General features: G+C 71.1%; 83 protein-coding genes and 1 pseudogene (1 of these 84 cut by a window edge). 39 read left to right on the top strand and 45 right to left on the bottom strand.

What is annotated here, in order from left to right; all coding sequences use genetic code 11:
- Positions 1-174: 174 nt before the first annotated feature.
- A complete protein-coding gene (locus QOZ86_RS10940; protein WP_284491993.1) occupies positions 175-1,326 on the bottom strand; it encodes a hypothetical protein in 1,152 nt (383 codons plus the stop codon).
- A gap of 257 nt (positions 1,327-1,583) precedes the next feature.
- On the opposite strand from QOZ86_RS10940, the gene QOZ86_RS10935 reads away from it, so the two are divergent.
- The gene (locus QOZ86_RS10935; protein ID WP_284491992.1) at positions 1,584-2,825 is read left to right on the top strand and encodes a DegT/DnrJ/EryC1/StrS family aminotransferase; all 1,242 of its coding nucleotides are present in this window, start codon (positions 1,584-1,586) and stop codon (positions 2,823-2,825) included.
- A 104-nt stretch (positions 2,826-2,929) separates the two neighbouring features.
- Positions 2,930-3,769, top strand: a complete 840-nt coding sequence (locus QOZ86_RS10930) for a 2OG-Fe(II) oxygenase family protein (protein ID WP_284491991.1) — start codon at positions 2,930-2,932, stop codon at positions 3,767-3,769.
- A gap of 21 nt (positions 3,770-3,790) precedes the next feature.
- Here QOZ86_RS10930 and QOZ86_RS10925 read toward each other — a convergent pair whose 3' ends face one another.
- The gene (locus QOZ86_RS10925) at positions 3,791-5,149 is read right to left on the bottom strand and encodes a nucleotidyltransferase domain-containing protein (protein WP_284491990.1); all 1,359 of its coding nucleotides are present in this window, start codon (positions 5,147-5,149) and stop codon (positions 3,791-3,793) included.
- Positions 5,146-5,790, bottom strand: coding sequence for a hypothetical protein (locus QOZ86_RS10920; RefSeq protein ID WP_284491989.1), 645 nt, complete (start codon positions 5,788-5,790; stop codon positions 5,146-5,148). The genes QOZ86_RS10925 and QOZ86_RS10920 overlap by 4 nt, the downstream gene beginning before the upstream one ends.
- Positions 5,791-5,856: 66 nt before the next feature.
- Between QOZ86_RS10920 and QOZ86_RS10915 the strand changes: the two genes are divergently transcribed.
- The 8 genes from QOZ86_RS10915 (at position 5,857) to QOZ86_RS10880 (ending at position 17,124) form a co-directional block, all read left to right on the top strand.
- The gene (locus QOZ86_RS10915) at positions 5,857-7,203 is read left to right on the top strand and encodes a Gfo/Idh/MocA family protein (protein WP_348637966.1); all 1,347 of its coding nucleotides are present in this window, start codon (positions 5,857-5,859) and stop codon (positions 7,201-7,203) included.
- An 88-nt stretch (positions 7,204-7,291) separates the two neighbouring features.
- Complete coding sequence (locus tag QOZ86_RS10910) at positions 7,292-10,432, top strand: CHAT domain-containing protein (protein ID WP_284491988.1); 3,141 nt, start codon at positions 7,292-7,294, stop codon at positions 10,430-10,432.
- The gene (locus tag QOZ86_RS10905) at positions 10,432-11,094 is read left to right on the top strand and encodes a hypothetical protein (protein ID WP_284491987.1); all 663 of its coding nucleotides are present in this window, start codon (positions 10,432-10,434) and stop codon (positions 11,092-11,094) included. The genes QOZ86_RS10910 and QOZ86_RS10905 overlap by 1 nt, the downstream gene beginning before the upstream one ends.
- Positions 11,095-11,181: 87 nt before the next feature.
- A complete protein-coding gene (locus QOZ86_RS10900; protein ID WP_284491986.1) occupies positions 11,182-11,769 on the top strand; it encodes an RES family NAD+ phosphorylase in 588 nt (195 codons plus the stop codon).
- A 487-nt stretch (positions 11,770-12,256) separates the two neighbouring features.
- Positions 12,257-12,850: a DUF2813 domain-containing protein gene (locus QOZ86_RS10895; protein WP_284491985.1), complete on the top strand. Its 594-nt coding sequence runs from the start codon at positions 12,257-12,259 to the stop codon at positions 12,848-12,850.
- A 22-nt stretch (positions 12,851-12,872) separates the two neighbouring features.
- Positions 12,873-14,068, top strand: a protein-coding gene (locus QOZ86_RS10890) for an IS3 family transposase (protein WP_284491984.1) whose coding sequence is annotated in 2 segments (ribosomal slippage) — positions 12,873-13,140 and positions 13,140-14,068 — 1,197 coding nt in all. Because the reading frame shifts where the segments join, the coding sequence is not laid out codon by codon here.
- Between the two features lie 243 nt (positions 14,069-14,311).
- Complete coding sequence (locus QOZ86_RS10885; protein WP_348637965.1) at positions 14,312-15,490, top strand: ATP-dependent nuclease; 1,179 nt, start codon at positions 14,312-14,314, stop codon at positions 15,488-15,490.
- On the top strand, positions 15,487-17,124 hold the full coding sequence (locus QOZ86_RS10880) for a UvrD-helicase domain-containing protein (protein WP_284491983.1): 1,638 nt from the start codon (positions 15,487-15,489) through the stop codon (positions 17,122-17,124). Before QOZ86_RS10885 ends, QOZ86_RS10880 begins: the two co-directional genes overlap by 4 nt.
- A gap of 24 nt (positions 17,125-17,148) precedes the next feature.
- Here the strand turns inward: QOZ86_RS10880 and QOZ86_RS10875 are convergent, their stop codons facing one another.
- The 5 genes from QOZ86_RS10875 to QOZ86_RS10855 all read right to left on the bottom strand — a co-directional run bounded on the left by QOZ86_RS10875 (position 17,149) and on the right by QOZ86_RS10855 (position 29,575).
- Entirely contained in the window at positions 17,149-18,015 is an 867-nt protein-coding gene (locus tag QOZ86_RS10875; protein ID WP_284491982.1) for a hypothetical protein, read from the bottom strand.
- A gap of 399 nt (positions 18,016-18,414) precedes the next feature.
- Positions 18,415-22,164, bottom strand: coding sequence for a DEAD/DEAH box helicase (locus QOZ86_RS10870; protein ID WP_284491981.1), 3,750 nt, complete (start codon positions 22,162-22,164; stop codon positions 18,415-18,417).
- A 13-nt stretch (positions 22,165-22,177) separates the two neighbouring features.
- On the bottom strand, positions 22,178-23,596 hold the full coding sequence (locus tag QOZ86_RS10865; RefSeq protein WP_284491980.1) for an ATP-binding protein: 1,419 nt from the start codon (positions 23,594-23,596) through the stop codon (positions 22,178-22,180).
- The gene (locus QOZ86_RS10860) at positions 23,593-25,749 is read right to left on the bottom strand and encodes a tellurite resistance TerB family protein (RefSeq protein WP_284491979.1); all 2,157 of its coding nucleotides are present in this window, start codon (positions 25,747-25,749) and stop codon (positions 23,593-23,595) included. The genes QOZ86_RS10865 and QOZ86_RS10860 overlap by 4 nt, the downstream gene beginning before the upstream one ends.
- 469 nt (positions 25,750-26,218) lie before the next feature.
- Positions 26,219-29,575 carry a TM0106 family RecB-like putative nuclease gene (locus QOZ86_RS10855; protein ID WP_284491978.1) on the bottom strand — a complete coding sequence of 1,119 codons (3,357 nt, stop codon included), beginning with the start codon at positions 29,573-29,575 and terminating at the stop codon, positions 26,219-26,221.
- Between the two features lie 467 nt (positions 29,576-30,042).
- Between QOZ86_RS10855 and QOZ86_RS10850 the strand changes: the two genes are divergently transcribed.
- Positions 30,043-35,379: an AAA domain-containing protein gene (locus QOZ86_RS10850; protein ID WP_284491977.1), complete on the top strand. Its 5,337-nt coding sequence runs from the start codon at positions 30,043-30,045 to the stop codon at positions 35,377-35,379.
- Between the two features lie 53 nt (positions 35,380-35,432).
- Here the strand turns inward: QOZ86_RS10850 and QOZ86_RS10845 are convergent, their stop codons facing one another.
- The 4 genes and pseudogenes from QOZ86_RS10845 to QOZ86_RS10825 all read right to left on the bottom strand — a co-directional run bounded on the left by QOZ86_RS10845 (position 35,433) and on the right by QOZ86_RS10825 (position 43,749).
- Positions 35,433-36,254, bottom strand: a complete 822-nt coding sequence (locus QOZ86_RS10845) for a hypothetical protein (protein WP_284491976.1) — start codon at positions 36,252-36,254, stop codon at positions 35,433-35,435.
- Positions 36,255-36,704: 450 nt separating this feature from the next.
- A complete protein-coding gene (locus QOZ86_RS10840; RefSeq protein WP_284491975.1) occupies positions 36,705-36,941 on the bottom strand; it encodes a hypothetical protein in 237 nt (78 codons plus the stop codon).
- 624 nt (positions 36,942-37,565) lie between these two features.
- Positions 37,566-38,984 (bottom strand): annotated as a pseudogene (locus tag QOZ86_RS10835) (IS3 family transposase).
- Positions 38,985-39,414: 430 nt separating this feature from the next.
- Complete coding sequence (locus QOZ86_RS10825; protein WP_284491973.1) at positions 39,415-43,749, bottom strand: NACHT domain-containing protein; 4,335 nt, start codon at positions 43,747-43,749, stop codon at positions 39,415-39,417.
- A gap of 769 nt (positions 43,750-44,518) precedes the next feature.
- Here QOZ86_RS10825 and QOZ86_RS10820 point away from each other — a divergent pair.
- Both QOZ86_RS10820 and QOZ86_RS10815 read left to right on the top strand, forming a co-directional pair.
- Positions 44,519-44,878, top strand: a complete 360-nt coding sequence (locus QOZ86_RS10820) for a type II toxin-antitoxin system RelE/ParE family toxin (protein ID WP_284491972.1) — start codon at positions 44,519-44,521, stop codon at positions 44,876-44,878.
- 1 nt (position 44,879) lies between these two features.
- Complete coding sequence (locus QOZ86_RS10815) at positions 44,880-45,197, top strand: helix-turn-helix domain-containing protein (protein WP_284491971.1); 318 nt, start codon at positions 44,880-44,882, stop codon at positions 45,195-45,197.
- 136 nt (positions 45,198-45,333) lie between these two features.
- Here QOZ86_RS10815 and QOZ86_RS10810 read toward each other — a convergent pair whose 3' ends face one another.
- Together QOZ86_RS10810 and QOZ86_RS10805 are read right to left on the bottom strand one after the other, a co-directional pair.
- The gene (locus QOZ86_RS10810; protein WP_284491970.1) at positions 45,334-45,600 is read right to left on the bottom strand and encodes a hypothetical protein; all 267 of its coding nucleotides are present in this window, start codon (positions 45,598-45,600) and stop codon (positions 45,334-45,336) included.
- Positions 45,584-45,901, bottom strand: coding sequence for a hypothetical protein (locus QOZ86_RS10805; RefSeq protein ID WP_284491969.1), 318 nt, complete (start codon positions 45,899-45,901; stop codon positions 45,584-45,586). The genes QOZ86_RS10810 and QOZ86_RS10805 overlap by 17 nt, the downstream gene beginning before the upstream one ends.
- A gap of 140 nt (positions 45,902-46,041) precedes the next feature.
- Here QOZ86_RS10805 and QOZ86_RS10800 point away from each other — a divergent pair, with 140 nt between their 5' ends.
- Entirely contained in the window at positions 46,042-48,456 is a 2,415-nt protein-coding gene (locus tag QOZ86_RS10800; RefSeq protein ID WP_284491968.1) for a DEAD/DEAH box helicase, read from the top strand.
- Positions 48,457-48,472: 16 nt separating this feature from the next.
- Here QOZ86_RS10800 and QOZ86_RS10795 read toward each other — a convergent pair whose 3' ends face one another.
- A complete protein-coding gene (locus QOZ86_RS10795) occupies positions 48,473-49,627 on the bottom strand; it encodes a hypothetical protein (RefSeq protein ID WP_284491967.1) in 1,155 nt (384 codons plus the stop codon).
- A gap of 1,215 nt (positions 49,628-50,842) precedes the next feature.
- On the opposite strand from QOZ86_RS10795, the gene QOZ86_RS10790 reads away from it, so the two are divergent.
- Both QOZ86_RS10790 and QOZ86_RS10785 read left to right on the top strand, forming a co-directional pair.
- The gene (locus QOZ86_RS10790) at positions 50,843-51,874 is read left to right on the top strand and encodes a beta-propeller domain-containing protein (RefSeq protein ID WP_284491966.1); all 1,032 of its coding nucleotides are present in this window, start codon (positions 50,843-50,845) and stop codon (positions 51,872-51,874) included.
- 35 nt (positions 51,875-51,909) lie between these two features.
- Complete coding sequence (locus tag QOZ86_RS10785; protein WP_284491965.1) at positions 51,910-52,830, top strand: exonuclease/endonuclease/phosphatase family protein; 921 nt, start codon at positions 51,910-51,912, stop codon at positions 52,828-52,830.
- Positions 52,831-53,033: 203 nt separating this feature from the next.
- Here the strand turns inward: QOZ86_RS10785 and QOZ86_RS10780 are convergent, their stop codons facing one another.
- Entirely contained in the window at positions 53,034-53,942 is a 909-nt protein-coding gene (locus QOZ86_RS10780) for an NAD-dependent epimerase/dehydratase family protein (protein WP_284491964.1), read from the bottom strand.
- Between the two features lie 295 nt (positions 53,943-54,237).
- Here QOZ86_RS10780 and QOZ86_RS10775 point away from each other — a divergent pair, with 295 nt between their 5' ends.
- Positions 54,238-54,948 (top strand): monooxygenase, encoded by a 711-nt coding sequence (locus QOZ86_RS10775; RefSeq protein WP_284491963.1) that lies wholly within the window; start codon positions 54,238-54,240, stop codon positions 54,946-54,948.
- A gap of 285 nt (positions 54,949-55,233) precedes the next feature.
- Here QOZ86_RS10775 and QOZ86_RS10770 read toward each other — a convergent pair whose 3' ends face one another.
- Positions 55,234-56,058 (bottom strand): methyltransferase domain-containing protein, encoded by an 825-nt coding sequence (locus tag QOZ86_RS10770; protein WP_284491962.1) that lies wholly within the window; start codon positions 56,056-56,058, stop codon positions 55,234-55,236.
- A gap of 477 nt (positions 56,059-56,535) precedes the next feature.
- On the opposite strand from QOZ86_RS10770, the gene merB reads away from it, so the two are divergent.
- The 3 genes from merB (at position 56,536) to QOZ86_RS10755 (ending at position 58,094) form a co-directional block, all read left to right on the top strand.
- Positions 56,536-56,979, top strand: coding sequence for an organomercurial lyase (merB, locus tag QOZ86_RS10765; RefSeq protein WP_284491961.1), 444 nt, complete (start codon positions 56,536-56,538; stop codon positions 56,977-56,979).
- Positions 56,980-56,985: 6 nt separating this feature from the next.
- Complete coding sequence (locus QOZ86_RS10760) at positions 56,986-57,201, top strand: hypothetical protein (protein ID WP_284491960.1); 216 nt, start codon at positions 56,986-56,988, stop codon at positions 57,199-57,201.
- 272 nt (positions 57,202-57,473) lie between these two features.
- Positions 57,474-58,094 carry a hypothetical protein gene (locus QOZ86_RS10755; protein WP_284491959.1) on the top strand — a complete coding sequence of 207 codons (621 nt, stop codon included), beginning with the start codon at positions 57,474-57,476 and terminating at the stop codon, positions 58,092-58,094.
- Between the two features lie 112 nt (positions 58,095-58,206).
- On the opposite strand, the gene QOZ86_RS10750 is transcribed toward QOZ86_RS10755, so the two are convergent.
- The 4 genes from QOZ86_RS10750 to QOZ86_RS10735 all read right to left on the bottom strand — a co-directional run bounded on the left by QOZ86_RS10750 (position 58,207) and on the right by QOZ86_RS10735 (position 61,189).
- Entirely contained in the window at positions 58,207-58,623 is a 417-nt protein-coding gene (locus QOZ86_RS10750; protein ID WP_284491958.1) for a PIN domain-containing protein, read from the bottom strand.
- The gene (locus tag QOZ86_RS10745; protein WP_284491957.1) at positions 58,620-58,826 is read right to left on the bottom strand and encodes a DUF2191 domain-containing protein; all 207 of its coding nucleotides are present in this window, start codon (positions 58,824-58,826) and stop codon (positions 58,620-58,622) included. The genes QOZ86_RS10750 and QOZ86_RS10745 overlap by 4 nt, the downstream gene beginning before the upstream one ends.
- A gap of 478 nt (positions 58,827-59,304) precedes the next feature.
- Positions 59,305-60,756 carry an aldehyde dehydrogenase family protein gene (locus QOZ86_RS10740; protein WP_284491956.1) on the bottom strand — a complete coding sequence of 484 codons (1,452 nt, stop codon included), beginning with the start codon at positions 60,754-60,756 and terminating at the stop codon, positions 59,305-59,307.
- A gap of 175 nt (positions 60,757-60,931) precedes the next feature.
- Positions 60,932-61,189, bottom strand: a complete 258-nt coding sequence (locus tag QOZ86_RS10735; RefSeq protein ID WP_284491955.1) for a hypothetical protein — start codon at positions 61,187-61,189, stop codon at positions 60,932-60,934.
- 398 nt (positions 61,190-61,587) lie between these two features.
- Between QOZ86_RS10735 and QOZ86_RS10730 the strand changes: the two genes are divergently transcribed.
- Positions 61,588-62,484 (top strand): helix-turn-helix transcriptional regulator, encoded by an 897-nt coding sequence (locus tag QOZ86_RS10730; RefSeq protein WP_284491954.1) that lies wholly within the window; start codon positions 61,588-61,590, stop codon positions 62,482-62,484.
- Positions 62,485-62,781: 297 nt separating this feature from the next.
- Here QOZ86_RS10730 and QOZ86_RS10725 read toward each other — a convergent pair whose 3' ends face one another.
- Positions 62,782-63,948, bottom strand: a complete 1,167-nt coding sequence (locus QOZ86_RS10725) for an MFS transporter (RefSeq protein ID WP_284491953.1) — start codon at positions 63,946-63,948, stop codon at positions 62,782-62,784.
- Between the two features lie 623 nt (positions 63,949-64,571).
- On the opposite strand from QOZ86_RS10725, the gene QOZ86_RS10720 reads away from it, so the two are divergent.
- The 3 genes from QOZ86_RS10720 (at position 64,572) to QOZ86_RS10710 (ending at position 68,229) form a co-directional block, all read left to right on the top strand.
- Complete coding sequence (locus QOZ86_RS10720) at positions 64,572-66,044, top strand: S8 family serine peptidase (RefSeq protein WP_284491952.1); 1,473 nt, start codon at positions 64,572-64,574, stop codon at positions 66,042-66,044.
- 326 nt (positions 66,045-66,370) lie between these two features.
- On the top strand, positions 66,371-67,822 hold the full coding sequence (locus QOZ86_RS10715) for a short-chain fatty acid transporter (protein WP_284491951.1): 1,452 nt from the start codon (positions 66,371-66,373) through the stop codon (positions 67,820-67,822).
- Positions 67,823-68,028: 206 nt separating this feature from the next.
- On the top strand, positions 68,029-68,229 hold the full coding sequence (locus QOZ86_RS10710) for a hypothetical protein (RefSeq protein WP_284491950.1): 201 nt from the start codon (positions 68,029-68,031) through the stop codon (positions 68,227-68,229).
- 108 nt (positions 68,230-68,337) lie between these two features.
- On the opposite strand, the gene QOZ86_RS10705 is transcribed toward QOZ86_RS10710, so the two are convergent.
- Complete coding sequence (locus QOZ86_RS10705; protein WP_284491949.1) at positions 68,338-69,879, bottom strand: LVIVD repeat-containing protein; 1,542 nt, start codon at positions 69,877-69,879, stop codon at positions 68,338-68,340.
- A 132-nt stretch (positions 69,880-70,011) separates the two neighbouring features.
- Here QOZ86_RS10705 and QOZ86_RS10700 point away from each other — a divergent pair, with 132 nt between their 5' ends.
- From QOZ86_RS10700 to QOZ86_RS10675, 6 genes are all read left to right on the top strand, one after another.
- The gene (locus QOZ86_RS10700) at positions 70,012-70,584 is read left to right on the top strand and encodes an alpha/beta fold hydrolase (RefSeq protein ID WP_284491948.1); all 573 of its coding nucleotides are present in this window, start codon (positions 70,012-70,014) and stop codon (positions 70,582-70,584) included.
- Between the two features lie 286 nt (positions 70,585-70,870).
- Positions 70,871-71,896 (top strand): 3-oxoacyl-ACP synthase III, encoded by a 1,026-nt coding sequence (locus tag QOZ86_RS10695; RefSeq protein WP_284491947.1) that lies wholly within the window; start codon positions 70,871-70,873, stop codon positions 71,894-71,896.
- On the top strand, positions 71,893-74,523 hold the full coding sequence (locus QOZ86_RS10690; protein WP_284491946.1) for an alpha/beta fold hydrolase: 2,631 nt from the start codon (positions 71,893-71,895) through the stop codon (positions 74,521-74,523). Before QOZ86_RS10695 ends, QOZ86_RS10690 begins: the two co-directional genes overlap by 4 nt.
- Positions 74,520-75,518 (top strand): NAD-dependent epimerase/dehydratase family protein, encoded by a 999-nt coding sequence (locus QOZ86_RS10685; protein WP_284491945.1) that lies wholly within the window; start codon positions 74,520-74,522, stop codon positions 75,516-75,518. The genes QOZ86_RS10690 and QOZ86_RS10685 overlap by 4 nt, the downstream gene beginning before the upstream one ends.
- A 570-nt stretch (positions 75,519-76,088) precedes the next feature.
- Positions 76,089-76,856, top strand: coding sequence for an alpha/beta fold hydrolase (locus QOZ86_RS10680; RefSeq protein ID WP_284491944.1), 768 nt, complete (start codon positions 76,089-76,091; stop codon positions 76,854-76,856).
- A gap of 1 nt (position 76,857) precedes the next feature.
- Positions 76,858-78,201, top strand: a complete 1,344-nt coding sequence (locus tag QOZ86_RS10675) for a hypothetical protein (protein ID WP_284491943.1) — start codon at positions 76,858-76,860, stop codon at positions 78,199-78,201.
- A gap of 455 nt (positions 78,202-78,656) precedes the next feature.
- Here QOZ86_RS10675 and QOZ86_RS10670 read toward each other — a convergent pair whose 3' ends face one another.
- The 13 genes from QOZ86_RS10670 to QOZ86_RS10610 form a co-directional block, all read right to left on the bottom strand.
- A complete protein-coding gene (locus QOZ86_RS10670; protein WP_284491942.1) occupies positions 78,657-79,640 on the bottom strand; it encodes an SDR family oxidoreductase in 984 nt (327 codons plus the stop codon).
- Positions 79,637-80,821, bottom strand: coding sequence for a zinc-dependent alcohol dehydrogenase (locus QOZ86_RS10665; RefSeq protein ID WP_284491941.1), 1,185 nt, complete (start codon positions 80,819-80,821; stop codon positions 79,637-79,639). Before QOZ86_RS10665 ends, QOZ86_RS10670 begins: the two co-directional genes overlap by 4 nt.
- A gap of 305 nt (positions 80,822-81,126) precedes the next feature.
- Positions 81,127-82,059 (bottom strand): cytochrome c oxidase assembly protein, encoded by a 933-nt coding sequence (locus QOZ86_RS10660; RefSeq protein WP_284491940.1) that lies wholly within the window; start codon positions 82,057-82,059, stop codon positions 81,127-81,129.
- Positions 82,056-82,439 carry a hypothetical protein gene (locus QOZ86_RS10655; protein ID WP_284491939.1) on the bottom strand — a complete coding sequence of 128 codons (384 nt, stop codon included), beginning with the start codon at positions 82,437-82,439 and terminating at the stop codon, positions 82,056-82,058. Before QOZ86_RS10655 ends, QOZ86_RS10660 begins: the two co-directional genes overlap by 4 nt.
- An 83-nt stretch (positions 82,440-82,522) precedes the next feature.
- On the bottom strand, positions 82,523-85,078 hold the full coding sequence (gene ctaD, locus QOZ86_RS10650) for a cytochrome c oxidase subunit I (RefSeq protein WP_284491938.1): 2,556 nt from the start codon (positions 85,076-85,078) through the stop codon (positions 82,523-82,525).
- On the bottom strand, positions 85,075-85,701 hold the full coding sequence (gene coxB, locus QOZ86_RS10645; RefSeq protein WP_284491937.1) for a cytochrome c oxidase subunit II: 627 nt from the start codon (positions 85,699-85,701) through the stop codon (positions 85,075-85,077). The genes ctaD and coxB overlap by 4 nt, the downstream gene beginning before the upstream one ends.
- 296 nt (positions 85,702-85,997) lie before the next feature.
- Positions 85,998-86,459: an ester cyclase gene (locus tag QOZ86_RS10640; RefSeq protein WP_284491936.1), complete on the bottom strand. Its 462-nt coding sequence runs from the start codon at positions 86,457-86,459 to the stop codon at positions 85,998-86,000.
- A 618-nt stretch (positions 86,460-87,077) separates the two neighbouring features.
- On the bottom strand, positions 87,078-88,652 hold the full coding sequence (locus tag QOZ86_RS10635; RefSeq protein WP_284491935.1) for a phospholipase D-like domain-containing protein: 1,575 nt from the start codon (positions 88,650-88,652) through the stop codon (positions 87,078-87,080).
- A gap of 690 nt (positions 88,653-89,342) precedes the next feature.
- Entirely contained in the window at positions 89,343-90,194 is an 852-nt protein-coding gene (locus QOZ86_RS10630; RefSeq protein WP_284491934.1) for a MetQ/NlpA family ABC transporter substrate-binding protein, read from the bottom strand.
- Between the two features lie 42 nt (positions 90,195-90,236).
- Entirely contained in the window at positions 90,237-90,893 is a 657-nt protein-coding gene (locus tag QOZ86_RS10625) for a methionine ABC transporter permease (protein ID WP_284491933.1), read from the bottom strand.
- Positions 90,890-91,981 (bottom strand): methionine ABC transporter ATP-binding protein, encoded by a 1,092-nt coding sequence (locus QOZ86_RS10620; RefSeq protein WP_284491932.1) that lies wholly within the window; start codon positions 91,979-91,981, stop codon positions 90,890-90,892. The genes QOZ86_RS10625 and QOZ86_RS10620 overlap by 4 nt, the downstream gene beginning before the upstream one ends.
- Before the next feature lie 341 nt (positions 91,982-92,322).
- Positions 92,323-92,583, bottom strand: coding sequence for a hypothetical protein (locus QOZ86_RS10615; protein ID WP_284491931.1), 261 nt, complete (start codon positions 92,581-92,583; stop codon positions 92,323-92,325).
- 377 nt (positions 92,584-92,960) lie between these two features.
- Complete coding sequence (locus QOZ86_RS10610; RefSeq protein ID WP_284491930.1) at positions 92,961-93,716, bottom strand: hypothetical protein; 756 nt, start codon at positions 93,714-93,716, stop codon at positions 92,961-92,963.
- Between QOZ86_RS10610 and QOZ86_RS10605 the strand changes: the two genes are divergently transcribed.
- Positions 93,715-94,434 carry an endonuclease V gene (locus tag QOZ86_RS10605; protein ID WP_284491929.1) on the top strand — a complete coding sequence of 240 codons (720 nt, stop codon included), beginning with the start codon at positions 93,715-93,717 and terminating at the stop codon, positions 94,432-94,434. The two genes, QOZ86_RS10610 and QOZ86_RS10605, sit on opposite strands and share 2 nt — an antisense overlap.
- A 176-nt stretch (positions 94,435-94,610) precedes the next feature.
- Here QOZ86_RS10605 and QOZ86_RS10600 read toward each other — a convergent pair whose 3' ends face one another.
- From QOZ86_RS10600 to QOZ86_RS10590, 3 genes are all read right to left on the bottom strand, one after another.
- Positions 94,611-95,657 (bottom strand): lysophospholipid acyltransferase family protein, encoded by a 1,047-nt coding sequence (locus QOZ86_RS10600; protein WP_284491928.1) that lies wholly within the window; start codon positions 95,655-95,657, stop codon positions 94,611-94,613.
- A 1-nt stretch (position 95,658) separates the two neighbouring features.
- Entirely contained in the window at positions 95,659-96,534 is an 876-nt protein-coding gene (locus QOZ86_RS10595) for a patatin-like phospholipase family protein (protein WP_284491927.1), read from the bottom strand.
- A 113-nt stretch (positions 96,535-96,647) separates the two neighbouring features.
- Positions 96,648-96,953, bottom strand: a complete 306-nt coding sequence (locus QOZ86_RS10590; protein WP_284491926.1) for a hypothetical protein — start codon at positions 96,951-96,953, stop codon at positions 96,648-96,650.
- A gap of 126 nt (positions 96,954-97,079) precedes the next feature.
- Between QOZ86_RS10590 and QOZ86_RS10585 the strand changes: the two genes are divergently transcribed.
- Positions 97,080-98,075, top strand: a complete 996-nt coding sequence (locus QOZ86_RS10585; protein ID WP_284491925.1) for a YihY/virulence factor BrkB family protein — start codon at positions 97,080-97,082, stop codon at positions 98,073-98,075.
- Positions 98,076-98,093: 18 nt separating this feature from the next.
- Here the strand turns inward: QOZ86_RS10585 and QOZ86_RS10580 are convergent, their stop codons facing one another.
- Positions 98,094-98,810, bottom strand: coding sequence for a CPBP family intramembrane glutamic endopeptidase (locus QOZ86_RS10580; RefSeq protein ID WP_284491924.1), 717 nt, complete (start codon positions 98,808-98,810; stop codon positions 98,094-98,096).
- 2 nt (positions 98,811-98,812) lie between these two features.
- Here QOZ86_RS10580 and QOZ86_RS10575 point away from each other — a divergent pair, with 2 nt between their 5' ends.
- The 4 genes from QOZ86_RS10575 to QOZ86_RS10560 all read left to right on the top strand — a co-directional run bounded on the left by QOZ86_RS10575 (position 98,813) and on the right by QOZ86_RS10560 (position 102,233).
- Positions 98,813-99,202 carry a hypothetical protein gene (locus tag QOZ86_RS10575; RefSeq protein ID WP_284491923.1) on the top strand — a complete coding sequence of 130 codons (390 nt, stop codon included), beginning with the start codon at positions 98,813-98,815 and terminating at the stop codon, positions 99,200-99,202.
- Positions 99,199-99,396: a DUF6186 family protein gene (locus QOZ86_RS10570; protein WP_284491922.1), complete on the top strand. Its 198-nt coding sequence runs from the start codon at positions 99,199-99,201 to the stop codon at positions 99,394-99,396. The genes QOZ86_RS10575 and QOZ86_RS10570 overlap by 4 nt, the downstream gene beginning before the upstream one ends.
- 133 nt (positions 99,397-99,529) lie before the next feature.
- Positions 99,530-100,825, top strand: coding sequence for a D-arabinono-1,4-lactone oxidase (locus QOZ86_RS10565; protein WP_284491921.1), 1,296 nt, complete (start codon positions 99,530-99,532; stop codon positions 100,823-100,825).
- A gap of 91 nt (positions 100,826-100,916) precedes the next feature.
- The gene (locus tag QOZ86_RS10560; RefSeq protein ID WP_284491920.1) at positions 100,917-102,233 is read left to right on the top strand and encodes an SAM-dependent methyltransferase; all 1,317 of its coding nucleotides are present in this window, start codon (positions 100,917-100,919) and stop codon (positions 102,231-102,233) included.
- A gap of 10 nt (positions 102,234-102,243) precedes the next feature.
- Here QOZ86_RS10560 and QOZ86_RS10555 read toward each other — a convergent pair whose 3' ends face one another.
- Positions 102,244-104,376 carry a DEAD/DEAH box helicase gene (locus QOZ86_RS10555; RefSeq protein ID WP_284491919.1) on the bottom strand — a complete coding sequence of 711 codons (2,133 nt, stop codon included), beginning with the start codon at positions 104,374-104,376 and terminating at the stop codon, positions 102,244-102,246.
- Positions 104,377-104,728: 352 nt separating this feature from the next.
- On the opposite strand from QOZ86_RS10555, the gene QOZ86_RS10550 reads away from it, so the two are divergent.
- Positions 104,729-105,442, top strand: coding sequence for a DsbA family oxidoreductase (locus tag QOZ86_RS10550; protein WP_284491918.1), 714 nt, complete (start codon positions 104,729-104,731; stop codon positions 105,440-105,442).
- Between the two features lie 24 nt (positions 105,443-105,466).
- Here the strand turns inward: QOZ86_RS10550 and QOZ86_RS10545 are convergent, their stop codons facing one another.
- From QOZ86_RS10545 to QOZ86_RS10535, 3 genes are all read right to left on the bottom strand, one after another.
- On the bottom strand, positions 105,467-106,213 hold the full coding sequence (locus QOZ86_RS10545) for an HpcH/HpaI aldolase family protein (RefSeq protein WP_284491917.1): 747 nt from the start codon (positions 106,211-106,213) through the stop codon (positions 105,467-105,469).
- 201 nt (positions 106,214-106,414) lie between these two features.
- Complete coding sequence (locus QOZ86_RS10540; protein ID WP_284491916.1) at positions 106,415-107,236, bottom strand: SRPBCC family protein; 822 nt, start codon at positions 107,234-107,236, stop codon at positions 106,415-106,417.
- Between the two features lie 192 nt (positions 107,237-107,428).
- The gene (locus tag QOZ86_RS10535; protein ID WP_284491915.1) at positions 107,429-108,037 is read right to left on the bottom strand and encodes a peroxidase-related enzyme; all 609 of its coding nucleotides are present in this window, start codon (positions 108,035-108,037) and stop codon (positions 107,429-107,431) included.
- A 116-nt stretch (positions 108,038-108,153) separates the two neighbouring features.
- On the opposite strand from QOZ86_RS10535, the gene QOZ86_RS10530 reads away from it, so the two are divergent.
- Together QOZ86_RS10530 and QOZ86_RS10525 are read left to right on the top strand one after the other, a co-directional pair.
- A complete protein-coding gene (locus QOZ86_RS10530) occupies positions 108,154-109,125 on the top strand; it encodes a zinc-binding dehydrogenase (protein ID WP_284491914.1) in 972 nt (323 codons plus the stop codon).
- A 64-nt stretch (positions 109,126-109,189) separates the two neighbouring features.
- Positions 109,190-109,699: a phosphohydrolase gene (locus QOZ86_RS10525; protein WP_284491913.1), complete on the top strand. Its 510-nt coding sequence runs from the start codon at positions 109,190-109,192 to the stop codon at positions 109,697-109,699.
- 10 nt (positions 109,700-109,709) lie between these two features.
- On the opposite strand, the gene serA is transcribed toward QOZ86_RS10525, so the two are convergent.
- On the bottom strand, positions 109,710-109,868 hold the final stretch of the coding sequence (serA, locus tag QOZ86_RS10520; RefSeq protein WP_284491912.1) for a phosphoglycerate dehydrogenase. Its footprint extends 1,050 nt past the window's final position; only the last 159 of its 1,209 coding nucleotides appear in the window; its start codon lies off the right edge, out of view; its stop codon occupies positions 109,710-109,712.

The following is a 109,868-nucleotide window of genomic DNA, read 5'->3' as shown; positions in this document are numbered from 1 at the left end:
GTGGAACCGGCGCCCACCCGAGCGGCATCGGTCGAACCGTCACACCCCAATGCCAGGATCACCCCCCGGCGGCCCACCGAGCCGCTTTCCGATGATCACCGCCGGCCTGACGAAAGATCCGGGCTAGGCTTCGGCGTTGCCCAGTGGCCGCACCTGTAGGACGCGACTTGCTCGCTACTCCTGGCTTACCGAAGAAGCCATTGTGCTGGCGTCCAGTGCTGCCCTGACTTCCTCGACTCGCTGGGCCAGGTGCGGCGACACCTCGCGTAAAGCGGTCAGTAGCCCGCTCGGAAGAAGGCTCTGACTCCAGATGACTGCACGGCCTTGTTCCAGGACCGCAACAGCCAGGCCAGGGTCGCCGCCATTGGTCGCCGTTGCAGCGGCGTCCTGAGCAAGCCCCCGCCAGAGACTCATGTGCCTCTCGCGCGCACTGCGGTCGAGGCCGTGCCAAGCCACCTGCGGAAGAAGGCCGACTGCGTACGTGTACCCCCTTCCAGCCTCCTCTTGCTGACCATCGACCGCTGCCCACTCCCCCCACGCTCGCGCGGCGAGCGCGCGGGACGTCGCGGGCCCGCCGACGGTGACCGCAGCACGGCGACGAAGGTCGATCGCCCGTTCGGCATCGCTCGGATCCGAGGAGATCTCGAACCGCACCCTGTGAGCCCGGCCGAGGTCGGAGAGACTCGCAGTCATCGAGGGATGGCCCGGCGGGACCAGGTCGAGGGCCTCCGACGCGGCCACAACCGCGGCGTCAGCGTCCGCGGATGTGCGAGTGCGCTCAGCTGTGACTCGAAGCGCGTCCGCCAGGTTCTGGGCGTACATCGACCGGTCCTCGTCACCCTCAGACGTCGCGGTCATGACGTCGCGCATGACCGTGACGGCCTCGCGTAGGAGTTCATCCCGGCCGGACTCGATGCTCGCCTCGAGCAACGCCAAGCCCAGATTCGCCAACATGCCCACACGGTCAGGATCTTGAGGAGGTGCGCTGCGGAGAGACTTCTTAGCCCAGGCGATGGCCCCCCGTAGATCCTCGACGTCCCCCGAAACTGTGAATCGGACGCGAAGGGTGACGCCCAAGTTTGACTGCAGGCGAGGCAGCATCGGGCTGCCGGCCGCGCATTTAGCCGCCTGCAGTGCAAGCTCCGCGGCCTCGACAATGTCAGCCGGGTCCCCTAGTCGCTCGAATCTCAACCGCAGGGCGAATGCAAGGTTCGATTGGCGCAGCGGTCGGTTCGGATCGTGGGCGCCGGTGGCGGATACGGACTTACGACCTGCCATGACCGCCGCGTCGAGATCCTCGCGTTTCCCGCTGATCTCATACGTCACACGGAGTTGGTTGCAAAGGTTAGATAGCGCCGCAGGCGAGAGATGCTCTGTGGCGGGCATCAGGCAGCGGCCTGACGGGAACCTCTGGTTTCCGCGAGCATGCTCCCGATCTGACCGGGCTGAGGGCCCGGCGTCAAGCATTGCTCTGGGGTCGTTACGGCTTCCTCTGGCCCCACACACAGCCACGTTCGCGAGAACTCCGCAGCGAAGTGCTCGCGATCTGCGTGTGCTGAAGACTGACCTGCGACGCCGGCTTCTTGGCCGTCGAACGACTCGCAACGGGGGACGTGATGGCGGGGCCTGGCGCGTACAGCTTCGGCGACGAGGAGCGGGCGGAAGTTCTCGACGTCCTCTCTACCGGACACCTCTCCCGCTACGGCGATCTGTCCGATCCGGCCTTCAAGCACAAGGTGTACTCGTTGGAGCGAGAGTTCGCCGACTACCTGCCGGTGAAGCACGCGCTGGCCACCAACTCCGGAACCGCCGCGCTACTCATCTCGCTGTTGGCCCTTGGCATCGGCGACGGCGACGAAGTCCTCGTTCCCGGCTTCACCTACGTCGCATCGATCGCCGCGATTGTGCATGCCCGAGCGGTTCCCGTGCTCGTCGAGGTCGATGAGTCTCTAACCATCGATCCCGCCGACGCTCGCCGCAAGATCACCAGCAAGACGCGGGCGGTCATGGCCGTTCACATGCTCGGCAACCCTTGTGACATGGCCGCGCTCGGCGATCTGGCCGACGAGTACGGGCTACATATTGTCGAGGACGTCGCACAAGCGGCTGGTGGCTCCTTCCATGGGCGCAGGTTGGGGACCTTCGGCACGACGGGTGCGTTCTCCTTCAACCGGTACAAGATGATGGCGGCCGGGGAAGGCGGCCTGCTAGTCAGCGACGATGACGACCTGTACGAGCGGGCTTTCGCGCTGCACGATCAGGGCCACAGTCCGCTGCGTGCCAGCAAGACGATGCCGGCTGCCGGGCTGCTCGGGCTGAACTTCAAGATGAGTGAGCTGACCGGAGCGGTCGCCCTCGCCCAGCTCCGCAAGCTCGACGCGATGCTGTCCGCCCTGCGGACACGGAAGGCGCTGCTTCGTGGGGCGATTGCTGAGATGCCGGGAGTGGGGTTCCGCCGGCTCAACGACGTCGTCGGGGAGTGCGCCACTATGCTTACCCTCGTTTTCGACGACGCGCACTACGCGCGCAAGGTGGCTCAGCGCGTGGGCTCACCGACGCTGGCGGAGTCGGGCTGGCATGTGTACTCGCACATGACTCAGGTGGGCGGGCACCGGACCCCTGTCGAGGGCTGGTCGGCGCCGGCTCGCTTCGCCGCTCCCGGCGACTTACCCAACACCGATGACCTGTTGCGCCGTTCGCTCAACATCAGTATCGGCGTGGTCGATGCCGGTCTCGGCGCTGCCTTCGGTATCAACATCCGGTCCACCGCGGCCGAGATCGAGACCGCGGCCGACCGGCTCACCGAGGCCTGCCGCACCGTCTGACCCTGCGGGGCCAGCCTGCGACTAACCTGCTTGCACCGGGAAAGGTGGGCGTACGTCGCCTGGTTCTGACAGCGCGGCGGAATCCGTTGTGGGAGTCTGCCGACGTGGAGGGGACCGTCGTCGACTTCCAGGCAGCTACGGCCGCGCCGCGCTTCGCGCGAAGTCTGCATGAGAGCGGTTTCGCCGTCCTGATCAACCATCCGATCGCCGATGAGCTGGTCGCCACCGTGTACGAGGAATGGCTGACCTTCTTCAACTCGGAAGCGAAGCACCGGTACCCGTTCACACCCGACGGACAGGACGGCTACTTCCCGATCCCGCCAGAGGAGCAAATACGCACCGGACGCCGGGACAGGAAGGAGTTCTTCCACCTCTATCCGTGGGGGCAGGCACCCGCCGAGGTCAGCCTGGCGGCTGCGACGTACCGGGAGCGCGCCATGGCCTTGGGCAGACAGCTGCTCACCTGGTTGCAGGAGAACTCGCCGGACGACGTGGCCGCTCGGTTCTCCAGACCGCTCCCTGCGATGTTAGAGAACGCCAACCCGAACACCCTGCTTAGGATCTTGCGGTATCCGCCCGCCCCTGTCGGCGAGCCGGTCGGGCTGCGTGCCGGGGCCCACGTCGACACGAACCTGCTCACCCTGCTGACCGCGGCCACCGAGTCCGGCCTGGAGCGGTACAGCCGGGACGGGAAGTGGGTCCAGGTGCCGAAGATCGGGGGCAGCATCGCGGTCAATGTGGGTCTGATGCTGGAGTTGGCCAGCGACGGCTACTACCCGGCCACGATGCACCGTGTCTCGCATCCGGCGGGCCAGGCGGCGCAGCGGTCCCGGATGTCGATGGCGCTGTTTCTGCATCCGGCCGATGACGTCGTGCTGGGAGAGGCTCAGACGGCAGCCGGGCTGCTCGCCGAGCGTCGCCGCGAGGAAGCCGCCGGCCCCTGATGCTCCGGGCTGACACGTCCCTCAGGTGACGACGACGTTCTCCTTCGCCTGGTAACTGTGCAGCGCGCCCGCGCGGGTCGCTGGCCCCGCGGACGGATTGCGGGACACCAGCTTGGTCAGGTATGCACCCTCCTCGGCGTCGGCCAGCCACTCGGTCAGGAACTCCATCGTGGTGTCGTCCGTCGCCGGTGAACACGCCACCGCCATCACGCCACCCCACACTCTCGATAGCGGGCGGGTGGCCAACGTCGCCGCGAGCTGCGCCATGTCCTGAGGCGAGGACGTCGTGGTGCTCAACCGCCACGCAGTGAAGGAGACCAGGAACAGCTCGTCGGTGGGACTGCCGATGGCGCTGTGCAGACAGGAGTCGCGGAGCTCGGCTGGATCCATAGCGGTGATTGCGCGCAGCTCGGCGACGCGCGGATGCAGCAACAGACATGCGTTCACCGACTGCTCCACGCACGCTTCCAGCGCGGCGCGCGCGGTGGTGTACGCGTCGGCGAAGCGTGCAGGGCTGGTCAGTCCCAGCTGATCCCATCGATCGCGGGCCACCTCGAAGATCAGACCGAGAGTCCGTCGGGACACGTGACGCACGCTCGGATCACCGGTGCGGTACCAGCTGGTGATCGCAGCATTTTTGGCGACCAGGATGAGGTCGATGGCGCGGCGAGGAGTCCGGCGTCCCCGGTCCTGTTCGAGGTAGGCGAGGGCAGCGGCCAGCTCCGGCGTCGTGGCTCGCCATGCCGGGAACTGGTGTGTGGCTATCCGATGCACGAAGTTCAGCAGCAGCGTCGTGCGGCTGGACCCGCTGCTGTACTTCAGGTTGGGTCCCCAGTCGGTCGTCTTCCAGGGGAAGTCGAAGTAGCGGTAGTAGAAGTACTCGCTGATCAGGTTGGCGTACTGCCGCTGCGTCGTATTCGTCGCCCTGATGGCGGCCGCGACTGCATCCCCGGGCTCGCCTTCGGCCAAGGCTCTGCCGTCGATCAGGGGGTTGGCGTCAATCGAGCCCTGCGCCACCAGCCGCCGCACCGAGGCGATCGGCATGCAGCCCCGTTCGAACCTGTCCACTCCCTCGACCGTGACCACGTCAGCCACCTCCGACGCCGGGTCGTCGAAGACGAACAGGTCTACGTCGGAGTTGGGCAGCATCTCCCGCCGGCCCAGCGACCCACCGAGCCAGACCTTGGCTCGATGCTCCGGCCGCACACGGGACTCGATGTGGGCGACGGTCAACGCACCCATCTGCGCCATGGCATCGAAGGCGCCAAACGAGCTGTCCCGGTACAACCGCTGAGCGATCGCCTGTCGGCCTTCGGCGAGATCGGACCGGCGCGGCGCGCCGGGCCGGTCGGCAGCGGGGGCAACGGCAGCGAAGGTCACCAGCGGACGCCTCTCACCAGCTCCTCGAGTTGAGCGAGGATGACCGCCTTCTCGCGGGGGCTGTACGAGCGGGAGAAGTCAGTAATCGAGGTGAGCGCTGCGTCGACCTCCTCGCCGAAGGCATACATCTGGCGGGCATCGTCAAGGACGTCCTGATTCGACACGTGCGCCATGCACTGCGGATCAAGGCGGCCTGCCAGGAGCAGCACATCTTTGAGTAGCTTCAGGCTGTACTTCTTAAAGTGGAACGGCGCTGGCTCCCCCTGCAGCGTCATCGATCGCAATCGGGACAGGTATTCCCGCACCGTAAAGGTCAGGGAGGGCGCCAGGTCGGCCAACGTCAGGCGCGCGGCGGCCTGGCCGTACACGTCCTCGCCGTGGAGCACCGTTCCAGACGCCAACACATTCATGAAGAACAACCCCTTGGTGCCGTCCTGAAAATCGAGCACGGCACCGGGGCCATAGATGTCGTCGAGATACATGATGCTCAGGTCGACGTCGGTGAAAACGGCGATGATGTCGGCGAGCGCAAGGCTGGCATCGAGATCCGGCCGGTCCATGATGATTTGGATGTCGAAGTCAGACTGAGCGTGCACATCGGTGGCCCAACTGCGTGAGCCGATCCAAATGACCGAGACCAAGTGCGGCTCTATTGCCGGCGAATCACGCAGGCGACGACAGATCTCGACAGGGACAATGTCTCCCCCATGGTTCGGCATCCGTCACTGCCCTACCGCGCGCCCATGACGCGCCGCGCCACACGCTGCCAATCCGGCCCGCTGCCTGGGCGCCGTCGCCGTGGCCGGCGCTGCCAGTTCACGGTCCCCGTCGGGTCCTTGTCGGCCGCCATGCGTGCCGGCCCTCGCGGGGAATCTCACGCCAGCGACACTAGGTGGGCCGCGCCGAGCATCACCAGTCGTCGACTTCTACCGCCCGCATGTCGGCGAACGAGCGGAGCCGCGACCGCCGGTGATGCCGCGGCGGCCGCGCGGAGCGCCCTGCCAGCTGGCTATCGTCGCGCCGTGCGGGGGGACGATACGGACACCGTCAGGTGCGGAGTAGTTGGCTACGGGCGCATGGGTTCGCTACACGCGGCCACGATCGCCGCCTCACCTGACGCCGACCTGGTCGCCGTGTGCGATCCGGACGAGCACGCCACCCGGCGGGCCTCTCGCGAGTGGTCGGTGCGCACCACACCGATCCTGGAGGAGTTACTGTGCCTGCCACTGGATGCTGTTGTCGTTACGTCTCCGACTCCGCAGCATGCGGACCACATCCGAGCGGCGGCACGCGCCGGCAAGGCCATCTTCGCCGAAAAGCCCGTCGGCCTGACGTGGGAAGAATCCGACTGCGTCCTTCGTGAGGTGGTCGACGCTGCGGTCCCCTTCCAGATCAACTTCCAGCGTCGTTGGGATCAGCGCTTTCGTGCGGTCAAGAAATCCATCAAGGCCGGCGACATTGGCCAACCGGTCCTGTTCAAGTTCCACGGACGGGACCCGGACGCGTCCAGGGCCTCACACTGGGGCCTGCACCGCAATGGCGGCCTGTTCCTCAACTGCGCCATTCACGACTACGACGCAGTCCGGTATCTGACCGGAGCGGAGGTCACATCACTCAATGCCACGGGCGCCGCGGTTGTGCATAAGGGGCTGGCCGAGGTCGGGGACATCGACACCTGTTCCACCACGCTCTTTCTCGATGACGGATCAATGGCAATCACCGAATGGAGCCGCTACGCGACGTACGGATTCGATGTCGGACTCGAAGTTGTGGGCACAGACGGCTTCATCTACCTCAGCCGGGGCGACCCCAGTGGCGTCGTGGTGACCGGTGGCGATGCGGCTGCGCCCTCCGTGTACGACGTCTTCGGGGACGCCTACCGGGCTTCGGTCCTCGGCTTCATCGACGCGGTGCGCAACGGCCATCCGGCCACGCCCGGAGTGGACGACGCACGAGCAGCGCTGCAGGTTGCTCTGTGCGCCCGACGCTCGTACCAGTCCGGCGGAGGCGTCCTGGCGGTGGCACCGCCTGCGCCGCGGCACTCCAGCGCCTGATCTGCGGTCGGGGCCTCCTGGGCGAGGCGCTGCGCGCGCTGTCAATGGAAGCTGCCCTCGATGCAGCACGGCCGGGCAAGATGGCCCAATGGGGGGTCAGCCGGACGAGGAACCGACGGCGGCCACCTACCGCCTCGTCGACGTGGATGTCACGCTGACGTGCCCGCGCTGCTCGGCCGCCACCACGGTGACGTTCCCGGTGCTCAGTGACTGGCGAGACCGTGGCCGGATGGAACGCCTCCGCAGCGTGTATCCCGCGGTGGTCTGCCCGGCGTGCGGGGAAGCCATTCCGGTGCCCACCCCGGTGGTGGTGCTGCGACCGACAGATCCGATCCCGGTGCTGTTCTGCGTCACCGACGGCGCACCAGAGCACCTTCAGTTGCTGCAGGAAGTGCTGGGGGCGCACGCCACCGATGAGGACGGCGTCATCGCGGGGCCGGTCGCGAACACCGACCCCTCCCTGTTGGGCGTTGTCGCCGACCAATACTCCGGTTTTGGGCTCCTGGGCGTGGCGGCGGCCGGTCAGGAGTGGGCCGCGGATGAGCGCATCGCCGCCTGGCTGGCGGCGATGCGGACCCAGCACCCGTGGCCGGCGGTCGGTCGAGTCCTCGGCCGCTTTCTGTCTGCCGGCACAGAGGCAGACGCTCGACGCGTCTTCGATGCCGAGCCGGTGTTGTCCGAGTCGGCGTGGGAGCCGGTCGTTCGGGCGCTCGGCGTGCAAACGGCCGCAGCCCAACAGACCGCCGACCAAGCCGCGACGGTTCGCGACCGGATGCGCCGCCTCGCCCGTTGGCGTCTCGGCGGTCGCGAACTCCACCCGGGTGCGGCCACCGTGCAGCAGGCGTTCACGCTTCTGGAGCAGGTCGTCTCGCTGCAGTCAGCGGCCAATCGATCGCAAGACGACGTCCGGCGGGGCGTCGAGCTCGGGCGGCAGCTGATCGACCTGTCAGAGCACCACTTCGGGCCGGCCCATCCGCTCACCCTGACGGCACTCAATGACACGGCGGCGCTCATGCTCGATGACGCCGCCGCGCCTGGGACGATGACCACCCGGGCGCGTCAGCTGCTGCGCCGCGTCCTGGACACCGCGATCGGCACCCGATCGGCCGCGGTCACCGACGCCACCACCAATCTCGGCCTGGCGCAGCTCCGCGGCGACCGCGTCGCCGACGCCGACGTGTCGGAGACGGCGATCACCCTGCTGCGGGACGCGCTCCACCTGCACCAGCTGTACTTCGTCGACGAGCCCGAGCGGGCGCTGTCCGCGGTCAGCAACCTCGCCACCCTGATGCGTTCCCGGTTGGCCGGCGATCCAGCCACCAACCTGGCCGCCGCGATCGCCCTGTTCCAGCGAGCGCAGCGATTGGCCGGGGGACCTCGCCAGCTCACCCTGCCCGATCGGCTCACCCTGGAAACCAACCTGCTCAGCGCCCTGGCCGACCGGGCCACATTGGAACCCAGCGACGAGCACGACCGTGAGGTGCTGGCCGCGGTCGATGCACTGGAAAGAGAACTCCTGAACCTGGCACCGCACCATCCCGCACGGATTCGCGCCTCCACCAACTTCGGCAGCATCGCGCTTGGACTGCTCTACCGGCGCAGCCGCGTAATCCCGGCCGACCTGGCCGACCGGGCACACGGCTGGCTGCGCGAGGCCCACAAGCAGAGCCAATCCCTGCCGGCGGATGACGTCACTCGCATCCTGGCGGCCAGCACCCTGGCCGCACTGCTGTTCCGCCTGGGCGACGAGCAGCACATCGAGCAGGCCCGCGACCTCCTCACCAACAGCGCCGAGGCCCTGACAGACACGTCCTCCACCCGGCTTCATCACACCGTCTTCGACAACTTCGCCCGTCTGCACCTGGCTCGAGGCGACTGGGATGCGGCGATCGAGCTACTGGTGCTGGCTTGTCGGCACGCCGATGCGGTGATCGCCCGAGCCGCGACCCCGGCGACCCGGCTGGCGCAAGTGGCCGCCGCCGGTGACCTGTACCAGCGGCTGGCCCTGCTCTACGCCCACCGCCAAGATGCCCGCTCAGCGATACATACCGTCGAGCGAGCCCGAGCCCGATGGCGCATCGACCCCGCGCAAGCCGAGATCGACTCGGAAGGGCTCGACCGTGCTGTCGAGGCCCGCCTGGGCTCAGGCCGGGCGCTGCTCTACGCCGGAACCTGCGGACTGGGCTCCTACGCCGTTCTCCTCCTCGGTGGGCGCGGTGCCGCCGCGTGGACGACGCTCACCACGACCGCCGACCTGGCGCCGGTGCTGACCGGGTTTCAGAGCGTCGAGAACGCCGACCAGGTCGCTCAGCTGTTGGATGCGGCCGCCGATCAGCTGGCCGAGGGACTGCTGGATCAGGCAGTCCAGTTGATCCGATCCGCCGGGATTACCCATCTCGGCATCGTGGCCGCCGGCGCGCTCGCCGGACTTCCGTTGGCCGCGCTGCCCGGCCCAAGCGGCGCGCTCGCCGACGCCACCACCGTCGAATACCTCATCGGAGCCCGCGCCCGGCACGCCCCGGACACCACGCCGGAGGCAGCGCCGATCACCGTGGCGGTCATCGACCCGACCGGGGACCTCCCCTTCGCGGCCACCGAACTCAGCGCGGTGCGCCAGTACGCCCCCGACGTGATCACTCCGCCGGAGGCCGCCGGGCTGCGCGGCTGGCTGCTGGAACAGCTCCCGCAGGCCACGCATCTACATCTGTCCTGCCATGCCCGTTACGAGCCGACCGATCCGTTCGCCTCGCGGCTTATCCTCGGTGACGGCCTGACAGTCACCGTCTCAGACCTGGCCGCAGTGCCGACCCCGCGGCTCGCCCTGGTGGTTGCCTCCTGCTGCCAGACCGGCATCGTCGACCAGCGCAGCGCCGACGAACTGGTCGGCCTGGCGCAGACTTTCGTCGCCGCCGGAGCCGACAGCGCGGTGGCGTCGCTGTGGGAGGTCGACGACGCGGCCACCAGTCTGCTGATCGGCAAGTTCTACGGGCAGCTGGCGGCCGGCGACCCGCCGGCCGCCGCGCTGGCCGCCGCCCAGCACTACCTCAAAACGGCCGCGATGGGTGAGCTGCTGGCCCTGGCGCAGCGCACCGACGACAACTCCTGGATTCCCGCCGAGTTGCGTCGCTACCTACGCACTCTGGCGCTGCACCCAGACTTTCGGCATCCCGCTAGTCGCCCGTTCGAGCACCCCGCCCACTGGGCCGGTCTTGTGTACCTTGGCGCCTGATGACGATCGCTGAGGCGCTGCGGGTCATCGACGAATCCTGGGCCGACCTGGAACCGCAGCTGACGGTCCGGGAACTTGCCGCGGTCGCGAACCTGCCGCAAGCGCCCCTGCACGGCACCCCGGAGTTGGCGGAAGCGCTGTTCGGCCTGCTCGCGCCATCGCTGCCCCGCGAACACCCCGCCTGGGAAGCGTTGCGGTACACCGGTACCCGCTTCTCCCCCGGCGTGCGCGTGCCCGAAGAGGCCGAGGAGACGCTGGTTCGCCGGTGCGTTTCCCGGGCGCGGCAGGCGATGAGCAGGCCGTCGATCGTCGACGATGCCGCGGCTGACTTTCTGCTTGAAGCCACCGAACAGCAGGTGCTGCGCAGCGGATTCGTCACGATCGAGCGGATCACCGGGGATCGCCGGCTGATCGGGGCGCAGATCGGCGGGCGCTGGGTCTATCCGGTCTTTCAGTTCGCGTCCTTCGAACCGCTCGAACCGCACCCCGTCGTGGGGCGATTGCACGAGCGGCTCGGCGGCTACGACGACGACCTCGGTGCGATCATGTGGTGGCTCACCCCTAATGTCTGGCTTGGTCGGGCACCGGCCGACCTGCTCGGCACCGGCCGCGACCCGGAGATCGAATACGCCGCCGATCAGCTGACCAACGACAGCTGGTAGCCGCGCGTGGCCAACGTTCTACCGCCCCCCGCTCCACCGGGGGCGCCGGTCACGACACTCCTGCCGGCCGGCACGGTGCTCTTCCGGGTGCACCAAAAGCGGTTTCCGGCCGAGGCCTTCAATCCGGTTCCGAATCACCGTTACTACGGCGGTGGCCGGTTCGACGCCACCGACGATGACCCCTATCCGTTCCTGTATGCCGGCGAATCGGTCGATGTCGCGGTCGCCGAAACGCTGCTGCGTGATCTGGCTCCAAACGACACCGGCATTCGGCGGTTGCCTCGTCCGCGGGTCGCCGGTCGACGCATCAGCGCCGTGCAGGTCGCCCGCACCCTGGAGCTGGTCAGCCTGTGTTCGGGCAGCGACCTCGGCGCGGTCGCCCAGGACCCCTGGTTGACCACCTGCGACCCGCGCGACTATGCGCAGTCGCGACACTGGGCGCACTGGATCCGCAGTCACGCGCCGACCGCCGCCGGCTACGTCTGGCTCAGCCGACGAGAACCGGGCGCGTCGTCGTATGTGCTCTTCGGCGACCGCATGGCGCCGGGCTCGCTGATCGCGACCACCGATCCGCAGGTGCCACCGGGCGCGCAGGCCGACTTCGACGCTCCCACGGGACGGCGGGCGCTGCGCAACCGTCTCACCCGGTACAACGTCGGGCTCACCAACCGGTAGCCGCCGCCCGCGGCACCGGCACCCGATCACCCGCCAGCGCCATAGCCGCTTCGGCGGTCATCGCCGCCAGGGGGCCTGCGGTCCCATGGGTCCTGGGTTCAGGGCGCGAACCAATACCGAAGTGGTGCTCAGCCTCCTGCCGCCACCGCGGGTGGGACCACACGAGCCGCGTCCTTGGGCCGCTCGGCCGTGCAGATGGTCGAGCGCCGGTTCGACCCGGGCCGCCCCTCCCGAGAAGTCCGTGTTGGGCTGCGTGGACGTCTACACGCTGAGCTCCGGGCAGTGCGAGGCTGTGGCCTGCAACTTCGAACAGACAGACCTCACGGCCGCGTCAGGCGGATGCGTTGGGCTATGTACCAAGTCCCCCCTCGGACACCACTACGTGGGCAATCGCCCACGGCATGGGCCGCAGCGAGATAACTGCGCTTGGCTGCCTGGTGCTGCAGTACCTGGGCGGCGCCCGACGGGGACACCGAAGCGAGGGTCTGTGCAGCTCACACGCATGCGGCTGAGCGGGTTCCGCTCCGTGGGCGCCGACCCGGTCGAGATCACCTTCGAGAAGCTGACCTTCCTCCTCGGGCCAAACGGCACCGGGAAGACGGCCTTCCTGCAGGCCCTGAGCCGGATGTTCGGCTTCGAGCCCAGCCTGCGCCGAGTCCTCGCCGGCGACTTCCACGTCCCGCCGGGTGAGACCCCGGGCACCGGCACAGCACGGACGCTGTGGCTGGAGGCGGACTTCGCCTTCCCCGAACTGGATACAGACGCCGCACAGCCGACCGTGCCGCCGCACTTCGCGCACATGCGCATGGAGACCGCCGACAGCGTGCCCACCGTCCGCTTCCGGCTCACCGCAGAGCTAGACGAGGACGGCGAGGTGTCCGAGGAGCTGGTGCACGTCCTGGCTGTCGGCGAGGACGGCGAGCCGATCCGGTCGGCGGCGGTCAACCGGTTCGATCGGGCCGCGATCCACGTCCACTACCTGCCTGCACGCCGCGACCCTGCCGACCACGTCTCCTACGCCGCGAACTCGCTGCTGGGTGAGGTGCCCCGTTGTTCGCGGACCACGACCCGGATAGGTTGATATCCGAGGAAGTGGGAGAGGAATGTCTCGCGGTAAGTACAGGAAGTTCAGTCCCGAGTTTCGGGAAGAGGCGGTTCGGCTCGTCATCGAGTCGTCCCGTCCTATTGCGCAAGTAGCACGTGAGCTCGGCATCAACGAAGGAACCCTCGGGAACTGGGTGAATCAGTACCGAAAGGACCACGCGGACGAGGAGCCGCCGCTGACCGTCAGCGAGCGCGCCCGACTACAGGCAGCTGAACGCGAACTCCGCGAGGTCCGTTTGGAGAACGAGTTCCTAAAAAAAGCCGCTGCGTACTTCGCCCGGGATCCCCGGTAGTCGAGAAGTTCGAGTTCATCGACTCGTGTCGAGATGACAACGACGACGCGAAGCGTGCATACCCGGTGAAGAAGATGTGTAGCTGGCTGGCCGTGTCCTCGTCGGGATTCTTCGACTGGCGTAAGCGGCCGCAGTCGGCGACCGCGAGCCGACGCGAGCGACTGGCGCTGCTCATCGCTCACGAGTTCGCCGACTCCGATGAGACCTACGGCTACCGGCGCATCCACGCCGCTCTGGCCCGCTCCGGCGTGCACTGCGGCCCCGAGCTGGTCCGCGACATCATGCGTGAGCTGGGCCTACGGCCCTGTCAGCCCCGTCCGTGGCGGGCCAGCCTGACCGCGGGCGACGGGACAGGTCAGCACCTGCCCGACCTGCTCGAGCAGGACTTCACCGCCTCCGCACCGGGCCAGAAGATGGTCGGTGACATCACCTACATCCCGACCTGGGAAGGATGGCTCTTTCTGGCCACCGTAATCGACTGCCACACCAAGATGGTCATCGGCTACGCCATGGGCGAGGACTACAAGACCCCGCTCATCCAGAACGCACTTCGTCATGCCGCCGGCCGGACAGAACTCGACCCGGGCGCGATCTTTCATTCCGACCGCGGTAGCAATTACACGTCGCACGACTTTGCGACCACCATCGCCGAGCTCGACCTGCGCCACTCGGTCGGCCGAACCGGCATCTGTTACGACAACGCCATGGCCGAATCGTTCTTCGCCGCGCTGAAGAACGAACGCGTTCACCGGACCGCCTATCCCACCAGAGACCACGCCCGCCGCGACGTGACTCGCTACATCGAACTCTGGTATAACAGGAAACGACTCCACTCAGCGCTTGACTACAGGACCCCACAAGAGGCCCTCAACGAGTGGATCGATTCGCAGGTCGCAGCATAGAAGGACCAAATCACATGGTCCGCAAAACGCGGGGCTGATCAGGGCCGGCTGCTGCGCGCCGCGGACTGGCAGGCTCAGCGCGACACCGTCACCAGCCTGGGCCAGCAGATCAGCGACGCTCTGGCCACCAACCCCGCCATCGGTGACGTCGCCACCGGCCTGACCGGCCACTGGGGCAGCATTCATTCCGGCGACTTCCTCACCAACCCCAGCCTGTCGTTCGCACTCAACGAGATCGAAGGCGTGCTGCGGCACATCACCCTCGAGTTCGCCCCGGGGCACGGCAAGCCCACCGTGGACTTCTCCATGCTGAGCGACGGCCAGATGTCGCTGCTGTACGTCTCCCTGGTGCTCACCGCACACTCCATCGGTCAGGACACCCTCGCGGGCCGGACCACGACCTTCGATCCCGGCCGGCTGCGGCCACCGGTCTTCACGCTTCTCGCTGTCGAGGAGCCGGAGGACAGCCTGTCCCCGCACTACCTGGGACGCGTACTGGCAGCCCTGAAGGCCATGGTCACCGGACACGACGCCCAGGCCGTCGTCGCCACCCACTCCTCCTCGCTGATGCGGCGGGTCGACCCCGCGCAGGTCCGCTACCTGCGGCTGGACGCCAACCGTCTCACCACGGTCTCGACCGTGACCATGCCCGCTGAGGAGGAGGAAGCGCACAAGTTCGTCCGGGAGGCGCTGCACGCCTACCCCGAGCTGTACTTCGCCCGATTCGTCGTCCTCGGCGAGGGCGCAAGCGAGGAGATCGTCCTTCCGCGCTGCCTCCAGCTCGCCGCCGTGGACGCCGATGCCAGCACCATCTCCGTCGTTCCCCTGGGTGGTCGTCACGTCAACCACTTCTGGCGCCTGTTGCACGGGCTGGGCATCCCGCACGTCACCCTCCTGGACTTGGACCTGGGCCGGCACCAGGGCGGGTGGGGTCGGCTGGGCTACGCCGCGGGCGAGCTGCTCCGCTTCAGCCCGGCCGGTACGACGGCCATCACCGCCACCCACGTCGAGGGCTTGAAGAAGGAGACCTCCGACGTCCGTGACGTCAATGGCGAAGGTCCCAAGTGGATCGCCCACCTCGAGACCCACGGCGTCTTCTTCTCCGACCCTTTGGACCTCGACTTCGCCCTGCTCCAGCAGTTCCCGGAGGCCTACGGCCTGCAGGCCGACGAGCGCCAGGCGCCCTCGGCCGCTGAGACCAAGTCGGTCCTGGGCAAGGCGGGCGACGCGACGCACTACAGCACGGACGAACAAGCCCTCTTCGGCGCCTACCACCAGCGCTTCAAGGTGGGCAGTAAGCCGGTGAACCACATCACCGCGCTCGCCGGGCTCGACGACGCCCCCCTGCTCGCGTCGATGCCCGAGTCACTCCGAAGGCTCACCGACTTCGTGGTCGCCACCATCGCGAACCTCCCGGAATGATCACTCCGGAGGCGTGGACACCGGCGGCCGGCATGACGCTGGAGCGCAACGCGCTCACGGTCGCCACTGCGCGGGCGGGCAACCTCGTCGTCACCGCAGGACCCGGAGCTGGCAAGACCGAGCTGCTCGCCCAGCGAGCCGACTTCCTGCTCCGGACCGGGCACAGCCGGTACCCGAGGCGCATCCTGGCCATCTCCTTCAAGGTGGATGCGGCCAGGACTCTCCGGGACCGGGTGCGTCGTAGGTGCGCCCCGGAGCTCGCTGCCCGCCTGGACAGCTACACCTTCCACGCCTTCGCGAAGCGGCTCATCGACGCCTTCCGGCCAGTGCTCACCGGAAACGACGCCCTCGACGCTGACTACACCATCGGCAAGGACCGCATCACCGGCCGCCAGCTGGACCTGGACTCACTGCCTCCACTCGCGACCACGATCTTGGAGACCAGCCCATTGGCGCGCGCCGCGCTGCGCCAGACCTACGGGTTCGTCTTCCTCGACGAGTTCCAGGACTGCACGACCAACCAGTACAACCTCCTGCACGCCGCCTTCCACGACACTGACATGCAGCTCACTGCCGTGGGCGATGTGAAGCAGCGGATCATGGGCTTCGCCGGAGCACTCGAGGGGGTTCTCGCCCGGTTCGCCACCGACTTCGACGCCACCCCGCTGAACCTGTACCAGAACTTCCGGGCCAAGCCCCGGCTCCGCCGGATGCAGAACGCCATGATCGCGGTCATGGAGCCCAGCGCCGCCGTCGCCGATGCCGACATCCTCGGTGACGGCGGGATCATCGAGATCCTGCGTCTGGAAGACAGCGCGCAGGAGGCCCGGGAAGTGGCCGACCGCATCACCTCCTGGATCACCGCCGACGGCATCCCCCCGGATGAGATCGCCGTCCTCGTGCGTCAACAGGTGGGTCTCTACACCGAAGCGCTGCGCGCGGAGCTGCGGGCACGCGGCGTCCGCTTCCGGGACGACAGCGATCTGCAGGACCTCGCAGCCGAGCCCGTCGTCATGTTGATCATCGACTTCCTTGCCGTGATCACCGGAGACCGGGAGCCCGACGCGTACGCACGCCTGCTGGATGTCGCCACCGGATGGCGAGGGCAGGAGCTCACCGATCGGCCCTACGTCGAGCTGCGCCAGGCACTCGACCAGGCGCGGCGCCGCCATCGCAGTGACCCGGACGCGACGACCCGTCAGCTGGTCACTCCCTTCCTCGACCGCTTGGGAGAGGAGATGCTCGTCGCGCTTGCTCCGGCGTACCAGCAGGGGCGGCGGCTGCAAGAACTGATCGAGACGGCGCACAGCCGTCTGGAGGAACTGAGGGCCGAGGCCGGCGACATCACCCAAGCCATCCGCGAGTTCACCGGGCGCGATGCCGTCAAGCTCCTGACCGTGCACAAGGCCAAGGGCATGGAGTTCGACGCGGTCGTCGTCCTCGGGGTCGAGCACGAGATGTTCTGGGGCAACGACCAACGCGAGGAGTACTTCGTCGCGGTGTCCCGCGCGCGCAAGCTCGTGTGCCTCACCGTCTGCGAGCAGCGGCCCCGTCCGCCGGACGCCCGAGGGCGTTGGGATGTGAAGAGGAGGCCGCACCGTGAGTTTCTGGACTACGCCCTTTCGACGCAGTGAGGTGACCGTCGGCACCGCACCCAGTCAAAGATCAACCCTGACCCGGGCGAGCAGGCCGGCCGTCGCCGCCAGGATCGCCTGAGCATCTTCGCGGGACCAGCTGAAGTCTGCGGTGACGTAATCGTCGTGGCTCGCTGCGCTGGCAAGGCTGTACAGGTCATGGAAGAGCGCCGACCACCGCTGTGCTGCGGTCCGGGTCTGCGGCGTGGTCTTGCGCACCACGTCGGCCGCTTGCGGTGGGTCAAGCAAGCGGAGATTTTCCAGAACGAGCCGGCAGTGCCTGATACAGGCCGCTGGGTCGCCGTCGCGGAGTGCGGCCCGGGCCTCACGCAGGCGCTGACTCGCTCGCGCCAGCGACGGGTCGGTATCGCGTGGCACCTGGCTACCCGTGGCGGAGTCGGTGAGCGGGCTGGGCACGCGCACAGTGATGCCGATCAGCCTCCCGGCGGAGTCCATCAACTCCAGCCAACGCCGAGCGGGGATGCGGTAGGCGATCTGTGCGTCGTAGGTGGGGTACTCCCCCGGTGGAAGGTTGAGAACAGTCGCGGAGAGGTCGAGCTGTAGCTCGACATCGCCGTCCCCACGGTCGACCTCGAGTTGCAGCAACTGCTCGTCCGACAACAGCACGACCAGGCGTTCGTTGATGGGGAAGCTGCGGACGTTCATGACCCGGGCTTGGATTCCCGATAGCGGGCGGAGCGGAGAGCCACCATCCACAGTCCCCTCCACGATCACCGCGGCCGATGTCTGGCTATCACTGGGATCGAGCCAGGCACCGTGGACGCTGATCCTCAACGTCAACAGGTGAGCGGCTACCCCCGGGCGCAGGACCTCGTCGCTTGTGGAAATGCGCAGCCGACGTCCTGGCGGCCCCATGTCGTAGGTCGTCATCACCGGCCCACCGTCGCAGGCAGCAGCCCTGCCGCGTGAAGCGCCCCGGGGACACGCTGGTCTGGCCGGTGCGGCGGCTGCTCGTGCTGGCCATTGGGATCGTGGAGCCGCCGGGTCACATGAACAGGCGATACGGGTAGACGTTGGCGGGCAGTTCCGGCACGTGAGCGATCACGCGCGCAAGTCGCTGGCTGTGCCCGATGGTGCCGGTTTAGGGCGAGCGCTGGCCGATGCCTCTGGCGGCGACTCGTTTAGAGACTTCTGGGCAGGTCGCGAAGGTCGCGGCACCACCCGTGAGCTCGACGTGTTCATGGCAGGCTCACACCAATCACACTCGCCGGACCGCAGCCAGTTCAGAGTCCGGCGGCTACAAGCCCCCGTGACCGGCCACGTTTGGGATCACGATCGGCCGATCGCGTGCCAGAAGTTGGTCTCGCTCATGATCCGGGTTCCGTACGAGCGTGCCTTCTCTGTCTTCCCTGACAGGGACTCAGCGTCGGCGGCGACGAGCACGTCGAGCGCCTTCGTGACGCGTTCGTGCACGACCAGACCTGCTGCTCGCGCGAGGCCGTGTGCCTGGTCGCGGGTGATGGGCTGTCCCTGGATGCGCGTCTGGAGTGCGCCGGTGAAGCACACGCCGAGCCCGCGGAGATCCTCGCTTCGACTTTGGCTCGGGGTTCGGGTCCGTGCCGCATGGAGGGCGGCAGCGATCTCGCCGACTCCGAATCCGAGTGCAGCCGCCACGTCCGCGAGGTCCTCGGCCTCCAGGTCGGTGACCACACCGTCTCCTAGCGCCGTCAGGGCCAGCGCCTCCAGGTAGTTCATGTGGGCGCGGTGCACGTCCGAGCGTGAGAGCCCCCATGCTTGGGCTGTGTCGGCAAGGGTCTGTACCTCCGCTGAGTCCAAGCGCCGGTCCTCCAGCGCGCGGGACAGCACATCGAGGTAGGCCGCGGTATCGGCTGGCTCCGTCGCGCCCCCCACGTTGTGTGCGGGAAGGTGCCGGATCAGCGTGACGAGTGGTGAGGCCTCCGGCCGGGATCGCGACGAGCGGGGTCGCACCCGGCCGCCGATCGGCCACACGGACCAGCTCGGCGGCTCGGGCCACGTGTCGGGCACACAGCCGAAGTCGGTCAGTGTGCCCCCGCCGACGCGCCGCAGGTAGACGCCCAGCAGTTCGGCTGTCGCGGTCGCATCCCCCAAGGCCGTGTGCTCGCCCGGGTGGGTGATCGACTCTGCCGCCAGGCAGTCGGCCAGCCGGCCACCGCCGAACGCTCCCAACCGATACGACAGCGCGAGGGTGCAAAGCGCCGGCCAGGTGGGGGGTGCCGCCCCCAGACGCGTGAACTCCGATGACACGAACCCGAGATCGAAGCGGGCGTTGTGGGCGACCACAACGGCCCCGTCGAGCCGGTCGGCGACATCCCCTGCCACATCCAAGAACCTGGGCGCGTCGAGAACATCGGCCCCGCGGATTCCGTGCACGTGCGTCGGGCCGAGGTCGCGCTGCGGATTCAGCAACGTCGACCAGGAGTCCTCAACGGCGCCGTCCGGTGCGGTTCGGACGATCGCGATCTCCACGATCCGGTCATGAAGCCGCGGGGAGAAGCCCGTCGTCTCCACATCCACCACGGCGAAGGGGGTGGTGCCGAGCTCCGGGCGGCCGTGCGGTCGCCGGCGGGCTCCAGCGGCCGACGTCGTCGAGGCCAGGCGAGGCGCCTCCGCGGCGGCGGATCGGGCGGACACGTCGTGCGCCAACGCGTCGGCGGCCGGCACCGACGACTGCGCCGCTGTTGAGGTGCTGCGTGCGTCGTCCGGCCGATCGGCGGCGACGTCTCGAGCCTCTTGCAGTAGCTGGCGTGCGGCCTCCCAGGCGCCTTCGGCATCGAGGCTGCGTGCGGCGAAGCCCTCGTTGAGCAGCTCCTCACTGAGCTGCTCGTCGTACTTCTCGACGATCTTGTTGTCGACCCTGGCCGCTAACAAGGCTGGCTGGCGGGCGCCCTGCTCGACCAGCTCGGCGAGGCGGCTCAAAGCCTGGTCTCGCGTGCAGTTGCTCATTGTCAGGCAGACGCCGTCTTGGGCCACCTCGATGCCGGCAGCGGTCAGGGCCACCGCCAGCGTCGAGCAGACGCGATCTCCGCGCCACGGGAAGATCAACGTGTCCGCGCCGATGGTCAGCAAAGGGTCGGCCCCGAGCCCGTATCGGGCGAAGTTGTTGCGGCCCTCGGCGAGCAACTGGACCGCCGTTGCGTCCAGGTAGGCCGGCACATCGGCACTCAGGTACACACGCCGCATCTCCTGGCGGATCCGGTCAGCGACCGCGGCGCCGGCGCCGGCGAACGTCGGGGGCCGTCCTCCAGACGACCGGATCAGTTCGATGACCTTCTCGTGCGAGTCGACCGCCAGCACCCTCCAGCGTCGTCCGCCGAAAATGAGCAGGGACCCGGGCATCAGCGGATAGTCGACCGGCAAGGTCCCGAGCGTGCGACCGCTGGCGATGAGGCGGTACTCCTCACCGGTGCGAAAAGCCGCGTAGAACGAGTAGTGATTGACCAGGCGCTCGCCGGCTTGCCCGTGCAGCAGCAGCCCGTCAGAAGCCTGCATGAGCAGGTCAACTCGCTCATCTGCAAGTGCACGCAGCAGTCGCTTGAATGTGTCCCGGGAGACGCCGGCGAAAGGGCCGGTTTCGCACAGCACCCGGTATGCCTCGAGCGGTGTGACCCCACCGTGCTGAGCGATCAACGACAGCAGCTGCTGAACGAGCGTGGACAGGTGGAGTCCGCCCGAGTTCGGCGCCTCGTTCCAGCGATCGAGCAGCAGGTTGACCATGGCGATGCTCTGGACGACTTCGGTGCGCAACGCGTCAGACGGCGGTGTCTGCGGGCTTACCTGCGGCTCGGTGACGTACAGCCGCATCGTCGCGCCGCCACCGCGACGGCCCGACCGGCCCAGCCGCTGCCGCATGCTCGCCACCGACTGGGGCGCACCTAGTTGGGCGATGGAGGTGACAGACCCGATGTCGATCCCCATCTCCAGTGTGGACGTGCAGATCGCACTGACTGGAGTGTCTCGGTTCTTCAGCCGAGCTTCGGCGAACTCGCGCAGTTCCTTGGAGAGGCTCCCGTGGTGCGGAATGAACTCGTTCGGGACGTGTTCGCGCTCGGATCGTCGCTGCAGCAGGTCCGCGTAGATCTCCACTTCGCGTCGCGAGTTGGCGAAGACGAGGTTGTCGGTCCCGCGCAGCGTCCGGAAGAGGTGATCGGCGATCGCCAGCTGATGCCCCTCGGTCACCTCCTCGGCTTCTACGTCGCGCCCGCTGGCCTCCGCGTGCTCCGCCTGGCGTGCCGAGAGCTGCGCCGGCAGCACCTCATAGCCGCGCAGCTGCAGCTTCAGTTCGTGGGTGTCGTCCACTGAGGTGATCACGGTGACGCGTGGCCCAGCGCCGGGGCGCAGGTACGCCGCCGCATCGTCCATGTCGCCGAGCGTCGCCGACAGCCCGATCCTGGGGATGCGCCGACGCACGGCCAGCTCGACCCGGTGCAGGAGCGACTGGAGCTGCATACCTCGTTCGGTTCCGAGGAACGAGTGCATCTCGTCGATGACGACGTAGCGCAGTCCGCCGAGGATCCTCGCAACCTTGGGGCCGTGAACGACGAGGAGCGCCTCCAGGGATTCCGGCGTGATGAGCAGGATCCCGTCGGGATCACTGAGCACCTTGGCCTTGCGTGAGCCGGGAACGTCCCCGTGCCAGCGATGGACCGGCATGTCCAAGTGCTCGCAGAGGGCGTCGAGCCGGCCGTACTGGTCGTTGATGAGCGCCTTGAGGGGGCTCACGTACAGCGCCTGCACTCCGGATGCCGCACGCTGCTGCTCAGAGCGCTCGTCCCTCTGCCCGCGCACGTCCGCCGCGCTTTCTCGCGCGACCAACAGACCCGAGCAGATCGGGAGAAACGCCGCTTCGGTCTTCCCGGCGGCCGTCGCCGCGGAGATGATCACGTCCCGGTTGCCGGCGAGGATCGGCCGGACGGCGCGTTCCTGCGCGTCGCGCAACTCGGTCCAGTTCTGCTCCCAGATCCATCGTTGAATGCGCGGGTGCAGCTCGACGAAGGCCGACGACTGATGGCCTGCAGCCTCACCCGCTGTGCCAGTCATGCGCAGCGGCCCATCACAGCCTGAAGGTCGCGAGATCGTCGTCCTCCCGTGACGACGCGGACGCGGAGCTCGATCCCACCCCCGGCTGGGTTTGGTCGGCCGAGCCGTCAGTGGCGTACGGGCGCGCGAAGTCGTCTTCCTGGGCCAGTGGCGCAAGATCGGGATTGGATTCGGCCACCAGGTTCACCGCGCCGACCAGCGGCGCCCAGTCAGTTCCCGGGTTCTGCTCGAGTACGGCGAGCAGGTTCACGAACTCCTTGATGGTGGTACGCGGTGTCCGGAAGTACGCGTCGCCGATGCGGCTGGAGCAGTGGGTCATGAAGGCCGTCAGGGCGTCGTCGGGAACCAGATAGGCGTTCGCATCGCCGCCGGCGAACACAAGCCGCAGGCGGGTCAGGAGCAGGTAGAAGTCCTCGGGCGTCAGGTTTGCCAGGCGCAGGACGGGGCCGGAGTAGTCGACGAGGCCACCTGTGGCGTAGGTGTTCTCGGCCAGGCGCGACTGCAGCGCCGCGTACGAGTACAGGCCGCGCCGGGTGTCGAGCAAGAAGTCCGGGGTGCCGCCCAGGATGAACCCAAGGTGGGCGGCGGTTCCCTGCAGGCTGTCGTTCAGGATGCGCAGGATCTGCTCGTAGTTGGCGTTGCGCGCCTGCGTGCTTGCCAGCTTGTACAGGTTGACCATCTCGTCGAGGCACACCAGCAGGCCGCCGAAGCCGGCCATGACGACGAACCTGGCCAAGAGCTTGAGCTGGTCGTAGAAGTTGGCGTCATCGACGATGGTGCGCACGCCGAGCGCCGCCCGGGCGTCGGTTCGGGTGCTGAACTCGCCGCGCAGCCAGCGCACTGCGTCGCTCTTGAGCTGCTCGTTCCCGGTGTCGTGCCCGCGCCAGTACGCGCCGATGACCTCGGCGAAGTCGTACCCGCCGGTCAGCTCTGACAGCGATGCGAGCCGGGCGCGGATGACCGCGTCCGGGGTCGTCCCGGTGTCCCGCGCCTCGGTGAGCGCGGCGGTGATGAACCGTTCGACGATGCTGCCCATGGCCCCACCGTCGGGCTTCGCGCGGGTGGCGATGTTGCGCATCAGTTCCGCGTACAGGGAGCGGGCCTGGCCGCCGGTTGCGTGCAGCCGTCGGTCAGGTGACAGGTCGGCGTGCACCGTGACGAGCTTGCGTTCCATCGCGATCGACCGGACCAGGTTCAGGAAGAACGTCTTGCCGGAGCCGTACTCGCCGATGGCCAGGCGAAAGGCGGAGCCGCCGTCGGCGATCCGGTCGACGTCGCTCAGCAGGGCCTTGACCTCCTCGGCCCGGCCGACCTGCACATGCTGCTGACCGACACGTGGGACGACACCGGCGCGCAGCGCCTGCAGGATCGCGTCACGCTCGCGCGGCCGGATCGTCGTGCCCACGGAAGTGGCGGGGGTCGAGCTGGTCATGCCTGCATCTCCTGGGCTACGCCGGGGTCGATCGTGATGGGGTCATCACCGTCGACGAGCGGGTCACCGACCCGCTCGTAGGCGGCTTCGTTCAAGGTGTCCACGGCGCCGTCGGGCAGCAGTCCCAGACCGGCGCACTCGGCTTCGAGCTCGACTCGGGCCCAGCTGCGGCGGCCAGCGAGCACCGTCAGCAGCGTCGAGTGGGCAGCGTCGAGTCCGGCGATGGTGGGCCCCGTCGCGGCGGGCAGCGACGGGGGTGTCGGTTCCTCGTCGGTGAAGATGGAACCGAGCAGCGCGGTGACCGCTGAGGTTTCGGCGAGCTTGGCTGCGACCGTCGCCGCGTCGAGCTGCACGGGCCCGGCCAGGTCGCGGGATGCGCCGGGGTCGGGTCGGGCAGCCGGAGCCGGTGGGATGGCGTAGGCATGCGCGCCTGGCGAGGAGGCCCTGACCGTCACAGGCCCGACCGCGGCGATCCTGACGCCGCCGGTCGTCGCCGCGTGGACGCGGCTGTAGACCGACGCAGGATCCAAGCCGAGCAGCTTGAAGATCTTCGTGAGGATCTTGATCTCCTCCGGGTTCACGTGCCCGTCGGTGGCCGCGACCGTGGTGAGAAAGTCCCCGATGTTCTCGCGCTGCCCCTGGTCCAGTGCGGCGAGCCGCTTGGTGAGGCCGGTCAGCTTCACCGGAGTCGCCAGCAGCCAGCGCAGGTGGGCTTGCAGCCGGGCGCGTTCGGCTGCCCCGAATCCCATGGCGGCCTCGAGGTGCGCCAGCAGGTGGGAGATCTCCGCATCCGAGGCGTGCCCGTCGGCGGTGCTGACTACTGACGCGAGGTGCATCAGCAGCGCCGCGGCCTGGTACTCCGGACTTGGAGAGGCGGGCTGGCCGGGCTCGGCGCGGAACAGCACCACAACCCCGGCAGGGTCCTGCACCGGCCCCCCGTGACGGACGTCGGGTTCCAAGCCGATCCCGCGGGCGCTCAGCAGCTGTGCCAGCGTGACAGCCTCGGCCTTCGCGACCTTGCCCGGTGTGGCCAGCGGCCAGTACGCGAGCAGCTCACCAGCGCCAACGACTGCGCTGGCCTGCCCGTCGAGCGCCGCGTTGACGAACGAGTTCAGGCGGGCCAGGTCGTCGCCGCCGGCGCTGTCCGCGAGCTCTGGCGGCAGGAGCGCGGCCGCCGGCAGCGTTCCGCGCGCGTCAGGATTGCGTCCCAGATAGCGGCTGTAGGCGTCCAGGCTCGTGGTGCAGTCCTCCACGAGCGCGGCGAGCTTCTTGCTCGGACCCGCCTGCGTGAGGACGTCGGGCAGCGTTGTCGACAACGCAGCTTGGCCGATTCCTGCACTGGCCGAGTAGTAATCGAGCTTCAGCGTCTTGGTTGTCGCCCTGACCGGGAGCCCGGGTCCGTGCCGTTCGGTGTACCTGGCACGGAACAGAGCTTCGAACTCGGCCGCGCAGCGGGTTGCCGGGGTCCGCAGGTGAATTTCCGGGTGGTAGTGGGCCCACGCCAGGGCCCAGTCGGCGGAGACCGGTGTCCCGTCGACCGCGAGCTCTCCCAGACCGACCCGCAGGGCCATCGGGACGTCCCAGGGGTTGCCGGTGCGCGCAGGAACGGAGACATCGCCGGTGCTCATCGCGTAGAAGTCCAGCAGCTGCAGGAACCGTGTCGCATAGCCGCGAAAGGACCCGTTGTCACCGTAGAGGTCGAGCAGTCGCCGAACCTCGGCGGCGATAGCCGGCAGCTCGTCACTGATGTCCTCGCCCTTGGCGGCGTCGACGAGCACCCGACGTTCGAGGCCGTAGAAGAAGAGGAACGGCCAACTGATCGGCGCGTTCGGTGCGCGTCGGCCGTCGGCCAGCCACGTCAGGTACGCGGCGCGGGCGCCGGGCGTGATGTCGCTGTAGGAAGGCCAGTACCCCACGCTCCCAGCCGCCCAGTCGGGCCGGCGGAAGTCCAGCGGGAGCCGCGGGTCGATGAGGGCCGGGTCCGGGCCGTAGCCGACGGCGGCCGCCAACTGTCGACCGACGTACAGCATCCCGCCGGGCAGGCTCTGCGAGCCGACTGTCACCGCAGCCCCCGGCGGAACCCACCCGTCCCTGCCAGCCCTGCCGACCGCCGCCGTAGAGGGCGGGCTGGCTGACCTCGGCGCAACAGCCACCGAAGCGGGCGGTGCCGACGACCTGAGATTCGAGACCGGAGGCGCCGCCGGAGCTGCGGAGGGCGCGCTTCGCTTGAACCAGTCCCGAAAACCCACTGCATCCCCCGCGTTCCGATGTCACACCCGCCGTTGCGGTGGGATGACTGTCTGCGACAAGCGCAGGCTAGTCACCAAGGCCGCTGTCGTGCGGGATCAGCAGATCACGTGGGGATGAAAGTTCGGAACCGCACCCGCAGCGGTTCTGAACCTCGCACTGACACCCCACCGCGTCGACCGCGGCGACGAACCCATCCCACGCCCGCGGACGGCCCGACGGAGCACGGCGCTCAGAGTCTCACACGCCACGGACACCGCGCACGGCGCGACGAAGGGCCGCCCGCCCAGTCTGGACGGGCGGCCCTCGTGCCTGCGCTCGAGCCACTTAGGCGCCAGCCGACCGCTACTGCGCGGCCACGACGACCGACGTTGGCTATTCCATCCGTCTGGCTGACGCAGCGAACGCACACAGCGTGGAGATGAGGCGCATCTCTTCCACGTCCCGTCCCCGGCTGTCCAGCAGCTCCTCGGTGCAGACCAGGTACGCGAGGCACCGGGCCCGGCTGATGGCGACGTTGAGCCGGTTCCGCGAGAACAGGAAGTCCGCGCCGCGGGGCATGTGCTGTGCGCCAGACGTGGCCATGCTAAAAAGCACCACCGCTGCCTGCCGGCCCTGGAACTTGTCGACAGAGCCGACGGCTACACCCCGGGTTAGGGGGTCGGCCTCGAGGCGCTCCCGGAGCAGGTTCACCTGGTCGTTGTACGGCGCGACGACGAGAAAGTCCCGGACCGTGAGCGGCGACGCCTCGCCGTGCTGGTTCACCCACTTTGTGCCGAGTAGCCGCCGGATCTCGGCGTGCACCAACTCGACCTCCTCTGCTGCGTGGGTCGAGTGCCCCTCGTGCTCGGCCCGAAGCCAGCGCAGGCCGGTGCCGAACTCGGTGTCCTGAACGGCGCAGTTGATGTGGCTGCTGAGGCGACCCTCGTAGATGTTGTCGGAGATGAACGTGCAGACGTCAGGGTGCATGCGTCGGGTCTCGGTGAGGAACACGCCGCGGTCCGGGGGCATGGTCACCGCTGCCCCCAACAGGTGCTGGAGTGCGCTGCCGCCGCTGGTGCCGGGGTGCGATGCCTGCGCCACCTGGGGCAGCTGGAGGGGGTCGCCGAGCAGCAGAAGGTTGCGGGCAGAGCGGCAGGCGGCCAGGGTGTCGGCCAGCGACAGCTGCCCCGCCTCGTCCACGACGAGAACGTCGACCGGCTGAGTGGCCATGTCCGAACTGGAGAAGAGCCAGGTGGTCCCTGCCACCAGATTGAAGCCCGTCTTGGCGGCCGCCTTGTTGGAGCACACGTAGGTGACGTTCGGCAGGGAGCCCGCTCCCGCCTTGCCGACCTTCTTCACCGCCTGCAGCCGGTCCTGCTCCCCCCGCTCCTGGAACACCTCGACAACTGCTTCCAGCAAGTTGTCGATGGCGTGGTGGCTGAAGGCAGTGATCCCGACGCGCTTGCCGGCTGTGATGAGCGCGTGGATCTGACGTGCTCCGCGGAACGTCTTGCCCGTCCCGGGCGGTCCTTGGACGGCGACGCAGGTCCCGTCCAGCGCTGTCGTCCAAGCGAGCATGTCGTCGAGGTCGTCGGTGAAGACGCCCCTCGAGGGCCCTCGTCCGGGCAGGAAGCGGGGCAGGTCGCGGCGCAGCAGTGCCATGGCGACAGGGCTGGGCGTGGCCGCGGGGTCCAGTACCGCATCCGCCAGCTCGGACAGGGCCGCCGGCTTGGGCTTCGGGGAGATCCATTCGTTCGCGGCGACCACCGTCGGCAGAACGCCGCGCTCGGCCAGCGCGTCCGACCACACCAGGTCGAGTTCACCCGCGTCGGCGTCGAGCCGGCTGCCGCTGGCGTAGGCGGGTGGGCCGTCGACGACGGGGAACAGGACCGCCGTCTCGATACCGCCGCACTCCTGCGGCGGGAATCGGAATCGCATCGCCGGCGTGATCGGGTTGCCGTTGGCGCGCCGTCGCTCGACCAGCCCGACCGGCTCGAGCCCCGCGAGCACCGACGGGTCCTCCAGCAGGTCAGCGGTGTCACCTGTGCAGGTGGCGAGCCGCGGGGCCAGGTACGCCTTCCACTCCCGACGCCAGTACCCGAGCACGTCGCCGAGCAGGTGCTCCGGCGTGTCCAGGCCGGCGGCGTGGAGTTGCTCGACGCGAGCGTCGAGCTCGGGCAGGTCGTCGGCCGGGTCGAGCACGGCGGGCCGCCAGGGCAGCTCCGGCGGACGGTGCTCGACGAGCCAGTCGCGCACCGCCCGGGTCGCCCGAACGTCGTCCTCGTTGTAGGCGGCGATGGCGTCCAAGGCGTCCGCCGCTCCGGTGGACATCCACCGCTCGTACTCGACGACGGCACCGGCGCCCTTGTCGATGTCGTGGCCACGCTCGTAGCCGGTCAGCTGCTCAAGCGCCTTGAGCCCGTAGGACTCGGTGCCCACCTGGACGGCGCTGCGAGCGAGGACAAGCAGGTCGACGAAAACCCCGGTCTCGACGAGTTCCTCGAGGGCGACCTCGCCTACGCCGTGCTGCGACGCCAGCCGCTCTAGCGAGGACCGCTCGGTGTGGTTGAAGTGGTAGACGTGCATCCCGGGGTACTGCTCCCGGCGCTCCCGCAGGTAGGCGATCAGCTCGGCCACCGCCTCGCCTTCCTGCGCCTGGTCGTGTGCCCACCAGGTGCGGTACTGCCAGGCGCCGCGCGCGGTGCACTCGATGAGGCCGAGCAGGAAGAACAGCCCCACGTCGGGGCGCCAGAACGGGTGCCCCTCAAAGTCGAGGAAGACGTCGCCGTCGTCGGGCTCGGGCAACAGGGCGAGGCCGTTGCCCCGTCCCGGCTCATCGCCTGCCTCGATGAGCAGGAAGGGCGGAGACTGCCCCTCCCCCTGCTCCCGCGCCTGCCGCTGCAGCCGGGCCTGCGTGACGATGCGGGCCTGCCGCTGCTCCGGCATTCCGGGCACCACGTCTACGTGGTCGGCTAGAGCCGCGAGCGTGCTCACGGCCGCCTCCTGCAGCAGGACCCGGTCGACGCTGCGCAGGCCGGCGACGTACACGAGAGAGTCTGCGTCGCGCCAGGTGTGGTCGCAGACGTCGGCGAACTCGCAGAACGCGCAGTGATCGCACGGCTCGGGCACGGCGGTACCGGTGGTGACCTCCACGTCGAGCACGCGCGCCAGCCGAGTCCGCAGCCGCTGCCAGTAGGCAGCGAAGTCCGCCGTCAGCAGCGACTCGACCTGGCCGGAGCCCAGCCAGAGGTGCATGCGCTCGGGGCGCGTCCCGGTCGCCGCGGCGATCGCCTCCGCGTAGAACGACAGCTGCAATACATGCGCGGGCTTGGCCTCCTGCCGGGCGAGTTTGGCGTCGACCGGCTCGACCGAGACGGATCCGTCGGGCGCCACGACTCGCAGCAGGAAGTCGGCGATCCCGCGAATGCCGTCGTGCATGAGAGGCGCCTGGTAGAGCACGTCCCAGTCATCGCCGGCGAAGGTATCGCCGATGCGCGCGACCCAGGCGGCGAACGATTCTCCGCGCAGCCGGTCCGGGACGGTCCGCACCCGTAGCCCGCGGTCGACGTAGTCCTGCAGGCACGCCTCCTCGTGGGAGAGACCCTTGTCGGCGAGCAGCCGGGCAAAGGAGCTCATCCCCGCCGGCGGCTTCTCCCGCAGCCCCTCCTCGACCTGGTGCTTGAGGTCGAGGTACGCGCCGCAGTCGAGCCACGCCGTGATCTTGGAGGGAGTTAGCGTGCGCTCGACCATGCTGCGTGCCTCACACGTGCCGGACCGGGTAGGGAGCTTGCTCGCCGACCTGCGCCGACTCGCTGGACCGAGGCTCTCAGGCAACAGCCACAAAGAGGAACAGGCGCGACCGACTCGTCCCCGAAGGAGCAGGCGAGCCGGTGCCGACGGTATTGATGGGCTGCGCCCCGGACGCCAGTCGTCCCCGCGCACGGCGCCGTCGGCACGCGTGAGGCCGAGGACGGTGTCGAGATGCTCCACGCGGCACGACGACGACCCCGCTGGCGTCGCCGTAAACACGTCGGCCAGCACGTCACCCGTTGGAGGCCGAGGCCACATCTACGACGACCACGGTGGGTCAGTGTGCCGGGCTGGCTGCCCAATCCGCGTCACCCCGCCGGGCCACGAGCCATCGCGGTTCCCGGAACTTCGTCGTCACGAATGCGAACATGTCGCGACCGCAGGGGTGGCTGGAAGGACAACACCAGTTGGACACGGAAGCGCATGCCGTAGGTGGCAATCCGGCGACTCGTGCGCCAGTCGCCAACGCCGACCTCGCCGACCGTGGCCGGCGCCTCTTTGAGTTTCTCGCACGGGCGCAGATGCTCAAGACCACCCCGCCACGGACCACTGACGCGTACCTCCGCGAGGGATCAGTGCTGTGGATGGGAAGCCTGCCCGTTCATGCCGGGCTCTCGTCCGCGCACCGCACGGCCGAGCCAGAGCTCGAGCAACCGCTGCTCACGATCCACCGCATTCCCGCGCTGACCGCACCTCCCGTTTCCCCGTCGCTGCGACCGTGGCTGGACGGCCCCGCCGACAACGCGGACGCCGAGCCGTTGCTTCGCGATCGCATCCCCCATCCCGACGCCGGCTCGCCCGATGAGGCAGACGCGGAGTGGGCGCTCGAAGACCACCCGGACGTCCAGGAGCTCTACGAACTGTGGCAGCCCAAGTGGGCGGCATGGGCCGAGAAGGAGCGCACCGACCGGCCCGTGCGGGGCCTGTACACGGAGCTCTTCTCCACATACGTGAAGGTGACCGCCCACCCCGAGGAGCTCGAGCTGATCCTCGGCATGGGGTGCCTCGCCTGGAAGCCGCCGGGTCACCCGGCGGTACGCCGCCACGTGATCACCAGCCCCGCCACCGTCACGTTCGACGACGACACAGGCACCATCACCGTGTCCTCCCAGCCGGGCCAAGAGACGCTGACCGTCGAACTCGACATGTTGGACCCGTCGCTGGTGCCCAACCCGGCACACGTCAACGACGTTCGCGCTCGGGCGCACGACTTCGAGCAGCACCCGATGCACCGGGCGGACGCCGGCGACCTCATCCGCCGCCTGGTGCACAGCCTCGACGCCAGCAGCGAGTACCGGGACGACGACGAGATCCCCGGCTACTCCGACACCCCCGTCGCCGCGTTCGCCCCAGCCATCATCGTGCGCAAGCGGTCGCAGATGGGCCTGGTCGACATCTTCACCACCATCGCGGCGGAGATTGCCGAAAGCGGCGCGGTCCCGTCCGGCCTGCTGCCGTTGCTGGACTCCGACCACGTGCCACCTTCCGCGGACGCGGCACCGTCAGAGGGCGCGATGGTGGACGTCGACGGCGAGGTCTTCCTCCCCCTGCCGTTGAATCAGGTCCAGCTCGACATCGTCCGCCGCGTGGACGGGCGGGCCCAAACCCTTGTCCAGGGGCCGCCCGGCACCGGCAAGACGCACACGGCGGCCGCTCTACTCACCCACCTGCTGGCGCAGGGCAAGCGAGTCCTGGTCACCGCACACACCGACCGCGCCCTCAAGGAGGTCCGGGGAAAACTACCCGACTCGATCAAGCCGCTCGCCGTCGCCGTCGTCGGAAGCGACCGATCCGACATGGCCGACCTCAAGGTGGCAGTCGAGCGGCTGTCCGCACGGTCCAGCGATCACAACCCAGCAGAAGCCCACGCGACGATCGCCGACTGCCTGGAGAGCATCGACGCGCTGCGGCGCCAACGCGCCCAGATCCGGCACGAGCTCGTCGAGGCCCGCCACACCGAGGTACGCGCGCACGAGCACGCCGGATACACCGGAACGCTCGCCGCGATCGCCCTCAACTACCAGGAACAGGCCGCACAGCTGGGCTGGATCGCCGAACTGGTCACCGCCCGCCCCGACGCTCCCGCACCCATGAGCACGGAGGAAGCGACGCGCTGGCTGCGACTCATGCGCGACAGCGCCCTCGCCGCCGACGAGGCAGAGGCCGGCCACCGCCTCCTCGGCCTGGACAACCTCCCCTCCCCCGACACTTTCGCCGCCCACGTCGACGCCGAAGCAGCCGCGCAGCAGGGTGCCGCCGCATACTCCGCGCTCAGCGACCATGCCGCCTTCGAAACGATCTCCGTGCTCGCACCGGAAGTTCGCGCCCGGCTGCGGGACCGGATGCGCGAACTCGCGCGCCGGACCTCTGAACTCGAGCAGCGCCACGAGTCATGGATGAACACGGCCCTGCGCGACATCCGTGCCGGCCGCGGCGCGACGTGGGCGGCGCGCGCCGGCCACGTACGCGAACTCGTCGGCGCGACACGTCCGGCAGTCGACTTCCTCGGTCCAACCACCCAGGTCACGATCGCGCAGACCGTGGACCGTGGAGCGCTGGCAGCCCTGGCACAGCACTTGCAGGCGCACGTCTCGCAGACCGGCCCCATCAAGACCAACGCAGACGGCACCGCGAAGATCGGCGCGTTCACCAGCAAGGCGATCAAGCAGGCACGCCCCCTGCTCGATGCCGTCCGAGTCGACGGGCACACCCCGACGACTGTCAGTCACCTCAGCGCGACACTGGCCCACCTGGAGGCCGAGCGCCAGCTGGCGGCGCTGGACCGAGCCTGGCCCGCCGACGTGCTCATCCCGGCCGAGGACACGCTTCGAGAGCGGTTGCAATGGCACGCGACCGAACTCGAGCAGCTCGATCGCCTTCTGGCCCTCGGCCAGGAGCTCGCGCGGGAGGAACACCGCCTGGCCGAGCTAGGCCTGGCCCGACCGGACTGGAACGACATGGCCTCGGTGCTGGCCTACGCCAGCCTCGTCGATGCCGCCGGCGCGCACGACGCACACGCAGCCGCGTCACAGCCGTTGCAGCGGCTCGAGGCGAGGACGACGGCCGTCGCGACGTGGGCCGACGCTGCGCCGACCGTGCACCAACTGCATCTTGCCGTGTGTGCGCGTGACCGCGATCAGTACGCGACCGCGCATGCCCGGCTCGCCCGGCTGCACGCGGTCCGCGAGCTGGCGGCCGACCGTGATGCCCTCACCAGCCGCTGCCGAGATGCCGCACCGGACCTAGCGGAGGTCCTCGACGAGCCCTCCGCCCCGGTGTGGGACGAGCGCATCCCGCAACTGCCGGATGCGTGGGACTGGGCCCGGACCGGAGCGTGGATCCTCGAGCAGGACAGCACCGACAGCAACGTCCTCCAGGCCCAGATCGGCGCGATCGAGAGCCGACTGCGGCGCGACATCGAGGTCCTGGCCGCAACCCGGGCCTGGGACCACGCCCTGTCCCCCTCTCGACTGACCGGGCAGTCCCGGGCAGATCTGACTCAGTACGCCCAGCTGGTCCGCAGGCTCGGCCGGGGCACCGGCAAGTACGCCATCGCGCGACGCGGCGAGATTCGCGTCGCGATGGACCGTTGCCGACCAGCGGTCCCGGTGTGGATCATGCCGATCTACCGCATCGCCGAGCAGCTGCGGATCAGCCAGAACATGTTCGACGTGGTCATCGTCGACGAGGCCTCCCAGGCAGGCCTGGAGGCCACGTTCCTCCAGTACCTGGCGCCGAAAATCGTCGTGATCGGCGACGACAAGCAGGTCTCCCCCACCGCCGTCGGAGTCGACCAGCAGCAGCTGCGCGACCTCGCGAACATCTACCTCCACGACGACCGGTACAAGGCGTCCTGGCAGGACCCGAAGCGGTCGCTGTTCGACGAGGCGAACATGCGCTTTGGGTCCAAGCTGACCCTGGTCGAACACCGTCGCTGCGTGCCCGAGATCATCGGCTTCTCCAACCGCATCGCCTACGAGCCGGACAACATCCGGCTCGTCCCGGTGCGCCAGTACGGTGCGGATCGGCTCGAGCCCATCAAGGCGGTCCATGTCGTCGACGGATACGAGCAGGGCCCTTCCGGCAACAAGGTCAACCCGGCCGAAGTGGACGCCATCGTGGCCCAGCTCGAGAAGTGCCTGGCGGATCCTCGCTACGACGGTCTGACCTTCGGAGTCGTGTCACTCATGGGCAAGACCCAAGCACGGCGCATCGAAGCCGCCCTCCTGGAGCGCATTCCAGCCGAAGAGTGGACCGCGCGGGATCTGCGCTGCGGAGACGCCGCCGACTTCCAGGGATCCGAACGCGACGTGGTCTTCCTGTCCATGGTTTCCGCTCCCGAGCCGGGGCAGCGTCTCGGCGCTCTCACGGCCGAGATGTACACGCAGCGCTACAACGTGGCCGCTTCCCGCGCCAAGGACCAGCTCTGGGTGTTCCACTCCGTCAGGCTGGACCAGCTGCCCAACCCCGACGACATGCGCCACCACCTGCTCGACTACTGCTACGGGGTCATCGGCCGAACCCGTGCCGAGGAGGGGGACGCAGCCAGCTCGCCCGTGCCGGAAGACATCCGGGTGGAGCCGTTCGACTCGCTGTTCGAGCAGCGCGTGTACAACCGGCTGGTCGACCGGGGCTTCACCGTCATCCCGCAGTTCCCGAGCAACGGATACAACCTCGACCTTGTCGTCGTCGGCTCCAAGGGAAAGCTCGCCATCGAGTGCGACGGCGACACGTGGCACGGTCCCGAGGCCTACGAACGCGACCTGGCCCGCCAGCGGGACCTGGAGCGGTGCGGCTGGCAGTTCTTCCGCATCCGCGAATCGGCGTTCTACGTCGACCAGCACGCCGTTCTGGCGCGGCTGTGGGCCACGCTCGACGAGCTGGACATCCGACCCTCCGGGTGGCTGGCCGAGGTCCTCGTGGATGAGGAGGACGACGAGGAGCCGGAGCCGGGCACTGCGGCCCCCGAAGGCGTCGATGCCTCTGACCTCGCCCTCTTCACCGTGGGCGGGCCAGACACCGCCGGCGCGGCGGTGCCAGAAGCCGTCCAGGAGGAGATGCAGGAGGCCGAGGCAGGCCCTCCGGAGGCCTCCTACACCCCGGAGCTGCCGAGCGTGGCCGCGCACATGCAGGCCGACCTGGATGACCCGGGATCCTCATCTAGCGCGAGGCCGTCGCTGGAACCAGAACGTAGGCCTGCACTACCTGTGCTGCCGGCCTATCCAGCCTTCGAAGGTGGCCTGGTTCCGGCCCTGACCGCCACCCGCGCAGAGCTGGTCGACGCCCTGCGGGACATCGTCGCTATAGAGGGTCCCGTCCTGGGGTCCCGCATGCACAGCGCGTACGTCCTCGCGTCCGGTGGGCACCGCGTGGACAGGCAGATCGCGCATGCGCTCAACGCCGCCATCTCCTACGCCGTCCGAAAGGGCATCCTGATCGCCGACAACCCGCTCGGGCAGGCGGGCGTGAAACTCCGCACCTACCGCTTGCCCGGCCAGAACGCGGTCACCGTCCGGCAGCTCGGGCCGCGAACCCTCGATCAGGTACCGCCGATGGAGCTGGCATGCCTGCTGCGTGAGGCTGCGGCCGTGTCGGGCTGGGACAGCGTGGAATCGCTGTTCCGCGATGTGCTGCATCGCCTCGGACGGGGTCGGCTCACCGGACCGGCAGCACAAGTCCTTTCTGCCGTGGTACCCCTTGCGAAATCCCTCGACGAAGAGCACGCAGCTGACTCCCTGTTCTGACGCACCAGTGCGGTCGTCCAGGACCAGCTCTTCACCTGACGGGAAAGGTCAGGTCAGGCGCCGTCGGCAATCACGGTGTCCATGATCCATCGCCAGATCCGCTGCTTGAGCCGCCAGCCGGCACCGAGGGCCAGCCGCTCGTCGCGGTCCTCCGTCAGGTCGCCGCGCTCCCGCGCCTCCGACTGGTGGTCGACGTAGAAGCAGAGCCAGCGGTAGGCGTCGGCCGCGTTGTCGAAGTCGTCCAATGACCGTAGGAGGTGCTCACGCGGGTGCCGGGACCAGCTCTCGCCGGGCTGGACCTCCCGTCCCTCGATGACAGCAGCGGGCCGGGGGCTCCCCCACAGATCCTTGATTAGTGCCTTGGTGTGCCGGGGAGACCAGAGCTGGTCCTGCATGCGGGCCCACGCCGTCTCGGACTCCGCCACGTAGTTCGGCACGAGCTCGCGATAGCGCAGCAGGTCCAGCCGCTCCTCCATGTCGCCGACGTGCGGCACCGACACCGCAGCGTGCGGCACGTCCGGCGTCAGGAGCGTCCCGGCGGTGCGGTCCGCCTCGGCCACGAAGAAACGCACCGCGCCCTCGCCTCCGTGCGAGTTGTACACGAGGACCAGCAGCGCCCTGTCGTTCGACGCGCGCGCCCGGACGACGAAGACGGTTCGCTCGTCGTTCCTGCCGAACGAGCAGGCGCCGACAAGAGCGGCGGACCGCTCCAACTGCGAGGCGAGCATGACAGCGGCCCTTGCGACCCAGAAGTTGTCGGCCACCCGGTAGGCCGACGTCACCACGGACATCACCTTGTCGGTGTCGGGCCGCACCAGGGCGCGGTATCCCCGTGCGGCGCCTGGCTCGCCGTCAGCGTCCGGCACCAGCACCATCCGGCGGCTCACTGCCCACCGAAGGCCGGCTCCTGCGAGAACCACGTCCGAGTCCGTCATCTGGTCGGACCACAAGAGGTCCGGCAGAGCCACGCCTCGCTGAACGCCGATGAAGCGCAGCAGTGGCAGTCCTTCCTCGGGCAGGCGACTTGCGCGCCGCAGGTCGAGGAAGAACCCGCCTCCGGCATCCCGGAAGCTCACCACCGGGACGTCCCGCTCGGGGAGGCAGCGCGCAGCATGCGTCAATCATCGGCTGAACGGCCGCCTGGGCAGTGAGTGACGCGCTGTTCACAGACGTGGACCTTGTATCGGCGTGGCGGGTGACGGCGTAGGCGCCGCGCACGCTCACGCGGCGGGGCGCCGCCGGGCCGCCAGAGCTGCCCTGGGGGCAGATCCACAGGGCGCGCCCTTGCTCGGGCCGTCCTCGAGGTCGGAAGGCACCCGGGTGCGCTACTCGAGCGGACTGGTGGCGCCGTCCGGGTGGTAGCGCGTCAGCCGGCCGTGCTCGTCGAGGGCGACCGCGGTCACGCCGCGGGCAGCAAGGACCTCGCCGAAGCGGATGGTGCGGACCGCCTCAGAGATGGACGCATCCAGCTCGGCGTTCACCCGCTCACCGGACTGCCGCTCCCCTTCGGCCGCGGCCGCATCCATCTGGTCCGCCGCCACGCGAGTCGGGCGGTCCGTCACCGTGTTCACCTCGCGGCCGGGAGCAGCGGTAGGCCGGAAACGCACCCACCCGCCCTCGACGTCTACGACCACAGCCCAGGACCACGCCGTTGCGGTCCCGGCGACGACGACAGCGCCAGCGGTGGGCGCGCCCGTGTCAGGGACTCGAGCCAGGTTCAGTCCATCGTCGTCCACGAAGTTCAGGTCAGCCGGTAGATCGATGTGCAACACCCGGGCCCTTCCCACAGCGTCGTGCTGGCCCGATCCTTACCTGTCACGTCTCACAGCGATACAAGGACGTGGACCGTCCCGTCGCGGACGACCGAGGGCCGCGGCAACATGACGCCGAAGCTGGTCCGCCGCCCTGGCCACGTCGCCCGGGCGAGGACGGCCCTGCGCCGACGGGGCGGGGTGCTTAGCCGCGGCCCACCGGAAGGCAGGCGACGGGCCGGCTCCTGGTCGCGGGTGGGGGCGCCCCCATGTGTTGGTGACAGTTTGGTCAGCGTCGGGCGTCACTGCTTCGTTGACGCCTGTGCTCGTCGCAGCAGGCACCTATGGAAGCAGCACGTGCAGAGGCGGCAACAGCCAACGATCTCGATCTTGTCCGACCGCGGAAGGTGTCAAGCCGGTTGAGACAAGATCGCGTTAGTTGCTCTGGATGAGGGCCTCCCTGCTGGGCTGGTTGATCCAGGCCGCGGTCGGTAGCTGAGGTGGGGTCGGGCGCCGGCGGCCTAAGCGGGCCGGGTTGGCCGCGTAGGCGGCCCCCAGGGTGGCGGCCCGCTGGGCGCGGATCTCGCCGGCGGTGCCGTGATGCACCGAGGCCGGGGTTTGCAGACCCAGGCCGCTGTGCCTGTGCTCGTGGTTGTAGTAGGCGAAGAACGTCTCGCAGAACGCGCGGGCGTCGGCCAGGCAGCCGAACTGGTCGGGGAAGGCCGGGGCGTACTTCAACGTCTTGAACTGCGCCTCGCTGAACGGGTTGTCATTGGAGACGTGCGGCCGCGAATGGCTGCGAGCCACGCCGAGGTCGACCAGCAGCTGGGCGACCGGCTTGGAGGTCATGGAGGTGCCGCGGTCGGCGTGCACGCTGTTCGGTGCGCCGTGCACGGTCACCGCGTCGGCGATCAGCGCCCTGGCGATCTTGGCGTCCTCGCGGGCGGCGACGGTGAAGCCGACGACGTAGCGGGAGAAGATATCGAGCACGACGTAGAGGTCGTAGTAGACGCCGCGCTGCGGACCGCGCAGCTTGGTGATGTCCCAGCTCCAAACCTGCCCGGGTGCGGTGGCCATCAGCTCAGGCTTGGTCCGCGGCGGGTGAGTGGGGCCTGCCGGCGGCGCTCCCCGGCCTGCCCGGCCGCGCGCAGCAGCCGGTGCATGGTCGACATCGAGCACAGGTACTCGCCCTCGTCGAGCAGGGGTGGCCCAGGTCTGGGCCACGGACTTGTCGGCGAACCGGGAGCTGTTCAGCCTGGCCAGCACAGCCTCGCGTTCGGCGTCGGTCAGCGCGTTCGGTGGGGCCGGCCGCGGTCGCGCCCGGCGGTCGGTTCGTGGCTTTTGGGCGCGGTAGTGGCCCGAGACCAGCCCAGCAGCGCGCAGGCCCGTGCGGTGGAGGTGTGCACCGCGAGCTCGGCCACGGCTGGGGCCTCACTTCTTCGACCGCGTCTCGGCATCCGCGCTCTCGTAGAGCAGTTCCAAGAGCGCGTGTGCTTTTCCCACAACGTCCAGGGCGGCCTTGGTGCGCTTCAGTTCGGCCTCGGCGCGCTCGGCGCGGGCCCGCAACTTCTCCAGCTCCACCTGCTCGGGCGTGCGCCGGCCGGCCGGCGGCTGGGCGGCGAGCCCGGCCAGTGCGCCGGCGTCGCGGGCGCGGCGCCACTCGACCAGGTGGGAGGAGTACAGGCCCTCCCGGCGCAGCAGCGCACCCCGCTCGCCAGGCTGTGCGGCCTCGTATTCGGCCAGGATCTGCAACTTGTACTCGGCGGTGAAGGACCGCCGCCGTGGGCGTTCGGCTCGAGGACTCACCTGTCCATCGTCGGTCACCGGCACAGCCGGCAGGTCCGCCGTCGTCATCGTCATCGTGATCAACCTGTCTCGCCCCGTGCAGAGGGAGGAACTGCTACCGAAGGTGTCTCACGTCAGCCTGACGCACAAGGCCGGCGGGCTACGTTCCGACCATGTCCACGAAGCCGCGCACACCGCGTCCCTCCTCCGCTCAGGAGGCAGCCGGTGGGACGGCTCCCACTTCTAGGTGTCCAACTCCCCCCGGCGACGCTCCTAGGGTCTAGCGACACACCAGCTCTCGCCCCCGCGTCCCCGGTTGCGACATCTAGCCGATGGTCACCGTGCTCGGCTGGCCGCGACGCGATGCTCACCCGTGCCTGCAACGCGCGGCACGAAGGAGGCGCACGGCCGCGCGTGCGGGCGCCCGTCAGCTTCCCTCACTTGCTGATTCGTCAAGGTCTCAACCCGTGTGACTGCAAAGGGCGCACAAGCCGTGACCTCACGAACTGCTGCTCAACCAGTCAAGCCATGACTCCACCGGCGATAAGGCTCGCAGCGCAGCCACCAGCTGGCGCATCGCTTTCTCGTCGGCGGTGGGCAGCGCCTCGAGGATCCCGGCGCGGGTTTGCTCTTGTTCCGCGGATGTGGGTTCCAGTGCAGGCAGTGTTGACACTATGCCCGCCACGGCCCAGGCGTCGGCGCCCGGCAGGGAGGCCAGCACTCCCGCGATGACCTGCCGCCGTTCGGCGGCTGTGGTCGCCAGCGCAGACAGCCCCGACACCAAGTCCGCCACGATCCATGGATCCGCGCCCCGCAGCGAGGCCAGCACCCCGGCGATGGCCTGGTCCCGCTCGGCCCCTGTGGTCGCCAGCGCGGACAACGCGTGCAACAGGTCCGCGACCTTCCACCGGGAGGCAGTAGAGAGCGCGGCCACCACCCCCGCGATGGCCTGCTCTCGCTGGGTCCCTGTGGTCGCCAGCGCGGACAACGACTCAAGCAGACGACCGACGTCCGAGGAGGCTGTCGGCAGCGCGGCCACCACCCCCGCGATGGCCTGCTCTCGCTCGGCCCCTGTGGTCGCCAGCGCGGACAACACCTGCACCAGGTCCGCGACGTTCCACCGGGAGGCAGTAGAGAGCGCGGCCACCACCCCCGCGATGGCCTGCTCTCGCTCGGCCCCTGTGGTCGCCAGCGCGGACAACGACTCAAGCAGACGACCGACGTCCGAGGAGGCTGTCGGCAGCGCGGCCACCACCCCCGCGATGGCCTGCTCCCGCTCGGCCCCTGTGGTCGCCAGCGCGGACAACACCTGCACCAGGTCCGCGGCGTTCCACGGGGAGGCAGTAGAAAGCGCGGCCAGCGCCGCTGCGAAGGCTTGCTCCCGCTCGGCCGCCGACGTCGCCAGCACCGGCAACGCCTGCACCAGGCCCGCGACGTTCCACGAGGAGGCAGTAGAGAGCGCGTCTAGCGCCACTACGAGGACTTGCTCCCGCTCGGTGGGCGCCGGCTCCAACTTGGCCAGGGCCACCACCAGGTCCTCTCTTTCCCACGTGGACGCGGTATGCAATGCGGCGAGCAAGATGGCGCAGGCCTCCTCCCGCTTCGCCGCCGTAGGCTGCAACCTGTTCAGAGCCGCCACCAGGCCCACGACGTCCCACGCGGACGCGGTATGCAGCGCGGCGAGCAAGATGGCGCAGGCCTCCTCCCGCTTCGCCGCCGTAGGCTGTAATGCGATCAGCGCGGCGACCACTTCCTTGGGGTACCGGCCGCGCGTGCCGGGCAGTGCAGCAAGCACCACGGTGAGGGCCTGTTCGCGTTCCGTAGCGGTGGGCTGCAGTCCGTTCACCGCCGACACCAGCTCGTCGATCGCTCGCGACGCGGCGATGATTAGCGCCTCGTAGGTCTCCTCCTCGAGGCTCGTGGGCTTGAGCGCGGGCGACGGCGACGGCGACGGCGACGGCGACGGCGACGGCGACGGCGACGGCGACGGCGACGGCGACGGCGACGGCGACGGCGACAATAAGCCCTGGACTCCCCATAGAAGCGCGGTTTCGAGCGCGGTGAGCATTCCCTCGAAGGCCAGTCCCCGCTGGGTCTCCGTAGGGTCGAGTACGGGCAGCACCAAGCCCAGGGCCGCCACTGTCCAAGGATCGGCGGTGGGCAGTGCGGCCAGCAACTCGGTGCGAGCCTGCTTCCGCTCGGCGGCTGTGGTCGCCAGCCCGGGCAGCACCGACACGATCTTCGCGACCGCCTGCGGACCGGCTATGGGCAGCGCGGCCAGCAACTCGGTGCGAGCCTGCTGCCGCTCCATGGCCGTGGTCGCCAACCTGGGCAGCATCGACACCAGCTTCGCGAGATCACCCCGGTCGATACCTCGCAGCGCGGCCAGCAACTCGGCGCGAGCCTGCTCCCGCTCCGCGGCCGTGGTCGCCAGCCCGGGCAGCACCGACACGAAGAGCTCGTTGTCAAGCCAGTCATCGCCCCTGGATCGGGCAAGCAACTCGGCGCGAGCCTGCTCCCGCTCCGCAGCCGTGGTCGCCAGCCCGGGCAGTACGGCCCCCCCCAAGATCCCGGCGAGATCAATACCCAACGTGGACATCGCGGCGAGAACTGCGGTGCGAGCCTGCTCCCGCTCGGCGGCCGTAGGCTCCAACGCGGGCAGCACCCGCGCCAAGCTTATGACCACCATCGGGTCATCGGCGACCAGCCTGGCAAGCGCGATGGTTCGTGCTTGTTGCCGCTCGGCGGCCGTAGGCTCCAACGCCGACAGTGCTTCCACGAGCCTCGCGCCGGCATTGGCGGCGGACAGGGCAGCGAGTATCTCCATGCGGGCGGGCCGGTTGGACTTCGTCCAGTGCGCGCTTCCTTCGACGTTGGCCGTCGACCTGGAAGCGCTCCTCACACGGCAGTCGTGGAGGACGTCTTGGTGAAACTGAGTCCAGTCGCTGGGGTCAGATTCTTCCGCGATTGCGAGGACGAGATCATCGATCTCTTCAGCGGCCTTCTTTCGAGCGGGGTCTGATGGGAGATGGACAGCGCGGTCGAGCAGCAGTTGCAGAAGGGCTCCTTGCTGCTCCTGGTTGTGGGCGGCGACGGCGGCTGGTGCGGCGACCTTCCAGTCGGGGTCGAACCAAAGGTGGGGCAGGAGGGCACTCGCGGCGGCGGCCGGGGCTAGTCCAGCGATGTGCTCGGCGACGAAGTGCTCGAAGACGGTGCGGTGCACGAATCGCCGGGTGACTCCGCCCTCGCCATTTGATCCGACGATCGGAACCACTGCCTCGATCGCGCGGGCCTCCCGTTCCGACGGCCAGCTCGGTTGGTCAAACGTGTCGGCCCAGTTCCCCAGACCGGTCGGCGTGGTTTGGTCGCTCACCGCTTTCCATGCCCAGTTCGCCAGCATGGCCTCGCAGGCGAGAACATTGGGCTTGGCTAGGTAGCCGGGCGCGTTGTTGGTCCACTCGCGTTGCAGCAGTCGTCGGATCAGGCTCTGGTACAGCTGCCGTCGCCGTTCGGGCAGTGGCCGCTCAGTCGGGTCTGACCTTTCAGTGATCAAGCAGTAGAAGGTGAGCATCAGCGGGATAGCGGCAAGCCGAACCAAGGCCGGGCGTGCACGGAGTTGCTCGATGAGCGCCTCACCCCGGTTGCCTTCGCCAGCGAACCACTTCCGGACAAATGCCTCGACGTCGGTGGGGTAATCGAGGTCCTCAATCTCGACGATCCGTGGCCCGTCCGCGCTTGTCGGGCGGCCGCGGTAGGTGACCGACCACGCCGATGGGCGGCTGGTCACCACAACCCGCCACTCATGCAGTCCGGCCAACTCATGCAGCCGGCCGCTCTGCGCGGCGAGATCTGCGGCTTCATCGAGGCTGTCCACGATCAGGAGCACCTTGCGACCGCTCTGGGTGAACGTCCGACGGAGCCTGTCGACTGCGTCGCCCGCCCCAGGATCGCTGTGCCCCGCCCCAGAGTCGAACGATGCCGCTACCAGAGACTCCCGAGGGCTGCCGGAGCTCTTGGCCCACTGATCCCAGGTGGTGAGCAGCGGCAGCTCCACCTCATCGAGCTCCGCGCCGTCCTCGAGGGACGCCAGAGCCGCATGCGCGGCTTCTCGCGCGTATCGACGGGACAGCCACGTCTTCCCTGAACCTGGCCCGCCCAGTACCACAAGCATCTGCTGACCGCTCAGGGCTTTGGCGGCGCTGATCACGTCACCGCCGGTACCCGGCTCCGAAGCGGCGGTGCGCAGTCGCAGGCGGGTTTCTAGCGCCGACGCCGCCTGCTGGCCAGGCCAAACCGGGATGTCCCAGTCCGTGATTCGCGTCCGCAGGTACGCGATTACCTCCGCGATCGTGCTAGCGGTGACCAGCGCCGCCACAAGGTCCTCGACTTTGGCCTCCATGCGCAGACCTCGGGCCGCGGCTCGAGCCAGGCGCTCGTCTACGGCGCGGTGCAGCTCCTGAATCGCTGGGAGCAACACCGGTTCTGCGCCCTTCAGTCGCCTGACCAGGGCGCAGTAGGTTTCCTCGACCGCGCGCTCGACGACGCTGTAGAAGGGCTCCCTCCCCCAGTACGTCTTGTTATGGGCTTTCGCCGCCGACAGCACACGCCTGGATACTGCGGACGCGTCAAAGTTCAGGGCTGCGATCGCGTCATGGTCGGCTCCGAATCGCGCGACCACCTCAGCGGCGTGTGCCAACCCGTGCTCGGCTTGCGCTCGGGTGAACCCCTCCCCCTCCGCCCAGCGGCGGATGGCAGCGGTGACGTGCCGGTGCAGATCCCGAGTCTCCCCCTCGGCCTCATACCGGGCCTGCGCGTACTTGACCAGCTCCCCCAAGGCAGCGCGACCCGCCAGCAGAGGGCCTCCCAGCACCGCTATGGCGACGGTCGCCAACGACCCGGCCAGCCTTGAGTAGTCGCCCGAGCTAGGCACTGGGAGCTCCGTGGTTCACAGCACAGATTGTGCCCTGGACGCGACCAGTCAGGGCCGATTGCGAGGTGGGGTTTGACCTCCGCGAGTGCAGCACGAAGCACCAAAGGAAGCTGGAGTCTGGAGGCATCCCAGGGCTCTGGCGGTCGGACGAGGGCGCGTGGGCCTCGGGTGGCCTCGTCAGATTTCAGGACGCGGTCGAGCCCAACCCGCGAGCTGTCCCGCAGAAGGCACGGAGCCAAGCCGCGCGCATGGGGAACGCATCCGTGTGTGCCACCGGTAGGTCCCGCAGGTCGTTATGTGTTGGTATGCAGGTGAGGTCTGTCTGAGCATTGTCATCTCCGCCCAGATCCCAGTCCGCGCTGCCCTTGGCGCGCGATACGTTCCGATCATGTCCACGAAGCCGCGTACACCGCGCCCCTCCCCCACCGGGCAGGCCGCCGGTGGGACAGCTCCCACTTCCCGGTGTCCAAGTCCCCCCTCGGACACCGAGATGAACCCCGACGGCCCTCAAGCCGTGGGGGTTTCGTCATGGATGGAGTCATCGGAGCGGTGACGTCATCGCTTAAGCGGAGCTCTGCACTCGGCGTACCAGCCGCCGATGAAGTGCGCGGCCTCCTCCGATCGAGTGTCGCGGAACGCGGCCTACAACTCGGACGTTATATAGGGTTCGCGTGTGTGGGAGGTGGTGCTGCTCGACGAGGTCGGCGAGTGGTTTCTGGGTCTCGACGGCACGACCGCCGAACTCGTCACCGCAGCCATCGACTTGCTCGCAGCGCAGGGGCCGACGCTCGGGCGACCGGTGGTCGACAGGGTCAAGGGCAGCTCCCAGCACAACATGAAGGAGTTGCGGCCGGGGTCCAGTGGTCGCAGCGAGGTGAGGATCTTGTTCGTCTTCGATCCCGAGCGGAAGGCAGTTCTGCTGGTCGCCGGGGACAAGTCGGGCCGCTGGAAGGACTGGTACCGCACCAACATCCCGGTCGCCGAGGCGCGCTACGAGCAGTGGCTGGCCGGCGACCGAGCAGAGGAGGTCTGACATGGCCAGGAACTGGAAGGACGTTCGAGCGGACGCCGTCAGCGGTGGCCTGGTGGACGAGGAGCGCGTCACGCATGCGACGAGGGCCCTCGCCGATGCGGTGCAGGCTCAGCGATTGGCCGACATCCGCAAGGCGCAGGCGCTCAATCAGGAGACGCTGGCGAAGCGAATGAAGGTCAGCCAAGCGCGGGTCAGCAAGATCGAGCACGGCACGCTCACCCACACCGAAGTGGGAACACTCGAGTCCTACGTCGAAGCGCTCGGCGGCAGGCTACGTGTCGTGGCGGAGTTCGACGACGAGAGCATCGCTCTGCACTGAGGGATCCGTGCGCGCCGGTCACGCTCGGCCCGACTTCATCGCGGAGCGGGGTAGAGGCGTGTGCGTATGTAGCGTGTCGCCCCTCGGACACAGCGATAGGCACACCGGCGTCTTCCCAAGTGGCCAGTGCCGCTCGTCAGGGCGCGCGGCGTTCCTTGTCGAGTCGGTCCAGGAGCCACGCTCGGGCCATCGTGGACATCGGCAGGTGCTGGCTCTCGGCGATCTCTTGGATTGCTGCGAACTGTTCCTCCGAGAGGCGGACATTGAACATCCGACTCGCCTGGTTCGGGCGGCTGATGACCGTGCCGTCCGGGTACGGCTCGCCAGTGTCGGCCCCCTCTTCCAGTCGCCGGGCGTCCTCGCGTGCGGCGCTAGCCTCGCGAGGATCAAGCTTCTTCGCCATCGCCAACCTCCTGTAGGTACATCGCGAGATCGCGGCCGCTGGCCGGCCAGGCGTCCATGCCGTGGAGATCGCCGTCGAGATCGCGGTAGGCGATGACAACGAGGACCTTGCCGGCGGACGGCGAGTATCCGATGAAGCCGGTGGCGCCAACCCGAGACGTCGGGTACGGCGAGAGTTCGACGAGCCGCGCATCGGCCATCACCTCCACCGTCCAGGCCTGCTCGATGTCGAACGCACCCGCGTACCGACTCGAGCGGGACTGGATGTAGGCGGCGTCTTCGTCCGCCCAGTGCAGCCCCACGGCGACAGTGTAAGACAACGATTTACGGCGTGCCTCTATCGACAGGGAGAACCTGCTCACGGCCGCGCACCGACCCCTCCGCGGCATGTGGCAGCTGCGGGCCCTACCGCGAGGTCGCGCTCCCGGGACAGTATGGAGTCGTGCCGATTCCGTCCGGGTCCGCTGATCAGGGCACGCTACCGTTGATCGGCCTGGACGACGAGCTGTCGTCGCTGCGCGAGGACGTCGCCCGGCTGCGAGCGGAGAACGCCCGACTCCTCCGACTGCTGGAACTGACGCCGCGGCAGGCGCGCCCACCCGGCCCCGTGCAGACCGGCGTCTTCGACGGCCAGCCGGGACCGGCGCACGCCGGTTCCACGCCGGCGGCGAAGGTCGCGTTCTTCGCCAGCCTGTTCGCCGCCCGGACCGACGTGTACGCGCTGCGGTGGGAGAACGCCCGAACCGGCCGCGGAGGCTGGGTGCCCGCGGTGCGCGGCGGCTGGCGCAAGGGCGTGCCGGCCGCGGACCGGGAGTACCTGCCATTGACAGACGAGGTCATCACTGCCCATCTGTCTGGCGAGCTGGAGCTGGGCCTGTATCCGCTGCTGGACGGCGACCGCTGCCCCTGGCTGGCCGCCGACTTCGACGGCCCCGCCGCCATGCTGGATGCACTCGCCTACCTCAAGGCCGCCCGCACGGTCGGCGCATCGGCGGCGCTGGAGGTGTCCCGCTCAGGTCTCGGCGCACATGTCTGGCTGTTCTTCACCGCGTCCGTCCCCGCGGCCACTGCCCGCCAGGTGGGCACCGGACTCCTGCGCGAGGCGATCGCCGTGCGCGGGCGGATGGACCTGGCCAGCTACGACCGGCTCTTCCCCTCCCAGGACGTCCTCGCAGTCGGCGGTCTCGGCAATCTCATCGCGGCGCCCCTGCAGGGCCGCGCCCGCCGCCGCGGAGCCACCGTGTTCCTCGATCTGGCCACCATGGAGCCGCACGAGGACCAGTGGTCCTACCTGTCCAGCCTCGGCCGACTCACACCCAAGGAGGTCGACCGGCTGGCGCAGCGACTCGGCCAGGTCGCCGTCGGGGCCGAGGTGAACCGGCTCCGCTCCCCCACCTCCACGAAAATCGCGGTGCAGCCGCCAGCTGTTGTCCACGCCCGACTCGGTGCCAGGATCACGGTCGAAACAGCAGCGCTGCCCCCAGCGCTGCTCGCCACACTCAAGCACGCGGCGTCGATGCCCAACCCGGTCTTCTACGAGCGGCAACGGCGCCGTGCCTCCACCTGGGACACCCCACGCTTCCTGCGCAACTACGACGAGACACTCACCGGCGACCTGCTCCTGCCGCGCGGATTGCAGGACCGGCTCGCAGCCCTTGTGGAACAGACCGGTAGCCGCCTCCAGCTCACCGACGAACGGACCGCCGGCGAAACGCAGACCTTCGAGTTCGCCGCAGAACTCGATCCCGAGCAACAGCAAGCCTTCAAGGCCCTCGCCGACCAAGAAGCCGGCGTGCTGGTCGCCCCGCCCGGGGCCGGCAAGACGGTCATGGCCTGCGCGCTGATCGCTCACCACGCCGTCCCCACCCTCGTGCTCGTCGACCGCAAAGCCCTGGCCGACCAGTGGCGCGCCCGCATCGGCGAACTGCTCGGCGTGAAGGCCGGGCAGCGCGGCGGCGGCCGCGGCAAGACCACCGGCATCATCGACGTCGCCACCCTGCAGACCCTCGCCCGTAGCGATGACATCGCCGGCTGGACCAGCGACTACGGCCTGGTGGTGGTCGACGAGTGCCACCACGTGCCCGCCGCCGCCTTCGAGCACGCCGTGCGGCAGATCCCGGCCCGCCGCTGGCTCGGGCTCACCGCCACCCCCTACCGGCGCGACCAGCTCGACGACCTCATCGCCCTGCAGTTGGGGCCAATCCGCCACACCCTCGTTCCACCGCCCACCGGCACCCTGGGCAACCGGTCCCCGGACTCGCAGACACCCGAACCGGTCCTGCACGTCCACTCCACGGGCTACCGCTACGCCGGGGACGCCGAGCCTTCCTCCCCCGGCGGCATCGCGGCGATCTACCGCGACCTGGTCGCGGACGACGCCCGCACCGGCCAGATCACCGACGACGTCGTCGCCGCGCTCGCCCGCGGCAGGCACTGCCTCGTGCTCACCCAGTGGACCGCACACCTGGACCGGCTCGTCGCCGAACTCAGCCAGCGGGGCCACGAGCCCGTCGTCCTGCGTGGCGGCATGGGCGCGAAGTCCCGGGCCGCAGCGCTCGCCCGGCTCGTGCCGCAGACCGACGGACCGCCACTGCTGGTCGTCGCCACCGGCCCGTACGTGGGCGAGGGCTTCGACTGCCCGGCGCTCGACACGCTCTTCCTCGCCGCACCGATCGCCTTCAAGGGCCGACTCGTGCAGTACGCCGGCCGCATCCTCCGCCCGTTCCCCGGCAAGTCCACCGCCGAGGTGCACGACTACCACGACGTCGCGACCGGCGTCCTCGCCTCATCGCTGAGCAAGCGCGCCCCCGGCTACACCAGCCTCGGCTTTCCGGACCCGCGCCGCCTCGTCCGGTAGTCAGTCCTACGTCGGGTCAGACCATGCCGAGCCGGTCGAGCCGCTGGATGAACGCGATCTTGCGGCGCTGCTCCCGGCGAAGCTGCTGGACCCGATCCGCGAACGCCTTGCTCGTCCCCTCGCGGCGGCAGACTTCAGCCAGTTCGTAGAGCAGACCCGCCGCCGCGTCGTAGTCGGCCGCCGTGCGTCGCTCTACGAGCTCCACGACCTCACGCCACGCCTGATCCTGCCGCCCCGCGAGTGCGCTCAGATGGTTCTCGCGGGCGAGTTCAGCGGCGCGGCGGCGCTCCTCTGCCTGTCGCTGGGCGCGCTCACCGGCCGCACGCTGCCGGTACTCACGGCGCCGTCGGGACTCCGTGAGCAAGTCCGCCGCGGACCGGCCGGAGCCGTCCCCGGTCTCGACCGGCGCAGCCGCTCGCCGGCAGCCGGCCAACAGCTCGGCACGCACCCTCACCCCGTCCCCCTGGGCCACCCGCAGAAGAAGAAGGTCCTTGTTCTCCGCCGGTAGCTGCGCCAGCCAGCCGGGCAGCTCGGCAAGCGTGTCGTCAGCGCTCAGCGGCGCGCTGCTCTCCGCTGCGACGGCGACCAGGTCGGGGTCGATGCGCAGGAACTCGGCCACCGCACGGAGGGCGGCGCTCAACTGCCCGAGGCCCGGCGGAACGGGCGGTTCGAGCGAGTCCTCGTCGACCTCGTGATTCTGGACGGCGAGCAGCCAGGCCAGGTAGAGCAGCCGGAGATCCCCAGCCATGAGTTCAGCCCGGACGGGGACGATCGAGGCCAGCAAGCCGGAGCCGTCCAGCCACTCCTCGTACTCACCGTCCTCGTCCTCGGCGACCAGGTCGATGACGACGAACCCGTCGGTCGTCCACGCGGTCGAACAGTCGCCGACCAGGTACTGCCCCACCCCGGCCGTGGCCGGGGTGCCGAACAGCTCGATGGGCAGCCGGAACATCAGCCGGTGCGTCCCCCAGTTGGCCAGGTACAGGAAGGCGTCGAAAGAGCGCTCGACCAGCCGGCGCGGATCAGCCTTCAGGTCGCCCCACTCGTAGTCGTTCACGAAACTGGTCGGCGTGATCTGGGCCCGTGTCGAGATGGCGCGCAGGTCGGCCTGCTCGTCGACGGACAGCGGTCGGTCGATGGCCGCGAACTCGTAATACTGGTACTCGCTCATCGCGACCCATCCTCCGGGCTACCGGGCTTTGAAGAGATCGACCATCAGTTCCAAGGGCACCGCCGACAACCCGTGTGTCACTGACCGGAAGGCCGGGGTATCCGGCAGGCCCGGGCATGAAGCACTGAATCGATCACCGCCGCAACCGTGTGCGTATGTAGCGTGTCGCCCCTCGGACACAGCGATAAGCACACCGGTGCCCGCGGTTACCGTTATGGCGACGCACATTTGTGGCCGAGGCTGGCGCCGTTGTGGCCGAGGCAGGCGCCGTCGAGCACAGTCGACCTCGCTGGCGGCCGCACCGAGTTACGCCACGCTTCCCCGGGGCACGATCCACCGGACCCGCAGCCTCGGCTCGGCAGCAGCAAGAACGTCGTAGTCGCCGTCGTAGTGAAGAATCTCCGCGTCGTTGCACCAGCGCGGTGGCGGCAATGAGCAGGTCCACCACCTTGGGCGCGCGATGCGTGCCTCGCTGCACGAGCGCCCTCTGCAACGACCGCGCTGCAACATCCACCGCGGGGAGCGTGTCGCCCAGCAGGGGCATCGCCGCCAACGCCTGCATTTCGGCGTCGAACTCTGACACGTCGCGAACCGAGATGCAGATCTCCAACCGCTGCACCAACACGGAGCGGAGGGTGTTGAGCGGGCCGTCGAGGTAGTCCAACACTGCCTCGCGGACCGATGTGTGGCGGGCGATGCGGGCATACGCGGAGTTGTCGAGGATCGCCTCAGGCACCAGGCCTGACCTCGGCCAAGACCTCCGGAGTGAAGTGCGGTGAGACCTGTCCTGCGGCCACGGCCACGATGAGGTCACGCTGCTCGGCCTGCTGCAGCACCAGATCCAACGCCGCTCGACAGTCTCCCGCTTGGAAGCCGTGCCGAGTCGCGCCTGCGCTCGGGTAAGCTTGTCCGCGGGCATGTCCACCAGCGTCTTGGCCACTCTGCTGCTCCCTCGAACGCAGTAACGACAGCCGGCGGACCACCCGGTCCGCCGGAAGGACCATCGACCCTGGCCCGCCGACGGCGCGAGGGACACAGTGGTCCCTCGCCGGGACGCCGACCGGGCGCGGGGCGGACGCGGGGCGGACGCGGGGCGGACGCGGAGATCTCCCCCCGGGGCCGCCGTCCCGGTACTGCACCACGGTGGAGGGGGCAACCGTGCTTCGCTGCGACGGACGGGGACGACCGCGCCGGGCGCTGGCCGGGTGCGGCCTGTTGCTGACGGTCACCGCCGGCTGCGCGCGCCCCGTCGACGACCCGGGCGCTCCGCTGGACAGCCTGCGCGCCTGCCCGGGGGCCGGGTCGGTCATCGGGGTATTCGTCGGCACCGAACCCACCGCCGATGCGGGCGACGGCCCGACCGTGCAGGGCGTCGACGCGTGGGCGCTGTCGGTGAGTGGTGACGTGCGGCGCCTCACGGACGACGGCGTCCACACCGGCGCGGTGATCGCGCCCGACGCCCGCACCGTCTACCAGCTGCGCAGCAGCGGCCGCGTCCTCGGCGAGTCGCTCGAGTCCGCCGGCCTGGTGGAGACCCACGACCTCACCACCGGGCGGGTCACCCGGCTCGTCGAGCTCGGCGGGATCGTCGACCTGGGCGTCTCCGCCGACGGCCGGTGGCTGGCCGCGGCGCACACCGTGGAGGAGCGCCCGGGCACCGGGGACGACGTCAACAGCATCACCGTCGTCGACCTCGCCTCGCCGGGCGCCACCCGGACGTTCCCCCGCGCCCCCGACGCCGACACCGGCCTGTTCAGCGCGGTCACCGCCGTCGCGCTGAGTCCCGACGGCGCCCGCCTGGCCTATGCGCAGGTGATCGAGATCGCGCGCGGCTCGGTCGCGCACACGCTGCGCATCCGCGACGTGGCGACGAACGCGGACGTCGTCGTCCACACGGCGGACGGGACCGACTTCCACGCCGACGTGGAGTGGTCGGCCGACGGGAGCACGGTCGTCGCGGCCGTGCGGCACCAGGCCGTGGGCGACACCGTGGAGTCACCGCCCCGGTTCCGGACGGTGCGCCACGACGTGGCCAGCGGTGCGACGACGGTCTGGGAGAGCTACGCGCAGGACGTCACGCCGGTGGCTCCGGACGCCGGCCGGCTGCTCGGCGTGGTCTCCGCCGCCGGGCAGGGCCATCCATCCCGCGCGCTGGTCGCGTGGGACCGGGGCGGTGGCCCGGGCCGTCCGCTGACCATCGGCCGAGGGGCCCAGGGCGTCTCCGTCGCGACGTGCAGCTACCGATGAGGAGCTCCGGATCGGAGCGGAGGAGGACGGGCCCCATGTCCACCCGGGCAGGCAGGTCATCCGGACGCGCCCTGGCGCTCGCCCTGGCCCTGGCCCTGGGGCTCACCCTGCTGGCTCCCGTGCCGGCCACGGCCGCGACGGTGCGCCTGCAGGTGTGGGACTTCAACGCCTGCGACCAGTACGGGCGCAACTTCCCCGACTGCCAGGTGACCCCCGAGCAGCGCGCCGACGCCATCGCGGCGAGCCTCGGCTCGACGTCCTGGACGCCGAACGCCGCGACCCTCCAGGAGATGTGCCGCTCAACCTTCGACATGGTCCTCGCGGACCTCCCGCCCGGGTGGGTCGGCGCCTTCCACTCCACCTACACGACCACCGACACCCGCTGCCAGTCCACCGATCCCGCCTGGGGCATCGCCGTCTTCGCCCGCAGCGATGTCCTCACCGGTCCGGTGCACCACACGCTCGGGGTGGAGACGAGCGGGGAGGAACGGACCCTGCTGTGCGCCGACGTCACGGTGGGCATCGGGATGCGGCTGTGCACGACGCACCTGACGTCGTCGTCGCAGAGCGAGGCCGCATCGCAGGCCGTCACGGCCGACGGCCTGGTCGACGAGTGGACCGCCGCCGGGATGCTGGTGGTCGTCGGTGGTGACTTCAACCTCGACGTGCGCCGGTGCCGCAACAGCAACGTCTCCACGGGTCTGAAGGGCTGGTACACCGGCCGGTTCGGTGCCGGTAAGACCCGCTGCTACTCCGGCTCCGGGGGCATGCACGAGGCCGACCGCTACCGCTCCGGCGGGGACGGCGTCTACGACGAGGACACCCTGGGCTCGGTGAAGATCGACCTGGTCTTCGCCCCCGGCCAGCGGGTGGCCACCGACTACGCCGGCGACGCCACGAGCTCGAGCGTCTCCGACCACGACCCGCTGCGGGCGGCCTTCACGGCCTCCGGCTGAACGACCCGACGGGCCGTCGACAACCCCTGGTGGGCCCTACGCCCAGGAGGGCACCCGCGTCCGACGACCGGTCGGACGGGACCGCCGGGTCACGGCGCCAGCAGGGAGAGGCCAAGCGTGAAGGCTGGGTGAGTCCCCTGGAGTGGTGTGGATCGTGCTGAGCAGCAGGGCGCGCCGGTTCCCGTCGGGCGACCCGGTCGCTGTCACGAACGCGTCGTCAGGCCCTGCCGCAGCTCCTCCATGGCTCGCGCGAGGCTCACGTGCGGCGCCCAGCCCCACCCCCGCGCGCGGTCGGTGAGCAGCTGCCCGGTCCAGACCGGCTCGTCGGTCCACTCGGGCGCGACGCCCACCGTGTCGGTCACCGTGCCGAAGTAGTCCCGCAACGTCGCCGGCTCGCCCGCGACGATGACCGGGGTCGTGCCGCCGGCCACCGGGCCTCGCTCCGCGTCGTCGGCGGTCGCGACGGCGCCCGTGGCGACGTCCGCGATCAGGGCCGCCAGGTCGTCGACATGCACCCAGGCCCAGGTCTTCGCCGGGTTCGCCCGGCGCTCACCGCGGCGGACCTCCTGCGGTCGCAGCGTGTTCCAGACCGACGTGTCGCCGGCGCCCATGATCGCCGGCGGGCGGACCAGCACGGTCGTGAGCCCGCCGACCTGCGCGAGCGCGGAATCGGTGGCGTTCTTGGTGTCGGCGTAGTCGCCGCTCCCCTCGGGCAGGAGGGCACCGTTCTCGGCCACGTCGCCGACGCCGGCCGAGCGGTCGTAGACCCCGGCCGTGGACACGTGCACGAGCCGGGCGACGCCGGCGTCCCGGGCAGCCCGAGCGAGGACCGGCGTGCCCTCGACCCCCACCCGGTGCTGCACCTCTCGGGACGAGCCCATCGGGTGGACTGTCGTGACGACCGCGTCGGCGCCCTGGGTCACCGCGCGGGCGAGGCCCTCGTCGGCGAAGTCGCCGACGTGCTCGGTGACCCCGTCGAGCGCAGGCGCGCTGCCGGCGCGGCGGACGACGGCGCGCACCTGCGCCGACCGCTCGACGAGCGCCCGGCACACCGCCGTGCCCACCAGTCCGTTCGCACCGGTCACCACGACGACGGGAGAGGCATCGACCATGCCGTCCACACTGCCAGCGACCGCACGACGGCGCCCCCCGCGCGGCACGTCGCAGCGTCGGGGCGCCTCCCGATCCGACGGCCGGCGTCCCGCGAGCAGCGTCCCCACCCCCATGCCGAAGGCGTCCTCGAGGAGCTCCTGCTCTGTCCACGACGACGAGGTCCCTGTCACCGTTGTCTCGAGGGCGAGAACCGCGCTGTCGACCGGACTGGGAATCGGCTCGGCGTCTGGCGCGAGATGGGGATACCGGCCATGCACCATGCCTGTTCGCACAACGTGCGGCAGCATCCTCCTGGTGACCCTGCCGGCTGTCGTGACCCTGCATCTGTGGCAGGTCTCGACGCACGCGATTCCGCGCGCGCTCGTCCACATGGTCGCCGACCGCCGACCGCTGCGGCGGACGCCTGGCCTGCGGTTCGCCAAACTGCTCGGCACCGGCAGTGGGCGGACCTTCACCGCCCGAGACGCGAATCCACGCCAGTGGGGACTGCTCGCGGTCTGGGACGACCCGATCGCGCCCATGGCGTTCCAGGACTCCGGGCTGCCTGCGCGCTGGCGCCGCTTCGCGGACGAGGAGTGGGTGGCCCACTTCGAGCCCCTCTCCGCGCGCGGGCTGTGGTCTGGGCAGGAGCCGTTCGGCAAACCGCGTCCCCGGGTCTTCGACGGCCCCGTCGCCGCCGTCACCCGCGCTCGCCTGGTGCTACGGCGGGCGGCACGCTTCTGGACCGCCGTTCCCCCGGTCTCCGCGGACCTGCACGAGGCCCCCGGCCTGCGGATGGCACTGGGCATCGGTGAGGCGCCGCTGGGCATGCAGGGGACCTTCAGCATCTGGGACTCGTCGTCGTCGCTGAACGCCTTCGCCTACGGACGGGCACCGCACACAGCCGTCATCGAGCGAACCCGCCAGGAGGGCTGGTACGCGGAGGAACTGTTCGCCCGCTTCGCCGTTCGGTCGTCCTCCGGCACCATCGCCGGCGTCGACCCACTGGGACCGGGGCCCCGCTGAGTCACGCTTCCGCGCCATTCAGGCCGCCCAGCACCGAACCACTTCCCGCCGTCACCCCCCGCAGGTGGCCTCTCGGCAGCCCCATGGTGAAGGCCGCTTTCCGCGCCACCCCGCCGTTGTGCCACGCACTCGCCGCCCCCGTCCACCGCGCGCGCCACGATGCGTCCCGCGCGGCGGCCGCCGCGCTCCGCACCCCACGCCATACCTGCGTCGGGCGGTGGCGCTGAAAGCGCACCGGTGAGCTCGGCGACGTGGAGCAGCTCCCGGGGGAGCCCGCCCTTCTGGTCAGCGCCGGGTGCCGACGGCGAGCAGGTACTCCTTCTCGAACCGCGCTCGATCCGGTGTACCGCGGTTCCACTCGACGCTGAAGCGGTCCAGCGCGTCGTCGAACTCGGCCTCGCGGCCTTCGCGGACGGCGTTGGCCCGGGCCGCGATCGTCGGCCCGTAATACGTCGTGAAGTGCCGGGCGTAGTCGTGCGGGTCGGGGAAGGCAGTGATCTCGAGGACGTCGCGGGTCAACGTCCGCCACTCCACCTCATCACCGAACAGCGCCTGCACGTGGTCTTGGCTGCCCCACAGCGGCGGCGGCTGCGCGCCGGGTGGAGGTGGTGGCGCGAACGGCTTCATCGTGGCGAACAGCGCGCCGAGCATGCCGTCCGGCGTCCAGCACAGCAGACCGACCGTCCCGCCGGGCCGGCATACGCGCAGGAGCTGGTCGGCGGCGTCTTGGTGGTGCGGCGCGAACATGACCCCGATCGTGGACATGACGACGTCGAAGGATCCGTCCTCGAACGGCAGATTCTCCGCGTCGGCCTCCGTCCATTCCAGCTCCAGCCCTTGGGCCTCCGCGCGACGCCGGCCCATCTCCAGCAGTTCGGGTGTGAGATCGCTCGCGATCACCCGCGCACCCCGCTCAGCGGCGGGAAGCGCGGCGTTGCCGGTGCCGGCCGCGACGTCGAGGACGCGCTGTCCGGCGCGCACGTCGCAGGCCTCCACGAGCCGTGGACCGAGCGGCAGCAGGAATGTCTCGACCATCTGGGCGTAATCCCCGGAGGCCCACATCTTGCGATGACGGGCCTTCAGTTCTGCGTCGCTGACTGTGACCGTCATCCCGATCCCCTTCCGTGGTCCCAGCAAGACTCTCCAAGAGGTTGGCCCGACCGTCCCCCCGCGAACAGAGACCAACTGCTCCGTGCTGCGCCGGAGCTGTCTGTCCCCCCACCGCCGTGGGGCTGCGCCTTGCCCAGGTCTTCGTCCAGGTCACCGGGAGACAGCAGCCGGTTCCGTGATCGGTGACGAGAGGCCGCCGTACTCGGGGCCGGGCCTTGGCCCGCGCCGATTCGTCCGGATGTCGATCACCTCCGGTCCGCCCGCCCCCGGGTCGAGGGCGACGGCCAGACGTTCGCGTGCACACCGTGTCGCCCGCCGGACACCGACAGGAGAACGACGGTTTCCGACCACCGTGGTCCGGTCTTCCGGAGCGCCGGAGGAGGGCGCGTCCGCTCCCGCTGCGCACGTCGCGCGAGCAGCCGGCCGGCCGCTCCGCCGACCGCTCCCGAAGCGGCTCGGTAGGGCCACACTGCCCCTGTGAGCCCTGCCGACATCGCGCTGCGCAACGAGACCTACCAGGCATTCGTGGCGCTCGGTCGGTCCCCGTCGGCCGAAGAGGTCGCCGTCGTGATGAGGATGACGGCCGCCGAGGTGCGTGCGGGGTGGCGACGTCTGCACGAGGACCACGCCCTGGTCCTCAACGCTGGGGGGACCGAGATCCGCATGGCGAACCCCTTCTCTGCCGTCCCCAGCGCCTACCGGGTGTGGGCAACGGACCGCTGGTGGTACGCCAACTGCGCCTGGGACGCCTTCGGAATCTGTGCCGCTCTGAGAAGCGACGGACGGATCGAGACGTCCTGCGCCGACTGCGGCGAGCCGGTGAAGGTCGCCGTCGAGGACGAGCACCCGGACGAGCCCTCCCTGCTCTTCCACTGCCTGGTGCCCGCGCACCGTTGGTGGGACGACATCGTCTTCACCTAGAGCACGATGAATCTCTTCCGGTCGGAGGAGCACATTTACCGCTGGCTCGGGGCCCGGTCCCCCGGGGCGACGATGCCCGCGACGACCCTGAGCGCCCTCGCCCACGCCTGGTGGGGGGACCGGCTGGCCCCGCAGTGGAAACCGCACTCTCGACAGCAGAACCAAGCCATCCTCGACAGCGTGGGGTTGGTGGGCGATTTCTGGCAGATCGCCCACGGCTGACCGCGTCAACCGCCACGCCCGGCGGGCCGGTCAGTCCACCTGCAGACGTGCGCGAATGTGCCGCGTCGCCGCTCGGATACCGAGTTGAACGCTCACGGCTCCTGGGCCGGGGGGTTCTCCTGTTCCTGACGTCGGCACGTCCGCCCGACGCATGAGGGACCACATCGGCCGGCCGGCTGGCCCCGCGCAGCAGGGCGTTGTCAGACGCCGGGAGGCCGGAGCACCATCTCGGTGCGGGGGTCCGACGAACCACGTCCCACCCGGAGACAGCCATGAAGCAGACCTCGAGCACGACATTCGCCGAGACAGGGGCGGTACAGGACCGGGCGCAGACGGTGGGGACGTTGACAATGGTGGCCGGAGCCCTGTTCGCTCTCGGCGCCCTGGTCAGCATTGCCGTCGACTGGGCCTGGCTCGCCATCCTCATCGGATTCGGCCTGCTGACCTACGTCGTCCCGCAACTGCACCGTGTCCAGTCGCCGGCCGACGGCTGGGCCGGCAGGGCGGGCAGCCTGCTGGTGGCTGCAGGCGCGGGGCTGGTCGTCGCCTTGGGCGTCGTCTTCCTCGTCCTGGAAGCGGTCGGCGATCCCGGGGAGCCTGCGTGGGCCAACGTGCTCTGGATGATCGGCTTCCTCGCATTCCTCGTCGGCATCGTGCTCTTCGCCGTCGGCAGCGCCATCGCGAAAAGGTTCCCTCCGGGCGCCCCGTTGCTCATGCTGCTCGGTCTCGTCGCCGCGGTAGCGATCGACATGGCCACCGGTGCCTTCTTCGAGGACGACTCGAGCACCACGGAATGGGGCTTCTACATCGGCGTCCCGTTGTTCGGGCTGGGCCTGGCATGGATTGGCTACGCCCTCAGGAACGCCTCTCCGAGGCCTGAGGCGAGGGACTGATCGACGTCTGGGGCCTTGCGGGTGCCGGTCAGGCATCGGTAGCTGAGGCCGTGTGCGTATATGCCGTGCCGCCCCTCGGACACCGCTCATGCACACCTCTTGGTAGACGCCACTAGGCGGTTCCTCGTGGCAACACCCATCGGTGCTCGAACTCGAGTACCTCGGCAGCGATCTCGAAGTCGCTGTCGTAGTGCAGGACCGTCATCCCGTGCTCAGCTGCCAGCACGGCGGTCAACAAATCGGCGATTCCTACCGCTCGGTGCCGCCCACTGCGAGCCAGGACGCGCTGTGCGTCGAACGCACCTTGCCACTGACCGTCGTCGGTGGGCAGGTACTCGTACGCCTCGCGGCGGTCGGCGCGCACCTGCTCGTACTCCGCAGGGCTGCGGGCGCTGCAGAGCGCCTCGGCATCCAGGGTGGCGCAGGTGGCCACCAGTCCCCCGGAGATGAGTGGCTCCAACCGGTCGGCAACGGCGGCCAGCCGCATCCGAGCCGCCGCGCTGGTGTCGATGAGGAACCGGGCGATCACCGCCACACGTCAGCTCGCCGGGCGGAATCCGCCATGGTCTCGAGCCCACCCTCGCGCAGCCACGTCACCTGCCGCGCGCGGGCGGCCGCGCTCGCCGCCTGCCGCAGCGCGGCCCGGACTGTGTCCGACACCCCGGTGGTGTTGAGCTCGCGTTGCGCTGAAGCCAGCAGGTCGTCGTCGAGGTCGATCAAGCGCTTCGTCACCGGCGAGATCCGTTCTCAGTGCGTATATACGGATAAGGACCGCAGTATAGGCAGTGGCGTGTCGGAAATCTGCCCCGCAGCCAGAGACCCACGGGCGTTGAACGGCGGAAGGGCCGTCCCCCGGTGACCTGGTGTCAGCTGACTGCCGTCCGCATACGACTCGGGAAGGCCGTGGAGCGCGTCGACGCGGCCTGGAAAGACCTCAAGCTGCGCGACGAGACGTCGACGAGCATGGCCATCCACGTACCGGGACTGCCCGTGGCGCTCCTGCGTCAACGGCCGGTGAAGCCGGCCGCGCCGGAACTGTCGTCAACTTCGGGCGATGTGCACCGAACGCGAAGAAGGGATCGTGACATCGACGGCCAACGAACGGTGGCACCCTTCCCGTGCCGGCATTCTCGACGTCTACCAGTTCGAGGACGACACCCTGCACTTCGCCGCCGGTCGGTGCCCGTCCCGCTCCGATCGACTACATGCCTCATCCACCGGCCGGCACCGGATCCCGCAGGGCATCACGTTCACCGCTCCACGCCGACGGACGGCCATCCGCGTCCGCACCGTGCTGCGCCCCGAAGTCCGGGCGGGGTCGGGGCGACGGCGGAGACACCGGGGTGGCGATACGGGTGACCTGGAACAGGTGGCGGTACGTGAGGTTGTCCGTCGTCACGGCGCCTCCCGCGACGCCGCAGCCCAGCGCCAGTGACGGTGTGAGCCCGTTGCCGAGTCCGATGCAGCCTTGGGAGGCCGGACCGTTGAGGATCACCCGGCTCACCGGCACGGCCTCGGCGAACCGGACGGCTCGCGCCCTCGATCGGGTGTGGATGGCTGCGGTGTGGCCGGCGCCGCCGCGTCCGAGCAACCAGGCACAGAGAGCCAACGCCGCCTTCTCCCCTGGCACCTCGTGAATCGTCAACACTGGTGCCAGGCGCTCCAGTCCCCATGGGCCGGCAGCCCTGTCGCGGGACAGCGGGACGACGAGGAGCCGCACCTGCGGCCCGACCGCGATGCCTGCCCGCTGGGCCAGCAGGGTCGGCGACTTGCCGGCCAGTTCGATCCGCATCCTCCCGTCGACGAAGAGGGCGGCCTCCAACCGATCGACCTCGGCCGCGCTGAGGACGGCGGCTCCTGCCCCCCGAAGGCCGGCCGTCACCGCGCGGAGGATCGACGAGTCGACGAGAAGGTGTTGCTCCGATCCGCAGATGATCCCGTGGTCGAAGGACTTGCTGTCCACGACCATCCGCGTCGCTCGCTCCACCGAGGCGTCCTCGCAGATCCACGCCGGGGCGTTCCCGGCGCCGGCACCCAGGGTCGGCTTGCCGGACGCCCCGGCCGCGGCGACGAGTCCGGTGCTGCCGGTGGCCACCACGAGATCCACGCAGGGATGGCGGACCAGGGCCCGGACCTGTTCGCGGTCGACCGGAGGAATCGCGTTCAGCAGATCCTGCGCAGCACCGTGGTCGAGCAGCGCCTCGCGCAGCAGCGCCGCCGCTCGTTCGGTGACCCGAGCAGCTCGCGGGTGGGCCCGCACGACCAGCGCATTGCGGGACTTCAGGGCGATCAAGGTGAGGAACGCAAGGGTCGCGACAGGGTTGGTCAGCGGCATGAGGCCGAGCACCACTCCCACCGGCCGGGCGATCTCGATGACACCGGGGACGCCCCTGGACTCGAGGAGACCGCAGCCAGTGCGTCCGCGGAGGCTGCGGAGCACGTCCTGGGCGGCGAACAGGTTCTTCTGCCGCTTGTCGGCGGCGCACCCCATCCCGCTCTCGGTGACGGTCTGGTCCGCCAGGTCGCTGGCATGACGGACGACCACCTCCGCCAGCGCCTCCAAGAGCAGGTCCACCTCCCGCTCCGACGTCCGGCGGAAGGCCTGCTGCGCTTGCTGGGCTCTGTGCAGGACGACGTCCACGTCGTCCTGGACTGCAGGCATCATCGAGAACTCCTTCGGATCGCGTCCTGTCACGAGGCTGGGACCGTGCCCCGGCGCGCCGAAAGGGCAGCGCAGCACAGCTGGACAGCGCCTCGGCCGCGCCGGAGAGATGAGTCAGAAGTCGAGGGGCTGCACCTGCAGCCCTCGGTGGAACAGGCCGGTGCGGTGCACGTGCCTAGCGCTCGCGCCGTTCCGATCCTGAGAACGACGGCGCGGTCACCGGGGCTCGCGGGACGGGGATGACCGGCGCCTCGCCCGTATCCGCCTGCGGCGAACGGATCCGCGCGGGCAGGAGACCGTAGGCCACACCGTAGATCGCCGGCACCGAGAAGATGGCCGTCTGCGGCTGACCGGCCGCGACATGCCCCAGTACGTCCGGCAACTCGGCGAGGAACCGGCCGGCCGCCTGCTCGTCGCCCCAGACCTCGGTCATCAGGACCACGCTGCCCTGCCTCTGTCGCCGACGGTGCAGACAGCCGGTCGGGCGGGGCTCGCCGTCAGGGAGTGCTCTGCAGATCTGCTCGTACTGTCCCGAATCGACGTCGTTCCAACGCAGGTGCACAACGATGAGTGACACGTCTTCCCCCACAGCGATGCAGTTCTCTGGAAGACAGACGCTAGGAACAGACGGTCTCGGCGTCTCTACGCACAACTGCGTACCAGAACCCCCCGCCGCACGAGCGACTCGCCCGGGGGGACGACGACCGTTGACCACGCGGTGCCGCGCGAGGATCGTCTGCTCTGTCCGGGCGGAAGATGAGGCGCGGACCCGACACGGGGCCCTCGACCCACGGACCCCACGTCACCGCGCGGTGCCAGCGGAGGATCCGCATGAGCTCAGCGATCCAGGAGATCACCGACTTCACGGTCGCCGTGCTCGACGGCATGGACGGCCCCTGCTTCCCCACCGACACCGTGTTCTCCATCCTCTGCCCACGGCTCGACGCGCCCGGTGCCGTTCTGCAGCGCGCGGCGTGGCGCACCGGCGAGTCGGACATCCGCGGTCACGGGTTCGACCCACCGGACATCCGAGCGATGATCGCGGCGACCCATCGGATGCGCGACATGCACCCCCTCATGGTGGCCACCGCAGCGGGGGACCTGGCCCCTGCAACGGCCCAGGCAGCCGCCGGAGGCTGGCTCGCCTGGAACCGCTCCCCCGTCCGCGGCTTCCTCGCCGACCTCCGCGGTTGGGACCAGATGATCAGCCTCCCCCTCCAGGGAGGCCCCACCCAGGTCGTCGCCTTCGCCTTCTCCCGATCCGGTCGCGACTTCGACGCGCGGGACCTGGCGCTGGTGACCGCAGTACAACCGTTCCTGACAGCGCTCGACCGGCACGTCCGCCTGATGGGCCGATGGAGACGGGAAGAGGGGCCTGTGGAGGACGCTGCGGAGGCCAACGCCCGCGCAGCGGGTCTGACAGGCCGGGAATTGAGCGTCTTGCTCTGCCTCTCCGAGGGGCTGACCGCCGCGGCCGCCGCCCACCGGCTCGGATGTTCGACCCGAACAGTCAGCAAGCACACCGAGAACATCTATCGGAAGCTGCGTGTCAGCGACCGCCTCACCGCGGTGCTCGACGCCCAGCAGCGGGGCATCCTGCGCAGACCCGGCACCACCTCCGACGCGCCAGCTCATCGGCCGGCTCGGTCCGGTCCTGATGACCGGATCTTCACGGTGGCTCCTGTCGTCCGCCGGCACCCGAGCGAGCGGAGCCGTGTGCGGACGTAGCTCCCGTGCTCGCGCCGGCAGGAACCATGCGAAGTGGCGTCCACCAAGCTGGTGTGCGACGGCCCCGGCGACCAGCAGGCGGAGGCGGCTGCGCCGCGTGATCTCCTGGATGACCTCCACAGTTCTTCAGAAGTGCGACGCGACGACCGTTCCGAGCGTTGTCGACCCTGCCCACTTCCGGCACGGGCAGCCGCCCAGGCCACCAGCAGGCAACTGCTCCAGCGCCCGCGCCTCACCCCGCCGACCGCGCCTCGGCACGACGCCCGGCCCAGGGCCGAGCACGGCGCGCCGCGGTTCTCATGTGCGACCGACGCCGAGCACGGTCAGGTAGGCGGCCAGCCCGAGGGCCAGGCATCCGGCGATGGCCGGGGCGTAGGAACCGAAGGCATCGACGGCCGCACCGGCGAGCGGAGCGCCCACCGCGGACCCGATCCCGGCGCTGGTGTAGAGCACCCCCAGCAGTCCACCCAGGCGGGTGGTGCCGAAGCGCTCGGCGACGACTGCGGGACCGATCGCGACGAAACCTCCGTAGCCGACACCCAGCACGACGGCGAAGGTGAGCAGCACGCCGTAACCGCCACCGACGCTCCACAGCGCGAAGCTCGCGCCCATGGTCAGGAAGCACCCTTGGAAGGCGCGCAACGTACCGGTTCTCGCCGCGATCACGCCGAGCAACAGTCGGCCGGCGGTGCTCGCGGCGCCGATCACTCCGACCAGCGCCGCCGCCGCGACCGGGTCGACTCCGGCCTCCTCGGCGTATCCGGGCAGGTGCACGAAGGGTACGAACAGCGCGACGGCCATGAGGCCCGACGCCAGATACAACCGGCGGTAGTCGCGGTTCCGCACCGCCTCGCGCAGCGTCAGCGCCGCCGGGCTGGCCTGCACCGGCGGGCGGGTGACGACCAAGGCGCAGGCCACGAGGACCACCGCCCCGGCCAGGCCCAGCACGAGGTGGGTGTTGCGCCACCCGACCTCGCCGATCAGGGCGGCGGCCAGCGGTGCGACGGTCAGCGTGCCCAGACCGATCCCGGTCACCGCCACCCCGATGGCGAGGGTGCGCCGTCGCTCGAACCACCCGCTGACGACAGCCACCATCGGGACATAGGCACAGGCCACTCCGATGCCGACCCCCAGGCCGTAGGTGACCAGTCCGATCCACAGCTCCCCGGCCTGCGATGTCGCGGCCAGTCCGGCACCGAGGGCGAGAGCACCGACGAGCAGCACGCGCCGGGGGCCGTAGCGGTCCACCGCGACGCCACTGAGCGCGCCGAGGCCGAAGTACGTGAGCGAGGTCAGGGCGAAGAAGACCGACGTGGTGCCACGGCCGGATCCGAACTCCTCCGCCATCGGCTCGAGGAACGCGCCGAAGGAATAGGCGATCCCGAACGAGACGAACATCGCGGCGAACGCGGCCGCGACCATCACCCAGCCACGGATCGAGTCGACCGACGCCGAGGACCACATGCCGGAAGAGGCTACGAGACCTCCACACGACCGCCGGGACGCCGCGGGACCAGATGCCGGCGCTCGGCGTCCGGCACGTCCCGGGCCGCCGGTCGAGGACCCGCCCTCCCCACAGGCCTCGCGCGACCTGGGCGGCCACGGCCGAGTTCTTCGGTGGAGAGCCACGCCGGGCCCCCACCGACCACCCCCGCTCTGCGTGGGCGCCCAGTCCCCTCCCCCCGGGGACACCCACCGGGCACGACGGTCAGAGCCGTGTACGTATGTGGCAAGTCGCCCCTCGGACACCGAGTCGAACTTCCACAGCTTCTGAGCAGGTGGGGATTCCGCTCATTCCGGTGTCGGCACATCCGCTGATGCCTTGAGAGCCGGTCCCAGCGCGCCCCACCGCCCGCGAGTCCCCTTGCCGGTCCGGCCCAGACGTCATGCACCTGCAGCAGTCGCTGGACCGCCTCAGCACCCTCGAGGGCGGGTCTGCACGACTGCCGCTCGTCGTCGGCTCTTCGCCGACCCGATGAGCTGTGGAGGGCCGGCCGGTGGTCCACGGGTCTCAGGGCCGCGAGGAGACGTAACTCCGGCGGGCCCGGCTCGTTGAGCGTGAGTCCCCCCGCGAAAGGGAACGACCCATGCACATCTCCCGGGTACTGACGCCGCCCGTCGGCGTCCTCCTCCTGACGGTGAGCCCGCTGCTCACCTCTCCGGCGCTGGCGGCAGAGCCTGGCGCCGGCACCGTCGACCAGCGCACCGACTTCGCCTGGCACGGCGCCACCTACGACGCCGCGGCCACCACCGCGTTGCCCTGCCCCTCGGCGGCCCAGGACCCTGACGACCTGGTCTGCGACCACGTCACGGTCACCGTCGGCGGCGACGGCACCGACCCGCTCGTCGTCTCCATCCAGAGCCCGGTGGAGTCCGCCGACTTCGACCTCTACGTCCACGACGCCCACGGCGCGCTGGTCGGGTCCTCGGCCAACGCCGCGAGCGACGAGAGCGTGACCGTCCCCGCGGCCTCGGGGACCTACGAGGTGCGGGTGCAGCCGTGGCTGGTCACCGAGCCCTCGTCTTACACCGGCAGCGCGACGGTCGGTGCACCGGAGCCCGGCGGCCGGGCCGGCGGCAGCGACCGCCCCCCGCGTCCGAAGAAGTACGACGCCCCCGACTTCTCCGACAAGTTGTGGGGTCTGGACGAGATCGGGGCCCGGCTGGCCAACGAGATCTCGACCGGTGAGGACGCGGTCGTGGCGGTGATCGACACCGGCGTCGACGTCCACCACCCGGAGTTCGAGGGGCGTTTCACCGCCCCCATGTCGTGGGTGTGCCCGGACGGCGCGCCCGTCCCCTGCGGGGGCTACGAGAACGTCGACGACGGACACGGCCACGGCACGCACGTGGCCGGGACGGTCGCCGCAGCCGACGACGGCAAGGGTGTCACCGGCGTCGCCCCGGACGCCACGATCATGCCGGTGCGCGTGGGTGACGACGAGGGCTCGATCGTCGGTGACCTCGCGGCGGCCACGCGCTACGCCACCGAGCAGGGTGCCGACGTCATCACGGTCAGCATCGGCTTCATCGTCGGCAGCGGCCCGGTGATCTCCAACCCGGTGGCACCGCTGGATGGCGGGTGGGCCGAGGCGGTCCAGGAGGCGGCGGACGCCGGCATCCTGGTCACGCTCGCGGCCGGCAACGACGGCGCCCCCTACTGCGGCCAGGGCGAGTTCTGGCAGGACGCGGCCCTGTGCGTCGGTGCGTACGGCACCGGAAGCGACCCCGCGGTGTACTCCGACTGGGGCCACGAGCTCGACGTGTCGGCGCCGGGCGGCGGCCTGCTCTCCTGCGACGGCGGGATCTGGTCCACCGTGCCGCTGGACCTGGCGGAGGTCGACTCCTGCACCGGCACACCGGGGTACGGCGTCAAAGCGGGCACGTCGATGGCCACCCCGCACGCCGCCGGCGTGGGGGCGATGCTCGCGGACCTCGGCGTCGGTGGTCTCGACGCCCGGCATCGGATCATCGACACCGCACGGGGTGCAGGCATCCCGACGGCGCCGGCCGGCGTCACCGGTCCCAGGCTCGATGCCGCGGCAGCCGTGCAGCCGTAGCCGGGCTCCAGGACGAGCAGATCCGGTCGGCTCTGCGGTACGTCCGCAGCGCCCGCACCGGGCCCTCGGCACCCCGGGCGCCCTTCGCCCGGGGTGTCGCGCGTCGTCACGGGTCCGCGGCCCGAGGTGCTTCTGATCGACGGGGAACTGCCCTCCCGGTGACCTCCGCACGCGGCGCCGTCGCGGTCTCGACTGCGCCGAGGGCGAGGCCGCCAGCGGCCTCGTCGACCAGCACGGTCATCCTGCAGACGCAGCGGGAGCTCCTTACACTCGCGGCAACCTGCCGCGTCTGAGTCACGAACCTCGGAGGACAGATGCTGCGTGCGGTGTCCCGGCCCCTCGTCCGGCTGGTCGAGAAGTGGCTGCCCAGCTCACTCGTCTTCGCGGTCATCCTCAGTTTTCTCGTCGCCATCCTTGCGCTGACGCTCACGGAGAGCGGCCCCGTAGAGGTGCTACGGGCCTGGGGTGACGGGCTGTCCGCCCTACTGGCCTTCATCGCGCAGATCTCGATCGTGCTGTTGCTCGGATATGTGCTGGCGCACACTGCGCCGGTGCAGCGGCTGCTGAGGCGGATCGCTGCGATTCCGCGCGGCCCCAGAGGCGCTTACGCCTTCGTCACCGTCGTCGCGGGACTCGCCTCGTTGATCTCCTGGGCGCTCGGCCTCGTAGTCGGGGGAATCATCGCCTTGGAGGTGGCACGTTCGGCCCGGGAGCGCGGCATTCGTCTGCACTACCCACTGCTCGTCGCCTCGGCCTACTCCGGCTACGTCATCTGGCACATGGGGTACTCAGGGTCCGGACCGCTCGCCGCGGCCACTCCTGACAGTTTCTTCGACGAGCGCTACGAGCTCGTGCCCGTCAGCGAGACGATCTTCGCACCGTGGAACATGGCTGCCGCGGTCGTCACGCTGGCCGCGGTGACGCTCGCGATGGTGCTCCTCGCCCCCCGTCATGACGAACCCGTCCACGAGCTGGACGAGGACGAGGGCCCGGATCACGGCCCGGTGCGCCAGGAACCGGCGCCGGCCGCGACCGACGAAGCCGGAACGGGAGCCGCATCCGTCGCCCCCGCAGCCCGGGAGGACGGCCCGGACACGTCGAGCGCGCGAGCCGAATCCCCGTCCCGGGTGGCCGAGGAGGTCCGGCGGACGCCGGCAGAGCGGATCGACACCGCTCGTCTGGTGACGCTCGCGCTCGGCGTCGCGCTGTTGGCCTACCTGGTCGTGTACTTCGCGCAGGAGGGGTTCGCCCTCACGCTCGACATCGTCAACTGGTCGTTCCTCACTGCGATCCTGCTGATCGTCCCCTCGGCACGGGAACTGGGCCGGCTCGTGGTGGACGGCGGGCGGGCCGTGGGCGAGGTGCTGCTGCAATACCCGCTCTATGCCGGGATCCTGGGGATGATGACCACCACCGGTCTCGTCGGGGTGTTCAGCGACTTCTTCGTCCAGATCGCCACCCCCGGAACCCTCGGCGTGTGGGCGATGCTGTCCGGTGGCCTGATCAACATGTTCATCCCCTCCGGCGGGGGACAGTTCGCGGTCCAGGCACCCATCTTCATGGACGCCGCGCTCGAGCTCGGCGTCGATCCCAGCATCGTCATCATGGGGATCGCTTACGGCGACCAGTGGACGAACATGATCCAGCCCTTCTGGACGCTGCCGCTGCTCGCCATCGCCGGCCTCACGGTCCGGCACATCATGGGCTACACCGCCGTCACGTTGCTCGTCAGTGGCGCGGTCCTGGTCGCGACGCTGCTCCTCCTCGGCGCGGCGTGAAGGACTCACCAGCCGTCGTCCACCTCGCCGCCCTCGACATCCGGCCGGCTGCGTCGGCACCTTGCCGGCCCATCAGGGCGGCACGTCCTACGGCAAGGCAGGAACCGGGTGGTAGCAGGGGGAGACAGTCGTTGTGATCCCGCCCGGCGCTCGTCGCGCGGCCGTCACGCGGCACGCCGTCGGATGCCGCAGCAGGTGGCAGCAGCGTGGCGGTGCGCTACTCCACGCTCGAGGAAAAGCCCCGGCCGAGCGGCGGTGGCCGCGATCTCGGCGCTGGAACTGAGCGCCTGCAGCGGGACCGGCGGTACCTGGAGGAGGTCGAGTCCTCCGCGGAGGTCACCGAGGTGCTCGCCGCCAGCGCGTTCACCATGGCCGAAGACGTCGAGGTGCTCGAGGCCGTGGAGTGATCCGCCCGGGATGGCCGCCCGCGCCGGCCGCGCCGGCCGCGCCGGCCGGCCGGCCCCGGACGTGCGTCGGGCCCGTCTCCGGCGAGGAGACGGGCCCGACGGTCGACGTCAGCGCGAGCGGCCGCTGCTGCCGACGGTGTAAGCCGTCTGCGACTGCGGGTTGAGCGTGCGCGTCTTGTCCGACCCCGACCCGGCTATCGCCCGGTCGTTGAGCTTCAGGACGTCGAAGCCCTGCTGGATGTCGCTGCTGTAGATCAGGCCGTCGTAGAAGTACGCCGACCAGGAACCGCCGAGCACCAACTTCTCGCTGCTGAGCGGGCCACGGTCGAACCAGGCGATCTCACGCGGGTTGGCCGAGTCGGTGAAGTCCCACACCGTGATGCCCCCCTGGTACCAGGCCTGCACCATCAGGTCCCGGCCCTGGGTGTTGGGGATCAGTGAGCCGTTGTGGGCGACACAGTTCTCCTCGTTGGTCTGCGTGCGCGGGATCTTGAAGTACGACCGCTTCTGCAGCTGCCCGTCGACGATGTCGTACACCGCGTTGGCACCCAGCTCAGGACCGACGGTCGGGTTGCAGGTCGGCGCACCGCCGCCGCCGAGCTCGTCGGTGAAGACCACCTTGCTGGCGTCGTTGTCGAAGGTCGCCGAGTGCCAGAACGTGAAGTTCGGGTCGGTGACCGAGGAGGTGACCACCGGCTTCACCGGGTCGCTGATGTCCATCAGCACCCCCTGGCCCATGCAGGCGCCGGCGGCGATGCCCTTCTCGGGGTATGCGGTGATGTCGTGGCACCCGCTGGTCGCGCTCTGGGCCCGGCCCTTCGGGAAGGCATCGTCGGGCTCCGTCCTGGCACCGGGGAAGCCGCCGTCGGCGAACAGGATCGGCTCCGCGACGACCTCGGCGGAGGCCGGTGCGGCGTCGGGCACCGACACGATGCTGATCTTGTCGTGCGGCGTCTTGCAGTTGGCCAGGCGGTTGTCCGGACTGTAGGAGGAGACGTAGACCAGCATCCGGTCGTTGGCCGGGTCAGGGACGAGGCTGTTGGTGTGCGAGCCGCAGTCGGTGGCCACGCTGGTCAGCAGCCTGGGGGCGGCCTTGTCGCTGATGTCCCAGACGCGGATGCCCTCCCAGTAGTCGTCCAGGTCGCTCGTCGCCGGGGCGTCGCACGCCGCACTGGCCCGCCGGGAGTCGGTGGAGGTGATGACGATGTTGCCGTAGGCGGACACGTCGTTCTGCGCACCGAGGCAGGCGGCCTGGCCCACCAGTGCCGGCGGGACGTCCTTGTTCCGCACGTCCCAGATGGAGAAGCCGTTGTAGTTGCCCTGGATCGCGTAGCCGTCGACGAAGGCCAGGTCGCTGTTGTAGGCGGTCTCCCCCGCCGCGATGCCGGTCTTCGGGGTGTTGCTGAGCAACGTCAGGTTGGCCGAGCTGGCGACGGTGCCGGGCGTCTCCAGCGGTGCCCCTGAGTCGTCGAACTCGGCGATCTGCGAGTCGGTGAAGCACTCCGACTCGTCGACCTCCTCCCCTGCCTTGCTCTGGCAGTGGTCGGGGTGGGCGACCGCGGGCGCCGCGACCAGCAGGCTCATCGTCATGCCGCCGGCTGCCGCCAGCCCGACGGCGACGGAACGCCGTCGTGTCCTCGTTGACCTCACGCATGCTCCTCTCGGATCGGTCTCAGGACCCGGTCGGGTCCGTCCGGACCGATGCCCGGGGAAGGTAGTTAGCGCGGGCAGGCAACGGAAGGGGAGTGCGGCGCGTCGTCGGCGACGCGCCGTGATCGAGCGGTGACGACGGGAAGCCGGCAAGCAGGCTGGTCGCTCGGCTCCGCCATCCTGCAGGAGCTGGCTCTCGCGCACCCGGAGCAGGTCGCCACCGCGGTCCTGTACGCCACCTGGGCACGCTGCGACGGTTTCCAGCGCTCCGTCCTCGCCGCGTTGCGGCACCCCTACGTCACGAGGGACATGGAGACGGCGCTGGCCGCAGCGGGCATCGCCTTCTCGCCGCAGCTGCTCGACCACCCGGACTTCGAGAAGATGCTGGAGCCGATGCTGCCGGCGTTCCCGCAGACCGAGGACCAGATGCAGGTCACGGTCGAGCAGCGGGACGCGAATCTGGCGCACGACACCCGGGACCGGCTCGGCGACATCGCCACACCCACCCTGGTGATCGTGGGCGAGCAGGATCTGCTCACCCGGCCCTGGCAGGCGAGAGCCGTCGCCGACGCCATCCCGGGCGCGCGCTTCGAGCTGCTGACCGGGCCGGGGTCGAGCCACGGACTGCACATCGAGCGCCCCGAGGACCTGGTGGGCCTCATGACCGGTCTCCTCGAGGAGCACACGGTGCTGCAGACGAGTTGAGCCCCGGGGGGCACTGCGTGCCGCGCCCGGGGCACCGTTCACAGCCGTCCGGCGACGTCGGCCCCGGGTCGCAGGAGTCCGGACTTCGGCAGGCGCCCGATCCCCCACCCGCAGGAGCACCCGCCGTGCACGAAGGTCGGAGCAAGAACTGGATCAGGCGTGGGAGCGTGCCGGCCACGGGCCTGTCGACCCGTGCGGGGGTAGAGCGGCGCGAGTCGGGGGTAGGGTCGCCCGGAGCCGGGCGGCCAGCGGAGGGCCGGCCCCACTCAGAGCTGGGCTTCTGCACATGACGGGCAACGCGATCCATCGCTTCGCCAACACGACTGTCCTGACGGTGCAGACGGCGGACGCCTCCCAGGTGGTCACGTCCGCGGACATCGACGAGCGCCTGCGGGATACCTACCAGCGGGTGGGACTGCGCACCGGCCTCCTCGAGCGGCTCGCCGGCATCCGCGAGCGCCGCTGGTGGTCCGACGGGACGACGTTCGTCGACGGCGCCGCCATGGCCGGGGCGAAGGCCATCAGCGAGAGCGGTGTCGACCCGGCGCGCATCGGCGTCATGATCAACACCTCGGTGAGCCGCAAGTACCTCGAACCCTCGACCGCGGTGGCGGTGCACCACGCGCTCGGCCTGCCCCGGTCCTGCCAGAGCTTCGACGTGACCAACGCCTGTCTCGGCTTCGTCAACGGCATGGAACTGGCAGCCGCCATGATCGACTCGGGCATGGCCGACTACGCCCTCATCGTCAACGGCGAGGACTCCCGGATCGTCCAGGAGCGCACCATCGACCAGTTGAACCGACCGGGCACCGTGTCGCGGGACGTGCTCGCGCAGTTCGCGACCCTCACGCTGGGCTCGGGCGCCGCGGCGATGGTCCTGGGTCGCGCCGACCGGCACCCGGAGGGGCACCGCCTCGTCGGGTCGGTGAGCCGGGCGGGGACCGAGCACCACGACCTGTGCGTCGGGGACAACGACATGATGCGCACCGACCTCAAGGGTCTGCTCGACGCAGGGCTCCGCCTGTCCGAGGACCTCTGGGCGGACGCCGCCGGGGACTTCGACTGGGCGGCCGGCATGGACCGTTACATCGTCCACCAGGTCTCCAAGGTCCACACCAAGGCCATGTGCGACCGGTTCTCGATCGATCCCGCGCTCGTGCCGACGACCTTCCCCACCAGGGGCAACCTGGGGCCGGCGTCCGTTCCGTTCACCCTGGCCGGTCAGCAGGACACGCTCGCCGACGGCGACCGGGTGCTGCTCATGGGCATCGGCTCGGGACTCAACGCCTCGTGCCTCGAGATCGTCTGGTGACGGCGCGCGACGCGACGCCCGCGCCGCCGACGCTCCCGGGCCTGGATCCGGCGTGGTCCCGCTACCTGACCGTCGTCGACTCGACCGGCGTCGAGCACGACTGGCACGTCCTCGACAACGGCGTCCCCGACCCCGTCGGCACGCTGCTGTGCGTGCACGGCAACCCCACGTGGTCCTACCTGTGGCGGCGGCTACTGGCTGGTGCGCCGGCGGGCTGGCGGGTGATCGCTCCCGACCAGCTCGGCATGGGCTGGTCGCAGCGGCTGCCCGGGCCCCGGTCGCTGAGACAGCGGGTCGCCGATCTGGGCGATCTCACCGACGCACTCGGGGTCGACGGCCCGGTGGTCACGGTGGGACACGACTGGGGCGGTGTCATCTCCCTGGGCTGGGCGCTCGAGCACCGACGGGACCTGCGGGGCGTCGTCCTGGCCAACACCGCGGTGGCGATGCCGCCCGGCGACCTCGGGCCGGCGCTCATCCGCCTGGCGCACGCTCCCGGCGTGCGGACCGCCGTCACCGTCGGGACCCCGGTGTTCGTCCGGGCGACGACGGCGCTGTCCCGCCCGCCGCTGCCGGCAGACGTACGCCGGGCCTTCGCCGCGCCCTACGTCTCCGCGGAGCGCCGCCGCTCGGTCGGCGACTTCGTCGCCGACATCCCCTTCTCCGGGGCGCACCGCTCACGACCGGTGCAGGAGGCCATCGCCGAGGGCATCCGCACGCTGGACGTCCCGGCACTGCTCCTGTGGGGTCCACGTGACCCCGTCTTCGGGGAGCGCTATCTGGACGACCTGCGCAGCCGACTGCCGCACGCCTCCCTGCACCGGTACGAGGGCGCCTCGCACCTGCTCCCCGAGGACGCGCCGCAGTACGCCGCCGCCGTCGCGCAGTGGGTGACGGAGCTGCCCGACGGGGGGTCCTCGAGCCGTCCGCCGGCTCCGGCTCCAGCCCCCACCCCGGCGGAGGACGGCCCGCGCCCGCTGTGGGCGGCCCTGACCGAGCGCGCCGCCGACGACTCCCCCGCCGTCGTCGAGGTGGGCGGGGCGACCGTGAGCTGGGCGGAGCTGAACCGGCGGGTCGAGCACCTCGCAGCCGGGCTGGCGGCGACCGGCGTCCGGCCGGGGCAGCGCGTCGCGCTGCTCGTGGAACCGTCCGCGGACCTCACCGCGGCCGTCTACGCGGTCTGGCGCGCGGGCGCGGTCATCGTCGTCGCGGACAAGGGACTGGGCCTCCGGGGCATGCGTCGCGCCCTGCGCAGCGCCGCCGTCGACCACGTCATCGGCAGCGTCCGGGGGCTCGCCGCCGCGCGCCTGATGGGCCTCCCCGGCTCGCGCCTCGCCGCCGGCCCGGGACGCCCGGCCGCCCTGCGCGCCGTCGGCGCGGTCCACACGCTGCGGGAGATCGAGGACGTGGGCCGCGACGCCACCGCGCCGGCGGTCCCACCCGAGGACGCCGACTGCGCGGTCGTCTTCACCTCGGGGGCCACCGGCCCGGCCAAGGGGGTGATCTACACGCGGCGCCAGGCGTCGGCTCAACTGGACCTGGTGCGGTCCACCTACCGGTTGACCGGCGAGGACCGCCTGGTCGCCGCCTTCGCGCCCTTCGCGATCCTCGGCCCCGCGCTGGGGATCGGCTCGGCGGTTCCCGACATCGACGTCACCGCCCCCGGCTCGCTCACGGCGGCGGCCCTGGCAGAGGCGGTGTCCGCCGTCGGCGGCACGGTCGTGTTCGCGTCACCGGCCGCCCTGCGCCGGGTCGTGTCCACCGCCTCCGCCCTCACCGCCGACCAGCGGTCCGCGCTCGGCGGGATCCGGCTGCTCATGTCGGCCGGCGCACCCGTCCCGGCCGCCCTGCTGCGCTCCCTGCGCGAGGTCCTGCCGTCGGCCGAGGCCCACACGCCCTACGGCATGACCGAGGTGCTGCCGGTCACCGACATCTCCTCGGCCGAGGTGGACGAGGCCGCCGGCGGCGAGGGCGTGTGCGTGGGGCGGCCGCTGCCCGGTGTGGAGGTGCGGCTCAGCCCGTTGGGTCCGGGAGGTTCCGCCGACGGCGCGTTGACCGACACCCCCGGTGTTCCCGGCGAGGTCTGCGTCCGCGCCGCCCACGTCAAGGACCGCTACGACGCCCTCTGGGCGACCGAGCGGGCGGCCTCCCGGCCGGCGGGCTGGCACCGGACCGGGGACGTCGGGCACCTGGACGTCGAGGGACGGCTCTGGATCGAGGGCCGGCTGCCGCACGTGATCACCACCGCCCGGGGTCCTGTCACACCGGTCGGCATCGAGCAACGGGCCGAGCGGGTCCGCGGCGTGGCGGCCGCCGCTGCCGTCGGCGTCGGCCCGAGCGGCGGGCAGGTCGTCGTGGTGGTGGTCGTCCCCGACGGGTCTGACGCGCGCGCGTCCTGGCGGCATCGCGCTCCGGCGTACGGCCGGTTCGGGATGGCCGTGGCCCCGCCCGACCTGGCGGACGCCGTCCGGACCGCTGCCCGCGTCGACGTCGCGGCGGTGCTGGTCGCCGCCCGGCTCCCCGTCGACATCCGCCACCAGTCGAAGGTGGACCGCCGCCGCGTCGCCCAGCAGGCCGGCCGACTGCTCGCCGGCACACGGCGGCGGACCGACGAGCGCCGGCCATGAGGGTCCTGGTCACCGGGGCCAGCGGGATGCTCGGGCGCGCCACGGCCGAAGGACTGCTGGCCCGCGGGGACGACGTGACCGTGCTGCAACGCCGCCCCTCGGGTCTGCCCTGCGCCGAGGTGCTGGGGGACGTCGCCGACCCGGCCGCCGTGGCGAGGGCCGTCCGCGGCCAGGACGCCGTCGTCCACCTGGCCGCCAAGGTCGACGTCACCGGCCCTCGGGCCGAGTACGAGCGGGCGAACGTCCAGGGGACCCGCACCGTCGTCGACGCCTGCCGCGCCGAGGGCATCGGCAGGCTGGTGCACGTCTCGTCGCCGTCCGTCGCCCACGCGGGGGCCGCGCTGACCGGGGTCGGCGCCGAACCGGCCGATCCGGCGGGTGCCCGCGGGCACTACTCCCGGACCAAGGGCGTCGCCGAACTCGATGCGCTGGGCGCCGACTCCCCGTCCCTGGCCGTGCTCGTCATCCGTCCGCACCTGGTCTGGGGGCCGGGTGACACCCAGCTGGTCGGGCGGATCATCGAGCGCGCCCGGGCCCGGCGACTTCCGTTGATCGGATCCGGTGCGGCCCTGATCGACACCACCTACGTCGACAACGCCGCGGCCGCCCTCGTCGCCGCGGTGGACGCGTGCGGGCCGGTGCACGGCGAGGCGCTGGTCGTGTCGAACGGCGAGCCGCGACCGGTCGGTGAGGTCATCGCCCGACTGTGCCGGGCAGCGCGCGTACCGGCCCCACGACGGCGGGTTCCGTTCGGGATGGCCTGGCTGGCCGGGGCCGTCGTCGAGGGGGCGTGGACGGTGTCCGGCCGCCGCTCGACACCACCACTGACCCGCTTCCTCGCCGAGCAGTTGGCGACCGCGCACTGGTTCGACCAGAGCCGTACGCGGGCCGCGCTCGGGTGGGCGCCGCAGGTGGGTCTGGACGAGGGGTTCACCCGCGTCGCCGCGTGGTACGCCGCGGCATCCGCCCCCGGGACCAGCTCGACGGTGCCATAGCCCATCGACGGGCGATGTGCCCGTAGCCGGTGATCGGACCCGCCGGCGAGATCCCGGCGTGACCACGGCCTCCGCCGACCGACGACCCGGAGGAGCAGCCCGCGTGACGGTGCCGTTCGACAGGTCTGATGGGAGGCGGACGCAGGGGGAACAACCCACCGCCCACGGACTGCCCGCCCGACCGGGATAGCGGCCCGGTTGCTCGTTGCCGGCCCGCCCTGGCGAGAGGTCAGGCCGGTCCACCGTCCGTGGAGCCGCGTCGTGGCCCGGCTCCACGTCCGATGGTCCGGCTCGACCCGCTCAGGCGGCGTCTCGAGCGGGCGCTTCACAGCCGGAAGACCGGCGCCGGCCTGCGGATCAGGCCACCACCGTGAGCCGATCGTTGCGCTCGGTCAGCCGATCGCCGGCCAGAGGTCCCACCCGCAACGCCACGCCCTCGACCCGGATGTCGACCTCGCCAGGGATCAACCCGATGCGGTCGCGCAGCTCCTTGGGGATGACCAGACGTCCCGCCTCGTCGGTCTCGCGGCCGGGCCGGATAGCGCCGCCGCCGCAGGGTAGGGCTGACCCATGCCGGAGCCGCCGCGCCTGCCCGAAGAGATGCTCCTCCGCTACACGGACGTACCGGAGGGGCGCATCCGCACCCGCGTGCTGGGCCGGCGGCAGCCGGACGCCCTCCCGGTCGTCGTGGTCCAGGGGATGGCGGTCTCCGACTACCTGCTGCCCGCGTGCGCAGCGCTCGGTTCCTGGACCGAGGTGCACCTGTTCGACGTCCCCGGCTTCGGCGGCAGCGGCCGGCCGACGCGGCGGCTCGACGTCCGGGGCTACGGGGAAGCGGTGGCGCACTGGCTCGAGGCTGCCGGCCTGGACCGGGCCGTGGTGGTCGGCCACTCCAGCGGCACGCAGGTGGCCGCGTGGGCGGGGGTGCTCGCGCCGGACCGCGTGGCGGCGGTGGGCCTGGCCAGCCCGACGATCGACCCGATCGCCCGGCCGCTGCCGAAGCTGCTCTACCGCTGGCGCCTGGACGCCCGCTCGCCCTCCCCCGGCCTGGAGGAGAACCACGTGCCGGAGTGGAGGCGCGCCGGCATCGCCGGGGCGGCCCATCTGGTCCGGGCCCATCTCGCCGATCGGATCGAGGAGCAGGTCGCCCGCCTCCGGATGCCCGTACTGGTCATCCGTGCCGAGGACGACCGGCTGACCACCGACCACTGGGTGCGCGGGCTCGCCGCCTCGGCCGGCGGGAACCTCGTGACCGTTCCCGGTGCCCACGCGTTCCTGTGGCTGGATCCCGGGGCCTGGTCGGAGCCGTTGCGCGAGCTGTCGGCCAAGGCGCGCTGAGATGGTCCGCCGGAGCCGCTCCGTGCCGCCCGAGGAGGCGATCGCATCCTTCGACTCGGCCAGCGCCTTCTTCCTGGCGCTGGCCCGTGCGCTCGACGGCCGGGACTTCCCCTACCTGGGGCAGTCGCGGTGGAAAGCCCTGCCGGTGCGGGCCAGCGCGCTGCTGCCGCGGCCGCTGCGCTGCCGGGCGTACGCGGTCGCGAGCGGGAGCGAGGGGGTCGCAGTCGACCGGCTCGGCGACATCGACCTCGACGACGTCGCCGACTGGGTGGCGCAGACCTATCCGGACCGGCGCTACCCCGCAGTGCTGGTCGGCTCGTCGAACGGCGCGCTGACCCACCTGGCGGCCGCATGCGGCGTCGCGTGGCTGCCGCAGACGCTGCTCGTGCCGGTGCGCCGCCGCGGGGCCGACCCGGCGGACATGCCGGCGGCGCTCGAGTTCGGCGCGCGCCACGGCCCCGCCCTGCTGGCGCACAACCCACGGGTCGAGCTGCACCAGATGCAGGACGCCAACCAGGACGCGCTCAGCGGCTCGCAGATGGCGTACTTCCGCGTGAAGTGGACCAACCCGCCGCCGGCGTACCAGCGCTTCCTCGACGAGCGGCTCGAGCCGGGGGCGCCGGTCATCGTCGTGCGGGACACGTCGACCTGGCCGGTCACCCGCGTCGGCGACCGGCACGTCTTCCAGGTCGGCGCGCAGGGCGGGATGACCCCCGAGGAGTACCTCGACGCACCCGGCGTCCCGGTCCCCGACGAAGCCGCCGCCGAGGCCGAGTGGGGGTTCGCCGAGCCACTGCTGGACGGGCTGCGCGAGGCCGCGCGCCGCACTGGCCACCCGGTCGTCGAGCTGCGGTTCGGCCATCCGCAGGATCCCGCCGCCGCCGTCGCCGACGTGCTCCGGTCGTGGACGCGACGCCGCGGCGGCGCGGCGCAGCGGCTGCTGGTGAGCTCGTTCGTCGTCCACGACCCGTGGCGGACGATCGAGACGGGGTCCGTGCCGTTCTGGACCTTCTTCCCGGTCCGGTCGGCGGCCCACGACCTGTCCGACTACCTGGCGTCGACGCCGTACGACGACGTCGACGTCATGCTGTTCAGCCACGGGGTCGAGTCACGGGGCCTCGCCGACGCGCAGACCTGGCAGAGCATCGCCGGGCGGGCGCGCCGCCGGGGCCGGCTGCTCGGCGTAGCCCCGCGGGCGTTCCCGGCCGACTTCGCCGTCTTCGCGCGCTACACCTCCGCGCTCCGGTCGCTACCCGACGGCGGGCTGCCGTGGTCGCCGCTGGCAGTCGGGGACGCCCTGGCCGGCCTCCGCAGCGCGGAGGACCTGTCCGTCGTGAGTGGCTGAGCCCCGGCCGGGGCCCGACCTCATGCGGTCCCAGTGCCCGCTCTCGTACGACGTCCGGCAGTCCGAGGCCCGACTCGGTGCCTCGAGGGAGGTACGTCGCACCGGTGATCCGGAGATGCTCGACCGAGGCCGGTAACAGCGAGATGCCGAACCCTGCGGCGACGAACGAGAGACGTCGACCGGCTGGTGATCGAGCGGCTCGGCAGCACCCTCGACGAGCCACGCTGGTCGGGCTTCCCGACCGGGTCATCGACGATCTGCTGCAGGACGACGGGAGCCCGGTCGCCATCGTCACGCCGGATCTGCTGGTGCACGTCCCCCGCTCTGCCCGACGGTGTCGTTCTCTTACTCCGGCTCACCGACGACGAGCGGGAGCACCAGGCCTTCCCCTGATCGTCGGCCCTCGGTGCCGACCGTGTCATCCCGCCGCCGAGCAGGGCGATGGAACACCGGGATCACGGTGTTCGGTCGCCGACCCAGCGCCGGACTCCCGTGGCCCCGCCCGTCGCGGCAACCACCGCGCCGGCACCCACGGCTACGCGGGCGGCCCGGTTCCGCCACCCGCCGCGCACCCCGTCGAGGTCGGGCTGCGGCGAGAAGACGTTGCCGGCGTCCCGGGGAGCCGGTTCCTTCCCCAGGGCCACCAGGCGCATCGCCAGCGGCGCCAGCTCGCTGTACGTGCGCGGCAGCAGCGCATGCCCCCAGGACGCCACGTGGTGCAACTGCCCGACAGTCACCTCCCGGCGCGGGTGCTCGGCGCACCGGACGACGGCCCGCGCGGCGCGCCCGGGCGATGAGACCGGTGGCACCGGCTTGATCTCCCGGCCGGTGTAGTTCGCGGCGTGCCGGAAGATCGGCGTGTCGATCGAGCCGGGCAGGACGGTGCAGACGCGGATGCCGCGCTCCTGCTTCAGTTCCTGGCGCACGACCTCGGAGAACCCCAGGATGCCGAACTTGCTGGTCGCGTAGGCGCTGACGTACGGCGAGGTCATCTTCGCGTAGAGCGACGCGAGGTTGATGATCACGCCCCTCTTCTGCCGTTTCAACACGGGGAGGGCAGCCCGCGTGCCGTACATCGTCCCGAGGAGGTTGACCTCGATGATGCGGCGCTGCACGTCGACCGGCACGTCCCCGATCGAGCCGTACGCCATGACGGCCGCGGCGTTCACCCAGACGTCGATGCGGTCGCACTCCTCGACCGCCCGCCGCGCGAGCGCCTCCACCGCGTCGCTGTCGGCGACGTCGGTGGGCACGGCCACGGCACGCACCCCGGCCGCGCGGCACTCGGCCGCCACCTCGTCGAGCGAGGAGCCGCCGCGCGCAGCCAGGACGACGTTCGCCCCCCGCTCGGCGAACCGCTGCGCGGCGGCCCGGCCGATGCCGCTGGAGGCCCCGGTCAGGACGACCGTGGCGCCTCGGAGGTCGACGCCCCGGCTCACGGCTTGAGGACGACCTTGATGCAGCCGTCTTCCTTCTTCTTGAAGATCTCGTACCCGTGCGGGGCCTCGTCGAGCGACAGCTTGTGGGTCGTGAGGTCCTCGGTGCCGAGCGGGTCGGCGTCGTCGTGCAGCGCCGGCATGATGTCGTCGATCCAGCGCTTGACGTGCGCCTGGCCCATGCGCATGGTGACGCCCTTGTCGAACAGTTCCATCATCGGCATCGGGTCGGCCTCGCCGCCGTACACGCCGATCAGCGACACCGTGCCGGCGCGGCGGACCGACCCGAACGCCGTCCGCATGGCGGCCATCCGGTCGACGCCGAAGGTCTCGACGGCCTTGCGGGCGACCGGGCCGGGCAGCAGACCGGCGGCCTTCTGGGCGACCTCCTGGAACGGCGTCCCGTGGGCCTCCATGCCGACGGCGTCGACCACCCCGTCGACCCCTCGCCCGCCGGTGAGATCGATGATCGCCCCCGGCACGTCGTCGACCTCGTTGCCGTCGAGCACCGTGATGCCGTGCCGGCGGGCCATCTCGAGCCGCTCCGGCACGTTGTCGACGCCGATGACCTGCTCGGCCCCCAGGTACTTGGCCACCCTCGTGGCGAGCTGGCCGACCGGCCCCAGCCCGATCACCGCGCAGGTGCTGCCCGCGCCGACGTCGGCGTACCGCACCGACTGCCACGCGGTGGGGAGGATGTCCGACAGGAACAGCCAGCGCTCGTCCGCGTGCTCCTGCGGCACCTTGATCGGGCCGAACTGGGCCTGCGGCACGCGCAGGTACTCGGCCTGCCCGCCCGGGACCTGGCCGTAGAGCTTCGTGTAGCCGAACAGGGCCGCGCCCTTGTCCTGCTCGCGCACCTGCGTCGTCTCGCACTGCGCCATGAAACCGTGGGTGCACATCCAGCAGTGCCCGCACGAGATGTTGAACGGGATGACGACCCGGTCACCGGGCTTGACGTGGGTGACCTCGGCCCCGACCTCCTCGACGATCCCCATCGGTTCGTGGCCGATGATGTCGCCCTTCTCCAGGTACATCCCCAGGACGTCGTACAGGTGCAGGTCCGAGCCGCAGATGGCCGTCGAGGTCATCCGCACGACTGCATCGGTCGGCTCCTGGATCACCGGGTCGGGCACCGTCTCGACCGATACTTTCCCTGTTCCCTGCCATGTGAGCGCCTTCACCGCGTCGTTCCTCCCAGGTCGATGTCCCTGCCAGGCCCCGAAGGGGCGCCGGCGTCCTGCACCGGTCACTACCCGGGGCATGTGCGCCGTTCCGCTGTCGCCCATGTCGATTCGATGACAACGGCCGCTCCGGCGTCCGCGCCCGGGCCGGGGCTCACCGTTCCTGCCCCATCACGTCGGCGCGCGGCCAGCGCCCGGCCGTGGACGCTCGGACGGTGGCCACCAGGCCTGGGGAACCGCCTCGGCAGCCGACTCGGTGGTGCTCCACCGGTACAGCGGCACATCGGTCTTGAACCGCCCCGGGTTCAGCGGACCGTGCGCTGGTGCTGAGCAGCAGCTGGTGACGCGCTAGCGCCCCTGGTTCGGGACCCGCCGGCGTCGACGACCAGCCCCGTGACCACGGGTGCAGCGGGCGCCTCGCCGTCCTCGGTTCCGCGGATCCAGGCGATGAGCAGGGCGAGGGCGGCGATGACGTGGATCATGCCGGCGGGGATCCACATGATGGCGCCGGCCAGGTGCTGGTCGGCCAGCGGATCGAGTCCCCACGCCTGGGTCGTCGTCGCGTAGCCGGAGTACCACGGGTCTTTGGCGAACGTGAGCAGGAGTGAGAGCAGCGCGCTCGACATCGCCATCCCGAAAAGGAGCAGGACGCCGAGGCCGGCCGGGACCCGGGCCGCGCGCACCCCGACCACGGTCCGCCAGAACAGCACGCCCGTGGCCAGGAACGACGCGTGCTCGAGCGCATGGATCACCGGGTTCTGCAGCGCCGCGTCGTAGAGCGCGCCGGCGTGCCAGGCCCACAGGGCCCCGACGTGCAGCAGCCAGGCCGGACCCGGATGCCGGAGCACGTGCCCCCAGGCGGTCAGCCGCGATCGTCGGCGCCACCGCGGGAGCGCGCGACGGACGGCGGGTGGACTGCCGCGCAGCAGCGTGCCTCCCGGAGCGCTCAGGGCGAGCAGCGGTGCGGCCACCAGGGTGAGCAGCAGGTGCTGGACCATGTGCCCCGACGCCAGCACGCCTCCCAGCGCGTCCACCGGTGACAGCAGCGCGACGGCGAGCGCGACGAGCCCCGCGCCGAAGTACCACGGCCGCCGGCCCTCGGCGGCCCTGTTCCTGGACCGGCCGCGCTGGTACACCACCGCTGCCAGGAGGAGACCGCCGAGGGTCAGCGGGTCGGCGTGCCAGGCGGACCACAGATCGTGCGGTGCCAGGGATTCACCGACATGGGCGAGGATCACGCGCACGCCCCCAGGACCAGCGCGGGCAGGCCGACGAACAGCACGGTGGTCAGACCGAGCAGCGACAGCAGGAACCCACCGAAGGCGAGCGGCTGCCGGTCGACGAGCTCCTCGGTGCGCGCCTCCGGGCGGGCCCGGTGGAGCGCCCGCCACCGCGCGAAGCCCCACCACGCGGTCGCCGCGCAGGCGATCACGGCGACCGCGGTGGCGACGAGCGTGACGACGGTCGGTACCGGTGGGTCGAACGCGTTCAACCCGGGACCGTCCCCGGTGCAGCCGGCCTCCGCGACCAGGTAGACCAGCATGAAGTGGACGGAGCTGATCACCGGACCGGCGAGGAAGACGACGACCGCCGTCACCGCCCGGGTGTCGACCGACACGTCGACCGGAGCCGGCGTGCCCCTGCTCGCCGTAGCCGTCTCGTCCGGTCGAGCGGGACGGTGCTCCAAGGGATCCGGGGCGCTCATGTCAGTGCCGGCCCGAGGTAGAGCGTCGCGAAACCCACGACCCAGATGACCGCCATCGCCACCCAGAAGCGGGCCACGTTCGCGAGCGGGGCGTGCCGGCGGTACGTGTACGTCCTCCGGGACGCCCAGTAGATGACCATGACCAGCATGATCAGCGCGGCAGATGCGACGACGAGGACGAAGCCGGCCAAGGTGTAGAAGATCGAGCCGTAGGCGTGCGCGGTCCATCCGACGTCGAGCTGCACCAGGTCCACGACCTGCACCGCCACCCCACCGGCGGCCAGGAGGAGGGCGGCGTACAGCCCGCCCCGGAAGCCGCGCATGTCACCCCGGGCGATCGCCCGATGCGCGAACGGCACGCCCACCGCACTGATCGCGACGAGTGCCGCAGCGACGGTCGCCTGGCCCAGCGGCGGGTTGCTGACGCCCGCCGCCGGCCACTGCGGGTTCTCCAGCCGCAGGTAGAAGTAGCTGAGCAGCAGGGCGGAGAAGGCGACCGCGACGAACAGGATGGCGAGCAGGGTGCCGGACCGGGCGACGATCACGCTGCCGTGGGCGTTGACCGGAACGCCGTACTCGCGCTCGAAGTCGTCCTCCTCGTCCGCGGTCATCGGCGCGGGCTGCGGCCAGTTCCAGGCGATGACGGCGGCGATGATGATCAGGACACCGACCCCCGCACCCCAGCGCAGTTTGACCAGCTCGCTGAGGAAGATCAGCACCACGCCGCCCGCGGTGATCAGCGGCCAGATCGAGGGGTTCGAGACGCGGAAGACCTCCACGGGTCGCCCGTCCGCAGTGCCGACGACGACCGCCGCCCGCCACTTCAGCGGCCACTGCCCGAGCCCGCGCACGAAGCGCTCCAGGTGCGGGTCGCCCCGGTCGAGCTCGGTCTGGTCCCAGAGCGGGTGCCGGCTGCGCACGATCGGCGGCTCGGTCCAGCTGTGCTGCTTGGGCGGCGACGGCAGCGCCCACTCGAGGGTGTCCGCGCCCCATGGGTTGGCGTCGGCCTGCTCCCCTCGCCGGATGGTGCGGAACACGTTCCACACGAACACGCCGATGCCGGGCACGATGATCAGCACGCCGATCGTGGAGATCAGGTTGAAGATGTCCCAGCCCTGGCCGGCCTCGTAGGTGTAGACGCGGCGCGGCATCCCCATCAGCCCGACCTGGTGCATCGGGAAGAAGGCGACGTTCACGCCGATGAACAGCAGCCAGAAGTTCCACTTCCCCAGCCGCTCGTCCAGCAGCTTGCCGGTGAACTTGGGGAACCAGTAGTAGACGCCGGCGAAGATCGGGAAGGCCACGCCGCCGATGAGCACGTAGTGCAGGTGCCCGACCACGAAGTAGGTGTCGTGCGCCTGCAGGTCGAAGGGCACGGAGGCGACCATCACGCCGGTGATCCCGCCGATGACGAAGATGATCAGGAACCCGACGACGAACAGGAACGGGGTCTTCCACACCGGTCGCCCGGCCCAGATGGTGGCGAGCCAGGAGAAGATCTGGACGCCGGCCGGGATGGAGATCGCCATGCTCGCCGCGGCGAAGAAGCTGAGCACCAGCGGCGGCAGCCCGACGGCGAACATGTGGTGCGCCCACAGCGCGAACGACAGGAACCCGATGGCGACCAGGGACGCGACGAACCACAGGTAGCCGACCGGCCGGTGGCGGACGAAGACCGGCAGGATCATCGCCACGACCCCGACCGCAGGGATGAACTGGATGTAGACCTCGGGGTGGCCGAAGATCCAGAACAGGTGCTGCCAGAGCAGCGAGCTGCCCCCCTGCTCCGGGTCGAAGAACTGAGTGCCGAAACCGCGGTCCAGCTCGAGCAGCAGACTGCCGATGATCAGCGGCGTGAAGGCGAAGAGGATCATGAACGCCATCACCAGGAACGCCCACGCGAACAACGGCATCCGGGTGAGCGTCATGCCGGGGGCGCGCATCTTCAGGATGCCGATGATGATCTCGACGCCGGCGGCGATCGCGCCGACCTCTGCGACACCCAGCCCGAGGATCCAGAAGTCGACCGCCAGGTCGGGCGAGTACTCCGGCCCGCTGAGCGGCACGTAGGCGAACCAGCCGACGTCGGGCACGAGCTGGAACAGGGCGCTGCTGTAGTAGAGCAGCCCACCGAACAGGAAGGTCCAGTACGAGAACGCCCCCAGACGCGGGAACGGCATCTCCCGGCTGCCCAGCATGGAGGGCAGGATGAGGATCGCGAAGCCCTCGAAGATCGGCAGGATGACGAGGAACATCGTCACCGAGCCGTGGTTGGTGAACAGCTCGTTGTAGAACTGCGGGCTGACCAGCTCCTGCTCGGGGAAGGCCAGCTGCAGGCGCATGATGAGTGAGTCGAAGCTGCCGCCGAGGAGCAGGAAGAAGAAGCCGGTGAGCACCAGCCGCTTGCCGACCAGGTCGTTCTGGACGCCGGTCAGCTGGCCGCGCAGCCCCGGCGGGTCGTCCCAGATGCGGTCGAGCTCCTCGGCCGTCCCCGGGTCGGTGACCTCCGGCGTGTACTTACCGGGGTCCGATGTCCCCTGATCAGTGCTCACCGTTGCTGCTCGATCCAGTCCATGAAGTCCTCCGGGCTCTCGGCCACGACGTCCAGCTGCATGGTCGCGTGCTCGAGCCCGCAGAACTCCGCGCAGCTCGTCCCCCACTCCCCCGGCTCGTCGGCCTGCAGCACCAGGACGTTCACGCCGTCGGGCAGCATGTCCGTCTTGCCGCCCAGTTCCGGCACCCAGAAGCTGTGGATCACGTCCGCCGACGTCAGGTGGAACTCGACCGGTTGCCCGACCGGGAGGTGCAGCTCGCCGACGGTGGTGACCCCGGCCTCCGGATAGCGGACCTCGAAGTACCACTGGTGGCCGATGACCTCGATCTCCAGCGCCTCGGGCGGAGCATCTTCCGACAGCACCCGCATCGCGGCGACCGTCGCGCCGAACACGACGACCAGGACGACCAGCGGCAGCACCACGCCACCGCCCACGATCCAACGCTTCTCCGACGGCTGCCCCTCGTCGGAGCGCTGCCGACGGAACAGGCCCACGGCGAGCAGCACGGCGAAGAGGACGAACACGGCCACACCGAGGCCGAGCATCAGCCACCACGTGTCCGCGATCGCCTCCGCGGACGGGCCCTTCGGATCGAGACTGCCGCTGCTTGCGCTATTCACCGCCGGCCCGCCGGGGCTTCATTACCGACCCGGCGCGCGCCGTGCAGACCGAGGACAGGTGCGAGCCGCTCGGTACACCGACCGACGAAAAACAGGTCATGCCGCCTCCACCAGGACTATCGCCGCCTGACCGTACCGAGCCCGGGGCTGCGGGAGCGACCCGAACCGGGACACAGATCGCGACGGCGGGCCACGAGCGCACAGCTCGAGCGCCACTGCGGGTGGAGAGGTACGGACCGTTCCGGGGAGCCGCCCCGCCCCGGGCCCCGGGACGGGGGTGGCTGCCCCGGGCGGACTCAGCTGGTGATTGCGTTCTTCACCTTGTCCACCACGCTCTCCTGCCCGCCGGGAGCCGCGCCGATCTGCTGCATGATGCCGAGCTCGTCGGTGCTCCCCCACCGCTCGACGATCTGGCCGTTCTCGAACCGGCCGATCTGCAGACCCCGCACCTCGATCCGCTTGCCGGTCGGCGCGACTCCCTGGAACTCCCCCTGGTGGGTTCCGGTCAGCGTGTACGCGAACGCGATCTTGTCGTCGTCGGCCACGTTCACGAGCGGCTCGAGGTGCGCGTCCGGGAACGCGGTGGTGAGGGTGCGGAAGAAGGTGCGGTAGCCCTCCCGGCCGGCTCCCTGGCCGGGCGCCGGGTCGTGGTCGACGGCATCCACCGCGAACAACGTGTCCACGAATCCGTCGATGTCGCCGCTGTTCAGCAGAGCTGCGGCCTGCTCCTGGGTCGAGGTGTTCTGTTCAACGCTCATCTTCTCCCGCTACCCCCGGTCCGCGGCGAGGGAAACCGACACCGGGCACGGACCGGCGCGACCAGCTCGCGGAGCTGGCCGGCGCCCGCGCTCAGCGCCACCCGGACGGATGGCGAGGCGACATGGCTCTGGCCAATTGGCCGCGCGCCGTTCGGCTCCGCGCCGTCCGGGCAGTCCGACTTCGATCCCCACCCACCCGAGCACGTGCCGTACGCCGAACCGTCTGGGCGCCGGGTCCCGGTGCGGCTGGGCAGCGGGACAGCACCCATGTGCAGCTGCTCCACCAGTCCGGGCAGACCCCCCGGAGGATCGGCCGATCACCAGCTTCGCGGACATCGACCCGGCCAGCAGCATGGTCTACCTGCGGCCGCATCGGCTGCGTGGCCTACCGGCGATGATCTGATGCCCGAAGGCAGCCCCTTCCGGGTGTTCGCCCGTCGAGGTCTGCCCCAGCCGCGTGACCCGTGACCTGATCGCCCTCAGCCCGTGGACCGCGGGTCCGAGGTCACCTCGGTCACCTCGAGCGCCACGCGGCGCGAGGCGTCGGTCACCGACACTGTCCACGGGCGCCACGCCGCCCGTGTCGACGACCGGGGTGCGACGACGCCGGCCCCCGCGTCAGGGGCGCACCCGGTTCCGCGGTCGCCGGCGACGGGCGAAGAACCGCTCGACCCGGCGCCACCGGTTCGGCGTCTTCTCCGGGTCCATGACCTCGGACTCGGCGAGCGCCCGGTCGGCCGGACCGAGCTCGGGCGGCTCGAAGGGCACCAGCGAGCGACCGGCCGGCCGGCGCAGCCGCTCGATTCCCTGCACGAGCGAGCCGGTGTCGGTGATCGCCGTGGCGACGTCGTCCGGCGTGCAGCCGAGGTGCTCGGCGAGCAGGCGGTCGCGGAAACCGACGATGGTCGCGGCGAGCCGGTCGGCCCCCAGCCGTCCCTCCACCATCTCGATCGCCAGGTCGCACTCGGTGTCCAGGCCCATCGAGCGGTTGTTCACGTTGCTGGAGCCGATGCGCAGCAGGCGGTCGTCGACCACGGTCACCTTGGCGTGCACGTAGATGTGCTCGCGCTGCTCCGTCACCGGCGTGTAGAGCCGGAACCGGTCGTGCACGTCGGCCTCGCGGACGATCTCCAGCACCCGGGCCCGCGCGGTGCCCATCGCCTTCTCCGAGAGCCAGCCGTCGGCGGTCTCCGGGTTGATGACGACGACGTCGGGGCCGTCGGGCTCGCGCAACCGCTCGGCGATCGCCTCGGCGATCCGGCGGCTGGCGAAGTACTGGCTCTCCACGTAGATCGAGCGCCGGGCCGCGGCGACCGCAGCCAGCCACAGCAGCTCCACCTCGTGCACCAGGGACGTGCCGCCGTGCTCCGGTCGGGTGCGGGAGATCGCGACGTCGACGTCGGTGAGCAGGGGCTCGACCTCCTCGGGCCAGCACTCCTGCTCACGGTGGACGGGCTCCAGCCGCTCCCCCGTGCTGCTCTCCCACCGTTCGCGGGCGAGCTCGGCGACCGCGCGGGCGGCGCGCCCGGCCATGATGCTGGTCGCGTCGTGCCACGGCCCGGTCAGCCGGCCCTCGGCGCCTCGGGCCGCCGGTCGACGCCGGTGCGGGTTGTCGTCGGCGTGGTCGGAGGTGTCCCAGCGGTCGGCGGTGACGTCGATGCCGCCGGCGAAGGTCAGGCAGTCGTCGATGACCACGATCTTCTGGTGGTGCGCACCGCCCACCGGGTGGTGCGTGTCGACCGCGAAGGTGAGCCGGTCGGGCGTACGCCGGTCGAGCAGCACGATCGGCTGCAGACCGCGGCCGAGCGCACGCAGCATGCCGAGGTCCCACTGGAGGACACCGATCTCCAGCTCCGGGTTGGCCGTCACCGCGTGTTCGAGCACGGCGCCGAGCCGGTCCTCCTCCGGCCGGCCACCGTCGAGCGGGTCGAGCCGGATCCGCGGATCGAAGTCCCAGCCGATGAACAGCACCCGCCGCTCGGCGCGCAGCACCGCGCGCTTGAGGGTGGCGAAGTAGCCGGCTGCGTCGACGAAGATCGCGAAGCGGGTGGCCCGCTCGATCCGCCAGCAGGTCTCGCCGGGAACGAGCAGCGGCGCGCCCACCTCCGGCCGGCCTTCGGAGGTGTCGCCCGGTGCGGGGAGCGCGATACCGGGTTCGGTGTCGGGCTCCGTCGCCGCGTGGCCGCCGTCCATCACACCGGCAGTGTGCCCGTCGTCGCCGACGGAACCAACGACCGACGTGTCCGGACCAGGGCTCGGCTGCGTCCGGTGCCGTGACGACGCCCCGTGGCCCTCGTCCACACCCGCCCCAGCCGACCTCCCGGTCCGGTACCGCGGCGACCCGGTCCCGGACGTAGCTGCGGGTCGCGTCGTCGGATACCTCCTGGAGCCGCGGCCCACCCCGTCCCGCAACGGTCCGGCGTTGTCGGCCGTCCGGTGCTCGGAGTCCTCGACCAGCCCGCCGACCGCGCCGGTAGGGCCCCTGGGCCATGGCCGGCGCAGAACCGGGCGACGGCTGCGCCGCCACCCCGGTCTGCTGGTGCTCAGGGAACCGGCCGGACCCGGCCGGCCCCGTGAGCGCCTAGATGTGGCGGCGGCCGCTGAAACGGCTGAACAGTCGCTTGAGCAGGTTGAACTTGATGAGTCCGGACACGAGTCCCATGGCGATTTCCTCCTCGGATCGAAGGGAGAGGCCCTACCCGCATTCCTCGGCGTTCATGTCCGGGTCGCACTCGGGGTCACGACGAGCCGGCTGTGCGACCGATCCGTCGTCCCCGGCACCCGTCAGGCCCTGCTGCTCGCCCCGCCCATCCGGCTCCCCGGACGCGCCGCACCAGGGGCCCCAGCCGCGTACTCGCCCGGGCCCGTGGCTGGGAAGCCGGCTCAGAACGCCGGCAGGACGGCGCCGGAGTAGTTCTCCTCGATGAACTGACGGACCTCGTCGGAGTGCAGCAGCTCCTCGAGCTGCACGATCCGCTCGGCGTCCTCGTCCCCGCTGCGGACCACCAGCAGGTTCGCGTTCGGGTTGCCCTCGGCCTCCTCGAGCGCGAGCGCGTCCTCGGCCGGCGAGAGGTCGGCGTCGATGGCGTAGTTGCCGTTGATCACCGCGGCGTCGACGTCGGCCAGCGAGCGGGGCAGCTGGGCGGCCTCGATCTGCTCGATCTCCAGGTTCTTCGGGTTGGTGTCGATGTCGAATGCGGTCGGGGCGGCGTCCCCGGTGTCGGCCAGGGTGATCAGGTCGTTGGCCTCGAGCAGGCGCAGCGCCCGGGCGGCGTTGGCCGGGTCGTTCGGGATCGCGACCGTGGCGCCGTCGGGCAGGTCGGCCAGGTCGGTGAGCGACTCGGAGTAGAGGCCCAGCGGCTCGATGTGCACCGGCTCGAGAGCGGTGAAGTCGTAGCCCGCGCTGGCCTCCTGTTCCTCGAGATAGGGCACCGTCTGGAAGTAGTTGGCGTCCAGCGAGCCGTCGTCGAGGGCGACGTTCGGCTGCACGTAGTCGGTGAACTCGACGATCTCCAGGTCCAGCCCCGCCTCGTCAGCGAGCTCCTCGTCGACGAACCGCAGGATCTCGGCGTGCGGCACCGGGGAGGCGCCGACCCGCAGCGGCTCGTCGGCGGCCGACAGCTCGGCCTCGCCGCCCCCGCAGGCGGTGAGGCCGAGCAGGGTGGCGGTGGCGACGGCGGCCAGGGTGGAACGGGTGGAACGGGTGGAACGGGTGGAACGGGTGGAGCGGAGCATGCGCGTGTTTCTCCTTGCGGTGGGTTCCGGTGGTGCGGGTGGTCAGGCGTGCGCGAGCCGACGCGCCCAGCGGTCGCCGGCCCACTGCAGCAGCTGGACGAGGACGAGCAGCAGGACGACGGTGGCCACGGTGATGTCGGTGCGGAACTGCTGGTAGCCGTAGCGGATGGCGAAGTCGCCCAGGCCGCCGCCGCCGATGGCGCCGGCCATGGCCGAGTAGCTGACCAGTGCGACGACGGTGACGGTGACGCCGGCGACGAGGGACGGCAGTGCCTCGGGCAGCAGCACGGTCCGGACGACGTCGCGGCGTCGGGCGCCCATGGCCAGCGTCGCCTCGACCTTGCCGTGCCCGACCTCGCGCAGGCTCGTCTCCACCAGGCGGGCGAGGAACGGGACGGCGCCGATGGTGAGCGGCACGATCGTCGCCGTGGAGCCGATCGTCGTCCCCACGATGCCGCGGGTCACCGGGGCGACCAGCACCAGCAGGATGATGAACGGCAGCGACCGGCCCAGGTTGACCAGCAGTCCGAGGATTCGGTGCACCGCCGGGCTCGGGGAGAGCGCGCCGGGCGCGGTGATCGTGAGCAGCACGCCGAGCGGGACGCCGATCAGCACGGTCAGCAGCGTGCTGACGCCGACCATGTAGAGCGTCTCCCAGGTCGCCTCGGCCAGCTGCGGGCCGATGCGGTCCCAGTTCATCGCTGCACGTCGGGGGCATCGAGGAACCGGGGCTCGTCCGGCTCGCGGTCGGACTCGGGAGCCGGCTCCTCCTGCTCCTGCCAGGGCGGTGGCTCGTCGCCGGGGGTGGCGCGTTCGACCAGCGATCCGCCCGCCCGCAGCTGCTCCAGGGCGGCGTCCAGCCGGCCGTCGTCGCCGGTCACCGACAGCAGCAGGCGGCCGAAGCGCCGACCGGCCACGGTCTCCACCGAGCCACCCGCGACCTCGACGTCCAGCCCCAGGTCGCCGGCGAGGGTGCGCAGCACCCGGCCCTCCGGCGCTGACTCGGTGAGGGTGACCCGCACCAGGTTCCCGGTCGCCCCGGCGACGGGCGGGGCCGGCAGCAGCTGGGCGGCCAGCGCAGAGTGCGGACGGGTGAGCACCTCGGTCAGCGGGCCGCCGTCGACGACACGGCCGCGGTCCAGCAGCACCGCGCTGTCGCACACCGCCCGGACGACGGCCATCTCGTGCGTGATGAGCAGGACGGTGAGGCCGAGCTCGGTGCGCAGCTGCCGCAGCAGGTCGAGCACGCCGGCGGTGCTCGTGGGGTCCAGCGCACTGGTGGCCTCGTCGCAGAGCAGCACCTTCGGCCGCGCGGCCAGTGCGCGGGCGATGGCGACGCGCTGCTTCTGACCACCGGAGAGCTGCGCCGGCCGGGAGGCGTGCCGATCCCCCAGTCCGACCAGGTCCAGCAGCTCGGCCACCCGGCGACGGCGTTCGGCCCGGCCGATGCCGGCCAGCTCCAGCGGGTGCTCGACGTTGCCGGCGGCGGTGCGCGAGTCGAGCAGGTTGAAGTGCTGGAAGACCATGCCGACGGTGCGGCGGGCGCGGCGCACGCCGTCGGCGTCGAGGTCGGTGAGCACCTGGCCGTCGACCGCCACCCGGCCCGACGTCGGCCGCTCCAGCAGGTTCACCAGGCGGGCCAGCGTGCTCTTGCCCGATCCGCTGGGACCGACGACACCGGCGAACTCGCCGTCAGCGACCGACAGGCTCACGCCGTCGACGGCGACCACCTCGGCCGCCCCGCGGCGTGCGGGGAAGACCTTGCGGACGTCGGACAGCTCGATCACGGGGACCTCGGGGTGGCTCGGCAGCGGGTGGCACGGGCGGCGACGAGCCACGGTCGGAGGACCGGCGACGCGCCGCAGGCAGCGCGTCGCGCGGGTGGTCCGCGCGGGCTCGACGGCTCCGGGCTACAGCAGGCTGGCCGTGCGCAGGAGGTCGACGGCGCGACGACGCGTCAACACAACACTCCTCCGCACCCCTCGAGCATCCCCCGCCGGCGGCCGGCCTGCCAGCTCCGCTGCGTCAGTGTGAGAGAACGCTCAACCACCGGGGGCGGGAATCGACCCGTCGCCGGTCGATCGGCTCGCCGGTGACCCACCACGGTCGCCCTCCCCCGCGGCCGGACTCAGCCGCCGACGGTCTGCTGCAGGTCGTCCCGCGGGGCCACGCGCAGCGCGCGGAACGGCAGCCCCTCCGCGCCCGGCTCTGCCCAGTCCAGCTCGACGATCTGACCGGCCCGGAGCTCACCGGATCCGGAGGTGCTGCGCACGATCGCGGCGGCGTCGGCCCAGCACCCACCCGGCAGGTCGGGAGCCTCGATCACCGCACCGCTGCGCTCCCCGTCCCACCGGACGACGGTTCCGAACGTCGTGCCGCCTGGCGTCATGCCGCAGAGGTTGCGCCTTCGCCCCCCCGGAATCAAGCCGCCGGGGTTCCCTCGCCACCACGGTGGCCTCGTCGGCGTAGGCGCCGGCCAGGGGCCGCCCATGCAGGCGGCCTTCGGGGAGGGCGTCGTCGGCGCCCATGACGTGCACCAGCCACCCGTGGATCAGGGCCGCCGGCGCACCGTGCGTGTACTGCACGGCCGAGGAGGCAGCACAGGGACGGCTGGTGCCACGCTGTCGCGCGTCCGTCGACGGGCAAGGTCGCCGTCGCGGAGAAGCCCGTGCCGCCGTTCGTCGACGACTCCGCCCCCACGGATGCCGGCCGGCTGGTCGAGCGCCTCCGGCACCGGTGTGCCGAGCAGTTTAGGGCCGGCCGAGGTCAGGCCGCACCGGAGAGCCGGTAGAGCGCGGTGTGCCGGACGTGCAACACCGGCTCGGCGTCGGCCAGGACCAGTGCGTCGTAGCGGACTTCCTCGTGCCGGCCCCGCCGGCCGACGTCGGTGACGCGCCCGTGCACCGTCATCCGCGCGGGCAATCGGGCGACACCGAGGAACCGGCAGTCGCTCGAGGTGTGGATCCACGGCCCGAGGGCGACGTTGCGCATGAGCAACGTGTTGACCAGGCGCAGCAGCAGACCGGGATGTGCCCACGCGTTCTCCCGATACAGCGGCAGGGGCTCGCCGATCGCGTCGAGGTACCACTCGTTCTCCTCGACGGTGCCGGTCTCGTGGACGCTGCCGAACGGCCCGACCACCGGGTCCGCCACCAGCTCGGCGGGGCCCGGCGCTTCCGCGAAGCCGGCGAGGAGAGGCCGGTCCACCGTGCGACCGGCCGAGCCCAGGCAGCGCACCTCCCCGTCCGGGCCGGTGACGGCCAGCCGGCCGTCGGTCAGGTCGACGAGCAGCTCCTCGCCGTCGTACACCGGCCGGCGGAAGCGCAGGTCGACCCGTCCGCCGGACAGCCACTCCTCCCCCCACGTCGCCACCAGCGGCGTGGTGGTGCGGGCGAACAGCTCGACCCCGGGCACCAGCGCGCCGGAGAAGCCGAACCGCCGGGCGACACCGTCTTCGTGGATCTTGTTGTCGGCCTCCTCGATCACGTGGGCGGTGAAGCGGTGCGGCGCAGGAGCGTCCATGCCCCCGGATGCTGCCACGCCGGCAGTGGCCGATCATGGCGAGATGTCGCGCACCGCCGGCGGGTGGTGGCCGGCGGATGCCGAGGAGCTGCAGGACCTGCAGCGGCGGCTCGGGCTGCTCCGGCCGCCGCCCTGGCATCCGGGCACGTCGCCCCACGACCTGGCGGCCGCCGCCGTCGTCCACGATCCGGACGAGGGCGGCCGGGCCTGGGCCGGCGCGGTCCTCGTGCGCGGTCGCCGCATGCTGGCCGCACAGGCCGTCGCCGGGGCGGTGCACGGGCCCTACCTCCCCACCCTGCGGTCCGCCCGTGACGGGCCGCTGCTGGTCACCGCCCTGGAGGCGCTCGGCCGGCGCCCCGACGTCGTCCTGCTCGCTGCCGCCGGGCGGGATCATCCGCGGCACGCAGGCCTGGCACTCCACCTGGGGGCCGTGCTCGGCCTCCCGAGCATCGGCCTCACCGACCGGCCGCTGAGCGCGACGGGGCCCGTGCCCGGGCCCGTGCGCGGGGATACGGCGGCGCTGGTCCTCGACGGCGTCGAGGTCGCGCGCCGGGTGCGGACTGCCACCGGTGTCCGGCCGGTCGTCGCCCACGCCGCCTGGCGCACGACCGGGGAGGTGGCGGCAGCACTGCTCCTCGCCGGTACCCGGGGCGCACGAACACCCTGGCCGTTGCGGGAGGCGCGGCGACTGGCGCGCGAGGCTCGCGGACGGGGATGACTGCTGCCCTGGTGGAGGACGACGCGATCCTGCCCGGCGGGGTTCCCCCCCCCTTCGTCCGCCTGCACGGGGCCGTCATCGACCCGGTCGGGCCGCTCCTCGTGCGCGCCACCCTCGGCACCGTCCTGCCCACCGCGGGCCCTTTCCGTGCGGCCCGCCGGCCGCCGGCCGCCCCGTCACCCGCCGCCGCCCTCCGCCGACTCCTGCCGTCGCGTGGCCTCGATCCACTCGTCGATGGTCTGCCACCACCGGTAGAGCCATTCGGTCTGCTCGCTGGCGTCACGCGGCACGTCGGCCGACGCGACGAACCACCAGCGCAGGTGCAGCGTCTTGTCCATCGGCAGGCTCCGCCACACGTCCCGGAACGTGTCCAGGTGCTCCAGCCCGGTGTGCGCGACGAAGACGACGTCGGCGTGCGGAGCCGCCCCCAGCGCCGCCGTGACCCCGGCCGGACGCGGCGGCAGGACGTGCCGCATCACCTCGGCCCGGCGCACCGCGCGCAGCAGCCCGCGGTCGCGCAACCGCTGGATGGCCCTGACCCGGCGCCCCGGGGTGAAGTTGGCGCCCTCCGGGAAGATCAGCAGGGCGTCCTCCTCCCCCAGGTCGCGGGCGAGCTCCGCGATCGCCTCCGCGGAGCTGGATCCGGCCGGCCCACCGGGGCTGACGAAGTGGTTGGGCAGCCGGTTGAGGTAGACGTCGATGAGCGGATCGAACTGCAGCACGTCCTTGAGCACGATCCGCGGCTGCCGCAGGTGGTCCCGGTTCATGAGCGTGTGGACGAGCAGGAACGAGTCACCCGGACCGGCGTGCCGGGACAGCACCACCATGGCGTCGGTGGAGCCGGGCTGCCCGTCGTCCAGCGGTGACCAGGATTCCCCGTCGGTGACCAGCTCCAGGACGAACAATCGCTGCGCAGCCCGCATGAGCACGTCGAGCAGCAGCCGCAGCACGGTGTAGTGCGCCGCACGGAACCTCGGAGCGGCCAGCCGGCGACCGAAGCCGCTGAGCACCCAGAGAGCCCCCGCGGCCACGAGCCCGGCCAGCTCGATCCCGAGGTACACGAGCGCGAAGCACAGCAGCCGCAGTGCGCGCCAGCGTCCCGGCAACCACGCCGAGACGATCGCCGCCACGACCACGAGCACCGGCAGCAGGATCACCGCGGCCGCCAGCGCACCGATGAGCAGCGGTCCGGTGAGCCGGCGCACCCGCCGGGGCGGGAGCACCTCAGGTCCCGCCCTCGGACGCGCCGGACCGGTCGAGGTAGTCGCCGGCCGCCACGTGCGCCCGGTCGATCCGCCCCGGCACGGCGGAGAAGTCGCGGTAGCGCAGGTCCCGCAGGTCCCCGGCGCCGGCCGGGCCCGCGTTCCCCGACGGCAGGACGTGCAGCGTGACGCCGGCCGGCAACGCGGCGAGGTCGGCGGCGAACCGGTGCCGCCGAGCGATCTCGAAGGCGACCGTCGCGACTTCCCACGGCCGGGCCGGCGGACGCAGCGGGCGGTCGATCCGGCCGACGTGCAGCACGTAGATCGTGTCGGCACCGAGCGCCACCGCCCGGCCGACCGGGATGCTGTGCACCAGCCCACCGTCCAGGTAGTGCTCGCCGTCGAGCTCCACCGGGGGCAGCAGCCCGGGGACCGCGCAGGACGCCAGCACCGCCTCCACCAGGTCGCCGTGGTCGAACCAGTGCTCGGCGGCCCGCTCGATGCTGGCCGCGACGCACTGGAACGGCACGGTCAGCTCGGCGAAGGTCCGCACCGGTAGGTGCGCCGTCAGCAGCTCCCGCAGCGGCTCGCGCGCATGCAGGTGGGTGCGGGTGCGCACCAGCGTCCGCGCGCGGGTCAGCACCGATCCGGCGAAGACGCCCTCGGAGGTCAGCTCCGCCCACACCGCACGCAACCGGTCCACCCCGGAGGGGGTCGGATCGGCCGCGACGAGCGCACCGTTGATCGCGCCCACCGAGGTGCCCACGATCACGTCCGGCCTGATCCCGCGCTCGAGCAGGGCACTGAGCATCCCGACTTCGGCGGCGCCGAGCACCCCGCCGCCGCCGAGGACGAACGCCGTGCGGCCGCCCTCGCCCGGCATTCCTGTCGCGGCCATGGGAGGCATCCTGCCAACCCGCGTGCGGCCCGGCAGGACATCCGCGGCACCGGCTCCGGGGCCCGGCGATCAGATCGCAGTCCTGCCACCGGTCTCCGTGAGGCGGGGCCGGTTCAGCGGTCGACCAGCGGGGAGGTCATCTCGGCGGTCGCAGCCATCCGCCGCGGAACGGTCGGCCCGAGCGCATCGATCCACCGGTCGTCCAGCGCCGGGGAGGCCCCGGTGACCACCACGGTCGCCGTCCACTCGGACAACCCCGTGCCCCGGTGCGCGCCCCGTCGGACCGGCCCCTGCACCCGCAGCGTCGACCAGTCCGGGTCGGCCCCTGCGGCGGCGGCCATCACGCGCAGCTGCCCGCGGAGCCCCGCGGTCACCCGATCCGGGTCGTCGAACGGGACGGCGGCGGCGGCGCGGTACATCACGGGTGGATGCCTGCCCGGTCCGGCGCCGGGTTACACGGTCAGCGGGCAACGTCACCCGATCGCGACCTGCCCCCGCACGCCGGGTTGCGTTGCGGCGCCCCGCTGCCGGGGGTGGGATGTGCTATGGCGGTGGCCCGGGACGACCGGCCCCCGGCCGGCACGGGAGGCCGCGGGGAGAGGACCGAGGGGGAGGACGCGGACTCGCCCCGGGGGATCCCTCCCGCCGGCTGGCGGTACGTGCTGCGGCGGGTCGCCCGCCAGCTGCTCGACGAGCGCCTGACGGTGCAGAGCGCCGGGGTGGCGTTCTTCGCCGTCCTGTCCGTCGCCCCGGTGCTGGCGACGGCGCTGTCGATCTACGGCGTCGTCAACACCCCGGAATCGGCGCACCGGCAGCTGTCGGAGGTCGCGGAGATGCTGCCCCCTGACCTCGAGCGGGTCGTGGCCGACCAGCTCACCACGATCACCGCCGCCTCGGCGCAGGTGCTGACCTGGCGCGGGCTCACCGGCCTGCTCGTGGCCCTGTGGACGGCGACGACCGCGATGACCTACCTCATCGACGGTGTGGGGATCGCCTACCACCAGACGGAGACGCGCAGCTTGCTGCGCCGCAGCGGGCTGGCCCTGCTCTTCGTCCTCGGTGGCGCCGTGGTGCTCGCCGGTCTGATCACCGTGGCGACCGTTCTCGCGGGTGCGCTCGCAGGTGCCCCCGGTCCAGTCCGAGCCGCCGCCTCCGTGGCGTCGTGGGTGGCGGTGGCAGCCCTCATGACCGTGGCCCTCGCCGTGCTCTACCGGTTCGCCCCCGACCGCACGCAGGCGCAGTGGCGGTGGATCTCGGTCGGCTCGGTGCTCGCGACGGCCGCCTGGCTGGCCACCACCCTGGGCTTCTTCACCTACGTGCAGAACCTGGGCAACTACCAGTCGACCTACGGCTCGCTCGCCGGGGTGGCGATCAGCATGTTCTGGCTCTGGACGACGGTCACCCTGGTCTTCCTCGGGGCAGCGGTGAACGCGGAGACCGAGCGCCAGACGGCGTGCGACTCCACCGTCGGGCCGGAGCGGCCCCCGGGCGACCGGGGCGCGGTCGTGGCGGACAGCACGCCGCCCTACCCCGGTGACTGACGACGGTCCAGCGGCTGCTCACCCCAGCCGGTGGGCCGCCGCGGCGGCGACCAGGCCCAGGGTGTTGGTCGCCAGGTGCAGGAGCAGCGGCGCCAGCAGGCTCCCGCTGCGCAGCCGCAGCCAGGCGAACAGCACCCCGGCAGCCGCGGTGACCAGGCAGCCGACGGCCACCGCCACGACCGGTCCCAGGAGACCGTCGGACAGGTCGTTGGCCGCGGCCGCGCTCAGCGTGGGTCGGACGTGCCACAGCCCGAAGACGACGGCCGACACCCCGACCGCCGCCCGCAGCGGCAGCAGCCGCGCCAGGCCGGCGAGCAGGACGCCGCGGAACGCCACCTCCTCCCAGACGACGGTGCCGAGGGGGATGCGGACCAGCGTCTGGTAGGCCAGCTCGCCGCCGTCGGTTCCGGCGGCGCGGGCGTCGGCGAACAGTGGGCGGGTCGCCGGGAGCGCGAGGCCGGCGACCAGCCCGGCCGCCACCAGGGCGGCGCAGGCCCCGCCCCACCGCAGCCCCGCCCCGAGGCCCCGGCGGTGCAGGCCGAGCTCGGCCCAGGACAGGCCCGAGCCCCTGGCGGCCGCCAGGACCAGGGCCGTCGCCGCCACGTTGGCCGGCACGTAGGACTCCGGGTAGCCGGGCAGTCGCGGGACGACGACGTTGTTCCAGGCGAGCAGCACCGGGACCAGCGCAGCGGTGAGGAGGACGACCTTCCGGCGTCCGGAGCGACGAGCATGCACGGGTGGACTGTTCCCCCTACGCGCGCCGGCTCACGTCCGCAGCGGTGGCGGTCGCCTGCATCACCGGCGTCGTCGTCGGAGGTGAGCTGTCCACCGTCGCGCTGGTCGCCGTCGGGCTCACCGGCGCCGTCGTGGCCGCCGTGGGAGTCGCCCGGCACTCCGGCGAGGCCGCCTGCCCCGTCGGTCGGCGGGGGCTGCCCTGGCTCGGCTGGCTCGCTGCCGTCCTCGGGTGGGAGCTGGTGACGTTGGCCGCCGACGCCCTGCCGACGGTCAGCGACCTGGCCGATCCCCTGCTCGCCTCCCCCGCCGTGCGGGGGTCGGCCACGCTCGGCTGGCTGGCGGTCGGCGCCTGGCTGGTCGCCCGCCCCCGGCGCCGGACGGAGTCGTCGTGACCGGCACCGGGACGAGCATCGCCGTCTTCGCGGCCCTGGTCGTGGTCGCTGTGGTCGTCGAGGTCCGCGCCCGCCGTGGGACCGGCCCGGCGACTGCGGCCGAGGCCACGGCCGCCGCCATGCGCACCGCGCCCGGAAGGCTGGCCGTCCTGGCCGCGTGGGTATGGCTCGGCGTGCACTTCCTGGCGCGCTGACCCGTGCACCGCGCGGCGCTCCAGCGCCGGCGGTGGTACGGAGGTCACGATCGCGCAGGAATCGGACACCAGGAGCAGGGACCACGACGGATGGCGCGGAGATCCGTGCCCGGAACGAGGAGCACGAGCCGGCATGCAGGAGAGGGCGTCCGAGGCCGTGGCGGCGATGCGGCCGACGGCCAACTGGGCGGGCAACGTCGCCTACCGGGCGGCGCGGCTGCACCGACCGACGAGCATCGCCGAACTCCAGGACGTCGTGGCGAGGAGCGAGCGGGTCAAGGTCCTCGGCTCGCGGCACTGCTTCGACGACATCGCCGACACCACCGGAGACCTCGTGGTCCTCGACGGCCTGGCTTCCGACGTCGAGATCGACGCCGCCCCCGATGGGGACGGCGGCACCGCGTGGATCCCGGCGGGGATGACCTACAGCCACCTGGTCCCCGGTCTGGCGGCGCGCGGCTACGGCCTGCACAACCTCGCCTCCCTCCCGCACATCACCGTCGCGGGCGCGACCGCCACCGGCACCCATGGATCGGGGAACCGGAACGGCTCGCTCAGCACGTCCGTGGTGGGTCTGGACGTGGTCCGGTCCGACGGTGCGACCACCACGCTGACGCCCGAGGACCCGGACTTCGCCGGAGCCGTCGTCCACCTGGGTGCCCTCGGTGTCGTGACCCGGATCGGCCTGCGATTCCGGCCGGCCTTCCAGGTCCGCAACAACGTCTACGTCGGGCTGACCTGGGACCGGCTCGTCACCGACTTCCAGGCCGTGACCGACGCGGCCTACAGCGTGAGCGTGTTCACCGATTGGCACGAGGTCACCCAGGTCTGGGTCAAGTCGCGCACCGACGAGCTCGACGTCGCCCCGGAGGAGTTCTTCGGGGCCCGCGCAGCGACCGTGCCGACCCACATGCTGAAGAACACCCCGGTCGAGAACCTGACCGAGCAACTCGGTGTCCCGGGCGAGTGGCACGAACGGCTTCCCCACTTCCGCAGCGGGTTCACGCCGAGCAACGGGAACGAGCTGCAGACCGAGTACTTCGTCCCCCGTCGGTACGTGCAGGAGGTCTGTGACGCGCTGCGCTCGCTCGGCCCCCGGATCGCGCCTCTTCTGCAGGTCAGCGAGCTGCGCACCGTGGCCGCGGACGACCTGTGGTTGAGTCCCGCCTACGGCGCCGACGTCCTGGCGCTGCACTTCACCTGGCTCCCCGACGAGGCTGCGGTGCGTGCGCTGCTCCCGAGGATCGAGGCAGCGCTGCGCCCGTACGGGGCCCGCCCGCACTGGGGCAAGCTCTTCACGACCGACGCGGACGAACTCCAGCGCGTGTACCCGAAGATGCGGGACTTCCGGGCGCTGGTCCGCCGCTCCGACCCACGCAGCGCGTTTCGCAACGACTTCCTGGACCGGACGGTCGCGGCGTACGGCTGACCGGGCAGCCGTACGCGGCCGGCATCCGGAGGGACCGATCCGGGCGCGCGACGACGCCCGCCCGCCAGCACCCCTGTGCCAGGGTTGCCGGGTGACTCCACCGCGCGCCGCCGAGTTGGTGGGCGACCTCGCCCGGCTCCTGCTGGGTGCACCGCTCCCGATGTCCGTCCGGTGCTGGGACGGCTCCCGGACGGTCGTCGACGGGGCGCCCACCCTCGTCGTCCGCCACCCGCGGGCCCTCCGCCGCCTGGTCCACGCCCCCGGGGAACTGGGGTTGGCCCGTGCCTACGTCAGCGGGGATCTCGACGTCGAGGGGGACATCTACGCGGCGCTGAGCTTCCCGGACCGGCTGCCCGCCCGCCCGGAGCTGCGCCTGGATCGACGCGCGCTGGCCCGGCTGACTCGCCCGCTGCTGCGCCTGGGGGTCCTCGGGCCGCCCCCCGCACCACCGCCGGAGGAGGCCCGCGTGCGCGGGATCCGGCACTCGCTGCGCCGCGACCGGGAGGCCATCAGCCACCACTACGACGTCGGCAACGACTTCTACCGGCTGTTGCTGGGCCCGTCGCTGGTCTACAGCTGCGCGTACTTCCCCGACCCCGATGCGACGCTGGAGCAGGCGCAGGAGGCCAAGCTCGACCTGGTCTGCCGCAAGCTCGGGCTGCAGCCGGGGATGCGGCTGCTCGACGTCGGCAGCGGCTGGGGCTCGCTGGCCCTGCACGCGGCGTCCCGGTACGGCGTCTCGGTGGTCGCCGTGACCATCTCGGAGGCCCAGGCCGACCTGGCCCGCCGGCGCAACGCCGAGGCCGGGCTCGCCGACCGCGTCGAGGTCCGGCTGCAGGACTACCGCGAGGTCGTCGACGGGCCCTTCGACGCGATCTCCTCGATCGGGATGGCCGAGCACGTGGGGCTCGCCCAGTTGCCGGCCTACGCCGCCAGGCTCCACGCCCTGCTGCGCCCCGGTGGCCGGCTGCTCAACCAGGCGATCGCGCGCGGCCCCTCGGCTGGTCCCGACCGCCCCGATCCTCGGTCGTTCCTCACGCGGTACGTCTTCCCCGACGGCGAGCTGCAACCGCTGGCCACCCACGTCCGGGTGCTCGAGGAGACGGGCTTCGAGGTCTGCGACGTCGAGACCCTCCGCCGGCACTACGCGCTCACCTGCCGCGCCTGGGTACGCAATCTGGAGCAGCACTGGGACGAGGCGGTCCGGTCCTCCTCCCCGGGGCGGGCCCGGGTGTGGCGGCTCTACCTGGCGGCATCGGCCCTGGCCTTCGAACGGCATCGGACCGGCGTGAACCAGGTCCTCGCGGTGAAGCCGGGGGCGCGTGACGACCCGCTCCCGCTGCGCCGCCCCGACTGGAGCCCTCAGGCCACGTCCGATGGGCCCCAGCCGAGCGCCGACGCCACCTGACAGCCCGTCGCTACGACGACGCCGACAACGCGTCGGTCAGCAGCGCGACGAGCGCCTCGTGCTGCACGTCGGCCGACGACGACATCTCCTCGTCCGACCCGTCGAGCGCCCGGGCGGCGAGCCCCGCCTTGCTGTCGATCAGCTCGGCGATCCGGGAGTCGAGGGTCTGCGCGGCGATGATCCGCCACGCGGTGACCGGTTCCGTCTGACCGATGCGGTGGCTGCGGTCGATGGCCTGGGTCTGCTCGGCGTCGGTCCAGGACAGCTCGGCGAGCACGATGTTGGACGCGACCTGGAGGTTGAGCCCCACGCCGGCCGCGGTGAGCGAGCAGACCGCGACGGCGACGTCGGGATCGTTGACGAACGCGTCGATCTGCTTCTGCCGCGCCGACGGCGTCTGGTCGCCCCGGATCGACGAGAAGCCGATCCCCTGCCGGCTGAACGACTCCTCGGCGGCATCCATGACGTCGACGTGCTTGGCGAAGAACACCACCTTGCCCGCGCTGCGGGCGAGCTGCGCGGCGTAGTCGGCGGCCGGACCGGCCTTCGCCTGCCCGATCCGCCGCATCATGCTGAACACGTTCTCGCCGGTGGCCGACGCGGTCGCGTCCTTCAGCTCCCAGCGGGCCACCTTGCGCACCAGGTCGACGTCGATCTCCTCCACCACGTCCGCGGACTCGCGGGCGGCCAGCGCGCTCTGGTACCGCTTCACCAGCCGGCGGGCCAGCTCCTGCTCCGCCGCCCGGATCGAGCGGCCGGCCTTGTCGTCGAGCTCGACGGGGAGGTCGGCGATGCGACGGGCGGGGATGTCGGCGGCGACGTCCACCTTGCGGCGGCGGACGATGCCCTGGTCGATCACGCACCTGCGGGCGGCCGGGTAGAAGCCCGGGTCGGCCGGCGTCAGCCCGGTGTCCTCCAGCACGTTCATCAGGTCGCCGAGCGGCTTGCTCTCGTCGATCCAGCCCAGGAACTGCCAGATGGCCAGGAAGTCGTCGATGTCGTTGATCAGCGGGGTGCCGGTGAGAGCCATCAGCAACGGACGCGGGAACCGCGACCGGATGCGGTCGGACAGCTCCAGGACGTGCTGCGAGCGCTGCGAGGTCTTGTTCTTGATGAAGTGCGCCTCGTCGACGACCATGCCGCGGAAGCCGAAGTCGCCGAACCAGCCCACGTGGCGGTCGAGCACTTCGTAGTTGACGACGACGATGTCGGCGAACCCGTCGATGGTCTCCCCGTTGCCGTGGATGACGGTGGCCGCGCGGTGCGGCGTCCAGATGCCCGCCTCGCGCGCCCAGTTCGTCTTGACCACGCTCGGCACCACCACGAGCAGCGGGTAGGCGTCCGCCGCCTCCGCGGCCAGCAGCGCCTGCGCCGTCTTGCCGAGACCCGGCTCGTCGGCGAGCAGGAAGGTCCGGTGACCGGCCGCGGCGGCTGCCACCACCTGCGCCTGGTGCGGCATGAGTTCCCGGCCGCCCGCCGCACGCGAGGACGACGGCACCGGGAGCGGCATGCACGCCGCGTCCCCACCGCCGGCGCGCTCGAACGAGTTCAGCAGCGGATCGAGGAGCTCCCAGCCGACCAGCCTGCGCGGACGAGCCTGGGGCGGCGGGGCGGCGGAGAAGTCGGGGGCGAGGAACGGGTTGGCCAGCTGCCGGGAGATGACCGACTGGGGCACGACCCGGCGCTGAGGAGCGGCGGAGAAGACGGCGGGCGCCGGCGGCGGCGGCTCCTCCTCGGGCGCCGGCTCGATCCCGTGGGCCGCCAGCATCTCCCGCTTCATCGACCGGGCGGTGGTGGAGACGACGGCGTCCTCGCTCAGCAGGGCGAGCAGCCCGGAGTCGCGCACGGCGGTCCTCGCCAGCGTCGTCGCGATCCCGTCCAGCCGCTTGAGCTGCTCGGCACGGGAGGCGGTGCTGACGCTCTCGTCGGCCTGCACCCGCTCGCGCTCCTCGCGCAGCAGCAGGGCGACGACCTGGAACCTCGTGCGCACCGCGGGCGTCACCCGGCCGCGCTCCGCGGCGGCCTCGACCTCGCGGACCGCGCGGGCGATCACCGACATGACGTCGTCACCGCCGCGGACGCGCCGCTCGTTGCGCGGGGCGGTGCGGCGGCTGCGCCCCTGGCGCTGCCCTGGTCGAGCCACGGACTCCTCCTCCGGATGCCCGGCACGGGAGCCGGGCAGAGTGCTGCGCACCGTCCCGCGGTCGCGGGCGACGGACGTCACGGGCAGCGGGCCGGGTGCTTCAGCCGCGATTGCGCGCCTGGAGCTCCGAGAGGTCCACGCCCCTGGGCGAGGCGGCCCGCCCTCCGGGAGGAACCCGGAGCGGCCGGTCGATGGCCGGGGCGACGAGCGCACACGGGGCGTCGTCGCCGGACGAGCGCCGTCTGCCGATGAACGGTGCTGGTCCAATGCTAACCCCTGCCGGTCCGCGCAGGGCCGTCGCGCTCCACAACGCGCGGGAATGCCGCCGCCGGCCGCCGTGGTTGCCCCGGTCGTGAAGGTGGAGATCTGGTCCGACGTCGTCTGTCCCTGGTGCCACATCGGCAAGCGCCGCTTCGAGGCAGCCCTGGCGCGATTCCCCCACCGGGACGCGGTCGAGGTGGAGTGGAAGGCGTTCGAGCTCGACCCGGGCGCGCCGTCGGCTGCTGCCGGGGACGAGGCGTCGCCGACCGCCTACGCCGAGCGGCTGGCCCGCAAGTACGGCACCTCGGTCGCCGGCGCCCAGCAGATGACCGACCACATGACCCAGCAGGCCGCCGCCGAGGGGCTGGACTTCCGGTTCGACCGGGCGGTGCGCGCCAACACCTTCGACGCCCACCAGGTGATCCACCTGGCGGCCGAGCGGGGGATCCAGGACGCGGTGAAGGAGCGGCTGCTGACCGCCTACTTCAGCGAGGGCGAGGCCGTCGGCGACCGCGAGACGTTGGTCCGGCTGGCCGCCGACGCCGGTCTGGACGCCGACGAGGTGCGCGCGGCGCTCGAGGAGCAGCGCTACGCCGGTGCGGTCCGGGGCGACGAGGCCGAGGCGGCCGCGCTGGGCATCAGCGGGGTGCCCTTCTTCGTGGTCGACCGGAAGTACGGCGTCAACGGGGCCCAGTCGGCCGACGCGTTGCTCCAGGTGCTCGAGCGGGCGTGGTCGGAGCGCTCCCCGCTGATCTCGGTGGCGAGCGACGGCGCCGTCTGCGGACCGGACGGCTGCACCAGCTGAGGTATGCGCGGGGCCGGCGCCCGGTCAGGAGCGCTCCGGCTCCGGGCGGTCGCGCGCGACCCCGAGGTGCCGCGCCATGGCCTCCCCCAGGGTGGCGGCGTCCGCCCCGGCGGTGACGATCGTCGCCCCCTCGGCCGCGTAGCCGGCGGCTTCCTCGCCACTGCGCGCATACACGCCCACCGGCACGCCGGCGGCGCCGGCCCGAACGATGATCGACGAGAGCACACCGCGCAGCTCCGCCCGCCGGTCCGCGCCGGTCAGCCCGAGCGCCAGCCCCAGGTCGCCGGGGCCGACGAACACCCCGTCGACTCCGTCCACGGCCAGGACGGCGTCGAGGTCCTCCAGAGCGGTCGCCGTCTCGACCATCACGATCGTGAGCGGGCCCTCGGTGCCGCCGACGAGCCGGCCGATCGACCGACCGCCGCCGGGCGCGTACCTGCAGCAGGCGACGACCTCCCGGGCGTGCTCGGCGTCCCGGACGTTCGGCACGATGACGCCCCGGGCGCCGAGGTCCAGCGGCCGGCCCACATCGGGGAACAGCGCGCTGCGGGTCCGGACGAGCGGCACCGAGCCCGCCGCGGTGATCGCCGCCGCCACCCCCGGCAGCTCGGCCTCGGACCGGGCACCGTGCTGCAGGTCGACGACGACGAAGTCGGCGCCGGTCCGCGCCAGGATCTCGCCGGTCACGGCGCCGGGCAGCATGCTCCAGAGGCCGTGGCACGGCTGCCCCTCCGACCACCGCCGCCGCAGGTCCATCTCGCTGATCGCCATCCCCGGACCCTACGTCCGCCGCCGGTGGATGACGCCGGCCCCGTCCCCCGCCGACCCCGGGCGCCGGCCTTGGCCATCCTGCCGCCGGCGGGACAGCGAGCTCACGACCGGGCGGGGCAGCCGCGGCCCGCGGGCCGGCCGGTGGGGCAGACGATCCCGCGGTCGGTGGAGGGCACTCCGGCCCCCCACCGACCAGGTGGCTCAGCGGCTCCCGCCGCCGATCATGGGGTCGTCGCCGGGGTCGCCGGTCCCTCGCTCGACGCCTTCCGTGGAGGTCCGCGTGGTGTAGCCGGCCGGGTCCGACTCGTCGACCACGACCTCGTCCCGCGCCACGCCCGCCGACGGCTGCGGAACCACCGCGACCGTCTCCTGAGGCTGCACGGTGCGCTCCTGGGTCTCCCCCTGGCCGCTCTTGGAGGAGGCGGCAGCGGCTGCACCGGCCGCAGCGGCCGCCACACCGGCCACGGCGGCCGCCCCCGCGGCGACGGCCTTGCCGGAGACCCCGGCCTTGCCGCTGTCGCCCCGGGAGGCGAAGGCGGCGTTGGCCCCGGGGGTGCCGACGTCCTGGCCCGGGCTGATCGTGCCGCGCCATCCGCCGGAGGCGTAGCCCTCGCTCTCCACGAGCGCCTTGAACCGCTGGAGGTCGGATTCGACCTGCCGTTCCACGACCCCCAGCTTGTCGCCGACCTTCTCGACGAGACCTTCCGGCTCGTACTCCAGGGAGAGGTGCACCACGGTGGACCCCAGGCCGACCGGCTCGAACCGCACGGCGCCGGCGTTGGTGGCGCCCTCCTTCGCCGCCCAGGCGATCTTCTGGTCGGGCACCTGTTCGATGATCGTGGCTTCCCACTCGCGACGGATGCCGGCGATCTCGGCGACCCAGTGCAGGCTCCGGTCACTGTGCTGGTGGACTTCCTCGACCCCGCCCATGAAGTGGGGGAAGTCCTCGAACTGGGTCCACTGGTTGTAGGCCGTGGACACCGGTACGTCGACCTGGATCGACTTCTCGGCCTTCGTGGTCATCGCTGATCCCTTTCCTGGACGTCTGCTGGAGTACCGCGTCAGCTCGGCTACCCCGGCCGTCGGAGGTCGATGCCCGTCCTGGGAAAGGACTGCCCTACCGGCGCCCAGGCCCTTCGTACCGCGGCCGGCGCCGGCACGGGCGACCCGGCACCGGGACGCAGTGCGGCGACCTGGGGACCGGTGTGGGATCCGTCATGGCCGCCCGGCGGCGCCCTCGGTGCCCCGTGGCAGCCGCCCCATGAGGAAGAACTCGGGGTTGGGCGCGAGCGCGGCGAAGTGCGCCAGTCGGTTGGAGAGCGCGAAGAACGACGTGATCATGCCGACGTCCCAGACGTCGTCCTCGGTGAGCCCGTGCCCGGCCAGGCCGGTCAGGTCCTCGGCGGTGACGCCGGCCGGATCGGCGGCCAGGCGGGTCGCCACGGTGAGCACGGCGTGCATCCGCGGCGACAGCGGCGCCTTGCGCCAGTCGACGGCGACCTGGTCGGCGATGTAGGGATCGCGGGCGCGGATGCGCGCCACCGCACCGTGCGCGACGACGCAGTACAGGCAGTCGTTGCCGGCGCTGGTCGCGACCACGATCAGCTCGCGGTCGGCCTTCGACAGCCCCGGCGTCTCCTTCTCCATCAGGGCGTCGTGCATCGCGAAGAACGCCCGCGCCTCGTCCGGCCGCCACGCCAGCGCCGCGAAGATGTTGGGCAGGAAGCCCGACCGGTCGGCCACCTCCGCGTAGCGCTCGGCGAGGTCGGCCGGCAGCTCGCCCGGTGGCCGGATCGGGAAGCGGCTGATCGGTGTCTGGCTCATCGCCTCACTCTGGCAGCGGGTGCCCGCGAGCGCACCCATGGCGCCCGCCCGCGCGGATGCCGGCCGCCGGGAGACACTCTGCGGAAAGCAGCTGAACGGAACGGGAGACGACTGACATGTGGGCCCAGGTGCTGGACGGACCGCTCACCTTCCGGGAGGTCGAGATCGAGGCCCCCCGCCCCGAGCAGCTCGTCGAGGGGCAGGTGCTCCTCGCCGCGAGAGCCGGCGGCATCTGCGGCAGCGATCTGCCCTTCTTCAAGGGCGCACCGTTCCTGCACGCCGCCAACCGGGGCACGTGGGCGGCGCCCGCCCCCGGCTTCCCCCTGCACGAGCTCGTCGGCGAGGTGGTGGCGAGCAGGCACCCGGCGCACTCCCCCGGCGACCTGGTCGTCGGCTGGGCCTCCGCATTCGACGGGATCGCCGAGCTCGTGGTCAGCGACGGCGAAGGGCTGACCGGCTACGACACGACGCTGGCGCCCACCACCGCGGTCATGCTGCAGCCGCTGGCCTGCGTGCTCTACGCGGTGGAGCAGCTCGGCGACGTGCGCGGCCGGACCGTGGCCGTCATCGGCCAGGGCCCGATCGGGCTGCTGTTCAGCCACGTGCTCAAGCAGCGCGGGGCCGGCCACGTCATCGGGATCGACCGGATCGACCGCAGCCGGCACGCCGACGTGTTCGGCGTGGACGAGACCGTCACGGCCAGCGCCAACCTGTGGTCGGCGACCCTCGGCGAGACCGACCGTCCCAGCCTGGTCGTCGAGGCGGTGGGTCACCAGGTGACCACGCTCAAGGACTGCGTCGACAGCGTCGCCTTCGGCGGGGAGATCCTCTACTTCGGGATCCCCGACGACCCGGTCTACCCGGTGGACATGTTGACGTTCCTGCGGAAGAACCTCACGCTGCGCGCCGGGGTCACGCTGGAGCGGCGCCGGGTGCTGCGGGACGCCGGGAGCTACCTCGCCGCGCACCCCGCTCTCCGGGAGGTCTACGTGACCGACGTCCACCGGGCCGGCGACGTGCAGCGGGCCTTCGCCGCGGCGATCCAGCCGCGGGCCGGCCAGTACAAGATCGCCCTCGACATGGCCTGAGCCGCCCGGTCCGGCCCGGCCGGGCTCCCCGTGGAGGGCCTGGCCTTGGCCTAGCCTCGGAGCCGTGGGTTTCACCGTTCCCGACGCGCACCTGCTGGCGTTGGATGCCCACGACGGGCAGCTCGACGAGCACGGCCGCGACCACTACCTCGCCCACCTGCGCCCCGTCGCCGAGCTGCTCAGGCCGTACGGACGGGACGCGGAGATGGCCGGCCTGCTCCGCGACATCGTCGAGAGCACCCGCGACCACCCGGACCCGGTCCGCCGCTACGACCTCGACCGGCTGCGCCTCCTGGGGGTGCCGGAGGTCGTCGTCGAGGCCGTCGACGCGGTCACCCGGCGCCCCGGCGAGCCGTACATGTCCGGCCTGATCCGGCGCGCGGCCACCCATCCGCTCGGCCGCCTGGTGAAGCTCGTCGTCAACAGCCACGACCTCGCCGCCAGCGCCGCGCTGGCCGGGCACGACCCGGACAAGGCCCGCACGCTGCGGGAGGGCCGCTACCGCCCGGCCCGCCGGATCCTGCTCGCCGCCGAGGCCGCGGACCGCCTGCACGGCTGCCGCATCCTGGTCTGACTCCGCGCGCTCAGCCGGTCAGGACGTCCAGCCGGATGGTCTCCGGCAGCCCGCGCAGCTGGTCCACCACGCCGTCCCCGACCGTGCCCCGGACATCGGTCACCGCGTACCCGACCGTCCCCGACGTGGTCAGCAGCTGCTGCTCGACGTTCAGCCCCCCGTCGGCGAG

The organism is Blastococcus capsensis (assembly GCF_030165005.1).
Classification (GTDB): domain Bacteria; phylum Actinomycetota; class Actinomycetes; order Mycobacteriales; family Geodermatophilaceae; genus Blastococcus; species Blastococcus capsensis.
The sequence above is the reverse complement of the archived record's forward strand: the minus strand, read 5'-3'. Positions and strand labels throughout refer to the sequence as shown.

Excerpts from the sequence above, each read along its gene's own strand:
- QOZ86_RS10685 (WP_284491945.1), top strand. The coding sequence starts at position 74,520 with ATGAGGGTCCTGGTCACCGGGGCCAGCGGGATGCTCGGGCGCGCCACG.
- QOZ86_RS10905 (WP_284491987.1), top strand. The coding sequence starts at position 10,432 with ATGACGATCGCTGAGGCGCTGCGGGTCATCGACGAATCCTGGGCCGAC.
- QOZ86_RS10870 (WP_284491981.1), bottom strand. The coding sequence starts at position 22,164 with ATGACTGGCACAGCGGGTGAGGCTGCAGGCCATCAGTCGTCGGCCTTC.
- QOZ86_RS10910 (WP_284491988.1), top strand. The coding sequence starts at position 7,292 with ATGGGGGGTCAGCCGGACGAGGAACCGACGGCGGCCACCTACCGCCTC.
- QOZ86_RS10615 (WP_284491931.1), bottom strand. The coding sequence starts at position 92,583 with ATGACGCCAGGCGGCACGACGTTCGGAACCGTCGTCCGGTGGGACGGG.
- QOZ86_RS10795 (WP_284491967.1), bottom strand. The coding sequence starts at position 49,627 with ATGAGCGAGTACCAGTATTACGAGTTCGCGGCCATCGACCGACCGCTG.
- QOZ86_RS10630 (WP_284491934.1), bottom strand. The coding sequence starts at position 90,194 with ATGCTCCGCTCCACCCGTTCCACCCGTTCCACCCGTTCCACCCGTTCC.
- QOZ86_RS10865 (WP_284491980.1), bottom strand. The coding sequence starts at position 23,596 with ATGACCAGCTCGACCCCCGCCACTTCCGTGGGCACGACGATCCGGCCG.
- QOZ86_RS10780 (WP_284491964.1), bottom strand. The coding sequence starts at position 53,942 with ATGGTCGATGCCTCTCCCGTCGTCGTGGTGACCGGTGCGAACGGACTG.
- QOZ86_RS10915 (WP_348637966.1), top strand. The coding sequence starts at position 5,857 with ATGGTTCGGCATCCGTCACTGCCCTACCGCGCGCCCATGACGCGCCGC.
- QOZ86_RS10695 (WP_284491947.1), top strand. The coding sequence starts at position 70,871 with ATGACGGGCAACGCGATCCATCGCTTCGCCAACACGACTGTCCTGACG.
- QOZ86_RS10545 (WP_284491917.1), bottom strand. The coding sequence starts at position 106,213 with ATGGCGATCAGCGAGATGGACCTGCGGCGGCGGTGGTCGGAGGGGCAG.
- QOZ86_RS10720 (WP_284491952.1), top strand. The coding sequence starts at position 64,572 with ATGCACATCTCCCGGGTACTGACGCCGCCCGTCGGCGTCCTCCTCCTG.
- QOZ86_RS10735 (WP_284491955.1), bottom strand. The coding sequence starts at position 61,189 with ATGACCGAGGTCTGGGGCGACGAGCAGGCGGCCGGCCGGTTCCTCGCC.
- QOZ86_RS10855 (WP_284491978.1), bottom strand. The coding sequence starts at position 29,575 with ATGGTCGAGCGCACGCTAACTCCCTCCAAGATCACGGCGTGGCTCGAC.
- QOZ86_RS10845 (WP_284491976.1), bottom strand. The coding sequence starts at position 36,254 with ATGGTGCTGGTGCCGGACGCTGACGGCGAGCCAGGCGCCGCACGGGGA.
- QOZ86_RS10815 (WP_284491971.1), top strand. The coding sequence starts at position 44,880 with ATGGCCAGGAACTGGAAGGACGTTCGAGCGGACGCCGTCAGCGGTGGC.
- QOZ86_RS10625 (WP_284491933.1), bottom strand. The coding sequence starts at position 90,893 with ATGAACTGGGACCGCATCGGCCCGCAGCTGGCCGAGGCGACCTGGGAG.
- QOZ86_RS10880 (WP_284491983.1), top strand. The coding sequence starts at position 15,487 with ATGATCACTCCGGAGGCGTGGACACCGGCGGCCGGCATGACGCTGGAG.
- QOZ86_RS10535 (WP_284491915.1), bottom strand. The coding sequence starts at position 108,037 with ATGAGCCAGACACCGATCAGCCGCTTCCCGATCCGGCCACCGGGCGAG.
- QOZ86_RS10590 (WP_284491926.1), bottom strand. The coding sequence starts at position 96,953 with ATGTACCGCGCCGCCGCCGCCGTCCCGTTCGACGACCCGGATCGGGTG.
- QOZ86_RS10640 (WP_284491936.1), bottom strand. The coding sequence starts at position 86,459 with ATGAGCGTTGAACAGAACACCTCGACCCAGGAGCAGGCCGCAGCTCTG.
- QOZ86_RS10725 (WP_284491953.1), bottom strand. The coding sequence starts at position 63,948 with ATGTGGTCCTCGGCGTCGGTCGACTCGATCCGTGGCTGGGTGATGGTC.
- QOZ86_RS10540 (WP_284491916.1), bottom strand. The coding sequence starts at position 107,236 with ATGACCACGAAGGCCGAGAAGTCGATCCAGGTCGACGTACCGGTGTCC.
- QOZ86_RS10610 (WP_284491930.1), bottom strand. The coding sequence starts at position 93,716 with ATGGACGCTCCTGCGCCGCACCGCTTCACCGCCCACGTGATCGAGGAG.
- QOZ86_RS10585 (WP_284491925.1), top strand. The coding sequence starts at position 97,080 with ATGGCGGTGGCCCGGGACGACCGGCCCCCGGCCGGCACGGGAGGCCGC.
- QOZ86_RS10760 (WP_284491960.1), top strand. The coding sequence starts at position 56,986 with ATGAATCTCTTCCGGTCGGAGGAGCACATTTACCGCTGGCTCGGGGCC.
- QOZ86_RS10675 (WP_284491943.1), top strand. The coding sequence starts at position 76,858 with ATGGTCCGCCGGAGCCGCTCCGTGCCGCCCGAGGAGGCGATCGCATCC.
- QOZ86_RS10875 (WP_284491982.1), bottom strand. The coding sequence starts at position 18,015 with ATGACGACCTACGACATGGGGCCGCCAGGACGTCGGCTGCGCATTTCC.
- QOZ86_RS10680 (WP_284491944.1), top strand. The coding sequence starts at position 76,089 with ATGCCGGAGCCGCCGCGCCTGCCCGAAGAGATGCTCCTCCGCTACACG.
- QOZ86_RS10565 (WP_284491921.1), top strand. The coding sequence starts at position 99,530 with ATGCAGGAGAGGGCGTCCGAGGCCGTGGCGGCGATGCGGCCGACGGCC.
- QOZ86_RS10730 (WP_284491954.1), top strand. The coding sequence starts at position 61,588 with ATGAGCTCAGCGATCCAGGAGATCACCGACTTCACGGTCGCCGTGCTC.
- QOZ86_RS10605 (WP_284491929.1), top strand. The coding sequence starts at position 93,715 with ATGCCCCCGGATGCTGCCACGCCGGCAGTGGCCGATCATGGCGAGATG.
- QOZ86_RS10595 (WP_284491927.1), bottom strand. The coding sequence starts at position 96,534 with ATGGCCGCGACAGGAATGCCGGGCGAGGGCGGCCGCACGGCGTTCGTC.
- QOZ86_RS10530 (WP_284491914.1), top strand. The coding sequence starts at position 108,154 with ATGTGGGCCCAGGTGCTGGACGGACCGCTCACCTTCCGGGAGGTCGAG.
- QOZ86_RS10785 (WP_284491965.1), top strand. The coding sequence starts at position 51,910 with ATGTCCACCCGGGCAGGCAGGTCATCCGGACGCGCCCTGGCGCTCGCC.
- QOZ86_RS10755 (WP_284491959.1), top strand. The coding sequence starts at position 57,474 with ATGAAGCAGACCTCGAGCACGACATTCGCCGAGACAGGGGCGGTACAG.
- QOZ86_RS10740 (WP_284491956.1), bottom strand. The coding sequence starts at position 60,756 with ATGCCTGCAGTCCAGGACGACGTGGACGTCGTCCTGCACAGAGCCCAG.
- QOZ86_RS10635 (WP_284491935.1), bottom strand. The coding sequence starts at position 88,652 with ATGGACGGCGGCCACGCGGCGACGGAGCCCGACACCGAACCCGGTATC.
- QOZ86_RS10770 (WP_284491962.1), bottom strand. The coding sequence starts at position 56,058 with ATGACGGTCACAGTCAGCGACGCAGAACTGAAGGCCCGTCATCGCAAG.
- QOZ86_RS10810 (WP_284491970.1), bottom strand. The coding sequence starts at position 45,600 with ATGGCGAAGAAGCTTGATCCTCGCGAGGCTAGCGCCGCACGCGAGGAC.